Source organism: Psychrobacter nivimaris (genome assembly GCF_904846365.1).
Taxonomy (GTDB): Bacteria; Pseudomonadota; Gammaproteobacteria; order Pseudomonadales; family Moraxellaceae; genus Psychrobacter; species Psychrobacter nivimaris_B.
Window position 1 is genome coordinate 1 of sequence record NZ_CAJHAL010000004.1, and the last position, 115,343, is coordinate 115,343.

Below are 115,343 nucleotides of genomic sequence, written 5' to 3' on the forward strand. Positions count from 1 at the left end.
GAGTATAGTTATCCTCAACTAAAGGCATGTATTCCTCCTCTTCAATATCAACAATACCTAACAATACATTTTGAATCGCAGAACCTTTAGACTCCGCATAACCTTTATGATAACTTCCAATATTATATTGATCACCGTTACCCATATTTTTGTTACTGCGAATATTCATTTTTTTCTGTCCTTAGATTTTCTATCCGTAGATATATTGCTTACATTTCCTCCGATATTAAATTGATTACCATTCCCACTGTTAACATTTTTACTTATATTACCTCCATTTTTTTTGCTAACTACTCTGTTATTTGTAGCTCTTATCCCAAAAAATATAGTAAGAATAATACCAATCACACCTAAAATTATACCTATATCATTTATACTCATGGTTAACACCTTATGCGAAATATACAATACGTATTAAGCTACTAATTTGGACAAATTTTACTAACAAGTTACTTATAATTCGTTACTTCAAACTTCACCACACGCCTTCAACCCAACATCTACAGCCTCGCTCAAGTCCGCATCTTTCTTAATACTGTACGGCACGTTTGGTATCATGCCGTCTTTCTCCAGAGATTTAGCAGCGGCCTTATTAAGCGGCGTACCAATAGATGAGTCTTTACTATAGCCTGCAGGCTCAAAATACACCTCAGTCCCAAATTCTGGATAATAGACACAAGATATTTCACCTGATGTCGTAAACGGGTAGGGTGTATTATGATCAACGGCCCAGAAAACCTCGTGCACCGCAACATCACCAGAGACAAACTGTTGAGCGTAGCTATCATTCTGAGAAGGAGAGCATGCAGCTAACGATAAGGCAGCTATACTGATTAACCACCTGGACATATTGACTCGCATGGAACTCCGTCCTTATCTCTGTCCAGTCTAGTGTTACCACACTCAAGGGCCAGCTTGGCTTGCTCACAATTAGCCATTTGGCCACAGGTGCTAGGTAGGCCTTTGCACTGAGCACCACCAGCACCCTTAGCGAATAGAGGGTGATCCACTTCAACAGATTCCTTCAGAACTGTATTGTTTTGAAATGGATTGTCTATCGTAGTAACGCCGGCATTGGACGATAAAGCGAACACAGATAGTGCCGCGGCTAGTATTAATTTTTTCATTCATCACATCCTTGTGTTATTCGAAATCTACTGCTTCACGATAGACACACCAACCTAATGGTAGCTCATCGACTGGCATAGCGTGTTTCAAGAAGTGGCAAATCCATATGTAAGCCCAGTCATTAGTATCCGACATATTTAACCCGCCCTATACACTTGTCTGCCAGCAATAATTAAGCTCTGGCTATGTTCAGGGGTAACCACTTTGTCTGGATAGGCTTTATTGAAGCTGGTTAATCTATAGGAGCCGCCAGCTTCTCTAAAAATCTGCTTTATCATACGATCACCGTCTAATAAGATTGCGTAGAACTCGCCATCCTTGACCTCTTTATCGGTTACCACAATGCCAACCTCATCTCCATCTTTAATGTAAGGATGATTGCTGTCGTTGATAGCGCAAATTAACTTAAAGTCTTCAGGTCTAATATTTCTATCTTTGAAAAAATCAGGTGGTAACTTTCTATAGCCTTTAATATTTTCAAACTCGCAAGACCCATTACCATCACCACAGCAAAAATAAAGATCGTAGATAGGGATCGAAATTAGATCATCAGAACCGTCATCAGTAGATACGGTTCCCGCTTCCAGTATTTTTGCCAGCTCTTTTTCAGGCTCGGTTGGCAGCATTTCACCTTGGCCTTTAAGAAGCCAATCAGCACTTACACCAGTCACTTTAGAAATATCATACAAACTAGATGAGTCTTTATTCCTACCATTCTCAATATCAGATATAGCGCCCTGCGATGTTTTCACTTTCTTAGCTAATTGTATTTGAGTTAACCCAGCATGTTTACGGGCCTTTTTAACTCTATCCCCAAGTATCTCAATATTCATTTTCAGCACCTCTTATAAATTATCGTAATTATGATACAAATAAATATCGTTTTGACGTTTGATTAAATAACGTAATTACGATATTATATTTTTTATTAAACGTTGGAGCGGTATTTATGACTAATACTATTGATTGGAAAGTCATTGTCCGAGACCTGTTAGAGGGCAGGACGCAGCTAGAATTACAAGATATCACTGGCGTTCATCAAGGCGTTATTAGCGACCTTAAGAGCGGCAAACCTAAACCACACCTTACATATGTCAATGGCGCTGCATTAATAAAAGCTCATCAAGAGCTTTGCCAAGAAAAAACAGAGGAAGCTTAACCATGACCACCAAATCTACAGGTAAATTATCGCGCGAACAGCTTGCATGGTCTTGCAATATGCAAGCTCAAATTCTGCAGGCCATTGATACCACCGGACAACAAGCTGTAGCTAACTGCATCGGTATCGACACAACAGCCATCACAAAAATGAAGTCAATACAGGGCACAGCAAAGCACAGTGACATCGAGCGCCTTTGTCATCTGTTGGCTTCTTGTGGTTTGAAAGTGGTTAGTAAAGATATGCAGTGTTACGACCGTGAGCATGTGAGCTGGTTATATGGAATGGCAAAACTTGGCATGAATCGGTCATTAGATGTTGATGATTTTTTACATGCTGATGCTGCTATGCAAATAGCTGAAGGTACGTATCAGCCAAGAGGTGCTTTATGAACTCAACTGATCAGAAACCCTTCCCATGTGAGCTATGGAACGAGCGTCAAGCCAGTTTAGCCTTAGAGCAGGATTTAGCGCAAACAAGACAAAGCGACTTGCGAGCTGTTAATCGTGAAGCGATACGCAGAGAGGAAGAAGCATCGAAAGATACGAATAGAATTTTTTGGCGTGGTGTTATGCGTTTTATAACTCACATGACTTTGGCAACGATTGTCATCTACACGATAATTCATTTTGCAGGTAAGCCATGAGAGCACGTAACGCAGGTATTAAAAAGCTAATTATCCCAGCGCATTCAAGTTATGCACGAGTCAGTCCAGACCAAGACGCTATCGATGAATATGTCCAGCAGCATGGCGTTAGAGAAGCGGTTAACACAGGCAAGGTATTTATTTTCAATGGTCGGGGTAATAGAACAAAGAGAAAGCCAAGTGCTTAATTTAGGCAATAAAAAACGCCTTATCAGCGTGAACTGATAAAGCGCTACTTACTAACCTAACAAGGATATTAAACCATGAATACAGAATTAGCGCAAACAACAAATTGGGATGTTGGCAGCATGACTCAAATGACAAGTAGAGAAATTGCAGAGCTAACAGGCAAGCAATTACAGCACGTTAATAGAGACGTACTAGCCATGCTTAATGAGCTGAGTTTAGATGCGTCCAGTTTTGGACGTATCTATTTAGACACGCTAAACCGTCAAAAAACAGAATATGTTTTGGATCAAGAACTTACTTTTACCCTAGTCACTGGCTACAGCATCAAACTTAGAAATGCAGTTATTAAAAGATGGTTAGATTTAGAGCATCAAGTGGTATCACTGCAAGCGGAGTTAAATAAGTGGTGTGCAAAAGAAAATTGCGATAAGGCTATTGGCTCGCTACACGGTAAAGGCTTAGCAGAACGCAAAAAGACCAAGCATCTAAATACAACAACCATAGACGGCATTCTAAAGAAGATGCAGCTAAAGCTAGAAGTGTAAAGGAGCAGTGTAATGCACTACATCAATCACAACTTCACAGATTGGGATTTTGATACCAAACACATGAACCGCATCGAGAAAACCATTTATCTTGATTTGCGGTCTCTTTATTTCTCTACTGAGAAAGCAATTGATGCTAGCGACATGAAATTACTTGAGCGCAGAACGTTAGTTACTAACGAAGACGAAAAGCAAGCGTTAGCGTTTGTGCTAAAAGACAAATTCAAAAAGACAGGTAAGTTTTATAAGTGTGCAGCTTGGGACAAGATCATCAAAGATTACAAGTATCAAGAGGTGGTAACGGCTGTAGGAGATATGGCCAAGCGATTAAAAGCCAATGGTGAAGCTATTCAAGCAGATACGGGCACCGTCGCTATCAGAGAGCTTTATATAAAAAGCTTCGGTCATGACAAACTAACGCGCATTACTAACGGCACTAACGCTGATACTAACGAAACGACTAACGATACTAACGAAAGAACTAACGCCCTTACTAACGCAGAACGACAAGCGAAATCTACAGCAGAGCGTAAACATATGGTTGATAGCCTTAAAAGTATCGGAAAATCAGTAACCCTCAGGACAAGCATAGCAACGCTTAGAGAGTTATATGCTGATAATTTTAATAATGATGATGTTAGCAAAAACACTAACGAAGTAACTAACGCTAACGGCACTAACGCTGATACTAACGAAACGACTAACGATACTAACGCGAAAAAAGACGCTATAACCAATAACCATAAACCATTAACCATAAACCAAGAACCAAAGAATAGTAATAATAATAGCGCGAGTGATTTTTCAGTGATTGATTCGATTGCAGATTGGGTTCATCCAGAGCTTACTGAAATTAATGCCATGCTCATGCTAGGAGCACCACCAGTACCAGCCATCAGTCAAGCAGACTACGATTATCAATTGAAAAAATTCAAAAACTACTACGCTGAGGAAGAGCAAAAGGGTTCATACATCAGGACTGAGGGCAGACGCAAGGATGTGCTCACGGATTGGATCAAGCGCGATTACATACGTCAGCAGAAAATTAAAGCTCAGTCACAGCCAGCTAGATTCAACATCGACAATGAAGATTGGAGCGGTACGACTGCTAGCAAATCAGAAGGCCATGACAGTGATCTGCCAGCCGTTTACCACCCTAGTCACAGCAAACCAGCAACTCAAGCCAAACGTGATGCCAAAGTGTCGGTCGTAGTGAATGGTCTTTGGAAAGAGCCATTGCCCGGTATGAGTGTGCAGCAGACATACGATCATATCAGCCAGCAGCATATGCCAGGCGAAATGCAAGATGAAACTTACGACAGGTTGTTAAATCAAATGCAGGAGGCGGTATGAGCATCAATAATCTAGTCATAGTGCTGATGGTTACCTACTTCCTTTGCGCTTACTTCGTCGCTTATAAATTTACGAGACTGGTCTGTGTGGCTGAGAACGTAAGTTACGGATTCAAAATCAAGTGGTATCACAAGGCAGCAAGCACCTATGTTTTGGCGTTACCGGTATTTCTAATCTTAGTTTATCTCATTGGCGAGTGGCTATGAAAACCACAAAAGGGTACAGCGTCGCAGGTCTGCAAACTGCCTATCATCCCAAAGAGAATGTATATCGCGGCTGGTCGGGCAGGTTGAGAGTAGTTGATGGGGATCCGTACCACGATGAATATGTGAAGTGGAATAGCGACGGAACAGCGTTTAAGCATGAATATGGCGATATTAATTTAAAGGATGGTAAGTGATGAGAAAAAGCATACAAGCATTAGGGCGAATGAAGTCAGGACAAATGAATGGTACTGAGAAGGCCTACGCACAGCATTTGGAGCTGCTAAAACGAGCAGGTGAGATCGCTTATTACTCTTTTGACAACATCAACCTACGGCTAGCAGACAACACGTTTTATAAGCCAGACTTCTTGGTCATGCGCTCAGATGGCCAATTGGAAATACACGAAGTGAAAGGGCAGTGGACTGATGACGCTTTAGTGAAAATCAAAGTCGCTGCTGACAAGTTCCCGTTCAAGTTCATTGCAATCATGAAGCAGACCAAAAGGAACGGCGGTGGTTGGGATATTCGAGATTTCTAACGTATAGAAAATTATAGGTGCAGCCATGATTAGCAAAGACCAAATCTATATCAACAATGAGACAGGGCAGCGCGTCTTAGTGCTACGAGTTGATGATCACTACGTGCATTACCAGCAAGACGGTTTTATCAAGCCGTTATTCAAATATGAGTTTTTAGAGCAGTTTACATTGGAGTGCACCGCATGAATAAAATATTGAGTCAACGATTTGCTACCAGCCCACGCTTAGAATTGCAGCACGGCGATTGGTTAAAGCAAGGTATGGGTGCCAAGACAGTTAAGTTTGATATTGGTCAGGGTGGTTTGCCTCCTGAAGTAAATTGGGAAGATAAGGCTGCTGCTATTGGATTGATCAAGAGCAGAACGGGCAGAGCGCTTGCTTCACTCTTATTGTGGGGCAACAACGACCAATGGGAGTGGTCAGAATCGTTCGACATGGTGGTTAATCACTTAGCAGCCAATATGATCAAATATTGTGTAGATGATGGTAGAGGCGCACCAAAGAGCAAGTACACGCTTAATGAGCTGGCATACAAGATGGCTCGTATGACGTTGCACTTTGAACTATACAACCTGTGGCCACTGTATTCAGTCGAGGGCCGCTTACTCTTTAGTGGTATCAATATGTCGGCGAGCTCATACAGTCAGATATGGTCCAAGTATCAAGAGAAGATGCTGCATGATCTTGATTACCTGATAGGGTTTATTAATCAAGACGTAGATAATTATCGGCATAACTTGACCCTTGCTAACAGTTGATGCTATATTTCGTAGTATGGCGAATGCCAACCAAATTTAGGGTGTTTCGATGATAAAGCGTATAGTTGAGCGATATTGTTTGAAACAACTTGGATTAATCACTCGATTGCAAGAAGAAAGCAACGAGAAGATGTCCGCAGATCCTACCTATGTCGAAAGCTACGGTTACCACAAGCAAAAACGCTCACTGGTAATAGCAGCGACAAAATATAATACAGCTATCGATTTATTCTTGAAAGATTCAGAGTTTAAGAAAATAGAAATAGAGTTGTAGCAATAGGCCTTATCTAACTGATAAGGCTTTTTTTTGTGCCCATGATTTGCCCGAATATGTGATTTTCCATATCGGGCTTTTTTACGTCTACGATTTAGCAGGGATGCTAACCATGTGCGATCTAACCAACCAACAAGCTTATGATTATTATCATGAGGTAACCGAGTCGTGCGCCAAAGCTTATTGGCTACAGTTTCTACGAGACAGAGCAAATAGAGGCGTAGAAGGCGCCCAAGGTTTTGTAGATAAGATTGAGTTTTGTAATTAACCCTTTTGCCTCCCTTGATTGGACGAGGCATTTTTTATGCACGCTAATTGGAGGTGAGCATGTTAAAGAGACCGGTGCCACCAACTAATGACTTGCGACCGCTAATGGCAGCCCCTGAAATACATGAATGGCTACACGCAACCATACTTAATCCTGATCATGAGTGGTTTAACGAAGACCATCGACATCTAATGGAATACTCAGTAAATGAAATAGCGTTTATGTGGGCTCAAGGTGAATACGTGAAAGCTGGCAAACAGATATTAGGCCAGTGCGAAAAGGTCATGATGATGGCTGGTGGTTGGAAAAAGACACGTCAGGAAATGTGGTTTGAAGATACCTTGGGTGATGTGCCTGAATACTTGGTGACACTTGATGCTAATTATTGCCGAGATTGTACAGACTCTGAGTTTGCCGCACTAGTTGAGCATGAGATTTACCACATGAGACATAAACCAGATATGTTTGGTGACCCATCATTCAAAGCAGACGGTAGACCACAGCTCGAATTGATTGCTCATGACGTTGAGGAGTTCTTTGGAGTCGTCAGACGATATGGCGGTGATGAAGCGGTTATACGCATGGCTAAACTGCAAGACTGTGAGCCGCAAATAAAATACTAATTAGGTATACCTAGGGATACGAAAGGACAAATATGGCGACTCTTAACAATGGGGTTAAGACCTTTATTGTACAAGGGCTTGCTACCTATATGACCCCCTCAGAAGTAGCAGAAGCTGTAAACCAAGAATTTGGCATCACTATTACACGTCAACAAGTAGCAAAATACGATCCTTATAAGGCGGCAGGAATAAACCTTGCTAAAAAGTGGAAGGACCTATTCAAGCAATTCCGTGATGACTTTAATAACGATATTCAGGCGATACCTATCGCTAACAAAGCCTATAGATTGAACATGCTTGACCGTATGGCGCGTGATGCTGAGAAGTCAAAGAACAGGCCACTTGCGGCAGCACTAGCAGAACAGGCAGCCAAAGAAGTTGGTGAGGTCTATACCAACAAGCAAAAGGTGGATAACACCTCTAGTGACAAAAGCATGGGTAATACTACTGTCAACAACTTCAACGGTGACGCTCAAGCAGCAAGCCAAGCGTATCAGGATATTATGGGTGGTAAATAATGCCTATCCCTTTTGCATTTGATTTTAAGAATCCTGATTACGCACAGGTGTTTGAATGGCGTATTGAGCGACTACAGCGTATTAGACAAAATCCTGAGTCACTGGCCGCGCTAAAAGCGTTCTACAAAGACAATCCAGCTCAATTTATTATCGATTGGGGTGTGACTTACGATCCACGTAATATTGAGCGCGGCTTGCCGTCATACATACCGTTTTTGTTATTCCCAAAGCAAGAAGAGTGGATTCATTGGCTGATGGACGGTTGGAAGTTGCAAAAACCGTCCATTACGGAGAAGACGCGGGATATGGGTATGTCTTGGCTCATGATGGGCTTGTCATGCTCGCTAGGCTTACATAATCACGGCTTGTCTGTCGGTGTCGGTAGCCGTAAAGAAGAATACGTTGACCTGATTGGCAGTCCTAAAGCCTTGTTTGAAAAAGGCCGTATGTTTTTGAGTGGCCTGCCTCCTGAGTTTCGTGGCGGTTGGATTAGAGAAAAGCATAGCCCCTTTAAGCGCATTATATTACCTGAAACGGGTAGTGTGATTACTGGCGAGGCAGGTGACGGTATTGGTCGTGGTGATAGGGCCTCATTGTATTTTGTTGATGAGGCTGCCTTCTTGGAGCGTCCGCACTTGGTTGATGCGTCACTGTCAGCTACCACTAATAGTCGTAATGATATATCTACGCCTAATGGTATGAGCAATTCATTCGCACAGCGTCGCCATGGTGGGCGTATTCGTGTGTTTACCTTTCATTGGCGCGATGATCCACGCAAAGACGATGTCTGGTACAACAAACAGCTAGATGAGCTAGATGCGGTCACAGTTGCTCAAGAGATTGATATTGACTATTCAGCTTCGGTTGAAGGGGTGTTAATACCGTCGGCATGGGTACAGTCTGCTATTGATGCTCATAAAAAGTTGGGTATCTCTATCAGCGGCAGCAAGATTATGGCGCTCGATGTAGCCGATGAAGGTATTGATAAAAACTCTATTGCCGGTCGTCATGGCGTATTGCTTAATCATTTAGATACATGGAGTGGTAAAGGTTCAGATATTTTTGCCACGTCTAAAAAAGCAGTTGAGGCAACCGCTGACAGTCAATCAGAATACTTTTTGTATGATGCCGATGGTTTGGGTGCAGGTGTCAAAGGTGATGCCAGGGTAGTGAATGAGCAACGATTAGGATTGCCTGATGTTGATGCTCACCCTTTCCGTGGTTCGGCTGGTATCTATAAGCCGGAGCGTGAAGATATCATCGGCAAGAAAAACAGCGACGCTTTTGATAACTTCAAAGCTCAAGCAGGGTGGGCATTACGCAAGCGCTTCTTATTGACACATAGGGCGGTCGCTAAAGGTATGGACTTTGACCCAAGCGATATCATCAGTATTGATAGTACGCTTGAAGAGTTGTCGACTTTGACTACCGAGCTTTCACAGCCGACCTACTCAAAAAATAACGCAGGCAAAATACTGATCAACAAAAAACCAAAGGGCACGCCATCGCCTAACCGTTTTGATGCGGTGATGATGGTGTTTGCTGACAACATGGTTGAGAAGAAATCCAATAAACGACATAGAGCCACTGCTGGCAAACGGACGTATAGATGAATGATATAACTGAAAAGCCGCGTTACCGTGTCACAGCAGGTAAGGCACTAAGCCAAGAGCAAGCAACTGACCTACGTGGTAAGACCTTTTACCGTTACCTGATCCGTACTGATACTGACGAGATTCTTAAAAAGGCGGGTATCAGTCGTCATGCGCTAAAGACATTGCTTACCGATCCTGATATTGACCAAGCGATTGACAGACGTGAAGAAGAGTTAGGCAGTGCGACTTATACGATTACACCAAGTGAGGGTGTTGTTGCTGATTTTGTCTATGAGCAGTTAGACCTGCATCTTGAGACGATATTACAAGGCTCATCGCTTAGTAAGTGGTACGGCTATGATGTGATTGAAATGCTATGGGGCAAAGATAGCAATGGGCGTAATGCAGTTACTTCCATGATGTCAAAACCTATTCAATGGTTTGAGCCGTTATCAGGTGGTGCTCTGCAATGGTTTCCGAACGATGGTAGTCAGCCGATCATGATTAGTGATCAAGCTGACTTTTACTATCGCTATCTATACCAGCAGCACAAGCCGACATATCTAAACCCTAAAGGCAAATCATTATTAAGCCGCGTGTACTGGCTGCATTACTTTAAAACCAATGGCTGGCGTTTTTGGTCTAAGTTCTTGGAGCGTTTCGGTTCACCCTTGCTGATTGGTAAGACTGACGCAAGCAGTGATGCTGACGCCCAGGACTTTGCTAATGCACTACTAGCAGCGCATAACTCAGGCGTCGTGACTATCGGCGTTGATGAGGATGTGACGGCGGTAACTGGTGGCAGTAACGGTGAAGCGTTTGTTAGCTATGACTCAGTGGTTAAGCAGAGTATTACGACTTACTTGCTAGGTCAGACGCTTACCAGTGGTACGGATAAAGGCGGCACTTACGGCCAAGGCGTAGTACATCAAGAGCAGCAAGAGATTATCTTTAGCAGCGACCGTAAGCATGCGCTTAAAGCCGTCCAACGATTCATCGATGTTATCTGTACCGCTAATGGGTTTGAAGCGCCTGAGTTTAAGTGGGTGGCTAAGAAGTTCATCAACCAAGAGCAGTTAGACGCAGATAAAAAAGCGCATGAGATGGGTGTTCGCTTCACCAAGTCTTATTTTGTAGACGAGCATGGCTATAACGAGCAGCATATCTCACACATGTATTATGGCGACGGTCAAGGCGCTATCAAGTTGCCAACGTCAGCACAAGCCAATCGTTATACGTCAATGGCTAGCAAAACATGGCTGCCATTTAAAGCAGCTGACGATGACAGTGAATTTACTGATGAACAGCAAGAGCTTGAACAGGTCGCAGACGATGCGCTTGAATTGAGCGTACAGCCGTTTGATGTGAATAAGGTGCTAACTGCTATTGAGCTTGCAACGGACGCTGACAGCTTACGTGAGGCGCTATTTAATATGGTCGGTGATAGCTTGGCTCAAAGTGAGTTTACACAGCTTGTCAATACAGCATTGGCGGTTGCTGATGTGCATGGTTTTGCTGATGAATCGAGTGAGGTTTGATTATGAATGATGTTGATTTTGATTACGACAAATGTCGTGATGATATTTTTGAGCAAGGCGAATTTGTTGTTGCTTTGGATATTCCAAAAATACAAGCAAACGCCCTATGTATGGCACTAACATCAAAGAGCGAGACTTACGATTTTGATTGGCAGTATACAGCAGGTAGAGTCTGTATCAGACAATTAAAGCGTAGGAAGCCAGTTAAAGATAAGACTTAAAAACTAAGCGAGTAACCAATGGCAACGACAACAGCAGGATTTGACGTACAGTTTATCGAAGCTATTGCTTACGCTTTGAATCGTGAGGTGGTTTTGCCTGATGATTATTATTTACGCATGACACCGATACAACGTCAGCAAGCGGTATCTATTGCAGGACTAGGGCAGACTGAGCAGATTAAGCACGTCATGGGCTTGGTTAATGACCAACTCGATAGTGGTGGCACGTTTGCAGACTTTCAGAACGCTGTGAAAAAAGGTGATATTGATATTAATCTACCAAGGCATCGGCTAGATAATATTTTTAGAACGAATATTCAAGGCGCTTATGGTCGTGGTCGTTGGTACCAGCAGCAACAGAATAAAGATGAACGACCTTATTTGATGCGCGATGGCATCAATGATGTTCGACAGCGCCCAGCGCACAAGATACTTGATGGTGTGGTCAGACATATTGATGATCCGTTCTGGCAACAGCACTATGCTCCATCGGGCTATCGCTGCCGGTGCGTTTGTCGTTCACTCACTAAGTCACAAGCTGAAGCAAAAGGCATTACCGATGATGGTGACCTGCCAAGCGTGCCGAATGATAAAGGTTGGATTGGCGGCACACCTGCACAGTACACAGGCAACATGAACAAGCTAGTCAACGACAAGATAGCTGAACTCGCTATCACGTACTACAAGCAGTCAGATGCAATATTGGCAGCAAGACAGCGTATTGAGGCGGCAATTACAGTGATGTTGGCACAGCCAGTACCAGAGCTTGCTTTGATGATTGATGAAGCTAAAGAGTTGATTGAGGAAGAGAGCGGATGAATAAATCACGAATACTCAGAGCTGTTGTGCTGATAGCTGATATAGCGATGACCATCTACACCAAGCGCAAGAAACAAAAACAAGACCGCCGATAAGGGCGGTTTTTTAATGGGCGATGACATGAACATTACGGTAACTATTAGCCAGTCTGTTCATGACGAGGCTGAAAGGCAAAAGGCCGCTGGCTATCAGCCTCACTATTTACAGCCGAAACCCAAAAACCCGCCTAAGAAAAGGTGAAATATGAACTTACAAGCAAAGATTAAGCGCGATATTGATAGTCATGCGCTCATGAGCTGCACAGGGCTTGAGCATCAGCTTGCGTCTATCGATTTCAAGGCGCTATCACGCTATGACGACGATGATAGTGAGGCGACTTATACGGTTGAGAATGGCGTGGCGACTATTGATGTACGAGGCCTGCTGGTACCTGAAACGTCGAGTGATTATCGCTCATGGGGCGTGACAGGCTATGCAAACTTAGCGGATTACATTCAGCAAGCCAACGATGATTACACAGTGACTAGTATTGTCTTAGACATTGATAGTGGCGGTGGTTATGTCGCAGGACTTGACGGCATCACTGAGACTATCTACCAGTCTACAAAGCCGATTGAAACGTTTGTCAGTGGTGACATGTATTCAGCTGCTTACTGGTTGGGTGCTAGCACAAGCAAGGTTACAGCGTCTAAGCAATCAGGCATTGGTAGCATCGGTGTTTATGTGGTCCACACCGAAGAGAGTGGATGGCTTGAGCGCTATGGCGAAAAGGTTTCATTGTTCCGATCAGGCAAGTGGAAGGCCGCGTTCAACTCATTTATGCCACTGACCGACGATGAAAAGCAGCGCCTACAAGAAGGCGTCGATGAATCAGCTAGTGTCTTTTTTAATCATGTAGCAGCACAGCGTAATGTTGATGCTAAAACAGTCAAAGGCTGGGAAGGTGATGTGTTCACCGCCGTTAAAGCCAAAGAATTAGGTCTAATTGATGCAATTGCCGATAGCGTAGCAGTGTCAAGCAGCACCAATCAGAGCAATACAAATCCAAAAACCGAGGGGGAATCAATGGATTTACAAGAGGCGCAAGCCAAAATTAAAGAGCTAGAGGCATCCGAGGCCAAAGCTGTACAAGAAGCTGCTGACGCAAAAGCTAATGCACTTGCTGCACAGAATAAATTAGCAGAGTCGCAAGCATCAACACGCCAAGCCGCTATCGATAAGCTAGCCGCCGATACTGGTCGTGAGTTTACAGACGAGCAAGTAACTGCGTTTAAAGCGATGGACGACGCACAGTTTGCTGTTGCAGAGTTTATGGCTCAACCAGTTACACCTAAAGCGCCTGAGCTACCAGGTGGTTTGGATAAAGCGCAAGCAACCAATGGCCGTGAAGGTGGTGAAAGTAAAATTCTAGCAGCTGTTGAGGCAGCTAAAGCACAAGGAGCTAAATAATGGTTGATTTCAACTATACAACTGAGCAGCCGTTGACGGTCGATGTTGCACCTATCACTGATAGCGTCGTACCTACAACTGGTACTGCATACAAGCGCGGTGACTTACTGGTGATTGCTGCTGGCACCAACGTAGCGACTCACAGTGATGCATCAACAGGCGCACAAGCTGATTGGCATGTTATCTGCCTAGCTGACGTAACTGCTGAGCAGGCAACTGCCAAGATTGCCGCGGGTGTTGAGCTGCCTGTCTATGTTGCAGGTAAGTTTGATGTTGCGGAAGTCAAGCTGAACGGCGTGGCACTCGATGCGACTCAGAAACTAGCGGCGCGTGCATACGCTAATCGCTCAACTAAAATCACGCTTAGCGTAGTTAAATAAGGACTTAATGTATGGCTACTTTTAATATTGAAGGCGCTGAGATTGATACAGCCTCTTTTGAAGAACTTGCTGCAGTTTACGACCTAAGCAAGCCAGTTGATACTTTTTTTCGTGATCGTTACTTTGGCAACCCAATTTATCTAAATAATGAAGATAAGGTGCCTGTAGGTGATATCAAAACTTATATTCCGCTTGCGCCAGCTGTACTGCCAACCGCGCAAGGCCGCGTGATTAAAGATAAAGTCGAACTAAACGTCAGTTATATCCCCGCACCTTATTTTAAACCAGCGTGTGTTGTTGAACCACTGAGCAAGATTGACGCCAAAATGCAAAAGTTATTGCAAAGTATGCGCGTTATTGCTGCCAATGCCGCTGGTGTACCACCAACCATGCAAGATGAGTGGGAAATGGCAGCAGCAACATCGTACTGGGCCATTCGCCAGTCATTAACAGCACGTATCACTATGATGTGCCGTGATGCACTGCTGTACGGTAAAGTTGTTGTAGAAGGCGATGACAATGCGGGTGTGACCGTTGATTTTGGCCGCCATGATGACTTGACGTTTAGCCCGCTTATTGCTTGGGATCAAACAGGCGCAACTCCTTACCAAGACATCCGCACCATTGTTAAAAACTTGGTCAAGCATGGTAAGCGCCGTCCAGTTGACGCTCAAATGTCTAGCCGCGTGTTTGATGCAATGACTGACGATAAAGAGTTTAACGACAAATTCACCGCATCAAAAGACACCAATGCGACCCGCGTGTTTGATGGTGGTTTTGGTGGTGAAACCACAGCAACATTACGAGGTACTGTGGACGGCATCAATTTTTGGACGTATGACGCTGAGTTTGAGAAAGAAGATGGTACGAGCGAATTGATGATTCCAGAAGATGGTTTTTGGCTTATCTCTGAGCTAAACAATCCGCTTTACTATTGCATGATTAAGCATCGCAAGAACCCTGCTAAATTAGCAATGGAATTGATGCCGTACCATGTATTTAGTGATGATCCATCGGTCGATAAGTTTATTGCTGACTCAAGCCCTCTGCCTGTACCAATCAATAAAAATGGTGCGTGTGGCGGTACTGGTTTTATCACTCTTTAATATCAACTAACTTTAATTGCCCTGTTTAATCGCAGGGCTTTTTTTTGGAGCAAATTATGTCTAAGTATATTGCAAAACAATCGGTAGGCCGTTTTAAGACTGGTGAAGTGGTTGAAGGCTTGACCGAAAAGCGTGCCAAATTCTTACTTGAACAAGGCGCCATCGTAGAAGCTGAAGCCGTTGAAGGCGAAGATGTTGATACTGGCGAAGGTGGTGAAGTGGTCGAGCTCGATACACTTACCAACAAAGAGCTAAAAGCTTTACTTGATGAAGAAGGTATCGAGTACAACGACTCAGATACCAAAGCTGAGCTAATCGCACGCTTTCCGAAGGACTGATTATGTACGCGACTCGTGATGATTTGATTGGTCACTTTAGTGAGTTAGAAATTGGTCAGCTTGAGTCGTTGCATGAAGACCCTTTAGCTGCAACCGCTAAAGCACTAAAAAGCGCAAGTGGCAAAATGGATAGTTTCTTGTCTACTCGATATAACACGCCCATCGCTAAAACGGATAACTTGGAGCTCGTTTGCTGCAATATCGCAAGATACTTGCTGTATAAGAACGACGCAACAGGCGAACCAGAAGACCGCTATAAAGAAGAGATTGCTTGGCTAAAGGATGTTAGTGCTGGTCGCGCAAATGTCACGTTCGCTGAGCAACTAAGCGCCACTGAGCAGCAAAGCACTTATGTTAAGCCTGCTGTGCCGATTGGCAGTAGTTACCCTGGTCAAGTATTCGGTGATGACGTTTTTGCCAAGATGCCTAATGTGAGGTGACTATGTTTGATGCCGAATTATCAGGCGGTGACGAGATAATCAGACGGTTAGGTGACTTGTATTTTGACAGTAAAAAAATGCAGAAGTTTAGCCGCATGGCTGGTGCTGAAATGGTCCATCAGACTGAGGAGCGTTTTGCTAATCAGCACGATTTACAGCGTCAGCCGTGGATACCGTCCCAACGAGCCATTATTCAAAACGGTAAAACCTTGCGTGATACTGGTCGTTTAATGGCTTCATTGACCTACATTGCGCTACCTGATGGCGTTAAGTGGGGCACAAACGTAGTGTACGCACGCATGATGCACTATGGCGGTAAAAAGGCGCTGTTCCCTCACTTGTGGGGTGATATACCTGCTAGACCGTATCTTGGCATGAACGAGAACGACCGAGCATCAGTGCTTAACATTATCAATCGAATTATGGACGTGGACTTATGAGTAATTATTTTGCAGTAGGTCTTGGACTAATTGAGCACTTAGAGGCGAAAGCTGACGAGTGGGGTGTTAAGCATATCGGCACAGTTGCAGACATCAGCAAGATTAATAAACAAATCACACCTGCGCTCTATGTCGTCAATACATCAAACAATCCAAACGCTGTTGGCTCACTAGACAGCGTGGACGTGCAGCAATGGACGGTTGTTATCGCAGTCAGCAATCAAGCCTCACAGACAGATACAGCAGCTCTTATGCGTGATGCAGGAGAGCTTATCGGCAAAGTAATTAATCATGTGCAGGGTTATCAACTAGACGACTGGCACAGCGCGTTACAGCGTACTAGCACATCAGGCAGACCGGACTACTTCAGCACGTTTGCGCTTTACCCTTTTACTTTTAGTACACAATTCAAGCCTTAATCGAGGGGAATTAACTCATGGCAGATAATTTAAACCAGTCCCACGCCTTTATTGGTAAGGGTAAAATCTATATGACACCAGTTAAAGATGGTGTTAAGCAGTCGGCTTTCTGGGTGGGCGTAGCGTCAGCACTTGCGTTTAGTCACTCAGTCGAGGACAAACAAGAGCTGTTTGAACATCATTCAGGCAATTCGCAATTATGGGACGTGAGTGAAGGTAAGAAAAAAACCTCTATCTCATTAACCATTCAAGAGCGTCGTGACGATGCAATGCGCGCAGCACTACAGGCAACTGTTGAAACTGTGGCAGCTGCTACCGTGGCGGGCGAAAGTCATAATGTCGGTGAAATTGGCGATATGACATTTTTAAAACACGGTAACGTGTCAGACGTGGCTATCACTGATGCAGCAGATGGCCCGCTAGTCGAAGGCACTGATTATACGGTTGATGCTGACTATGGACGTGTTGAGCTGCTAACAGGTGGTCATACCGCGCCACTAGCTATTGATTATGGTTACGGTGAGTCTAAAGTAACCAAGCCAATGACCGACGATGTTGACTATTACGAAGTCCGTCTTGATGGTATTAACACAGTTGGTCAACAAGGTCGTCAGATTACGACTGCTTACCGTGTCAAACTTGATCCAGCCGATACTTACGACCTCATCAATGAGAACTTTGCAGAAATGAGCATTGAAGGCGAGTGCTTGTTTGATGAAGATGCAGGCGCAACGTATCAGGTTGTTAATCTGTAGCTTGATGGGTCTATGTAATTTCACATAGACCTATTTTGTTTAATTAAGTGACTGCGTGACGGTTGCTTACTTAAACGAAAAGGACTGATTATGCGTACTAATGCACAAACCAAGCTGACGAATACAGCCACGGGCGCGGTGATAGTCTTGTCTGATAGTCTGTACCCAGAGGGTGAACACGACTGGTCAGCTATAGTATCAAACACCAAGTACGCGCTAGATGGCACGATGATCGTCGAGCAGTCAGAGCGTAAAGCTGGCAGACCGTACACGATGCAAGCACCTGATGGCCATGGCGTACTATCACGAGCAACGGTTAATACGCTCAAATCTGAGCGTGACAAGCTAGGAGCTACCTTTTGGCTAGATTATCTAGCAGATGGGGCGGTAAAGCGTGTGAAGGTCATATTTGATACGACAGGTGAAGCAATTGAAGCTAAGCCAGTCAGGAACTCAACCAGTCCTGAATTGACCGATTATTATAACGTAACGCTTAGGTTTTTAGAGATACCGAGCAGCTAATAATAATCCAAACCCCTCGAATTCGAGAGGTTTAAAAAAGATAGCCCACTCATTGTAGCGGGTTTTTTAATGCCCAAAATTTGACGGATGACGACATGGCGATTACTCAAAACGATTTAGAGATTTTAAAGTCAGAGATTATGGCTGATACGCCTGATGGTGGCGGATTGCCAACGGGTATTGCTGTCATTGATGGCGTATCTAACAACTTATTCCCCGATGTGTCTGATATTGACCGCTTACTTGGTCGTGTGCGTCTGCGTAAAGTATATCTTGCAGTAAAAACGGCAAACACTGACTTATTACAAGCTCCACGTATGCTGTTTACTGAGCTACCCGATAATGAAAATATCAGCGTATTTGCATTTAAACCAAGCTCGTTTTCTGATCGTCGATTAGATGCTCAGGACAAGATTGAGTCGTACCTTGCTTTTGGCACCAAATGGGCAGGGCATTTATTGGAGACGCAACTTGCAGGACAGCGCGTTATTCAAATCTCATTAGATGCAAAAGACCCAGCGCCAGCAGTCGGTCAACCGCTTGTGTTGGTGCAAAACGAGGGGCAGTCTGACGAGTTTTATCAGTACCTCAGACCACTTAAAGTTGACACAGTAGAGCGTCGCTTTCAAAAGTCGGCAAGTGAGACAGTAACACGCACGGTTGCCACGATTGAGTTTGGTGATACATTGAGCGAGTCATTTAACGGTCTGACAGTACAAGAGTTTTATCAAAACGCATCGACGACTAGACGCGCAATCTTGCGTGAAGCTCGTATTGCTGATGCTGCTAAGTATTACAGCGCGTCACGATTGGCTGAGCCAGTAGTTGCTATGCAATCGCGCCAAGTTAAGCTCAACTCTATTTACACTCAGGTTGTGCCAAGCACTCAAGTTGAGACACCTATTCTACAGCGCGATCCAACTAACCAAGTCGCTACGCAAGCGCGTGGTGATGGTGTGATCTCAATCAATCAATCGGTCAATGTAGCGACTAATACCGCGCTCAATCTATCGAGCGGCATCGCTGTCGGTACGCTGAGCTTAGATGTCGGCGGCTTGACGCTGATAGATAGAGATGGTGAGTTGGTAAGCACTAACAGCGTAGCGTATGCATCTATTAAGTACGGTATAGGACAAATCACTTGGTATGGCAATGTGCCAAGCGGTCAGCGTACAGTCATGGGTAGCTACAAGCCTGCTAGTGAGTTTACTCGTGTCGCTCAGACTGATTATCAAGTAGTCGATGACAATGCAGGGTATAACTACGTGCGTGAGCTTGGCGCCGAACCTTTACCTAATAGCCTAAAGATCACTTATACGGTGGGTGGTAACAACTATCTAGTACACGATGATGGACGCGGTAATTTAATCGATGATGACGGCAATGGACGCGGCACAGTGCAAGGCAAGACAGTATTGCTCACAACTGCCGCTATTCCCGATGCCGCTAGTTATATCATCTACAGCTTTGGTGTTGATTTAGACACGGTTAAGTATGGCCCTCAAGTTTTGCCTGCCGCTTATCACGTTATCAACGTGGCAGATAAAGTAAGCGGCGCTATAACCGTCACATGGGGCGACAAAACAGCGACAGTCAGCAATGGCGTTGTCAATGGTGATGCAACAGGTACTTTTATCGATGGAAAATTAAATATTGCGCCAAATGAGACAGTAGAAAAAGGCGCTGAATTTGCCTTGTCTTATCAGCGCATATTGAACGCCAATAAAATAGAAACCAACCTATCTTATACTGCGTCCGATGGATCAGGTAATTATGGCGGTATTTTGGATTTTGAAGCATCATTTACCAGTGCTGAATTTGCTATATATCTTGGTAGTGAATTGAAAGTATTGCTATCTATACCTGAAGATAGCTCAACTATAACTATTAAAGACGTATTACGTCCCCTTTATACGACTAAAACCTATCAGCAAGGTAACGCCTTATTTACCCAAACTAGTGTTGAAGATTGGACTTCTATAAAAAACGCAGCGTCAGACTCAAATACCTGGAAGGCAACATTAACCAGCGGCACGGTTAATAAGTCATCTGGACGAATAGATGTACTCATTAATGTATCGAGACAATCAAGCGGTGTAGAGGTTATTACTAGACCGGGTGTTTCTCCTATTTTTAAAACTAGGGTTACAACGACAAATATGCAGGAGTCTGATGTGCTGATAAATGCTAGTGCAGTGACAGCACCGACAACTGAAGCAGCGACCAGTACCGGCACAGCAACAACACTACATATCGGACTACCTCAAGATACAACTGACGCAGTGGTTAATGGTTCGTTATTTTTGAATGCGCTAGGCATTAGTCTAAGAGACAGTAACGGCAAAGTTAAAAGCGGAGACTTGATAGTAGGTAATATCGATTATCGATTTGGTGCATTGTCACTTGATACTTGGCAAGCAGGACAAGCCAATACGGTAAATCTCAAATCGATGTTACGTGAAAATGATCCAGTACCGCTTGCTAACTTAATTTTTAGAACGCCAGTTGCACCACTTAAAGAAGCCTCACTACAAATCAGTGCAGAGCTTGCAGATGGTACGATGCTGTCACTATCGACTGACGAGCAAGGCGGTATCACAGGTCACAGCTTTGCACATGGCACGGTTGATTTTAAAGCAGGTGTAGTGGCGCTGTATCTTTACGAGCGACTAGGCGTGACAGCTAATCCTAGCGTGGTTAATGAGTCATGGTATGACGCGAACAATATCTATGACGATGGGGGTACAAGCTACATCAATAGACCTGTTTACGTTAAGCCTGACTCAATACGTTATAACTCGATTGCTTATAGTTATCTGCCGCTTGATAAAGAGCTTATCGGACTTGATCCAGTGCGACTACCTACAGATGGTCGCGTTCCTTTTGTCCGTAAAGGCGACAGTATTGCGATCACCGAGCTAAAGACGATGCAGTTACCGACCAATGCGCCAAACGATACGTTTGATTTGGGATTTGAGCGATTGTCCGATGTGTCAGTCGTTGATGCCAATGGCATAAAGGTTGATAGCACCTATCTTGATATCGATCTTGATGCAGGTACTTTGCAGCTCAACGGTATGTTTGATATGTCGTTCTATACGGCGCCCTTGACTGCTAAATATCGCATTATGGATATTGCGCTGGTGATCGAGACTGACATATCAGGTCGTGTGACGCTATCAACGCCTATTACTCATAACTACAGCACAGCAGCAGTCTTTAGCTCAATGCTACTCGCAGGTGATATGCAAGCTCGTGCGTTCAATGTATTTAGTCAAAAGTCGTGGGGGAATGGCGGCTTTAGTGACACATTGATTGGCGATGGCGCAACCTCGCAATTGCAAGTTACTAATAACCCTATTGTCGTGACAAATCGTGATGCGATTGAGGAGCGATGGGCGCTAGTGTTTACTGGAACCACGTCATTTCGCATCATTGGTGAAACGGTAGGCGAGATTGGTACAGGCTCAACGACTACACTAACAGCGCCTATCAATCCAATGACAGGCTATCCGTACTTTACGATACCGCAAGCAGCGTGGGGTACAGGTTGGTCGGCTAATAACGTAGTGCGTATCAATACGGCTGCTGCTAAATATCCGATATGGATTGGTAATGCTATTCAACAGCATCAAGGGTCTAGTAAAGACAACTATGATTTTACTATTGGTTATCACGCTAATATTGACCGTGAGCGAGGCGCAGCATGATATTAAGTCTTGATGCAAAAAACGCAGCACTACAAGGGATTGCCGACAAGCTAAACGTCGGCACAAACTCGGTCTTATCAATTTATGTGGGCGCAACGCTTGCTGCTGAGATTGCACTACTCAATCCCGTTCAAGCATCGATTACTAATGCGGTGATGACGTTTAATATACCGCCAAAGGTGCTAGCGATTGCGTCAGGTGTACCAACAGACGCCAAGGTCTTAGATGCTAGTGGCGCGTTGATTGCGACACTTGATGTAGCAACCGAACTAACACTCGATAAGGCGCAAATCTATCAGGGCGGCTATGTGACATTGACAGCGCTAACAATGGGTATCTGATATGGCAAAGATAACAGGTAGAGCAAAGCGCTTTGATAGCTTGCCAGTTGACTACGTTTTGTTGTTTGCGTGGAAAACAGGCAAGTGCTTAGGTAAGTCAATACCAGACGCAGCAGGTAACTGGTCGTTTGACTACGATACTAACTTGATGGTCGGCGTCACTTACGTTTCTGACGGCTGCGAACCAATCACACATGGCGCTTACGAGCTTGTACTAAATAAATAAGGGTAGATTATGAGTTTTTTAAATCCAGTAAACGAGCCGGTACTACGCTTTAGCAGCACAGATGCAGGCGCACCGCAAATCAACTATAACGCGCGCGTGGCAGGTGATGTTAAAGCGGTGCTCAAAGCGTGTTTGGTCACAGGCTATGGCGCTACAGCAAGCGCAGGGTGGTCGGTAGTAAATGAGGTTGACCATGTTGCGGAGTTTGTGAGTCCAAGCGCCGCAATGAGCGACTATCGACTAGGCATTAATGACACGAGCACATCAAGCACAACTTGGTATTACCAGTATCAAGACGCAAGGGTAAACCCCGCAACCAACACTCTCACTAAAAACTTTTCAAATATAAATAAAACCAGCGTGCGAAATGGTTGGCAGTTATTAGCTACCGATCAAGGCTTTATTTTTATTGAGGTTCTTGACGATAACATTGCATTAGGCTTAGTGACTAGAGTGACATATTGGGGCAGGGTTAAATCAGCATTAAAAAACGACTCAGGTAAAAATATCGCTTGGTGGTCGGTAGGCCATAACGCTTTTGATCCAACGGCTTTTTTTAATCCTGACATTTTTCGAGATGGCAGCTTGTATATTTCTGGCAATCGCCATCACGTATTTAACGGCAGTTACGGCGCTCAAGTATATATTATTGCAACAAACGCAGTCCGATCAGGTGCATACGTTAGCAACGACCCACTATCGGCTGTAGAGATAGTATCGGCATGGTATTTTTACTCACAAGCATTTGTTGTTGGCGTACAGCCTGGCGTTTTACTTGCAGATTGTAACGATGATTCTGAGCGATTTAAGGTCTCAGATACTATGTTTAACGGTAGGCCCGTGCTATCAGTGCCCATTAGCTATGCAACTGGAGATCTAGAAAGATATAACAAATATACTCGTACGTTATTACTTGCGATTGATTACTGGGAGTATTGATATGCTGGTATCTGCTAAGGTTTTTACACGACTATCACTTAAGTATAACGGCTACATTGCAGGCGCTAACGATGGTATCGTGACAGTCGCTGGTAAACCTGCTTCGCGTAAAATTTGGCTAATGAACGCTCAAACTATGGCGCTTGAGCAAGTGATAACGTCGCTCAGCAACGGACATTATATGTTTTTAGGGCTTGACCCAGCCAAAAAATATCTAGTAATGGTGCGTGACTATAAAAAAGAGTTTGAACCCTTTGTATGGGATCAAGTACCACCAGCTAATGACTTAAGTATTGATGAGCAGATGGCGCTACAAATGAGCTGGCAAAATTAAAACAACCTGAGGTAATTATGGCTAATGCACTGTGCCTCATGCTTGAACGTTATATATCAGTACAGCCCAAAGCAAATAGATTGAGCTTACCGCTTGACCGAAATTTGGGTGACATTACGCGCTACACCTATGTCTTTGCTGACGCATTGCCATTGCGTATGGAGCGTTTGGCTATTGAGCAACCAAGCACTAATGCTTTGACTTTATCCATGAGTCAGCCACTAGGAACGATAGCGCCAAAGCTGTACTTTATATCAAACGGTTTGCCACTGCCTTTAACAGTAGCGATAAGTGAGCAGCCGCAGCCTAACGTCTTACCATTAGGTATGACGCGCAATCTTGGTACGGCGGTTGGTGAGCCAATAGCGCCGCCTGATGTTGTCATTGACGACGTATCAATCAGCGTCACAGCTATAGCTGCTATAATGCCCACAGCATCGGCTACTATTTCAACCGATTTAGTATCTACTAGCATCACAATCACGGCCACAGCTACATTAAATCCAAAAGCGAGTGTTACAGGCAGTTATGATGCTAATGTGTTTAGAGGGCTGATTGCCGATGCGTCAAGCGATATGCAAGACGCTAAGTTGCAAGGCATTGGTAGGCAGTCAGGCTTTGAGGCTAACGATAGTTTAAAGCATGACGTTAACACTGACTGGCAGCAATCAAGGTTAATCACTACAGATAATCAAGCACAGTTTGAGAGTAATAAGCAGCTACAGACAGACAGTAAGTTGTTATTTGAGCAATCAAAACTGATAGGCGATAGCAGTCAACAGCTTTATGAGTCGCAAAACTTTATCGCTAGTAAGTCACAGCTAAAAACTGAGACAGCAAGTCGTGTTAGCCATAGCAACTGGTACAGCTTTGAGGCGATGGCTAAGCGTCATATTGAGCGAGCCATTAAAGGCGAAAACGCTAAGCTACTAACCGACAAACTAAGCTCATATAACGAATACAGCCGTTTATTAAATACCCGTACCGATTTTTTAATCGAAACAGCAAGGCTGCCATTTAGCAAATTACGTTATGTGCCGCCGCCATTATCACAGACCGTTATCCTTAAGCAGCAAATTATTGAAGGCTGGGAATGTGGTAGCGGCGCATTACGTCACTATGTTTACAATGACGAATTAGCGTTACCGATGACAAGGCGTATCGCTGACAGGGGCGCGTCCAGTCAGTTAGCCATGCCGATGACTATGCCGCGTGGTGTGCTGATATTGTCTGCCGCCGATGCTGACGAAATGGAAACTAGACCATGCAAGCGCAAAACATTAGCAGTTAATCCTACACTTGATGTCGTTACGTGCAAACCTAAAGTATTTGGCAAATCAACATCGTTGGCGATCAATGCAGAAACTGAGTTTGACTCTATCGCAGGGCTAGGGCTACTAATTGGCGAGAAAGGCGAAGCCTATAACAAGGGAGTTATATTTGTGACAAACAGTGTGTCATTAACGCGCTCAGATGATGGGCGTGAGATTAAACTGCTAGGCTTTAGCGTGGGTATTGATAGTAACAGCTATACATGGTCATTTAGCGCGACCTTGCCGCTGTCAGAGCTATCAAAAGTCGATACGGCACATGAACAGCAGATAGGTGTTGAATTTACGTGTAACGGCTATCTATGGCGATTCATCTTAGATGGGTGTGAGGACAGCGCGTCTTTTGGCGAAAGCTCGTTGTCTATCAAGGGCAAGTCACGAGCAATGCTGTTAGCAAGTCCGTATTCAGCCCAGCGCGGCTTTAAGTACGATACAGCAATGTCAGCGCGTCAGATAGCCGAGGACGAGTTAAACCGCTTTGGCGTACCTAGTGGCTTTACACTGGATTGGCAGTTAGCAGGTGCTAATGGTTGGAATGTACCAGCCAACACTTACAGCTACTCAAACAAAACGCCTATCAATAGCTTGCAGTGGATCGCCGAAGCAGCAGGTGGGTTTATCAATGCTCATATGAGTGATGATGTTATCCATGTACTGGCTCATTATCCAATACCATCATGGGAATGGGCAGCGCAGACACCTAGCATTAACCTGCCAATGTCGCTTATCACAAGTCGCAGTCGTGGACGTGTCAATAAGCCTGGTTATAATGGCGTGACTTTATACGGTGAGAATGATGGCGGTATCGGTGCTCTAATCAAGCGCACAGGCACAGCAGGTGGTTATCAGCCACCAATGGTCACGAGTGACTTAATAACCGACCAAGATGCTGCTATTAGCCGCGGTAAGATGATATTGAGCGATACTGGCGATATTGGTAATATTGATATATCAATGCCATTGCATAACGATGTAGGCGTACTACTGCCTTCCACGTTGGTTGGTGTTAATGATGGCGAGTCATGGATAGGTAAGGTTGGCGGAACTACCATCACTGGCAGATTGAATAATAATAGAGCGCTAGAAGTTGAGCAGGTTACAGGTTTCGAGCGTCATTTCGATAAGGAGTCTGTCTAATGGCTAGTGGCAATTTATGGCAACTATTCAAAAACGTGACAGAGCAGGGCGCTAAGCAATTGGCCACTGTCATTGATAGGCAAGGCTCAAACTATACTGTCACCATGCAGGGCGGCGGTAATACCATCGTACAATCAAGTGCAGCTTACGAGCTGCAATCTAAAGTATTCATACGTGATGGTCAGATAGTCAGCGAAGCGCCTGACTTGCCATTCGTTGAAATAGAGGTTTAGCATGACAGATAAAAAAGATAAAGTGATCCGCGTTGCTGATACCGATATTACGATCAAGCGCGTTAAAGTTAAAAACCTTAATGAAGTAACAAGAGCGTTTACACCCTTTGTCGCTGAGTTTGAGCGTATCGTAAAAGCAAATAAGGGGCTACCTGAGAGCGAGCTATTAGCACTCATTGGTAGCTACACAGACGAAACGGTCATACTGGCATCGGTACTAACAGACCAAACGCCCGCTTTTTATCGAGAGCTTGAGCCGCTTGAAATGCTCACAGTGATGCAGGAGGTCGTCGCCCATAGTGGCGATTTTTTTATGCGTCAGATTTTCATACCCCTAAAAAGCCTGGGGGCGCAACTGGCTTTACTTGGTTCGACAGCTTATTACCATTCTACAAAATCGGACTCAGAGAGCACGACGTCTTAGATATGGCATTTGGCGAATGGTGGGAATTATCCAAGGCGCTAGCTAAAGACAAACAGCAAAGTATCAAAGATATGGCTATTGCAATGCGAGTATCACAAGCAGACGCGAAAGGTTGGAAAGAGTTTATGAAAAGCTAGCGTAACAATGCTTAATCAACTAAAATTGAGTAAATAATATTTTAGGGGTTAGCTGTGAGAAAGTTATTCGCGGTAGGCTTGGCGTTGATGCTTAGTGGATGTGGCGGCGGTTATGATAGTTTGCCACCGCTAGTAAGTGATGGCAATGGTGGTACGATTGGCGCAGGCGGTACTATAGGTTCTGGCGGTTCTAAAGAAGATGGGGAATGGCGTTATTCGTCAGTTGATAATAGCGCGGGTGAGGTGTTCAATGCGAAAGCGGAAAATAATGCGATAAACACATATCCTGATCCTGAAGTTGATGGATTAAATGCAAGACCTTTTATTATTGCTGAAAGGCAACGCTTATTGCCTGGCACTGTATCGGAATCGATAAAGATATTTGCGGGATCAGCAGTGGCTTGTGTGCCAACGTGCCAGATACCTATAAAATTTAATAGTAACAGGCAAAGTTATTTGATGCAGTACAGCACTCTTGATGAGGTTTTGGTGCCCGTTAGCGCAGAAGTAGGTAAAGATTTATTTGATAAATTTACAAAATCCAATTCAGCAGTAATAACACTGCCTATTATTGGTCTTAGTGACAATGTTGAGTCTGAATTTAACCTCAGAGGTTACGAGGCAGATAGAATGAAGCTCAGTATAGATGACCTATAAATACTTTAAAAAACCCGCCGATTAATGGCGGGTTGTTCTTTTCAAGTACGGCTCACTTTAATTAGTGGGCTTTTTTTATGCCCATAATTTGAGGTGCGCCACATGGCAGGAGATTTAGATTTTAACGTTCAGTTGCGTGTACTCAACGAGCAGTTTAATAGTGGCATTGATAATGCTCGTGATAAGTTTACGCAGTACGCACAGTCAGTACAACGCAACGTACAGCAAATGAATACTGACACTGAGCGAGCATCTACAATGCTAGCAGGGCTTGCGAACGTGGACTCTAGCCGTTTGACTAGCGAGCTACGCGCCACAGCCGACCAACTAAGACAGATGGGCGCAGGTGCCAATATATCAGGTGATCAGGTAGAAGCCGCGATGCAAGCGTCAGCGCTACAAGTCACGCGACTAGGCAGGCAGTTAGAAGTTGCTCGCAGTGAAGCGCTACGATTAAGTCAGACCAATGCAAGTCCATCTGATCTAGAACAAGCAGCAGCTAATGTTAATCGCTTAGAGCAAGAACTTGGACAGGCTCGAAGCGCCAGTGTCAGCCTAGCGAATGAGCTGTCAGGTGCGATGAATCGCGCGTCTACTACCGCTGATGCGGCTAGAAACTCAATATATCGCATGGCAAACATCCGAGTGCCCGAAACCATACGCGGTGAAATCGACAGTATCAGTCGCGCACTGGTAGATTTTCAGAATAACAGCGGTCGTCCTGCTGCTGAGATTGAAAGAGCAACACGCGCAGCTCAGGCCGAAATCCAACGACTTGAGCGCGAGCTTAATGGGGTTGATGACACGATAAGACGCACAGATGTTAGTACAAACAACTTTAGCGGCAACGTTGGTAAGCTCAGAACAGCCATGAGCGGATTAACAGGGCTATTAGCAGCAGCAGGCATTGGTATTGGTGCGGCTGAAATTATCGAGATGTCAGATGCTTTCGTCACGTTAGAGGCAAAGGTAAAACTGGCAACAGGTGAAGGCGCGGCATTCGTTACAGGCTTTCAAGGTGTGACTGATATTGCAAAGGAAACCTTCACCAGTATTGAAAACACAGGGGAGCTTTTCGCACGTATTACTCAAGCGTCTGAGTCGTTAGGCTTAGCACAGGGCGAAATACTGAGTGTCACCAAGACAATCAATGAAGCGATCAAACTATCAGGTGGTAGTGCCGCCAGTGCGGACGCTGCAATCATTCAGCTAGTACAGGGCTTGCAATCAGGCGTAGTGCGCGGTGAAGAGTTTAACTCCATTATGGAGCAAGCGCCGCGCTTGGCCACGGCAATGGCTGACGGTCTAGGAGTGACCAAAGGCGAACTGCGAGCAATGGCCGCTGAAGGTAAACTGACAAGTGAAGTGGTCATTGAAGCTGTTAGATCACAAACGCAAACCATTAATGATGAATTTGCGACACTACCAACGACTTTTGCAAACTCCGTTCAGAATATGAAAACGACGGTATTTGAACTCGTTGGCAGCTTAAATGAAACGGTCAATCAATCTGGTCGTTTGGCGCAGGGTATACAGTACATTAGCGACGCTATTGATAATATCGACCCCGCAACAATGGCAGCCATCGGTCAGTCATTTGATTTTGTCTTAGATCAGTCCGCTGCGTTATTCACTCTCGTTAAAGACATTTACGGCGCGTTTAGTGACTTAACCTCCATTATCAGTGGTACGGTTGCAGCGGGTAATGATGTCGGCTTAATCACCAAGCTTATGCAGCAATTTGCAGTAGTAACAGGGGTAGCAATTGACGGCATACGCGGTCTATCAATCGCAGCTGACAGTGTTTTTGGCACAATCAGCGGCATTATTGGTAGCGTGTTGATCGGCATTGCCAAGCTCAACGGTGAAACCTCGACAATGGGCGAAGCATTAATCGCCAAGCAGGGAGAGCTATACGCACGCTCAGAACAAAAGATGATGGACTTTAAGTCTAAGTCTGGCGAAGCATGGGCTGAAATGAATAAGACAGCCCAAGACAGACTTGATGAAACCGTGGTCGAAGTCGTTAAAAACTATGATGAAATGGTTGCTAAAGGTAGCTATGCCGCCGAAGCGATGGAAGAACAATACATTAAAGTGGCCAAAGCTAAGATTGCCGCTAATGACATGATTATCACTGATGATATGCGGCTTGAATTAGCGGGACAAGGGTTGCAGGCGTCAATCAGTGATACAAACGAGGTGATTGTTGAGTCATCCAAAGGCGTGCAGGCGGCATACCTTGGCGTTGGTCAGAGCTTTGCTGAAGTAGCACTTAAAGCGCAAGTTTCTGGCACCTCAATGCGCGACTCATTGACGGATGCTGTACCAAAGGCGCAGACCATTGGCGCAGTTGATGACATCATATCTTCCCTTAGCGCACTTGGTAGTCAGGGTAAAATATCTGGCGAAGATATGGCGTTCGGTATCAACCTTGCCAATGAACGCTACAAAGAGATTGAAAGCAACTTTGCAAGATATGCCGCTAAAAGTATTGCAGATAACGGCGGTATTGTAACGTCTGAGCTTGAGAAAGCAGCAGCATTGCAAGGGCTTGCGGTACAAGCGACTGAAACGGGCAATGTGCTAGTAACGCAGCTTGATAGATCAACAGTCGCTAGTGGTCGTTCTAAGGATGAAATTGACGCATTAGCAGGTGCCGTCGGTATCGGTCTATCAAAAGAGTTCATCAAATCCAGTGCTGGACTTGACGAGCTGATCGATGGCTTTGACGACTTAACCGATGCAGGTTATGACGCAGGTGGCGCACTCGTTGACTCCTTGACTGCAATGTCCGAGAAGGCTAGTAATACCGCTGAGATTGAAAACCTAACCCTCAAATGGAACGAGCTATACAAAGAGGGCAAAATCACTGGTAAAGAACTTGCAGAAGGTCTAGATGGTATCAAAAACCGAGCCGACATACTCAAGGACGGCATTAATGGTGTAACTGAGGCTTACGGCTTATTGGGCTTAAAAACCCGTGAGGAGTTAGCCAAAGACGCAGGTGCTTATACTGACGCTTACAACCTCGTTATGAAACAAGGTGAGCTGACAGCCCAGCAGCAAGAAGAAGTCTTCACAAAAACAGCCAAGGCCAACATCGCAGCCAATGGCGGTGTTATTGATAGCTTTACTCGCGCACAAGCAGCAGCCAAAGGGTACACGGTTGAGGTTGACGAGAACGGGCGCGTAGTGGTCGAAAAGGCAGGTCAGGCAGTTAGTGCAAACGATAATGTCACTCGCTCAGTCAATAACATCCGTACAGCATACGATGGCATATCGAGCAGTGCAGGTAGTGCGGGAAATAGCATGGTACGCGCTGCTAATGATGCGTCATCCGCTTACGATAAGTTGCAGCAGAAAATTAAGTCAGTCAAAGAAGCTCAGGAGCTTAAAAACGCTGACGAGACACTTAGGAACTTGCGGCAATATGGCACTGAGGAAGCGCCAGTATTGGGCAACCAGTTTGGAACTAGACTTGGTGTTGAGAACTTCTTGAAGTCGCAAGGCTTGTCTGAGGAATCAGCTATCGAGGAAGCGCGTAAGCTGTATGCCAAGCAGGGTACATCAAGTGGTGCTTTAAACTTTGGTGAGCTGCAAGGAGTATCGGAAGGAGCGGTTATGACTCCCGCCATGTTAGCCAATTTTAAAACAGCATCAATGTATCTAGCAGAGGTTGCAGAGAAAGCGCGTCAAAATGATCGACAGCGTGACAACTACGAAGTGGCAAGGACAGCGACAGCTCAGATCACAACGCAAGAGTACAATCGTTTTGACAGCCAACCTAGCTCAAGCAAAACAATTAATGTCAATTTTCAACTTGGCGGTGCAACGGCATCGATGAGTATGCCAGAGAGCCAAGAAGCATCGCTTACAGCTCTACTGCAACAACTACAAGACAGCAAAGCAATAGCAGGTTACTAGCCACTCATTGAGTGGTTTTTTATTATCTAAAATTAGGGGGCTTTATGCCACAGAACACACCGTTTTTAGAACTAATCATACTAAAGCTGATGGTATTTCTACCTAAAGTTTTTGCGGCAGTGATTGGTGCAATATTTGGCCTGATGTTATCAGGTGACATCGGGAAAGACGGTAAGATCCAAGTCAATATGTCAGTGATAGTCAAGTTTACTATCGCTGTCACAATCTCGCTGTTTGGTGGGGCCGCGCATATTGAATTTATGGGCTATCAAGATTATAGCGTGATGACACAAGGAGCAATCATGCTCGTATGGGCAGTGTTTGGGATGTTGGCAATCGGCATTGTTTATCAAGCGATTGCGCTATGGCAGGGCAAGACGATTGCCGAGGTAATCAAAGAGATCAAAGATGCAGCGTTTGCAATTTTTGGCAAATAACAATCAGTATTAAACCTAGCCCCTTAATGGGGCTTTTTTAATGTCTAAAATAAGGTGAGATATATGCAAGAATCTACAATCAAAAACCTACAAGCGACTATGAAACTACATGGATTTTATGATGGCATTGTCGATGGCATATGGTGCAATCAAGCTCATGCAGGATTTTATGCCATGGCGGAAGCTGCTATCCACTGTAAAGCTCATAGTGATAAAGACGCGGTGAACAAAGAGAACAAAATATCTGAGCCGACAGGTGATTATAGTTTGTCCACGAAATCGTTAGATCGATTAAAAGGGTTGCATCCCGATTTAGTAAAAGTCGTTAAGAGAGCTATTGAGATCACAACTATTGATTTCAGTGTGGGCGAAGGTCTGCGCTCAATTACACGGCAAAAAGAGCTGTATGCAGAAGGTGCTACCACGACAATGAATAGCCGGCACTTAACTGGCCATGCTGTCGATCTGTTCGCACTTGATGGGAATGGCAAGGTCACATGGGATTGGAAATACTACCATCCGTTGTCGGATGCTGTTAAGCAAGCAGCAAAAGATGTAGGTGTTACGATCGAATGGGGTGGAGATTGGTCGAAATTTAAAGATGGTCCACACTACCAGCTTCCGTGGTCAAAATATTCAAAGTAGTTTCAATACATTCGCCCTGTCATTAATTTGGCAGGGCGTTTTTTTGTGTCTAAAATTAGCACATTACACCGTAGTTTCTCATAAGTGGTTGAAACAACTCAGCGCCGCAGAAATTACTGATCATGAAAAGAATAGTTAGTAAAATGACTGATAGACCTACAGCCCACATAGTCAACGTTAACGGCCAATTTGTTAAATCTGAATGTCCGCAGCGCCTACAACTTAAATCAGAGCGTCTTACCCTAGTGTCGCACTTTGGACATTTTTTATGATCGATAAACAAACCAACCTCCTTGTAAGTGATTATCATTTCATAGGAGTATATATTTACCACACTAGGTCGGCAATTGTTTGTTTGAAATTATTTTATATTATCTAGATAGTCAGCCCACGCTTGCATCATATCTCTGCGTTCATCTAGAAAAATAGTTCTATTGTAGGCCCGACCGTGCATATCCCTAACATTATGGCCCAACTGCATTTCCACTAGGTTCTCAGGATATTTCAATTTCTCAACAATCAACGTTCGAGCCGTTGCTCTAAAGCCATGGATCGTTTGCTTAGTCCCATCATATCCTAATCGCTTCAATGCCTGATTCATTGTGTTTTCAGACATTGGCTGTACGGTTGTATGAATGGCAGGGAATAGATATTTACTACGAGCATGTAGTGATAGCTCACGTATTAACTCAATTGCCTGTGCTGGTAATGGTACGATTAATGATAAACCAGTTCGTCTTTGGGTTTTGCGTGGGGTAAACGTCCAAGTACCTTCATCAAGATCAAAGTCATCCCACAGCGCATAACGCAATTCGCCGCTACGTACAAATAGCATAGGCATCAATTTGATTGCGGTGCACACCTCAAAACTGCCTTCATAACTATCAATTGCATTTAGCAGCGCACCCAGCTCTTTTGGGTCAGTAATGGTAGGGTGGTGCTTCGTTGTTGGAGCTTGTAATGCGCCTATCAAATCTTGCGTCACATCACGCTCACACCTAGCAGTCTGGACCCCGTATCTAAAAACCTGACCCGCAATGGTCCGCATTTTTATCGCTGTCTCATAGTAACCCTGTGCTTCTGCGGTCCGACACGCTTTCAATACATCAATCGGCTTAATCTCAGTAATAACCATGTCGCCAATATGCTTATTAAGACGTTTAAGCTGCCTTAGATTGTTTGTGATAGTAGCAGGGCTTACGTTGCGCTTGCGGCTCATGTAATCATCTGCTATCGCTGCAAACGTGTTGTTAGATAGTAGCTCTTGCTCACGTTCGGCATCGATTTTCTGTTGCTGTGGATCGATACCATCAGCTAACATCGTCCGTATCTGTTTGCGCTGCTCACGCGCTTGGGCCAGTGAAACGTCAGGATAAAGCCCCAATGTGATAGTAGCCCTCTTTTTACCAATGGGCCGCACATAATCCATTCGCCACGACTTAGCGCCTGATGTACTAACCCATAAATACAAGCGCCCACCATCAGCTAGCTTATAAGGCTTGTCTTGTGGCTTAGCTTGTTTTACCTGTGAATCTGTTAGCGGCTTGATTATTTTAGCCATTTTGACGGTATCCTATTTGACGGTATCAGCGAATACCGTCAATAATACCGTCATTTAACGCATAGATAAAGACGGCTAAAGACAGCTAAAAACGTCTAAGCAATAAAAAAACCCCATAACCAAAGGGTTATAGGGTTTTAAAGTAGACTAAAAATATATTTGATGGTGCGCCCACCAAGACTCGAACTCGGATCGATCGCTTAGGAGGCAACTGCTCTATCCTGTTGAGCTATAGGCGCATTATGGAGTGACATTGTAGAAAAAAGCAGTCATAAAAGCAATCAACAAAAGACAAATAGAGACAATTTATCTTTACTCACCATTGCTAAGCGCGTCAGTGACATCTACAGCATGATCACCTGATGCATTTTTTGCCTGTGAGGTTGGTTTAAATAAGTCATTTACACTGTTCTTATAACCACTAATGTTCTCATAATCATATTTTTTTAGTATATCTTGACCTGTGCTCGATAGTAAAAAATTACGGAAGTTAATAGCAGTTGTATCGTCTGTCAGGATGACACCTTCAAGCGCCTGTTCATCTTTTAGCGCATAGTTAAAGGGGTTTAGAGTGTGTATCTTTTTATCTTTATCATGCGTACTATTATCACTATTTTTATCAGATGCATTACTTATATCACTGGCCTCAGTACTTTTTTGTCTTTGATTATTTCTATCTTGTGCCTGTTGTAACTCTGACTGTAGGAGCGATACCCGTTCTGTGGATAGGCTATCGTCATTGGTAATAATCATATCTGTATCAAAGACAAAGTCAGAGAGTTTGTCTTTGGTAGAACCACTACTTGGTACTGTAAGAAGGTCGTGAGAGGGGACATAGCTCGCTAACACTTGTACGTGCGGATAACGAGATTCAAAGCTCACAATGATATCGTCCAAAGGTATCTGTAACTTCTCCTCTGCTCGAATGTATAAAACACTGTCAGCAATCTCTCTTGATTCATCCCCTTTCGTACTAGGGTCTGCTTCACTTTCACTTGCCATGATTGGCAATGGGTCTGTGTTTTTTTGATTACTGGTCCACAACCAAATGAAGACCGCGATAAAGATTGTGAGCAGTAGCAAGATTAGCCCAGCCAGCAGTAGTTTGTAGTCTTTCATATATTACTGCTCTTTTATTATTAGTTGATTCATAGCAAAGTTTATATACAGGGTGGTATCTAGTTTTCAAAGCTTTTGTTCTAGTACTTCATCGGTTAATTCAGCCAACATGTCTGCAAAGATATCCGTGTCTGCAGAAGGGGTAGATACTTGTTCTTCATTAACCTCACCACTTTCATCAGTATGGCCATTGGTTTGGCAATCTGTTAGAGGATCAGATTGGTCGTTTAATACCTTGGCAGCAGGTGTAGTAGTTTGATGCGCTGCTAACGGCGATTCACCGGTTAATAGTCTGTCTTTTAACCATCTAAACCCATGTGCCTCCCACCATGCTTCAAAACGTGGCAACGTGCTACTACGTACCGCTACAGGTAGATCTAGCGTTCTCAATTTCTGCGCAAGGATAGGGTCGCTGATAGCTTGATGGATGCTCAAATAAAGTGAGCTACTATCATCGGTATAGGGTCGTCTGTTTTTCCATGATCTCTCATCGATTTTCATACGTGGCAGTTGCCACAACTCACCGCGATAATACACGACGTATAAGCGTTGTTTTGGATGGACAAAAATAGCATCAATGGGACGCAATGGCATAATATTAAGTAATCCCGTCAATAGAAAGTATTATTTAGATACAGGTTGTAAAGGCCAATTTAAAAACCGCAATGAGATTATTTCATTGTAAATATGAATGATAGTATAAAACGACACTAAATGTCGCAAGCTTATTATAATATCGGCATTTACACTAGTAAACGATAACCATCAATGGCACACTGATAGCAAATTTGGCAAGTCAACGTTATCAATGGATATGTAGAATTTGCTACTATGATGCATTTCTGGCCCTCATGCTAGCAGAAATGCATCATAGTAACGACCATCAAACATGGATTAATGAGTATCGATTTTTGTTTTGTCTGGACGTTTTATAGCGTTTTTGACATTGGATACAGACATCTCATCATAAGTGAAGCCTTTTTTATTAATCCTAATATCTCACCCTTATTTCAATCAGATTATTGTCTATGTTCACTATTATTCAGTCGCACCGTACCGAAAACCTCGTTGATCAATTGCTTGTACAATACCAGTCCAAGGATCAGCCTGTTTTTGAGCCTTTTATTGTCATTGTACCGTCAATGGTATTGGGCGATTGGTTGGATAAAACTATTGCTAGCCGTGCTGGTATTAGTACCTTAGTGCGTACTAAATTTTGGGGTCAGTATCAATGGACACTGATGCAAGATGTATTGACCCGCCATAGTGCATACTTACTGGCGCAAAACCCTGAAGCGACAACTCTAAACGTGCCGGAAGTGGCGGTGTTGTCACCGACAGTAATGCAGTGGCGATTGTTTGGGTATTTGACTTATTATCAAGAGACAATCGTTGCAGATGAAAAGCATCCAGTTCATCCATTGTTAGCGTCTTTGATTGATGACCGACAGGCAATTGCTCAACAAGACAGCTTACAACAGGATAAGGCGCAACAAGATGCCCGTATTTGGCAGCTGGCAAGCGATTTGGCTAGGGTGTTTAACCGCTATTTGACTCATCGTGAGGATTGGTTGGCATTATGGTCGCAAAATAAGCCGTTGAACGTAAGTGAGTTGATAGCAGATAAAGACGCCTTATCCCTGCGCTTTGATAAGTATGCGCGCGGCACGCCTGAGTGGTTGGTCGACCATTATGTAGAGTTAGAAATCGCCCAACGATTCTTGTGGTCGCATTTGTTTGCTGATGTTCATCTACACCGTGTGGCACTGGAGCGTGCGTTCTGGTCAGCCTTAAAAAATAACAAGGCGAATGAGCGTGATCAGTTGCCCAAAGTACTGCGTATATTTACCATTCAGCAACTGCCACAGACCGAGTTAGACTTTCTACAGAGTCTGTCGCAATACATGAATATCACGCTATTGCATTACAATCCATCAAAGCTGTTTTGGGCAGATATCGTTGATAAATCATGGTTACAACGCCAGCAGATTATCAACCCTGAGAGTGTGTTTTTGCGTGATTATGGTCACAGCTTGCTATCGCGTTTGGGCAAGCAGTCGCGCGATGCGTTTGCCATGCTTGCCAACTTATCAGGTAATGAGCAATACGACGATGCACTAGTCGAATGGCAAGATAACTTTGATAATGGTGTAGATAATGTGCTCGGTCATTACGATTATGAAAGTATAGATGCTGTTGATGACGCTGTCAGTACTCAAGATACGCAAGGTAACCTAAGCTTATTAAAACGTTTGCAAAATGACGTATTGATGCTTGATGAGCAATCTACTCAGCAAGCAACGGCTGCTACAGTCTCACAAGCAGTAAGCAAGCAACTAGAGCCGAGCTTTGATGAAGATAAGCCAGAAACGGCTTGGTATGAAGATGAAGCGTTAGAGAACAAGCGTTTTGAGAAAGACCGTTTTTGGGCAATTTCTTCGCAAGATAATAGCCTAAGCATTCATTCGTGTCATAGTTTGCAGCGTCAGCTTGAAGTGCTGCGTATTATGATTGGTCGTTGGCTAAATGAACCTATCAAACTAGGTGAAAAGAAACGCCATATCTCTGACATTGTGGTGCTGCTACCTGATGTTGAACGTCATCATGCATTGATTGGCTCTATCTTCGTCAATGGTAAAGGTCAAGACGGTTTGACTTTACCTGCTAAAGTGACTGGTGTTGTTGACGCCGATATTCGCCAGTTGTGGGAAGCGATTATCGGTTTTTACAAACTATTGGGTAGTCATATTGCCCGTTTTGAAGCAGCTGAAGTCTTAGACTGGCTCATGTTACCGCCATTGTTTGAAAGCTTTGGACTGACTCATGAGCAAATGAGCCGTGGCTGTGATTTATTGGTAGAGGCGGGCTTTATTCGCGGTTTTGACGAGCTGCATCTTAAGCAAACTTTAGACAGCAATGATTACGACTATCGCTTTAGCTTTGCACAGGCATTAGACAGATTAACTTTAGGTCTGGTCATGCCAGAGGCTGAGTTGAGCGACTGCTTATATGATCTAAATGGCGATGAATGGCCAAGCACTGCGTTACCAGAAATGACCTTGCCGTTACCACAAGTGAGCCTAAATGATGCGCTGATTGTTGAAGCGCTTTGCCGTATTTATACTGGCTTGGTTGCACGACGTGATGATCATACACAAAAAATGAAAGCGGAAGATTGGCTCGATCAGATTGAGACACAAGTTATCCATCGCTACTTTGGCGATGTGGATCAAACACGTACCATGCGCGCCATTTACAACGCGATGAATGGCTTTAAATCAAGTCTACGAGCCAATCGTCACTATAGGCAGTACGCTAGTGGTGATGTCGACAACAGAGAAGTGGAGCAGAAGCTAGCAGGTGTGGAGCAATTGCCGCTCAAGCTGAGTTTTATGCTAGACAGTATCGAAAACGAGCTTGAAAGTCAGCAGGTCAGTGCGGAGCCGACTGGGGTGATTACCTTTGGTCGATTCGGTGCACTAAGAAACGTGCCATTTGAGCTAGTGGTGATGCTCAATATGGATCTCTCTGAGTTTCCTGGGCGTGACCGTGACAACCGCTATGATTTGATGAAAGCGACCAATGCACGCCGCGGTGACAGAGTTAGTGAAGATGATGACAACGGTGCATTTTTAGATGCGCTACTGTGTGCGCGCAGTGCTTGCTGGATGTTCTATAACGGTCAAAGCTTGACGGACACCCACGAGCATTTGCCAGCCAACCCAGTGAGTGAGCTATTGCAATTCCTACAAGGCGAGGTGCAATGGCAGGTGAACTCGCTTGAAACATTGCCTGAGAATATTGATCCCACTACCGAGAGTCTCAAGCGCTACTTACCTAAATTTATTAAGCAGTGGCTAGTGACTGAGCATCCTGCACTACCTTTTCATGAAAGTCTGTTTGAAACGGCAATCGAAGGCATTGATGTTTTTGAGCAAGTGTCTCCTGATATTGATGGCAATGCTAATGCCAACGTTAATAGCAATGTTCAGGATACCAGCCCTGTCGATATGATTGACGAGCTGGATGCTTTATTAAATTCAGCCATGCGCAGAACCAAGCTGGCTCAGAAAAAGCAGTTTCCGCCTGCGCCGCTTTGGCAAGCGGTGTTTGACACATTGAAAGGTCGAGTATCTATTGAGCATAAAGAGTTGGTGGGCTTACCTACGAAGGCGCAGTATGAGTCAATCGCTCAGGTGCTTGGTCAAGGCTTGGGTCAGCTAGGTCAAGTAGACAATCAAACCTTGTCTGCATTGGCTGAATTGTTGGCGCTAGATACAGCTGTTGATGCTAGCGATGTCAATAGAATGACAGAGGTGCTCATCCAAAATTTATCTGATAGCATATTTAACATCGGAGAGATAGATATTGAAGGGGTGTTGGCTTATCAAGTACGCCATCCTGCCAAAGCGTTCTTACGGTCTCAAAAGGTGCATGTGGTACAAGGTGAAGAAGCACTTTCGCATCAAGAGCCGCTATTTCTAAACAGTTTAACCACCTATCAAATCAAAGATCATTTGATTAAACAGTTGGTTACTGATGAGACTAAGAAGAATGATAGTAATGCAGCGGCTGAAACTACTACTCCGATCCTAATGTATCAAAAAATTATGCCAGCTGGTGTCGCTCGCCAAACTACATTACCCAATCAACAAAAAAAACTGCAACAACAATGCTTGGAATTTAAAGAACAATTAATTGCTAATGGCTTTGACGAAAGCAGTATTCTCAATGAGGGTGGAGGGAGTAGTACGACAGCATTACAACTACTAACCCCGACCGCCGAGCATCCTGTTCAGATAGAGCTAAAAAATATACTGAGTAGCACTGACAACGAGTCAAGTAATCAGACGAATATAGAGGGTATAGAAACACTGTTTAAGCTGTTGCCAAAAGTCATTAAGATCAAAGGCTCAGTACCTATATTAGCACCCATATCAATTATTCAGGCGGGCATGCCTTATGCTCAGCAATCACCCAAGCAATGGTTAAACATATTGCCCAATTCTGCCAGTCCTAGGCATTTGCTCAAGTTTTGGTTGTCACATTTGTATTGGCAAGTGGCCAGACGTACCACTGCCGAGCAAGTGGCATTAAATGATGGCGTGAGTATTTGGCGCTTTAATAAGCCCAGCTCACAAGTCAAAAAGTATGACAAAGTAATAGCATTTAAACTAAACCCGATCGTGTATGAAGACGCAATAATTGAGCTAATAAAATGGGCTGTTTTTGGTAAGTTAACGGGTCAAGTGCCCATTACATTATTACCAGAATATGCACTTAATTACCTTGATAAGTATCTAAAGCCTGAAGAAGGTGACGGTAATAGCTATTGGCCAAAACGTGCCGACTTCTCAGACTGGTTAAGACCCAACTACAACTCAGACACGGTATATGATACTTGTTCGCAGCATGCCATTTGGCAATATGTACTGCGTGACCAAGATGCATTTAAGGCTTTGTCAGCAGCGTTGACTACATTAGCCCAGCCACTGTATGAGCCGATGTTTAATGCGTTAACTAACTTAGATGGCTAATCAATTAGAATAGTTTCTTTTTGTTCTCTTGCTCTAATAAATAATAATTAAAAGTATGCGCCCATATGACAGACTTTACCGACCCAACCAATACCATTGACTTGTCTACACAACCGAATTTATTCGATGAGTATTCAGATGAGCTGCCTTCGTCTGCTGTACCTGAACGTAAAGCTGATGTCATACCAGCAGTTGAGGTTGATCTAACGGGTAAACACCTAATTGAAGCCTCAGCGGGAACGGGCAAAACTTGGACGTTGACCGGTATTGTACTGCGTCTACTGATTGAAGCGAGACGTGCGCCAGAGCAAATCATCGCCACGACTTTTACTCGATCTGCCGCTGCCGAAATGCGTCAGCGTATCCACGATCGTTTGGTAGATTTCTATCAGTTATTACAATGGATTAATAGCCTAAGTGCTGATATTAGCAATAAAGAGAGTCTCTATCCCAACATACTGCAAGTTATGCCTGAGAGTAATAAAGACGCACAAGTAGGCAGTAGTTCAGATGTAGATGCAAACGCTGAGACAGGCATTGATGATTTAAATCAAGACCTTGCTGCTGATAAGCAAGTGGCGGCTGAGAAACGTAAACAAGCAAAAAAAGACCGTGAAGATTGGCTGGTTAATCAGGCCAAATATGTGCGCTTAGACGGTATGATGCAAGATCCTATCAACCTGCATCTCGTCGGTTATTTGCTAGATCATGTGTACAGTTACCCAATGGCTGAAGCTATCAGACGTACCGCACTGGTACTCACTACATTGGATAAGCTGTTTGTAGGTACGCTCGATAGTTTGGCGCAAAAATGGTTGACGGAGTACAGTAGCGAGACTGGTCACCAGCAGGGCATGGGGATTATTGAAGACAGCAGTATTGAACAAGTTACCGATAGCATTGTTCATGATGAGCTGCGTCAGTTTCAGAGCCGATTATACTATGAGCAGCCTAAACTTTACGCGCTAATGGATCAGCAAGGTAAACTGTCTGCAGTGGGCGATCATAAGAAATATGTGACGCGCTCACTCAACTTTATCTCTGCGCCGATTGATGAGATAAGGATTGAGAAAAGCTTTGACTTTGATGCATACGAAGAGCTAATCAATGAGTTTTCTCAGTTAGATTTAGCTGATATCCAGCCTTATTTAAATCCTGATTATAGAAAGTCTCAAGGGTTTCGTGGTGGTTCTAATTTAACCAAACAGTTTAATGCCATTATCGAGGTGCATCAAAAGATATCGCAGTATCAGATGACATTTAATAGCTATTTAAATGAGAGCGAAAACAAGATTCTGACATCATTGCAGGATTCTAGATATCCCGATGAAGATGGCAAAATTAAGAACTTTAATAAGAATAAAGAAAAAGAGCATCAGACGCTTTTTGAGTTAGAGACTATTAGTAAGTTAATGGCTATCTTAGAGATGCTTGATAGTTTAAATCAGCATATTTTGTTGGTATTAGCCAATCTTAACCGTCATATTGTGCTGGCTGTGCGTAATAGACTACCAGTAATTTTAGAAGAGCGCGGCGAGACGACCTTTAGTTTGCAGATGGTACGCTTAAACCAAGCATTGACTGGCCGCCAAGGAGATAAGCTGGCGCGTTATATTCGTCATCATTATCCTGTGGCATTGATTGATGAGTCGCAAGATATCAATGGCGAGCAAGCCATTATGATTGAAAGCATTTATTTGCCAAAGAATAAGCGTAAACAGTCGGACAATGACAAGCAGTCAACCACTAAAAAAGCCAATAATGAGTTTCTGCTATTGGTTGGTGATCCCAAACAGGCTATTTATGGGTTTCGTGGCGGTGATGTGGCCAACTATAACTATATGAAAGCCCAGTTTGACAAAAGTACCTTTTGGACACTTGATATCAATCGCCGTTCAAATGCCGGTGTGATTAACGCATTGAACTGCTGGTTTGGCATGGCGGATGCAGCAACTGCTGAGAATAAGCTGTCGCAGTTGGGTACTGGGATTCATTACCAATATATCAAAGCAGCAAAACCGGAATATGAGCTGTCTTGGTTTAATGCGTCAGATAGTCTGGATGATGTGCTGGTGACAGAGGTGCTTTCTGCTCAGCCAGTGAGCTTATTGCACCTGCCTTATGACAAGGACAAAGAGTTTGATTATGATGAACATGAAATAACAGCTCGCCATATAGCCACTTTGCTTAATAGTGGTCAGACACTTAAAGGCAAGCCGATTCAGCCGAGTGATATTGGGGTGCTGGCACGTGCCAAAAAAGATCTGAAAAGGGTCGAAGATGAGCTGGTAAAACTGAATGTGCCGACCTTGACTACCAGTGATGTCAGTATCTTTGAGACTATTATGGCAGAAGATGTGGCGGCATTGCTAAGTGCCATGTTATACCCGTATCGTCATGACATGATTAATCGGGTGTTGACCAGTCACCTATATGGACTGAGTATCAAAAACATCAAAGCCATGATGACGGACCATGAGTCAGGCGTTACTGAGGGCAGCAGTACGCCAAGCGCCCATTCACAAAACTCTAATTCGAAAGACCTCCCAGCCAATGAAGCTACTAATACTAAAAAAAGCTATCAAGACTTTATTACCTATCTAAAAGAAGGGGCACAGCGTTGGCAGCACTTTGGCATATTATCGGCGCTACATTATTTATTAGATAAAAGCCCTGTGCAGCCGCAAGGCGTATGGCAGGCCCTAGCTGCTCATCCAGAAGGTGATCGTCATATCATGGACTTGCGTCATGTAATGGACATCTTGGCGCAGTATGGCTTAGGCATGGGTGAGTATGAGCTACTAGCGTGGTTCAGACAGCAGATAGATACAGCACCCAACAGTGATTGGGCTAAGCAATATCCGCTACCGACAGAGTCTGGTGTGCAATTGATGACTATTCATAAGTCAAAAGGGCTTGAGTTCCCTATTGTCTATGTATTGGGAATGGGTGACGCCAGTAGGAAGTCTGGCAATAAGGAAGACTATGGGCTGTATCTATATAACGCGCAACAAGCGCCTTCAGCGCTAGTGCGGCAGTCGATAGAAGTACAGCAATCGCTAGATAGTCAATCGACGGGAAATCAGCGCCGCTTCTCACCACTGCAAGGCTCTGCCACAGTTGAGGATTACTATACTGATATCGAAACACAAGAAGGTTTTGATGAGATAAGACGGCTTGGTTATGTGGCATTTACTCGGGCCAGTGAGCAGCTGTATGTGGTGCTGCGAGATCCGAGTAACAAGACAGGATTTGAGCTAAAGCCAGTTTTTTATTGGTTCGAGTCTGAAGAGGCCAAGTTTGAATTGCCTGATAGGCTCAAAGGTACTATAGGCATGCTCAGAGGGCATAAAGTTAATGAGTTTTATGACAGTAATTACGCAAGCATTGATGCTCAATCAGCAGGCGTAAATGACAATGTTCAGATGACTGCTACCAAGTTAAATGTTCATAAGCCTACGACAGAGGCTATTGAGTACGCGCCCTTTGCAGAGGTGATGAAAACCAATTATTTTTATGGCTGGGCCAAGACCAGTTTTACCGCCTTAGCGCGTCAGCTAGATGAATCTACACAAGCAATGGTGATAGTGGATGAGCGTATTGATGATGCGATAGATATTGATATGACAGAGTCTTCTGTTTCAGACCTCCCTTTACTTAATAACGACGAGTCTCTCGAACAAGACGGTGAACTCAGTCCCAAGTTAGAAGATGATATCCGCTTTACCTTTGTCAAAGGTGCCAATGCCGGTACGTTTTTGCATGAGATATTTGAACAAATAGATTTCACCAATAAAGCCCAGTGGCCTCAGGTTATTGATAGAGCGATTAGTAGCTATCAGTTGCCGCTGATATATAGCAGTGCGGAACAGCAGAGCCGCAGATCACAAGACAAAAAACAAAGAGATAGTGATGGGTTTGATCTTGAGTCAATAGATACAACGAAGCATGAGGCATTAGTTAATTGGATTGAAGAAGTGCTGCATGCGCCACTATTGGCTTCCAATCAACCCTTGATTGCTCTTGATAAAGGTAAGCGATTTGCCGAGTTAGAGTTCAATATGGGGTTGTCAGAGAATTTTAAAGCACAGGATATTAGTAAGCTTTTTCAACGGTATTTACCTGACGAGGCAGATAAACACGTTACTCTAGTGCCACAAAATAAAGCACATCTGTATCGTTATCTGCGTGGTGAGATTGACTTGGTGTATGAGCATGCTGGCAAGTATTATGTGGTCGATTATAAGAGTAACTTTCTAGGAAATAGCCTAAGCGATTACAATGAAGATACCCTCAAAAAAGCAATGTCCAAGGCGGGGTACTGGCTACAAGCAGCAATCTATCAAGTAGCATTGCATCGGTTCCTTGCTATGAGAATCAGTGATTATACGGGTAACGAAGATAAGTACTTAGGCGCTGTAGAGTACGTATTTTTACGCGGTGTGTATGACCCGAATGCTAAAATCGCTGACACTACATCTAAAGATAATAATAAGCCTAGCAGTAACAACTTAGAGAATCATAACTGCTATGGATTGGTCACTTGGGATATTCCTATCGACTTTATTAAAGGTTTAGACGCACTATTTGGCCTGCCGGATTAATAAACCTTATATAGCAATTAGATAGATAAAAATTTTTATGGCAGTTAATCAGATTAAAAAGAGATAAATATACGATGAGTAATAATAACAATAAGAGCAAGTCAGCCATTAGTTTACAAGAGAGCTGGGCAAGTAATCTCAGTGATTATATTTTGCTGCGCCGTCAGCAAACACATGTAGCATATGACGCGGCAGATGCAAAAACAAACGATGAAAATAGAAGAATCGATAAGTCAAAAGATAGCGATTTATTTACTGCTCTATTCGTTATTTTAGCGGCTCATTTGGAAGAGGGGCATACTGTATTAACTGTCGATACAGCCGATCATGGAGCTCCCATGCAAGGTCAGATTAATGGGGAAGTAGTCACGTTATATGCATGGCAGCAGCAATTATTGGGGATACTGGCAACACCAATTTTTGCGCTGATTGATACTCAGATAAAAACGCAAATAGACACGCAATCAAACGATGATACTACAACGGAGATATCGCTATTTGTATTACTAGATACTTTGTTTGGTCAGCGAGATTACCTGTGGGCGCAGCTAGCACTTAGTAATCATGAAAAAGAGACGTTGATCAAACGTTTTAATGCGATAACTACGTTATATCATCGCTTGAAAAATAGCGACTTAAATACTTTCGTTCATTCAATCCATGAGCATGCTTTATTTGCTAACGTTGAGGCAAATACTAATTATAACAACTATCAAAATAGCCTAAGCAAAAATAATCAACCGATTATTTACAACATAGCTAAAAGTGAACAAACTCGAAGTTCGAAAATCACATTTTGGTTACACCGTGCTTGGCAAGCAGAGTTTAATTTAGCAAAAAATATCAACAATATCTTAAATCAGCAAGTAAGTCCTTTACAGATAGCAATACCTGAAAACCTTCATGAGCACCAAGTGAAGGCAATCAATGTCGCTAATAATAATGCGTTTAGTATTATTACTGGTGGTCCAGGCACAGGTAAAACATATACCGTGGCTCAATTAGTTATCGCGTTACAACAGGCGACAGAGAGTAGGGGAGATGAGTCTGAACATATTAGGTTTAGCACAGACAGTGCTAGTCTAGCATTAGCAGCGCCGACGGGTAAGGCTGCCCAGCGTATGCAAGAGTCTCTACAGGCGGCTTTAGATGACGCAAATGTAGAGCTGCAGTTGCAAGAGGCAAAAACCATCCATCGTCTACTAGGTATCGGTCGAACGGGTAGACCGCGCTACGATGCCAACAACCCACTCGGTGAAGATATTATTATCGTTGATGAGGCATCTATGCTCGGAGTTGAGTTGGCCAATTATCTTGTGAGCGCGGTAAAGCCAGGTGCTAGGCTAATATTATTAGGAGATGCGAACCAGTTGGCAGCAGTCGATGCAGGAGCAGTATTGGCTGATCTCTGTCGCATTCCGCTACTGCAACCTATTCACGCAGAGCTAACCGAGAGCCGCCGATTTAGCGCCGAGTCAGGTATCGGTAAACTGGCCACTCAAATCAATAAAGCAGAGACAAATCTTCAAGCTATTTGGCAATTATTAAGGCAAGACGCTGCTTTGAGTTTTCGATATGTTAATACGTTACAAGCAGAGTCTATATTAAATAACAAAATAGAAAATAGCCTAAGCAAAGAAAAAATTGTTTCAAAGATATCTAAAAATTACCAATCATACGTGAATAAAGTTAAAAATTTACTAAAAAATCCAATAGAAAAATCCGTACCAGAATCAGTTAAAAATACTACCACTTCGTTGATGGAGGTATTTAATCAATTTAGAATCTTAACCGCTGGCCACAATGGTGAATGGGGCGACCACTATATCAATAACTACCTTACTCAGTGGCATCTTGCTGAGCTAAAGTTACCATTGGGTCAAAACACATGGTTCCATGGACGTCCTGTTATGATGCTACAAAATAACTATGAGCTTGGGCTATTTAATGGGGATATTGGTTTCTGCTTACAAACATCAGATGAAAGGAGCCAATTAGAAGTGTTCTTTGAAAATAAGACACAAGGAATAGCTATTAATTTGCTAAATGAAGAGGTGATAGCCACGGCATATGCAATGACCATTCATAAGTCGCAAGGATCTGAATTTGATCATGTTGCTATTACTTTTGATAACAGCCATGCAAGATTGCTAAGCAAAGAGCTTATCTATACAGCAGTGACTCGTGCTAAGAAGCAGGTAACGATATATAGTACCAAACACGCTTTAGAAAAAGCGGTTCAAACACCAACTGAACGCCATACTGGTTTGGCATTACAGTTTTAACGATTCATTCAAGTTGTTGTCGGCGCAATAAGTCAGCGCAATAAAAAAGCATCCAAATTGGATGCTTTTTTAGGACTTAACTATTTTAATCAATTAAGTCTAGAATTAAACTTTGTCTTCTTTGATTGCATAGATACCTGGCAGGTGACGCAAGTAACCATGGAAATCCATACCACAACCGTAAACATAGCGATCTGCAACATCAATACCCACAAAATCTACATCAAAATCTGCAACTTTGCGATCATGTTGCTTGTTAAGCAAGACACAAGACTCAAGTGATAGAGGCTTTTCTTTGCTTAATTCTTCAACAACTGCTTTTAGGGTAATACCTTCGTCAAAGATGTCGTCAATCAACAATACGTGCTCACCTTCGATACTAACATCAGGCTTGAATTTCCAATCAAGCTCGTTAGTACCTTCGTTATCACGATAACGAGTCGCATGGATATAGTGCATGCGATGGTAGAACGTAAGATGTGTCAGTAGTTGACCAGCTGGGATCAAGCCGCCGTTCATCACGACCATGACAATTGGGTTTAGACCAGCATAATGTAGATTGAGCTGAGCGGCCAAACGCTCATAAGCAGCAGCTACTTCGATACTGCTGATAAGGCACTCTGAGTTGCGTAAGGTTTTTTCAATTTCTTGGTTACTGATTTGGGTCATCGGGTGCGCCTTTGGTAAAAAGTGCCGCTTATTTTAGCAAATTTTAGTGAATTTGCCCAACGTCATATGACTTTTGGGACAAAATTAATCCAACTTTTAGGGTTATTCTGGCTTTTCTATAATAAATGGACGGTAATAGTTGGCCAATCTATTCAATGAGTCATTTGGTAGGTCAGGTAATAGCTTATTAAGTGCCATACTCATGCCTTTATCAATTGCCGATTTCGCAACTGGAACTGACTTACGCTTGATCATGCCTAGCTTCAATGTCTCGGCATAACGACTGATGAAGTGGGTCAATGTTTCTTCGTTCATGGTTTCGAGTGCTGTTTTAAATTTGACTCTATCTACATGCTCAGGCGTGATAGCAGCAAAACCTTCAGTGATGGTATTGGCATCTTTTTCTGACAGTTTAAAGCCGACACGTTTAACACCTTCATTATCAATAAAGGTTGCATGATCTCTTAGAAAATGAAAACTTGGTAACACGTCTTTGTTGTTTTCTTTACCCAGTAAGACATTAAGCAAAGTATCTGTTGCGCGTTCAATTGTTCCAACAATTTTGCGCATAGAGGCTTGGCGCTCAGGGTTAGGAATAATATCTACCAAACCAACCAATAAATTATCAGTAAGATCACGCGCTGTCTGATGCGTAAGAGCATCGCGATAAGGGTAGTACTCTACATTCTCATTTGAAGCAACGACTTGTTCGGCCTCACTGATTAAAGCTTTTAATTTATCTGAGGGTACGAATCCAAAATAATGTGCCATTGCACTTCCTTTATTTGTTGTTTTTTATGTCTTACTTGCGTTACATTTATCACCAAATCGGTTATTATTTAAACAAAGTTTTAGTCTCAGGCTCATCATACCAAATGCTGATTAGTGACATGCCCTAGTTATAAGATAAATGACTTTGTTGATTGGTAATAATTTTGCAAATTGCTAGAATTTACCTAAACGATAGATGAGCTGAGTCACTCATCGCACACTAATTTAGCATATTTTTCATATTTTAATTCAAAAAGCTTGAACTTATAAGGCTATTGACTACTTGTCTAGGGAGAGATGAGATGAATAGTGCTATTGTACTACTATTCGCCGTTGCCGCTATGCTCTGCGGCTACGTGTTTTATTCAAAATTTATCGCCACCAAAATTTTAGCATTGGACAACAGCCGTCCTACACCCGCACATACGATGAAAGATGGGATCGATTATGTTCCCACCAATAAGTATGTGTTGTGGGGGCATCACTTTACGTCAGTAGCAGGGGCTGCACCAATTATCGGTCCTGCCATTGCGGTTATTTGGGGCTGGGTGCCTGCCATTATTTGGGTAGTGGTAGGTACTATCTTTATGGCTGGCGTACATGATATGTCTGCTATTTGGGCAAGTATGCGTAATAGAGGTCAGTCGATTGGCTCTATTGCTGGTACTGTCATGGGCACACGTGTTCGCAGCTTGATGATGGTTGTCATCTTCTTATTACTACTGATGGTCAATGCTGTATTTGGCGTAGCTATTGCCAATATGATGATCAAGACGCCATCTGCGGTATTGCCAGTTTGGGGTGCCTTAGTGGTTGCCTTTATCATCGGGCAGTGTATCTATCGCTACAATATGAATTTGGTCTGGGTGTCCATTATCGGGGTAACGGCCTTGTACGGGCTTATTTATCTTGGCCCTATGTTCCCGATTGTGTTACCTGAGACCGTTATGGGTTTGCCTGATAACGCGGTATGGATCTTGATTTTGTTCGCCTATGCGGCGATTGCGTCGTTGTTGCCCGTATGGATGCTGCTTCAACCGCGTGATTATATTAATGGCTTACAGTTATTTGTCGGTTTGATTCTACTATATGCTGCTATTTTCATTGGCACGCCTAATATTGTCGCGCCAGCAGTTAACACTGCATTACCAGCGGATACACCGTCACTTCTACCATTGTTGTTTGTGACAATTGCTTGTGGTGCTATATCAGGTTTCCATGGTTTAGTCGCCACAGGGACTACTTCTAAGCAGATTGATAAAGAAGAAGACGTTCGTTTCGTTGGTTACTTCGGTGCATTGGGTGAGGGTATGCTAGCGCTTGGAGCAATCCTTGCAGCAACCGCAGGTTTTGCGACTCTTGGTGATTGGCAAGCGGTCTACCAAAAGTTCGGTGATGGCTCTATCGGTGCGTTCATCGACGGCGGTGCGACCATCTTGAATGCAGGCGTTGGTATCGATATGGTGCTATCACAGACCATGCTTACGGTAATGGCTGCATTGTTTGCTGGTACTACGATGGATACTGGCGTACGTTTACAACGTTATATCTTCCAAGAATTTGGTGAATTTTATAATTTACCAATACTGAATAAGAGTGTCGTTGCAACGTTACTTGCTGTCGGAAGCTGTTTGTTATTAGCGTTCGGTGCTGGTGGTATCGATGGCGCGGGTGGTATGATTATTTGGCCGCTATTTGGTACAACCAACCAGTTAATGGCTGCTTTAACCTTGATGATCGTTACCATTATCTTGTTACGTAAGGGCAAGCCAGTTTGGTACACCTTAGCACCATTGTCGTTCTTGTTGGTTATGACCGTCTTTGCACTATTGATTCAGCTCAAAACCTTCTTTACTGATGGTAATTGGCTACTTATTATTATGGATATTATTATCTTAATCGCGACCATTTTGGTGACGTTTGAGAGTTTGTCTGTACTACGCAAAGAGTGGTCACTACATAAAGGTAAAAGCGGTGAGGTTTAAACGTTAAACCATATTGAGTGTCTGTTTAATAAAAAACGCTAGCAGCAATTGCTGGCGTTTTTTGTATCATATAGGCATGATAGATCATAAGAATTAAGTAAAATACGAGTACATTATGGAAAATAAAAACACATCAGATAATATAGAAAACGTTCAACCACTAGAGAACACTCAACCATGGTGGCAACGGTTTAAGAGTGGATTAAATGAGTTTTATCATGCGCCTTATCGTCAGACGATGGCACGAGCGGCACGTGATGAAGAAGATTTTTTTATGTTGCTCATGTTTGCTGAGAGTTTGGGGATTGATAATCCCGCCAGCTTTTATACATTAGAGCTACAACCATTATTTTTAGAGAACTTTCATGAGTGGCATACACGTATGGGGATGGATAGATGTCCATTTGACCACGTTGGGTGCTGCTAACAGTAGTGGATTGACTATATAAAAAAGTAGCTAAGCATTTATTAGATAATGAGATAAAATACGAGATAACGATATGGCATTACACCCTTTACATGGATTGGTAGAGCAGTTAGAGATACAACCGATTATATTTATCGGCGGCAAAGGTGGTGTAGGGAAGACCACCACGGCAGCAGCTCTAGCCAGCTACTATGCAAGCCAGCAGCAAAAAACCTTAATTGTCTCAACCGATCCAGCACATAGTTTGGGCGATGTATTGAATGTACGACTCAATAATGAGAAAACGGTAATATCACCTTATCTAGATGCGATTGAGTTAAATCCTGACGTGATTGTCGATGAACATTTTGCTCAAGTCGAACGTACGATTAAAGCTTATGCCAACCCAGATATGATGCCCAAAATTCGTGAGCATCTGAGGTTATCGAAGTCGGCACCTGGCGCTCAAGAAGCCGCGATGCTCGAATCCATGTGTCACCATTTAGTCGAAGCGGCAGATGCTGGGTATGAACACATCATCTTTGATACCGCACCGACAGGTCATACTTTGCGATTATTGGTATTACCAGAAATGATGGGGGCGTGGACGGATGGGCTGCTTGCACAGCAGCGACGACAGGCCAAACTACGTTCGGTGGCGACACACTTGGATAGTCACAATCAGAAAAACAGCGCTCAAAAGAACGATGTAGCCAATCCCTTTGCAGCCAAAAAATCCGACCGTTGGGAGCAAGCTGTCTCCGTATTAGAAAAGCGCAAGCAATTGTTCCGCCAAGCAGGGTTGCTACTACATGACCGTACACAAACAGCGATTGTGTTGGTGATGACCGCTGACGTCTTACCATTGGCTGAGACCAAGCGCGCTATCGAGCAATTGGAAGATAGTAAGCTCATGCCAGCAGCAATCGTCATCAATCAGCTGATAACGCCTACTCAGTCTGATAGCTTTTGGCAGCAGCGTGCGGATAGACAACAGCAAATTATGCAAGATATCGAACAAAGCTTTACCAAGTACCCGCTGTATCCGATTTACCTGCAACAGACAGATGTACGCGGCACAGATGCATTGAGTGCTTTGTTAAGTGTATAAAGTGCATAGATAGTTCGCTGGTCATTTATGACTCACGCTTATACGACTGCAGCTTACCTGACAGCGACCATGCCATGTCTGTGCGTAATAACTGAGCTTGTTCGGACTTGCCGCTGCTAAGCGACGACCATTGTGGTTTACCACGCGCTTTTTTGAGCTCACTTGGTAATTTATGAGTTGGCCATACAGTAATTGGATTATTGTCTTCATCTGCATGGTCACCGTCGTCAGTTAGCGACGTTCCAAGACTGCTGTTTTCGCCCTTATATAATAACTGAGTGGCGTCTGTAGCAGCATGACCACGATGACGTAATGCCGTAAGTAAGTCTAATGCTCGCGTGGCTAATAGCGTCAACGTCGCAGGATCGATATATAAGCGTTTTACCCCAGTAATCCTATCGGCAATACTGCTGGTGTTTGATAGCAACCCGCCTGCGATACCACCTATTGCGGCACCCAATCCCAGTGTCGTACCTAGGGCTGCTGCATCGATACCTAGTCCTAGAAGCGCACCTGCTGCTGCACCAGAAGTGGTACGAATGCCGTAGCTTTTGAGTAGTTCAGGGTCGAATGGGTCTTGTTGATAGGCTTGTAGTTCAAGCGGTGTTGCTGCGACGGCATTATCATAAAACTTATAAAGGTTCAGGAGATTGTGCTGCATCGCACGTTCACTTTGCCTAACGGCTTCTTGCATTTGCTGTAGTACAGGAAGTGGGTCGTCATCTTCATTGATCTCGCGTACAAAGGCAGCAACATTCAATAAAAAATCAGCGATGATAATATTGGCCTCGTCATACAGCTGCGCCCAATCCTCAGTTCGACGTTGCATCAGCTGCTCAAGCATCTCAGAGTGGGTGAGCATAGTGGCTAGGTTTTTCCATAGACGCATCTCATCTTCAAACTCAAACGCGACCGAATCGAAACGCGTTGAAATATGCAGATTGCGTCTTGCCAGCATCGTCTGCCAGTCGTCGATATTGGCATTCTGGCTGTCGGTAAAATTAAAAACAGGCATCACGGGGATAGCAGCCCAAGACAAAATCGCTAGCTCATCTTTGTATTTACCCAATACAGGCTCACGAGCATCTACTACGTAGATGGCCATATCACTTGTCAGCAGCTGACGAATTACTTTGGCTTCTTGACTATAATCATAGGGCAAGTCATAACTGTCTGCACCTTGAGCGACATCCGCCGCCAAAAACTGTTGCAATCGTTCAATACCATCACGGCGACTGGCGGTATTGTCCTCTAGCCAATCCATAAGCCCTGAAGCATCTTCCAGACCAGGTGTATCGTATAGCGCTACCAGCACCTCACCAGTTCGGCTGTCTGTCAGCTGTGCTTGCTCGACGTGACGTGTGGTTGCAGCCTCGTTTTTGACTTCACCAAAATATACGTCACGCAGTAATGTGCGCAGTATAGAGGTTTTGCCTGTATTAGTATGACCGACGACCGCCAATTTAAGCGGTTCACCAGTGGCAATGGTTTTCTTTGTTACCCTTGCCATTGATGCTGTCATTGCTGATGCTTCGGTTGATACAGGTTGATTATCCTGAGTAGCTATTGACTGAGCTACTGTGGATTTTGAGGTGTTATCTGAAGGAATACTTGAGACATCAGGGGTTGGCTCATAAGTCTTGTCCGCAAAGAGACCTGCAGGCTTATTATTCTCATGATTATTTTTATTGTCATTATTCATAGTAACGTCTTATATTTATTGATGGCAAAAACACATAGTAGCCATTTATTGTAAAACAAATCTGATTGGGTATCGGTTATGAATGCGTATTGTCATATCATAAATCGTAGTCCACGCATTTATAATCAGGCTCTAGTCGGTTCAATATAATTTGGATACAAGGAAGGCGAGTGAAAGCACTACAAATAGTAGGCTAAGCGAGACTAACACCGTATCCAATTTATAGAGAATTGACTATATTAGACAGCACTTGGTGGACGCAGCAGTACTTTTAGCTTTTTCTTTAACCCTTTGGCTCGAAAAAACCGCTGCCACATACGGTAAAAGACCCCAAATATCAGGCTGATGATATTGTCATGGCTGGCTTCACCAACCGCACCGTACTGGACGGGGTTATTGATGGTATCTTCTTCTACGTAAGTCCCAAACCAACGATCAAAAATAATGAGAACGCCGCCGTAATTTTGGTCAATATATTCGTCGTTGGTACCATGATGGGCACGGTGATTGGATGGGGTATCAAAAACATACTCCACCCATTTGGGGAATTTTCCCACGGTTTCGGTATGGATAAAGAATTGATAAATCAAATCTAACGCATAAAAGAAGAATACCCAGACTGGATGAACCCCTAGCATCATCAGCGGGACAAAGAATAACCACCAACCCGTCACTGAGTAAAGCAGGCTTTGACGCATGGCGGTGGACAGATTCATATGATCATCTGAATGATGCACGACATGCGCTGACCAAAACCAATTCATACGGTGTGACGCACGATGGAACCAGTAATAGCTAAACTCAACCGCAACGAATATAGGGATGGCGGTAAGCCATGTCACCTCAATAGTAAATAAGCGATATTGATATAACCATAAGCAGATAGGTATGACGATAAGCGCTTGGACAATCAATTCAAACCCTAAATAAGAGCCGCCTAAGCTAAAATTGGTCATTGCACGGCGCCAACTAAAGCTTTTACTATTGCCACGCTTGGACTGATATAGCCATTCTGCCAAAAATAACAAGAAAAATGGACCGCCAGCCAGCGGAAGCAGCCACTCTTGCCAATACGCGGGCAGAATGCTCGCCAGCAGTGGCTGCCACGACTCTGGCGCAGCCGTTAAGATACTTTGGTTTAACGCCTCTCGGTAACCATCCAATAGTTGACCATACTGACCTAGGGCCATAAGGGAATTGTCTGCTGCCATCTTGGGCTCCTAGCCACTATAAAACATCCTTGTCGTCTTGATATGACGTCACAGCTATCAAAAAACTGCTTTAACCGCTGTCATATGAATGACTCTACTCATTGATGATAAATAGAACCACTCATCTATAATATTTATTTATTGTATATCATGCTAGTCATAATGATAAGTTCATATATGAAAAATAGATTGCAAGTAATAGATTAAAAATTAGAATGTATTAAGCATCTATATCAACCAAGCCAATTTTTCGTGCAGAGAGTGCCGTTTGCCACTGCTGATAACGAACCACTTGTTTGTCTGATGGCTCATCATCGGTACGAGCATCAGTCAACCCTGTAGAAACGCTGTTATCACTAAGCAGTTGTACGATAAGCCCATCTTTTGCATGAGCAGCGATTTGATCGAGTTTGCGTAGCGTACCGCGGTCGGGCAGTGCATTGCTATGAATGCCAAGTAAAACTTGCACCGGATGCGCATCTAAGTAGTTTTTAAGCCGTGTCATATCATCACGGTCATCGACGATACCAAAATCTTCAATCTCGCTTAATTTTTCAAGACTATGGCTGCTGCCATCAAGACCTGACTGCCACCATTTGTCCTGATCTGCAGGGTATTCAAGCAGAGCAACTAACTTCTTGCCCGCACTGACCGTCGCCTTTGGAGCGATCGGGGCTGGCGCCTCAGTAAAGTCATCAGCATCCACCACATGCCGCTGCCAAAAGTTTAGGATTTTTTGATAATAGGGCTGTTTGATATCCAAACGCATTTTTTTGCGGCGGAACATCAATGCACAGAACGCCCATGCTATCGCTCGCGGTACAATACCGTACATCAGCAAGCTACCGACCAGTAATCCTGCCCATTGCCTTGCAACAGACAGTGGCATGGCTTCAGTGACAAGCCTGCTCTGTGCGATTGCCGTACTGTCTGGCACACCAAATCCTACCATACTCGGTAGCCAGCCTAATACTTGAGTCAAGCTCACCAGTGCCTGATCAGAGAGTAATGTTGACTCCCAGCTAAAGCTATACTGACGTACAACCAGCAAAAATATAATCGCAAGCAGCATACCGGTCAATGTCGCAAGCCATAACTGATGGCTAAACCGTCCCAAATACCAACGCATACCGCTGTGCTGCAACTGGCGCTCATACAGATCGACGGCAGCCTTAGTCACATCATCTTTACCACGTATGAGATAACTCGGACTGACAAAGCTCGCAAACCAACTGGGCGCTTGCTGATCTCGATTGACAAGTGTCATGAAAAGCCAGCCGCCAAGCATAATGGTATGAAAACCAAGTAGACAGACCAACACATAAAAGAAATTCACAACATTAGACTGCAATAGCGTGAATAACCCCAAAAATCCTGAGATACACCATACCACGCTCATAACGATCATAATGCCTTTTATACGACCGTCAATCTTGCCTAGCACACGCGCAAGCGCCCCGTTACTATCTATACGTGATGCCCGTCGATGCAGCTTTTGAATAGGCGTACCGTCCTCGCCCTGTAGCTTTTCCGTGATTAATAACGAGTCAGTGGCAAAGACGTGCTGATCGGTCTCTAAAGCACGTACCAGCTCGGTCAGTTGATCTTGGGGTGATAGCATAATGCGATAATATCCGTATGAAGGTGTCAATATAAGAAATAGCAATCCGAAAACAGTCGCTTTAATCGTTATAGATTATTGTAGCGTATATAGAATGAGGATGACTTGTATTATTTCTATCATAGTAAACGCTTATAAAATCAGCCAAAATAAATATATAAAACCAAATCGTGTCAAAAAACGTATCAAAGAGACATATCAAAGAGACATATCAAAGAGACATATCAAAAAAAGGAAGGTGCCATATGAATAACGAAATGAATAATAAAACCTATCTTATCATCGGTGGAACAGGCGGCATTGGTCAAGCCATGGTACAGCAGCTAATACAAAAAACGACTGCTAATCAAACGGACAGTCAATCTAATCAAAGCCATCGCACACAAGTCTTCGCCACTTATCATCGCAATAAGCCAAACATTGAAGCAGAAAACCTGCACTGGCTGCCAATGGACGTCAGTGATGAGGACAGCATCAAAAAAGCTGCCGATACCATTAAACAGATGGTCGGTCATGTGGATTGGGTGATCAACTGTGTGGGATTACTACATACGGCGACAGCGCAGCCAGAAAAGGCCTTGCGACAGATGGAAACAGAGTTCTTTTTGCAAAATATGCAAATCAATGCGCTAGCCAGTTTACTGATAGCCAAACACATCAAACCGTTGCTCGCCAAGGCTAATCGAAGCGCCAATCATCCTGCTGTTTTTGCGACCGTATCAGCCCGCGTCGGTAGCATCACTGACAATCAACTAGGCGGCTGGTATAGCTATAGAATAAGTAAGGCGGCTCTTAATATGGGGATGAAAAACTTAAGTATTGAATGGAGCAGATCACTTAAAGATGTATGCGTGGTCGTTATGCAACCAGGCACCGTGAATACCCAACTTTCCGCGCCGTTTCAAGGCAATGTCGCTGAAGGACATCTGTTCTCGCCAGCGTATAGCGCAGAATGCTTATTGGAGGTGCTCTCAGAGATGACTGCTACCCAGTCAGGCAGTTTTGTCGATTGGGCTGGAGAGTCAATACCTTGGTAGTCGTTAAACTGACGCTAGCGTACTAGTGAGCCATAAATCTAATACGCTTCAAACAGCGACATAAACTCATTAACAGGCGTCTGTTCTAGTCTTTCTTGATCGTCGCATAACTCAACGATCTGCTGACAGCGACTTTCGATAAAGCGAGTGACCAGACTGGCGCGGAACTTGGCTTCCAGCACAGGGATACCTTCGGCTCGGCGACGCTTATGGCCAATAGGATACTCTACAGCCACTTTTTCTGTACTGCTGCCATCGTTAAAGAATACTTGAATGGCATTGGCAATAGAGCGCTTGCTTGGGTCATGATAGTCTTTTGAATACTGCGCGTTTTCTTCTACAACCATCTTGCTGCGCAGCTCATCGATTGACAAATGCTGTTCGTGATAGTCATCTTCGTAGTTCTCTGCCATCAGATCGCCTGTCAATAACGGCACAGCCACCATATACTGCAAGCAGTGGTCACGATCGGCCGGATTGGCAAGCGCGCCTTCTTTTGAGATGATGCGAATCGCTGAGTCATGTGTGATTAGAACGATTTTGTCGATATCGTCAATTCTGTCTTCGATGTGTGGGTGCAAAATAACTGCCGCTTCACAAGCGGTCTGAGCATGAAACTCAGCAGGAAAACTTATTTTAAATAAGATATTTTCCATCACGTAACTACCAAAATCTCGCTGGAATTTAAAGCGACGATCGTCTTCAGGCTTCGTGGCTAGGTCCTTATTGGTATGGCTAAATAGCACATCATAGAATCCCCACTGCGGTGCGGTTAATGCGCCAGGAATACCCATTTCACCGCGCGCCGTTATATCTACCAGACGTACCGCACGACTGGTTGCATCACCTGCCGCCCATGATTTTCGGCTGCCAGCATTGGGTGCATGCCGATAGGTGCGCAGTGCCTGACCATCGACGATGGCTTGTGAAATCGCTGCCATGATGCGCTCACGTGGCAGCTGATAAAGTTTTGCGACGACGGCAGTTGATGCTAACTTGACCAAAAATACATGATCGAGCCCCACACGATTGAATGAGTTTTCGAGTGCCAGTATACCTTGAATCTCATGTGCCATGATCATGGCTTCAAGCACTGCTCTCATGGTCAATGGTGCTTGTCCTTGGCTGATATTTTTCTGACTAATATAGTCGGCGACCGCCAAGATACCACCCAAGTTATCAGAAGGATGGCCCCATTCTGCAGCAAGCCACGTATCGTTATAGTCAAGCCAGCGCACCATGCAGCCAATATCAAAAGCGGCTTTGATGGGGTCTAGTCTATAGAAGGTGCCAGGGACGCGAGCGCCATGCGGCGTTATTTGATCGGGGCAATCAGGCCCCAAGTGCTTGGTGCACTCAGGGAAGCGCAGCGCCAATAGACCGCAGCCAAGTGTGTCCATCAGACAGTGGCGTGCAGTATTCCACGCATCAGTAGGGTTTGGGGACTGCTCGTCTATTGAATAGTTGAGAACGTAATCGGCAATTTTTTGAATTTCATCGTCATATTCTGGACGGACGTTACTCTCTACCGTCACATCATTTTTATTTGAATTAGTATTTGACATGGTTGGTTCCTCATCCTGAGTGTGCTACTTCCTTGACTGACTATCTCAGCCATCCTTTTAAAGGGATCATCATTTAAAAGTAGCACACTCAATATGGAACAACCAATTTGAATTATGTTAAGAATTAAGACGTTAGCAGCGATCTAAATCATTAAGTACAACAGACCTAAAACAAACAAAGCGGCCATGATAAACAGCAGGAAACTTAACACTTTGGTCGTGGTTGACGCAGTATCCGTGCTCTCTTTTTTGATTTTATTTTTCTTAGCAACGTATAGCACCATTTTTACATGCTCGATATTGTCCTCGAGGTAGTGCTCGCCTTCAGGCACAAAACCTAGCGACTCGTAAAAGCTAAGTAAGTAAACCTGTGCCGAGATGATAATCGGACGCTTTTTACCGTACTTTTTGCGGCACTGTGTAATAGCCTGATTCATCATCTGCCGTGCTAGGCCATCACCTCTATGCTTCGATAGCACAAGCACTCTACCGATAGCAGGCATCGCAGTGTGGTTGGTCTTAATCGCAGGATCAGCTACTGATAGATTGGATTTTAGCTTATTAAACTCAGGTGGGATAATACGGCAATAGCCCACCAGTGCTGCATTTTGATGAGCGATTAGGTGCAAGCAATCAAAATCCACTTCATCCATATCTTGATAGGCACAGTTTTGTTCGACGACAAACACTTGCGAGCGCGCCTTTAAAATATGATAAAGATCAACTGAGGTCAGCTCGTCAAAGGTTTTTAAAGAAAATTCACAAGTCATAGTGGGCTAGCTTCTGGCAATAGGCAGTAAAAGATTGGCATTATAACGATTTAGGCAGGCATTAACCATTCCTAACCGTTTAGGGTTTGGCTGATTTTGTCTAAGTTTAGGCTATCAGACATAGCGCTAAAGATTTCAAAGTATTTGCCGCGTTGGGCATAAAGTTCCTCATGTGTACCTGTCTCAACCACTTCGCCATTTTCTATCACTACGAGATCGTCGGCATCGATAATTTGAGCGATATTGTGTGAGACCATAATGACGGTACGGTCTTTTTTGATCAGATCAAGGCTTTTTTTGACCTGTTGACTGGCTATAGCATCTAGACTGGCTGTCGGCTCGTCCAAAAATACAATGGGCGGGTCTTTTAAGAACATCCTTGCCAGCGCGATACGCTGCTGTTGACCGCCTGATAATGACTTAGCAGTGCTCTCATAGCCATCAGCTAACCCTATGACCTGCTCGTGGATAGAGGCTTTTTTTGCAGCCACGATGATGTCATCTTCGCTAGCATTCATATCCCCATAACGGATGTTTTCACTGATCGTACCCGAAAAAATATGATTACTCTGTAGTACTAGGCCGATGCGCTGACGCAATTCGTGGGTATCACAGTCAGCCAAATCATGCCCATCTAGACAAATCGTACCAGCGTCTGGCGCGTAAAACTTGACTAATAGATTGATAATCGTGCTCTTGCCAGCGCCAGAAAGGCCAACCAACGCGGTGATACGATTGGGCTTGATAGTAAAGCTGACGTTTTTTAGCGCTTGTGTGCCATTCGGGTAGGTAAAATCAACGTTTTTAAGCTCGATATGGCCTTTGAGGTTTTCGCTACTGATGCCATCGATGTTTTCGACTTGTTTATCGTCTTCTAAAATATCAAAAAACCCTTCGGCATAGGTCAATGCATTATTGATCTGGTCGTAGATGCGGTGCAATTGACGGATAGGGGCGGCAACGTTCTGAAACAGCATGACATGAAAAAGAATCATACCAATGGTCATCTCACCTTGTAGCACAAAATAAGCGGTGAGAAGGATGATAACCACCACCCCAATCTGCTCGATAAAGGTTTTGATGGCATCATAAATAAAGCCAATACTACGAATGCGCAGTTGATTGTCGGTCATTTCCTTTTGAATGGCTAAGTGCTTCTCAGCCTCGATGGACTCACGGACAAAGGATTTCACCACGCTGATTGAATTAATCAAAGAGATCACCAAACCGCTTTTGGCTTCTCGAAACCCGCGCATCTGCCGACGAAAACCTTGCAGACGGCGTGCTTGCTTTTGACTGATAAAAAAGTAAATGGGTATGATAATAAGACCGACCATGCCAACCCAAAAATTGGTCGAAAACATGATAATAAGTGCCACAATTGCATTGGCAAATAGCGGTAGCATGTCGATAAAGAAGTTTTGCACGAGGCTGGTTAAGCTGCTGACCCCATAATCGATACGGGTTTGCAGTTTGCCACTGTCATTCTCACTGCTGGTATAGAACGCCATCCGGTAAGTAAGGATGCGTTCAATGATTTTTTGAGACAGATCACGAGATAAGTTGATACGAATCTTTTCACCAAAAAAACGCTGACCAAAAGAGATAAATATCGACAGGATCTCTTTGGTCAGGAGGACAGCGCTAATAATCCCTAGCATTCGCAGACCTGCCTGCCATGGCTCGGTAAGCGTGGCAATTTCGGTCAACGTATCAACGGTATAACGCAGCACAAACGCATTGACCTGCGCGGTAAAGGAGCCTAGGGCAGTCAGCGCTAAGGTGGCGATGATCAGCAAGCGATAAGGTTTAGCAAATACCGCCAGTTTTTTTAGAATATCCCACAGCAGCGCCCGCCGTTCTTTCTTCTCGACGGGAGGTTTCTTGTCTAACTGTACACGGCGGGATTGGGGAGATGTTGGCATAAAACTCTATCGCAAATTAAAATAAGCCATGGCTACGCTTAAAATGCATCCGCTGGCACGAAAACTTCACCAACCATGATACGCCTTGCTGAACGACTCATCGACACTTTTTTGGCTTGCCAGCGCCCATCGACCTGTTCAGTCTTACCACCGACGAGTAATGTCCCTGATGGATGGCCAAAACGCACTTCTGTAAGCTCGCCAGAACCTGCCGCTTGATTGACGAGCGTGCCTTGTGTGGTTGCGGCAGCGGCAATCGCGACTGCTGCTGTACCCATCATAGCGTGATGCAATTGACCCATACTCATGGCACGTACCACTAAGTCAATCTCGCCTGCATCGACCGACTTACCACTAGAGGCGCTATAGCTCTGTGCTGCACCTACCCAAGCGATTTTAGGAATGTGTTGGCTGGTTTGCGCCTCGCTCACATCTTTAAATAATCCCATCGCCACGCCGCCTGTGGCACGGATTTTTTCAAGCTTGGTAAGTCGCTCACTATCACTATTGATGTCGCCTTGTAGCTCAGTACCCGTAAAGCCCAAATCTTCTGCGTTTATAAAGATGGTTGGGATGCCTGCGCTAATGAAGGTCGCTTTGATGCTATCAGCCTCTAGACCGCAGCCTGATACATCGAAATCATCGACCAAATTGCCCGTCGGGAACATGTCGCTAGTAGCATCTACAGGGTCAATAAACTCAATTTTGACTTCAGCAGCAGGGAAGGTGACACCGTCTAATTCAAAATCGCCCGTCTCTTGAACTTGTACTTTGTCATTTGCGTCTTTATAGACGGGAACATGGGCAATAATCGTTTTACCGATATTTTCTTGCCAAATGCGTACTTCACAAATACCGCTATTTGCATTGTCATCGATGCTGTTAATAATCTTGTCGGCATCGACCAAACCCATATTAATCGCGCAAGCACCAACCGCTGCAGTCAAGTTGCCACAGTTACCCGCCCAATCAATCATAGGCTTAGCGATATTGACTTGTCCGAACAGATAATTCACATCGTGGTCTGGTCTGTCAGAGGCCGATAGAATAACCGTTTTTGATGTACTAGAGCTACCATTGCCCAAACCATCGATTTGCTTGCCGTAAGGATCTGGGCTGCCGATGACCCGTAATAGGAAGTTATCACGTGACTTGCCAGCGACTTGGCAACGCTCAGGTAAATCAGATAATTTAAAGAAAGTGCCTTTTGAGGTACCACCGCGCATATAGGTAGCAGGAACGGATAGTTGTGGGGCGAAAGAGGGTTTTGATTTAGACATTTTTTAAATTCCTGTTTAGTATTTTCAACGAGGTAAAACGATATAAAATATTTTGATCAAAAAAAACAGTGAAACGACTAAAAAATCTAGCTGATACACCAATTAAAGAAGTCTCTAATTTCATCTAAGTCATCAACACAGTTTTCAACACTTTCAGTGGCCAATCTCTGTCTGAATCTTAACCACTCTCCATTATTTTTAGTTTCGAGGCATAAGTGTGGCTCTATAGCTCCTTTAGACCACACCCAAATGGAGTGATTTTTCATATCCTCTCTTATTTTGTCAAGATGAACCGTTGCATCGCTTTCTGCTGCCATTAGTTCATAGATCTGACTGGCCTTAAAGCCATTACCCTTGCATGGTAGCCTACCATTCAAGTGAAAATTATGTGTTGATTGAATTTTTTGTACTATAGTCAGACATTCATCTACAGATGAGTCTGTTATTTGTATTAAACTTTGATCTACTGCACTCGTAAAGGCAAAGTCTAAATCAGCTAGGCCTTTAGTAACAATTCCCATTCTATCGAGTATTTCTATCATTTTTGGAATATTGCCTGTACCGTCTGCAATTACGAGAGCTAGTTTATGCTCTCCTAAAGTTTTACCCATTACTTTATGAAACAATGTTGGTAACACTGTTTTTTCAGTAGCTCCTTCAGCAATTAAAACTTTATCAGAAAATAATATTTGACCAAGGTTATAGGTGTCGAAAAGCAGCCTAGCTTGAGAATCGTTATCAATCAAAATTTGTGAAAGTGCTTCTTTCAACCTTGTTGTTACTACAGTTCCATTACTATGTTTTCGAACAATATTTGTAATTGGTATGTCTGATTGTTCAATCATATATGGTGAATGTGTAGAGAATATAATTTGATAACCTCTATTAGAAAGAGTTTTTAAAGAGGATCTTAGTAGTTCAACTGCTTGTGGGTGTAAAAATAATTCGGGTTCATCAATTAGAAGTATATTTGTCTTTCCTTGCTTAGTAACATCTTTTGTTATTTCTGCTAAGTGTCTAATTAATGTCATTTGGATAGCCCGCTGTGAACCATGCCCCATGTCAATGAAATCCGACTGTCTTACCGTACCAACTTCACTAACTTTAATTGTTCCTTGTTTAAATAAATCTGCAATACTCGGGGTGGGTATATCAATATTTAATGATAACCCTGGAAAGAAATCCGTTATTTTATCGTTGATAGATGCGTCAAAATTGGCTAACTCATCCAGTCTTTCGCTACCATTCAGACTTAATTTTTTACCTACTACTTCAAGAGCGTTATTTATCTCTATTGCTTTAGAATTTATAATTTCTGTTTGTAGGTGAGCAATGAGTTTTCCTATTGTATTACTGGCTTTGAACTTAGAAACGTCTTCTGCCGAATCCTCCATCGAGTTTATGAAAGTTGGCTCAGGGAATAATGTGGTTATTGCTTGTGGTAATCCATTAGGGTTTATCCACACATCAAGCTGTAGTTCTGAAGGTTTCTGTATACCCATCACAACAGAGTTTTTTCCAGTACCAGGTTTCTCTTGAAAGAATCGAACATACAATGAACCTTCTTCAATATGTGGCTCAAGGCTAGTAATCTGTTGTTGGCTTAAATGCTGTAGAGATGTGTTATCGAGACCTTCTAGTAATGCAATAATCTCGATAGGTTTTGTATTATCAAAAAAGCTTGATTCATTTTGACCTTTCCCACGTACTAAAGTATCGACGCATTTTAAAATATTTGATTTACCAGCATTATTATATCCAACCAAAGGCGTATAGTTTTCAAGAGTTATCTTTGTTTCTTGGCAAGATTTATAATTCTTTATGTGTAATTCTTTAATTTTATGCATTACTACTCCAAATTATATTTATCAAACTCAAGTTGACTATCTAAGTCTGAGATAGCTTATCAGAAATCATAATAAAAGAGGTGAGAGCTGATTTAATATGAGGTCTTATCCTTAAGACCACGTACCGTAAATTGACCAGCACGATACTGTTGAATAGACTCAGATAAATGTGAACTATTAGCAGGCGACTTCAATAAATAAAGTGTCTCCATTAAACTATTATAATGAGCAAGCGACATAATGACCGCATCATTACCATTCTGTCGATTTACAAACATCATCTCAGCATTATTATTTACTGTATCTAAGACAGCTTCAAAGTCTCTGTTTTCCTTAGCAAAACTGATAGTTTTCATAGAATCTCTCTTAGTAATAACCTCTATAAAATACCATACAAATATCCATTATTATCAACGAAAAAACCGATGCCATATAAAAAACTATAAAGCATCGGTTCTTATGTTATTCAAATTTTATAGAACCTAAACAATATCTAACGTACCCTCGATAAACTCTTTAGCAAAGCGTTGTAGCATACCGCCAGCATTGTACATTTTAACCTCATCAGCCGTATCTAAGCGGCAGATAATCGGCGTCTCAGTGGTACTACCATCGGCACGATGGATTACTAGAGTCATCAACCCGCCAGCAGAGACTTCACCTGTGACATCAAAGGTTTCCGTACCATCGATATCTAACGTATGGCGAGTCGTACCTTCTTCGAACTGTAAAGGCAGCGCGCCCATGCCAACTAAGTTTTGACGATGAATACGCTCAAAGTCTTCAGCAACGACGGCTTCTACGCCAGCGAGACGCACGCCTTTGGCAGCCCAGTCACGGCTTGACCCTTGACCATAGCCATCACCTGCGATAATGATAAGCGGCTGCTCACGGTTCATGTAGGTTTCAATCGCTTCCCACATGCGCATGACTTGACCTTCTGGTTCGACGCGCGCCAGTGAGCCTTGGACAACTTCGCCATCTTCATCGCGTACCATTTCGTTCAATAGTTTAGGGTTGGCAAAGGTGGCGCGTTGCGCGGTTAAATGGTCGCCGCGATGGGTTGCGTATGAGTTATAGTCCTCAGCAGGCAAGCCCATAGTATCGAGATACTCGCCAGCTGCTGATGAGCCAAGAATGGCGTTTGATGGTGACATATGGTCGGTTGTGATGTTATCACCAAGGACTGCAAGCGGACGTAAACCTGTCAGTTTATTTTTCTTGGCCATTTTGCCTTCCCAGTACGGTGGGCGGCGGATATAAGTGGTCATTTCACGCCAGTCATATAATGGACTTAACGCTTTACCTGTGTCTTTTTTGGCTTCGTCAAACATTGGGATATATACGGCATTGAATTGTTCAGGCTTAACAGCAGCAGCGACGATGGCATCAACCTCGTCATCATCAAACCAAATGTCTTTTAGATAAATATCATTGCCTTGTTGATCTTTACCCAATGAATCTTTTTCGATATCAAAGCGAATATTACCGGCGATGGCATACGCAATAACAAGCGGCGGTGATGCCAAAAATGCTTGCTTAGCATACGGATGGATACGACCATCAAAGTTACGGTTACCAGACAGCACAGCCGTGGTAAATAAATCGTTATCAATGATTTCTTTTTCGATGTCAGGATCGAGCGCACCGCTCATACCGTTACACGTCGTACAAGCGAAACCGACTACATCAAAGCCAATTTCTTGCAATTCTGGCATCAGACCTGCTTCTTCTAAATACATTTTGACGGTTTTTGAGCCGGGTGCTAATGATGATTTCACCCAAGGCTTACGTAACAATCCTTTGGCATTAGCATTACGGGCGACAAGGCCTGCGGCCACCATGTTGCGTGGGTTTGAAGTATTGGTACAGCTGGTAATAGCCGCGATAATAACCGCGCCATCTGGCATCAAACCATCTTTTGGTTCAGGCAGTTTTTCGTCAGCGCCATGAGCGATACCTTTGGCAACCAAGTCGGTAGTCGATACACGGGCATGGGGACGCGACGGGCCTGCCATATTACGACCAACTGATGACAAATCAAACTCAAGTACGCGTGCGTATTCGGCTTTTTCCATGCCGTCAGCCCATAGGCCCGTTTGCTTGGCGTATTGCTCAACCAATTTAATCTGCTCTTCAGAGCGACCAGTCAAACGTAGATAGTCAGTGGTTTGCTCATCAATATAGAACATCGCGGCAGTGGCACCATATTCAGGCGTCATGTTGGAGATAGAAGCGCGGTCACCGACACTTAGCTGGCGTGCACCGTCACCAAAGAATTCGATATAGGTAGAGACCACACCTGCGTCGCGTAAGAACTCAGTCATCGCCAGTACGAGATCCGTACCAGTGATGCCTTTTTGCAATTTGCCTGTTAATTTAACACCAACGTAATCAGGCAGGCGCATATATGAGGGGTTACCTAGCATGACGCTTTCGGCTTCTAGACCGCCAACACCGATTGAGATCACACCTAGTGCATCGACCATCGGCGTGTGGCTATCAGTACCAACTAAGGTGTCGGCAAACGCGACTTCTTCACCGGATTTATTGTGCACGACCTGTACGACAGGTGACATTTTTTCTAGGTTAATCTGATGCATGATTCCGTTACCAGGCGGCACGACGTTTACATTGTCAAAGGCATACTGGCACCAGTTGATGAAGTGAAAACGGTCATCGTTGCGGCGTTCTTCAATCGCACGGTTTTTCTCAAACGCATCGTCTTCAAAGCCTGCGTGCTCAACGGCCAATGAATGGTCAACGATAAGCTGAGTTGGCACGATAGGGTTTACCTTAGACGGATCACCGCCTTGCTCAGCGATAGCATCACGTAGGCCTGCCAAATCAACAAACGCTGTCTGACCCAAGATATCATGACAAACGACGCGGGCAGGGTACCAAGGAAAGTCTAGATCTTGCTTGCCTTCGATGTGCTGCTTTAGCGCATCGGTCAACTCTTCTGGTGGGCAACGGCGTACTAGGTTTTCACACAATACTTTTGAGCAAAATGGTAGCTTGTCATACGCGCCAGCTTCGATGCTCTCGACGGCCTCACGGGTGTCAAAATAATACAAATCAGTACCGGGAAGTGGCTTTTTGAATTGTTCGTTCATTGGTTGTACTAGGGCGTTGTCCATAAGTCACCTTTGGCTGTTGGCTGGTTGGAATGAGGGCTAAAAAAGAATAGTTCTTTTAGCAAAATCATCAAGATAAAAGCAGAGTTTGCTAAAAAAACTTTTAAAGCGTTAGAGGTAAGTATTTGTAGGGTGTGATTCATACATAGTTTTAAAACACGTAAGGAAGACACACCCTGCAAACCATCTATATCAAGAAAAATTAACGCGCACTCATATCTGGTACTGGACGCAACTCTTCACCGGTATATTCTGCACTTGGGCGAATGATACGGTTATTGGCACGTTGTTCAAACACGTGGGCTGCCCAACCAGTCAAGCGTGAGCAGACAAAGATAGGGGTGAACAGTTTGGTTGGGATACCCATAAAGTGATAAGCAGAAGCATGGAAAAAGTCAGCATTACAGAACAGTTTCTTCTCACGCCACATGACTTCTTCACAGCGTACTGATACTGGGTATAGCACTTCATCACCCACGTCAGCGGCCAGTTTCTCAGCCCAGCCTTTAATCACGACGTTACGCGGATCTGACTCGCTATAGATCGCATGACCAAAGCCCATGATTTTGTCTTTACGCGCCAGCATACCCATCATTTCTTCTTCAGCCTCATCAGGTGAACTAAAACCTTCAATCATATCCATCGCTGCTTCATTCGCTCCGCCATGCAATGGACCGCGTAGTGAACCGATGGCACCAGTGATACAAGAATGGATATCAGACAAGGTAGATGCACACACACGAGCGGTAAAGGTCGACGCGTTAAACTCATGCTCTGCATAAAGGATAAGCGAGACGTTCATTACTTTTTCGTGCAGCTCGTTTGGTTTTTCGCCTTTGAGCAAATGTAAGAAATGACCACCAATAGTGGCATCATCTGTATCGGTCTCGATACGTACATTGTCGTGGGTAAAACGATACCAATAATTGATAATCGATGGGAAGGCCGCTAGCATACGGTCAGTTTGATCGTTTTGCTGAGCAAAATCGGTTTCGGTCTCAAGGTTGCCAAGCATAGAGCAGCCAGTACGTAGCACATCCATTGGATGCGCGTCGGCTGGGATACGTTCAAGTACGTCTTTTAATGCTTGTGGTAGGCCGCGTAAGCTTTTGAGTTTGGCTTGATAGGCATCAAGCTCGCTTTGAGTAGGCAAGTTGCCGTATAGCAGCAAATACGCCACTTCTTCAAAAATACATTTATCTGCCAGCTCTGATACATCATAACCGCGATAGGTCAGACCAGAGCCTGATTTGCCAACGGTAGATAGAGAGGTTTTACCAGCGACTTGTCCACGTAGACCTGCGCCTGAAAGTTCTTTTTGTGCTGCCATGTTTACATTCCTTTTGTTGGTAGCTTTTTTGAGTGAAAACGATGTTTCTGATAATAAATTTATTGGTTAATGACTATAGCGCCAGTTTAGCGTTACGCAGGCTGTTCAGGCTGTGGACCGTCAAAATCGACGTTACAACGCTCAAATTCAGCTTCAATGGGGCCATTTAAGACTTCCATTGCGCTGCCTTCGCCTTCTGCATTATTGATCTTCATATACTTGGCACCCAGTGGTGACTCCATAAATGTCTGAATCTCTGTCATTTCTTCTGGAGTAGGTTCAGCCATTGGCGTTGCGACTTCTTCGCCATTCATGACACGCAATTGCTCATTGCCAAAAGCAAGCAGCTTTTTGCCAACGTCTGACGTATAAAAGTCATCTAACTCTTTTAACTCTGCATCGGTAAACTGACTCTTATAAAAACGATCGACTTCCGCTTTACCCAAATCTTTGTCGCGTGACTCGAGGCAGCTGACTTGCTCTTCACTGAGCGCGCCGCTATTGATAATTGGTGCAAACAATAGGCTGTTGACGGTATCTAACGTAATCGTCGTCATGATCAAGTCATTTTGAGCATCAGTCTCTGATGGCGCAGTTTCGCTTTCGCTAACAACAGTCTCGCTCGTATCATTGGTAGTATCGTCGACGTTTTCTGGTGTTTTATCACAGCCCGTCATGAATAACAGCGCCGCAAGCGTGCTACTAAGTAGTGAGGATTTGACAACCGTATGAGCAGTAAAAAATGGCATAAATAACCTAAAGATAAATAAAGACGGATTTTGAAACGATAAAGCACACAGAGATGGTTTATCGTTTCGGCGTTGCTAATTGGCAGTTATTAACTACTTATTATCAGCAAATAGCTTGTCTAGTGTCTGCTCAAACTCATGATAGTTCAAGAAATCATAGAGCTCCATGCGAGTCTGCATGGTATCGACGACTTTGTCTTGTGTGCCATCATCTAATAAGTGCTGATAAACGTTCAATGCCGCTTTGTTCATAGCGCGGAAGGCAGATAGTGGATATAGCACCATCTCTACACCCACACTATACAACTGGTCAGTGGTATATAGATCTGTCTGACCAAACTCTGTCATGTTTGCCAGTACTGGAATGTCGAGTACATCGGTGAACTTACGATACATTTCGATATCGGTTAGCGCTTCTGCAAAAATCATATCTGCGCCCGCTTCTTGAAAGGCAACGGCGCGCTCGACAGCAGCGTCCAAACCTTCTACTGATAGGGCGTCTGTACGAGCCATCACTACAAAGTCAGGGTCAGTCTTTGCGTCCAATGCCGCTTTTAGACGGTCGACCATCTCTGAGATACTAACGATTTCTTTATTAGGGCGATGACCACAACGTTTTTGTGCCACTTGGTCTTCGATATGTACCGCCGCGACGCCTGCTTTTTCCATCTTTCTGATGGTTTGAGCGATGTTAAACGCGCCACCAAAGCCAGTATCGATATCAACCAATAGCGGTGTGTCAACGGCATCGGTAATACGGCGAGCATCTTCTAGTACGTTATCAAGGCTGGTCATACCGAGATCAGGCAAGCCAAATGAGGCATTGGCCACGCCAGCACCAGAGAGGTACAACGCTTGATGACCAACTTGGGTCGCCATCATCGCTGTATAGGCATTGATAGCGCCTGCAATCTGTAATGGTTGGTTGTTATCATTTTTTTGAACGAGGGCATTGCGAAAGCGCGCGCCTGCTGAAGATGAAGTCATATGATTGTCCTTGCATAGAGGGAAAATATTCTAATTGTTGTAGCTGATTATACTCAATTATTCATGCCTGAAAAGTTTGAGTTCTTAATTAATATTTAGTTTCAATAATAATTAAATGTAGTATTTATAATAGTATTCATAATTAAAATAGCATTATGCAGTTATTGGTAATTTCCTATGATAAGTATTCATATTACTTAAAATTGCAGCTTCTAGAACGTTATGGTTTTTACATTTAGTTACAATTACTAAGTTTGCTATTTCATGACTATTGTTTCATTAATTTAACGACACCTATCAAAAAGCCCCAACAGCTAGGCTATTAGGGCTTATGTTTCGCTTAAATAAGATTGTTAAGTGCTGAGTCTTATATTAAGCAAAAGCTTAAGCAAATAGACCTGCAAGATTGGCCAAGAACAATAATGCGAAGCCTGCCAAGAATATTAGACCCGCGATAGACAGAGCATTCATACCTGCTGACAGTTTCTTATGCTTTTTAACCAATGAGTAGTTTAACCAACCAAAAATAGGCGCAGAGACGAACGCCGATATCATGGCAAACTTAAGCATAGCGCCTAGTTGTCCTGTGAAGAAAGTGATAATTACTAGACCACCACCGATAGCATAGGTCGTCCAAAAAGCGATCTGCTTTTTATTGATTTCGCTTTCACCTTTTAGCAGGCGCCAGCATTCAGCATTAGCGCGTCCATAGCCATCAGCACAGGTAATGGTTGTGCCGAACATACACATAAAGGCGACGAAAGCGACCAGCAATCTCGACCATTCACCAATGGTTGCGGTATACATATTGATTAACTGGTTGATATAAGCACCGCCGACCAACTCAATCTCTTGTCCTGATCCGTACTGGACAAACACACCTAACGATAAGAAGAACAACGCCAATATCGCTGATACTGCATAGCCAACGTTAAAATCTAACAAGCCTTGGCTATGCGTGGTGTGATCCGCTTTGACTTTGGCAGAGGTCCACATAGAGGTAATTGCAGCAAACTCAAGCGGTGCTGGCATCCAGCCCATGAGTGCTACGATAAAGCCCAACGTGGCTAAATTCCAAGGAGAGGCCGCCACAAAATCTACTGCCATAACGGTTGGCTTGCCAGCAGCAATGATAACTGCAGCAACGGTTGCCGTGGTAAGCGCAATCATAATCCACTTAGTCACACCATCGAGCAACTTATAATGCCCTGCAATCAAAAAGAACCAAGAGACTGCGACGATAATGAGAGATAACGCCATTGTCGACAGACCAAGTGAGGCTGGCAACATAAAGCCCAAAATTACGGCAGCAATAAGTGAAACCGCACCCGTACTGATAACCGCTGACAAGATAGAAAGAATAAAATATACCCAGAGGTATACCTTTGAGCGTTTGGCATAGCCTGCAATCAAACTCTCGCCAGTATCGTAGACGTAGTCAGTTGCAAAGCGAAAAAACGGATACTTAAACACGTTAGCCAATACAATCATAATGGCCAGTTGCCAGCCATAGATAGCACCGGCCTGTGTTGACGAAATCAAATGCGAACCACCAATGGCAGCAGTTGCCATCAAAATGCCTGGGCCAAAGATGCGCCAGCTAAAGCCCTCTTGTTGCGAGGCAACGCTATCGTCAGGGGCACTTGGGTTGTTGAGTTGTTGTGTGGACATGAATACCTCGAAATGGTTTAAACAGCAAATTATCACTTACCTGTGTCAGCTTGCCAATGATCATGAAAGAACGTCCTATAAACCGTCTAAATATAAAACGATTTACATCGTATCGACTTTATCACACCAACACTGTCTAGGAGAATGATTATTCTAGTTATTATTACTATTTGTTTGCATTGCCATTCTTGTTAGTTAGCATACTTATAAAATAATATCAATATTTAAAATGAATTATTTTTGGCGGTTCTTTATAACACAATATTCATCGGATATCTGCCCATTTAGGCCTGTGACACAAATTTTTGCTGCCGATAAGTGATGCCGCGCTGTTCGTAGACGTGATAAATGGCTGTGAGCAAGTCAGGTATTTTTGGGTGTACAAAGTCTTTGAGGGTGTGTAAATAAATAGGGGAGGTGACATTTTCATGAACCAAACGTTGATAACTGATCTGTTCCGTACGTACGGTTTGCAAGCTGGCAGGCACCAATGTAATGCCTTCGCCTGCCGCGACCAGTCCCAATGCTACCTGCAAATCGCTGACTGTCGTGGTCATAAAAGGTGAGATGCCATACTGGGCAAAAAGATGTAGTAAAGGCTCAGTAATAGGCTCGCTAGATGCTGCTTCATGAGTAGCAGCACGGTTGACTCTATTTGTAGATAACTTGTCGTTCGCTTGGGTCACTGCCTCTGTCGTCACCGTGGACGATACTGGCAAATGTGTTTGATGATATAAAATTAAGCGATTGTTCGCTAGGTCTATCAAGCGCTGCTTACGTACATTGGCAAGCGGGTGTGATTTTGGTAATGCCACCACGTAGCGTTCATGACGTAGCAGAATCTGCTGAATCCATGGATCTTGGTGTGCAAATCGGCCAAAACCAACATCAATCTCACCAGACTTGAGGGCATCCATTTGTTGATATGAGCTAATGTCTTTTAAATTAACATCGATATCAGGGCTGAACTGTTTAAGCGTGGCAATGATTTCAGGCAGTAGGCCATATAGCACTGAGGGCACAAAACCTATATTTAAAACGCTGCTTGGTGCTGATAGACGCTGAGTCATACTGGTCACCGTATCAATCTCGGTCAGTATGGTGCTTATTTTATCGTAGAAAAAACTGCCCGCTTCTGTCAGATGTAGTGGTCTGTGGTAGCGATCAATAAGCACCACGCCCATGTCAGTCTCTAACTGTTTTAGCAAGCGACTCAGGCTCGGCTGTGACAGTCCTGTTTTGGTGGCGGCAGCGCTAAAGCTGCGCAAGTCGGCAACCGCGATAAATGCATTGAGCTGTTTTAAATCCATACTATTGAGCCTGTCATAGTCTATGCTATCTCTACATAGAACAGTTCTTAAGGTTGATTTATCATATTATTTAGAATAGTTCTTATCAATATTAGCGTTATCCCATAAATTGTGCTTGAAGATAATAGGTTGAGCAACTATATTGGTGGCTAATAACACTGTTACACTATAGTAAGAAAATTCATTCTAGCAATCATTTAACACCAGTAGAAAAAACTGGTTTGGTATTATTCTATGAGCGACGAAAAAAAAGACGCTGGCACCAATTTTGATGAAAAATTGGCTAGAATTATTGACCAAAAGTCGCGTAAGCGTAATAACAACGACATCTATGAACGCTTTATTAATCGAGTCCATGGTTCTGAAGAGAACGATCAGGCTGCGTTTGAAACATTAGAAAGTGCAAAGAACCTTGCCGCTTTCGAACCCTTGAGCACAGAAGAGTTGCAGCTGTTTGAAGATCAAAGCAGTGAACAAGAATTATTGCTAGAAACAGAAGATGCTACAGCAGAAAACACCACCTCTAAAGCCTCAAATACAAGTACATTATTTGAAAATGTATCTGAAAATCATGTGCTGAATATCGCTAACGATAGCGACAGCATTAGTATTGATGTCAATGATGTCAGTTCAGATACAGAGGCCCCAGAATATATAGATCGTAACAATATAGATAATAGTAACCAAACAGAGTCACCCTCTACGATTGACCATAGTGAATCTAACATAACTGAGATATCGGATGATGATTCTTTAAACATCTCTTTAAAAATTGAGGATGTGTCTGAATCAGTTATCGAAGAGCCAGTCATAGACAATAAAGTGATCAAAAGCAAGAAACCATTCATGATGGCTATGGCGATTGGTTTAATCGTATTGGTTGCTATTGCATTAATGCTTGTATTTTCAGGAGTCTTATCTACTTCTACGGTTGATGATAAAGATAACAGTACTGATGATAACGTAGAGACAGACAGTACACCAGCTGTTAGTGCTGATCCAGAACTGTCTACTGACAGTCAAACAACTACGGATGACGTTAACCCTGTAAGTACGAAACCAGCCACTACTCAGCAAGATAATTTGGACAATAATAGACAGGACCTGCCAGCTGCTAATGAATCAGAGTCAACCTCTGAAGCTCCTACACCAGAAAATGATGCCACTGTTATAGCTACTGAGGAAGCTGCTATAACTTATGAGGACTTTAGACAAGAGTCGCAGACTACCTTGTACCGCGAAACCAATAATTAAAGGATTTACGTTTTATACCATTTCAGACGGTTAGATAACCGTCTATCAATTTATTCGAGCGCTCGTACTAGAAATTGTTGCAACACAATATAAAATTCGTATCATTATGTAAAAGGCGCGTTTATGTGCCATTTATGATATAAATTAGACGGTACGTAACTATGAATGAATCAGAAAACGTGAATAATGATATCGAGCCAAAAAGCATCAGACCCCGTAGCCTTGTTTTTGCTATTATCAGTGTCATCTGTATTGTTCTAATATCCGCCTTCTATATGTCTAACCGTATTTCTTCCACGCTATCTCAAGCGTCGACGACTAATAACGGTTTAACAGTCAGCAACATTACTAAAGAGGCTAATGCTAATCAGGCTGCACAACAGCATTCGAATAGCCAAAACCAGCCTAGCAAACCTATAGTTATTGACGGTCATGAAGATGACACCGCCATTAGCTATCATGACTTCAAGCAAGAAGCGCAAAATGTGCTATTCCGTGAGGAAGAAAAGATCATACAAGCCAAGTACAGTGCACATGGTATAACGCCTGCTGTCAGCGCTGCAGACTTTAGAATAGAAGCACATAAAACCTTATATCATGAATCCAGTTATTAAGGCCACTATTAGCACTATAAGATTATGATAACTATAAGTCAGTAAGTGAATAATATTAAGCCCCATTTCTCTTCTCTCATGTTTAGAGAGGAGAAATGGGGCTTTTTTTGTGGGCTCAGTGCTCCATGCTTTAGCTAGCTTGCGGATAGCTTTAAGCCAGTTGCTTTTTGAGCGTTCGTAAACGGCTTTTAAATTCTGAGCGGTCAACATAACAGCCTTTGAGACGACGCTCACCGACGTTTTCATCAAATGCGTTACGCCCATGCAGGACTCGGCGGTTATCAAAAACCACCATTTGACCAGCCGCTAGTTTTAACTCAATCTTATAGCGACTGTCTTTTAATCGAGCCATCAGCTCTCGATAAGCAAGGTAGTAGTCGTACATAACGTCACTTGGTAAATCGAAAACATCTGCAAGATGGGCGTTGTATTTGATTTCGACGATGTTGCCAAAGTTGTCTAAATTGATGACAGGGTGGTGCTCACGGATATCATGGGCGCTGTCATGAAAACGAAAGGGGATGGCATATTCGGCAAGCAAGCGAAAATACTCCGGCTGCTCTTCTCGTAAACCTTCTAACACCTTTAACCCATCTACGAAAGTAGATTCGCCGCCTATGCTTTCATTACTCAAAAAATGCAAAAATTGATAGCCTGGAGGCAGTTCCTGATTTGGCAAGTCGGTATGCAAAGGTAATGAGAGCGAGGTATAAGCCAAATTAATAGGCGACTTCTCTGATATGACATCAAAGGTCATACCGAAATTAGTTTGCCGTAGATAATCGACTCGCATAGCGGTCTGTACGCCAGCATCAGAGTCATCTGGCATATTATCAATAATGGTAAGCCCATATTTATCCAGCGCACTCATCCACTCATATAAAGCACTGTCACTGGTCATGATACTCTGCTGGTCATACATGGGGATGTGGTCAATAAACGTGCCATCCCAACTTTCATAAGGACTGCTATGGTCCTTGGCCAATGCACTAGAATACCCAAACTCACGTAACCAACTCTGATCAAAGTGGCTGATATGTGCTTGTTCTGACCATTCAATCGTCAGCGTTGTGTCATTAAAAGAAACAGAAAGTGGATGGATATCTTTTGAGATACTCAGCAAATCAAAGCTACGCTCGCCAGTGTGCGGATGAAAAGCCGATGGGCAGTTATCACGCAGCCAGATATAGTGGTAGGTGCTGTCAATACCATCATTCCAGCGTATTTTAATAGCGCGGTCAATGAGCGCAACGGATTCTATTTGATAGTCAGTTGCTACGGCGATGTCTAGAGATGGTGTTGATTGAGGCGTTTCCATTGGAGCAGACCCTATATATACATGAAGTAAAAATATATTTTACGGTATCTTGTTCGGATCGGTTATTCAAACAATGAATTACGAATCACTTAATAGGCAATATCAATAAACGCAGTACTAAACTGCGATTGATATCTGGCGAGATATTTTTTGAAGGGTTTTGAATAATATTAAGGCTTCGCGAACGAAGCCTTAATATTTGCGACAATTGGTATAAGCTTTTTATTTATCCGAAAGCTAATTATCGAAAAGCTACCTTAACCAGTATTTCGTAACCCTGCAGCTAGCGCATTGATACTACGGATTAATGGATCTTCTACATTAAGGTCGCCATGTGCCGAATCGTTTGGGGTGTCCTGTTGTCTGGCACGCTTTAACAGCTCAATCTGGATATAGTTAATAGGATCTAGATAAGCGTCTCGCCACTGCAGGGATGAAGCAAGATTCTGCTGATTGGACAATAAAGAGTCTTGCTCAAGCAGAGAGTTTAATCCTGAATTGGTCAGCGCGTATTCATCGGTGACCGATGTCATGATTTTTTCGCGTAACGGCTCATCATCACACAGTTGGCTATAAGCCTCAGCGATATTCATATTGGCTTTGGTAAAGGCCATCTCGATATTACTGATAAATACGCTAAAGAAAGGCCAATGCTGATTCATCTCTTTCATCAATGCTTCGTCTTTTTTGACACTATCTAGCGCACTACCGACGCCATACCAAGCAGGTAAGGTAAAGCGTGCCAGTGACCAGCCAAATACCCAAGGAATCGCTCGCAAGGTGGTCTTACTTGGTAGGCCTTTTTTGCGATGGGCAGGACGTGAGCCAATGTTTAACAGAGATATTTCTTGTACTGGGGTCACCTCGGAATAGAATTTATAAAACCCTTCGGTACGATCGGTCAGCTCGCGATAACGCTGTTCGCCAGCATCTGCCAGCTGTGCAAACAGCGCTTCATACTCTGGCAACTCAGTCGGTTGCACCACAAACCTTGTTGAGCAGGCTTTGAGTGTACCTGTAATAGCCATGGTCAGCTCAAACACAGCGGTATCTGTATTGGCATACTTGGCATAGAGCACTTCGCCTTGTTCGGTTACTTTAATCTGCCCATGCAGCGTGCCTGCCGGCTGTGCAGCAATGGCTTTGTGTGTTGATCCACCACCACGGCTCACAGAGCCGCCTCGACCATGGAACAAGCGTGTTTTTATACCATATTGCTCAGCAATGTTATTAATGGTTTGCTGTGCACTATAAAGCTGCCATGCAGAGGTGATAATACCGCCGTCTTTTGATGAGTCTGAATAACCTAGCATAATCTCTTGCGTGTTATCCGTGTTCCGTAGCAGTCCACGATATAGTGGATTATCTAATACGGCAGGCAAGATTTTATCGATATTTTTGAGATCTTCGATGGTTTCGAACAACGGCGCAACTGGCAAATCAGCAGACAATTGACCTTCGTCATCAATTCTGCATAAGCCTGCAAACCGCATTAGTAGCAATACTTCTAGTAGCTGGCTAGCATTATTGGTCATCGAGATAACATAGCTACCAAAAGTAGCCTGTCCCACCAGTTTGCGTAGAGTGGCGACCGAATTCATCAGTGACAATTGTTCACGCGTTTTGTCTGTCAGGTTATCAGTATAGATAAGCGGCGTGCCTGGTTTTTCTAGCAAGCGCGTCAACCACTCTTGACGTTCGGTTTCACTTAGCGTCTGATAGTCAGGCAGGTTGGAGGCACTAGCAAAGATATCTGCAATCACTTCGCCATGGTATGACGACTCTTGACGGATATCGAGCGCGGCCAAATGAAAGCCGCACGTTTTGACCAAACGAATCACATCTAGTAGTAACCCATCGCTGTGTGCCGTATCGTGTGTATTGACACTTTGACGGATAATGCGCAGGTCTTCTAGTAATTCTTCTGGATTGGCATAGGCATCTTTTTCAGCCTCGATGTCCGTGCCTTTGCTTTGGATACGGCGATTGGTGGCTTTGACTTTAGTTAGGATGATAGAGAGCAGGCGACGATATGGCTCATTGCCATAGTCATCGAGGTTATAGTCAAACACACGCTGATCGAGCTCATCATAACTTTTGATTTTGGCATATACGTCAGGTGAAACGGTGACAATGGTGTCACTATGAATCAGCTGGCGGCGCAGCTTTTTGAGTAGCACCTGATAGTGACGCAGCACGGTATCAGCATGCATCAATACAGCAAGTTCTGTGGTCTCAAAAGTCACAAAAGGATTGCCATCTCTATCGCCGCCAATCCATGAACCAAAGCTCATAAATGCAGGCAGTGGATAGTCTGTGAGCTCTGGATAGATATCGACAATGGCTTTTTTGATATTACGATATACTTTAGGAATGGCATTGAATAAACTGGCATTAAAGTAATGCAAGCCATTGTTAATTTCATCATATACCAATGGCTTACGGGTGCGCACTTCATCAGACGACCATAATAGATCAATCGTTTGCGCCGTTTGCTCTTTGGCTTGTTCATAGGCAAAGCTGTTTTCAGACACGTTGTTTAAAGCGTCGCTATGCGTGAATAGACTTTGTAAGATATTCATCGTTGTACGCCGACGCGCTTCGGTAGGATGCGCCGTAAATACAGGTGTAAACTTCAGCTGATCAATCAGCTCTTGCATTTGAGCGGGCTCAATATTGCGTTCACGACACTCAAGTAAAGTACGACGAAATGATCCTTCCCAGCTTTGCTCAGATTGCATACGCAGCTCATGACGCTGCTCACGCAAATAATTCTCTTCGCTTAGATTGGCTAGGAAAAAATAGATAGAAAATCCGCGTATGACGTTTTTTAAGGTTTGATTATCCAAAGAAGCAATAAAATCGATAAGCTGCTGTTTATGTGCCTCATTCGGCTCACGACGCTGTTGAATAAAGCCTTTGCGCAGCGTCTCAATCGTATCTAGCGTCTGCTCACCAGATTGGCGAGAAATAGCATCACCTAATAATGAACCCAACAAGCTGGTACGTTTACGTAGTACGTTGTTATCTAGTGTCATCTTCAACCTTCCTATCAAATGAGTGGATACAATACTATGGTTATCTTATACGTAATATCCTTATGGTTTTTTGCAATTTAACATAAATAGGTGAGGCCTGCTTGATGTTGATAGCAACTTTTTTACTAGTAGATATTAGCAGACCTCTAATGCACTATTATTAAAGCAATTTTTTATGACCATGCTCATTGCTATATTCTATCCAAAAGTCCGCATTATCCACTCCAGCCTTTCTAGGGTCAAAGACAGGGTTTATACCTAATTTCATCTGCTCGTCGTAGTCTTTTAGAACTTTTAGAGCAACTTTACTTAGCAGCAAAATGGCAATGAAATTCAAGTAGCACATACTGCCAAACCCTATGTCACCTAACGCCCACATCATACCGATTGACTGGACACTACCCGTGAAACAAACGATTAAAAAGACCAGTTTGAGTACATGCTTGAGGATGGGGTAGCGCAGTTTATTGTCCAAATAGACCAACGTAGTTTCGGCAATATAGTAATAAGCAACCAAGCAGGTGAAGGCGAATAAGAAGATAGCAATCGCCACAAAGCCACTTCCATACTGGTTAAAGACAGTAGAGACAGCCGCTTGGGTAAATGCCGTGCCAGCTTCAATACCCGGCATATTATCAACTAGGGTTACACCTTCAGGGGTCACCACGTTATACATGCCAGTTGATAGAATCATTAGCGCTGTTGCCGTACAGACAAGCACCGTATCGATGTAGATAGAGAAGCTTTGCACTAAACCTTGTTTGGCAGGATGTGATACTTCGGCTGCCGCTGAGCTAAAGGTCGCCTCGCCAGCACCCGCAACGTTTGAGAAAACAGCACGGCGTACGCCCCAAGAGATAGCAGTTCCAACCATACCACCAAACACTGCATCCATGCCAAAAGCACTCTTAAAGATAAGTGCAAACATGGCAGGGATATTTTGAGCGTTAAATGCCAATACAATCACCATCATGAGAATATAACCGATTGCCATGACAGGTACGACTTTTCCTGCAAAATTAGCAATACGCTTTACACCGCCAAATATAATGATACCTAAGAGTACGACAAGGATAATTCCTGTTACAACAGGCGGTATGTTAAATGCTGTATTAAAAGAGTCCGCAATGGTATTGGCCTGAACGCCAGGCACTAACACGCCGTAAGATAGACAGGTCACGATAGCGACGATGATAGCAAAAGGTTTTAGCTTCAATCCTCTTTCAATATAGAACGGGGAGCCGCCACGATATTGATCACCGACCTTATGTTTGTATACCTGCGCTAAGGTCGACTCAATAAAAGCACTAGCACCACCTAACACACCCATGACAATCATCCAAAATACTGCCCCAGGGCCACCTGCTGCAATGGCTGTTGCAACCCCAGCAATATTACCCACACCAATACGTCCTGATAGCGCCATACAGAAAGCTTGGAAGGAGCTAATCCCAGCTGATGAGCTTTGTTTGTCGAACAACAGCCTAATCATTTCTTTGAAATAACGGATTTGTACGGCGCGAGTCATAATCGTAAAATATATGCCGACACCTAACGCAAGATAGACTAGGGCGTCACTCCAAATATACCCGACGATAGTATTGATGATATTTTCCATAACTTTACTTCCTTGTAATGTTTTTGGTTATGCTGACTTGGGCGTGGATAGCGGACAATGTCAGTTTTTAGTTCACCAACCAGATAGTTTTGGTTTGGGTATACTGGGACAACGCCTCTAAGCCATTGTCACGACCGCCGAAGCCAGATTGTTTATAGCCACCAAAAGGTGTCGTAATATCACCCTCAGAAAAACCATTAATCGAGACGGTACCAGCTTTAATAGCGGATGCCACGCGGAATGCGCGATGGATGTTTTGTGTATAAAAGGAAGCGGCAAGCCCATAATTACTCTGATTGGCGAGCTGAATAGCTTCCTCTTCGGTTTCAAAACTAGTGACAGCTAAAAGTGGACCAAAAACTTCTTCTTTAAACAGCGTCATGTCTGGGCTGACATTATCAAAGACGGTAGGCTCGATATACCAGCCACTACCGAGTTCATCGTGGATACGTCCACCTGCGATCAAACGAGCACCCTCCGTTTTTGCAGTATTGAGATGTGATATTACTTTCTCAAAATGCGCTTTTTCGATCATTGGGCCAATAGCGACCTCGGGGTCGTAAGGATGACCAACCTTCCAAGACTGAAGACCTTCTTTTAATAGTGTTAATAAGGCTTCTTTTTGACTAGAATGGACAAGTAGACGTGAACCACAGCTACAGTTTTCGCTCATATTCCAAAAGGCAGCGGATAAAATATGATCGATGGTTTGTTCATTGATAATGGCATCTGCAAAGACGATTTGAGGGCTTTTGCCACCACACTCTAAGACGACTTCCTTAAGGTTGCTTTGTGCAGAGTACTGTAGAAACAGTCGACCGACTTCGGTTGATCCTGTAAAAGAAACCATATCAACATCCATATGCTGACCGAGTGCCGCACCTACTTCTTCACCAAGCCCACAGACTAACTGCAACGCCGCTTTTGGCACGCCAGCCTCGTACGCCAATTGTGTTAATCGATATGCTGAGAGCGAAGTCAATTCAGCAGGTTTAACAATGACTGAATTGCCAGTTATTAATGCGGGTGCAACTTTCCATGCATACATTTGTGCTGGGAAGTTCCATGGTAGTACTGCACCCACTACACCGATAGGCTCTTGTACTACAAGGCCTAGTGCATCTGCGCCAGTAGGAGCAACCTTGCCAAAAACTTTATCAGCCGTTTCGGCGTACCATTCGAAGGTTTCAATCGTAGCGGGCAGGTCAGTGTTGAGACATTCCGTAATAGGCTTGCCTGCATCGACGCAATCTAAGGCAGCTAACTCATCCATATGCTCATGCATTAACTGACACCAACGCTGCATGATAGCTTTGCGCTCTGCAGGAGACATCCGTCGCCACTCACCCTGTTCAAAAGCGTCTCGGGCTGCCGCGACCGCCGTATTAACATCTTGCTGACTCCCATTAGCAATACTACCTATGCAGGTATTATCAATAGGGCTGTAGTTAGGGAGTGTTGTCTCGGATACTGGTGCTGTGGTATCTATTAAATGGCCTGCCCAAAGCTGTTGGTTGCTGGCGAGTTCGAAGACTTGTGCTGTGGTCATACTCATTAGATTGTCCTTTTCTATACAATGGTAGGAACGATAAGAATGGTTCGATGTATCAAGACAGAAGTGCTAAAAATGACTGAGTCTCTTCTTTTGACATATCAGTCAAAGGTAGTCGTACTGACCCAACATTAATGCTCCCGTTAATGCAGCCTGCTTTGGCCTTTTGGTTATAGTTTCCAGACTCCATAGAGTGGATAGCAGGATACATGGCTGTCATTAGTTCTTTAGCACGGTTCCAATCGCCTTTTTGTGTGGCTTCAAACAATGCGACTTGTTCTGCTGGAAATACGTTAGCCGCACCAGCGATCCAGCTCTTAGCACCCCAAAAGAAGAAATCTACTGGTTGATCGTCACAACCACAGACCACTTCAAAGTTTTCAAAATCAGCCTGTAGCATACGTAATGCATGGCTAAAATCGCCACTGCTCTCCTTGACGCCTACAATATGAGGATTTTTGGATAAATGCGCGACGGTTTCAAATTCAATGCTCACACCGACGCGTGCTGGAAAATTGTACATAATGATAGGCAGGTCAGTGGCATCAGCGACGGTTTCAAAGTGCGCAATAATACCGTCTTGGTCTGGTAGGCTATACGGATTGGCTGATAACATTAAACCGTCGTAGCCCAAATTTTTGGCTTGATGAGCAAGTTCGATAGAATGATTGGTCGATAAACTGTTGATACCTGCAATCAGAGTGACTTTGCCTTTGGCAGCATCAGCGATAGTGGTCAAAACCAGTTCGCGCTCTGCAGGCGAGAACGTGTAGTATTCACCCGTTGTACCGCAAGCTACGATTCCGGTAACGCCTTTTTCTATGAATACATTGACCAGTTCGGTTAACTTTTGAGTATCGATATCTCCATTAACATCGAAAGGAGTAACGATAGGGACTAAAACGCCATGAATGTTCATATAAATATCCTTATTTGGAAGTAAAAGCCGTTAGTCAGCCATGAGCTGTTAGCGACGTTGTTGGTTCTATGAGTTGTCATAGAGATAAGATGTTCGATTATTATTTAAAAGATTTAAGTTTGAAGCGGTTTAGACGATAGGCAGTAGGATCTACCATGGCAGTATCGCCAAAATACAAAGCCGCGATCATCTGTGCGCTTATGACAGCTTGGGTCAGACCTAGATGCTGATGACCAAAGTTTAAAAAGACTGAGTTATGTCTATCTATGATGGGTAGCGAGTCTGCTGTAGAAGGTCTAAACCCCATCCATTGCGTATTGCTGTCACTATCTAGTGGGGTGTTTAGCATTGCTTGAGCTTGTTTAAACAGCATATTCGCACGGTTCATGTTTGCTGGCGCCTCAAGTCCTGCATACTCAACAGTGCCAGCCAAGCGCAGCCCTTTTTCCATTGGTGTCATAATAAAGCGGCGATCCATGCTAGAAATAGGGATGGTAAGACGCTGAATTTCGTTAGGAAGCATCAGGTGATAGCCTCGCTCTGTATCCATTGGTACTGAGACGCCTGTTAGCTGTTTGGCTAAGGCTTTAGAATGCGCCCCTGCGGCGAGCATAATTTTGCTGGCATGAAGCTGCTTTTGTGTCGTCGTCAAACGAATACCATCAGTTATTACTTCCGCGCTCAGAACACGGCAATTTTCATAAATCTGACCACCAAGCGATCTAAAAATAGTACTTAATTTATGGGTAATGGCTTCTATATTGGTGATATGACCTGTCTCTGGAAAAAACAAAGCACCCAATTGATTGTCTTTTAACGCAGGCTCAAGATCTGTCAGTGCTGATTGTGAGAGTAGGTTGTTAGAAACCCCTAAACGGTTTAAGCGTTGGCCGTGTTCAGTCAGCACTTTTAGGCTGTTGGGCGTCTCTGCGGTTAATACAGAGCCTTGTATTTGTACCCAAGAATGTAATTGCCACTCTTTGGCAAAATCTTGCCAAGCTTGAAGGCTCTGTGCATTTAATGCCAAAAGCGCTTGGTGACTGCGTGCAAATGGTTCGGTACGCATATTAAGTAATAACTTGAAGGCCCATGGTGCTAAGCGTGGAAGGTAGCGCCAATCTATCCGCAGAGGTCCTTCAGGGTTGAGTAGCATGGCAGGAACATGTCGTAAGATACTGGCATCAGCGATAGGGAAAACCTGTTCAGTGGCAATGTGACCTGCGTTGCCATAAGTTGCACCGCGACCGATTTTATCGGCTTCCAAAATCGCAACTTTTACCCCGCGAGACTGTAGGGTAACCGCAGCACATAGCCCGATAATGCCACCACCGATAATATGTATATCAAACACTTGTGTGTCCATGAGACTCTCGCTTTTCTGACCTTACTGAGCAGTGATTGGTTGCGTTCTAGAAGCCATACAAACGGGTATTTATAAAGAAATACCCCATTTGAACGGATCGCTGTCTTGAACGATGAGAGAGGTCTCTGCACATACGTAGGCGTACCCTCGGATCGTGGGGATAATAGTATTGATAGGGTGGTTATGAAGAGGGTTATGATTACTAAGCACATCAATAGGCTGATAGCTGGCACTAAAGACACTGCCAATGATGCTTTGCTGATACCAAGTCTCACCAGGTGCGAGTACATTGTCGGCGGCTAAGCAAGCCAATTTGGCACTGGTTCCAGTACCACAAGGAGAGCGATCGTAGGCAGATCCAGGGCATAATACGAAGTTTTTGCTGTTAGTGCCGGTGAGATCGCTCTTGCCAAACAGTTCTATATGATCAATTTCGCCATTGTTAGCACCCATAATTCCAGACTTATGAAGAGCTTTTTTGATCTGTATGCTAAATTGAGTAAGCGCCTCAACATTATTGGCTTCAATAGCTTGCTTATGATCGTTGACTAAGAAAAACCAATTACCACCCCAAGCAATATCTCCATAGATAGGACCGATATTGGGTACTTGAACTTCTACTTGTTTTTGGTAGCGATAAGAGGGGACATTTTGGACGCTACAACTACCATCATCATGCAAGGTTGCTTTAACTAGGCCTACGCTTGTTTCTAGATAGTGATCACCAGCGGTTATCTTTTGTTGATAAGCTAGAGATGCAATAACGCCGATAGTGCCATGGCCACACATACCTAAATAGCCATGATTATTAAAGAAGATCACGCCAGCCGTGGCACGAGGATCAGAAGGCGGGCACAAAAGCGCTCCGACAAGCACGTCATTACCACGAGGTTCTAGGATAATACTTTGACGTAAATGATCGAAATTCTGTTTGAAGTCTTGAAGTTTTTCTTGAATAGATTGCCCACTAAGCTCAGGAAATCCTTCATACACCATACGAGTAGGTTCACCGCCAGTATGCGAATCAATAATCTTAAGAGTGAAAAGCGTATCAAACATGACTGCCTACCTGATTCATCCGTGAGTTAATATACTGTTAGCATTATTCATAAATGAACAAAGCGTAAATATAGAATGACGTTTTTCAGAAAAGCAGTCTTGATGTTTTTATATGAATAAATGCGCATTTCTGCACAGGTTATAAGGATATTTAGGAGTATAAATATTGTGTAGCACCCTAAAATACCTGAAAAGCTCAACGACAAGCTTGAGATGCTATATGGGAATATACCGATGCGGCCGTTAGTATTAGAAACACCTACAAAACAACTGTCAAAACATCTACAGACTTATCAACCAGCCAATTTTGATGAGTTTGTTGGCAATATATCGTTATTGATGCCTTTGTTTGATACTATGAAAAATGTGGTGTTTTTTGTTAAAGATGACCAAGCATGCTATCGATTAGTCAGTAAAACGCTCATTAAGCGTAGCGGGCTTAAAAACAAAAAAGCACTAATAGGACTGACTACAGAGCAAGTATTTTTGAAGTCTCAAGGCAAGGATTATCTCAATCAGGATCTGAGAGTGTTAAGGGAAGGTAGGGAAATTGTTGATAAACTAGAACTTCATAGCTATGCATCAGGACAGCTGGGATGGTGTATCACGCAAAAAATCCCCGTCTATGATGTAAAAAATCATATTGTAGCAATGGTAGGTATATCAGTAGATATTGATGAAGATAACGAGCGGATATTACGCAAACACGCTCGATTGGCAAGCGTAGATCAATACGTACGAGACAATCTTGATCAAAAGATTAATATTGGTCAATTGGCGAAATTGGCAAATCTTAGTCAATCGCAATTGGAGCGTACCTTCAAAGCAGTACTCAATATGTCACCCATTCAGTTTGTACAAAAAATGCGTCTAGAGCATGCCATTCGACTATTAGCGAATCATAAGCTAACAGTGACTCAAGTCTCCTTAAACTGTGGATACGGTGATCATAGCGCCTTTAGTCGACAGTTTAAGCAGTTTACTAGCATGTCTCCTGTGAACTTCCGTAAAATACATTTCAAAGAGCCATAAATAAGTGCAAAAAAATATGGTTTTTGACTCTAAAATAACTCTCTAACGACTCCGAAGATTATCTATATAATCTGCCCAATCTTGCATCATCTGTACCCTAGTATCGATTTCGTCAAGTCTGTTGTAAGCCCCGCCATGTGTGTCTTTTATCCTGTGACCTAGTTGTAATTCTGTGACGATGTCAGAATAGCGTAGCTCAGGCTGTTCCATGAGCAAGGTTTTAGCCGATGCTCGAAATCCATGCGCACATTGCACGTCTTTATATCCAAGCCGGTGGAATATCTGCACCAACGTCGCCTTACTGATATAGGCGTTGCTTGAACCGCGCATCGACGCAAATACATATTCCTTATGTCCTGTAATTGACTGGATGTTTCGTAATCGCGAAATCACTTGCGTGGCTAAGGGAACAACTAAGTGCGAGACCATATCGTCACGACCTTCGCCCTTAGTCGGGGAGAATGCCCATGTATTATTATCCCAATCGATGTCATCCCAACGCATCGAGCGCAGATCGATACTACGTACAAACACATAAGGCAATAAGTTCATAGCTTCTAGTGTGATTTTGCTTGCGCCTTTAAAATTGGACATATCCTTTAAGAGAGTCGCAAATTGATCTGGTTTGGTGATGGCTGGCAAGTGATGGCCTGAATTGGCAGGGGCAAGCTCACCACGGGTATCGACAGCTACATTTCTATCGCACAACCCTCGAGCAACAGCGAATGAAAAGACTTTTTCAGTGTATAGCCGAGTGCTCGCACCAACGAAAGTCGCTTGATTGCCATTATTTTGAATCGACTCGCACACACTCAGTATCATCTCACTGGTGATATCGTCCATTCTTAAATCACCAATCTCTTGGCACATATATCCTAGACATAAATCCCAGAACTTGAGGGTTGACTCACTGTATGACGGTTTTTTAGATTTACTTTGATTGCGACCTGCTGTTTTGTGTTCTCGCCATGCTTTTGCAATCTCAGAAAATGGTGCGTTTTTTAGGTGAGTATATTTATTGGTTTGTTCTTTTTGCTGGATAGCTTTAGGGTCAGAGCCTTTTGCGACCATATCAAGAATGGTGTCTGCTTTATACTTAACCTCATGGAGACTGACATCCTCAATCTTACCCAACATCATCCTAGGGCGTTTGCCCTCGATATGCGGATGGGAGTAACGTAAGTAGTATTCCTTTTTGCCATTTGGATAAATACGAAGACTTAAGCCAGCTACACCTGAGACACTGACAGAATAATCTTTGTCTCGGCATTCGAGCTTGTTGATATCGTTTGCTGTGTCGATAGCCATAATGTATATCCGTCATATGATAATTAAGGTTGATGATAGGTTTATGATTGATGACTTATAAAAAGTCTCTTCTGTAGAAAAATATAGAAGTATTGGACACTATCATGGACACTGATATTCGTTAGTGTTGTTAGTAAAGCCTTTTAGATAATAGTTTTTAAGACGTAATTATCCCCAAGGTTCACTTGGGGATAATTATAGCATAGTGGCCAAATAGTGAGTAGGCCATACGCTGAATGGGTTACACGGCATTTCTACCAGTTATTTCGATACATAGTTAAATGCGATTATCGTTTCCATGATTGATTCGGCAAGGAGTTGAGCATATTCTCTACAAAACACATGCTCCTGTACTCGCACAGAATATAAAAATCAGGGTCATAGTACTGTTCTGTGCAAATTTAGAATGCACCAATTTTGAGGGGTTTATAGAAAATATATAACGAAAGGCTGAATATATTAAAAAATATCAATAGATAGCTCATTCATCTTAAAAATAGCTTGGTAACAATAAATAGAGGGCTACTGTTTATAGGTAGATAAAATTCATCACTCTGCAAGAATAAATAGCGTCAGTTCTAATGATTTAACAGTCTGTCTATGATTTAAATTTAAAAGGTTATACGTGATGACTTGGGTATGGCAATTAACAGCTGTATAAGATTAGAGGCAAGGATGACGTTTAGCTAAATTTTTGCAATTAGATATAAGTTGGTGATATTGAGCGATGTCTAGCCATACAAACGATGGTTGTCAAAAATAGGCTATTAGCATATCTATATTAAGGATTTAACCAGCGGACATAGATAACAAATAAACTATCATAGACGAGCAGCCATGATCATCTCGAATAAAAAGATAAGAACATATTTGGACATAGCCATTAGTATTTAGCGAAGCATAGAGCATTGATAACCAGTTATATAGTGAGTTTAAGTTTTACCATTCAGCAAAAATTAAAATTAACTGATTAAATGATGCGCCCATGAAAATTATGGAAAGTAAATTTTAGCAGGTGTGAACTATCATCCAAAAGATTCGATTGAATTAACAAGACAGAGTTAGTCGGCGAGAGCTAAACAGTTTGGTAGGATGTTTATATCCAGTAGCATTAGAAATATCTGATAATCCTGATCCTATAGTTAGTAAGATCTAAGCCCGCTACTTGATAGACTTCATTTAACATAATATACATTATACGAAAACAAACCAACGGTTTTAGTAGTTAGGCGCAAAACCATTTATACCATGTCATTCTTATGCCTTATATCAGATTTAATATTAGTTATAGAGTTTTACTAACGACAAGTTTCAAGCAAATGCTGACGTAACGTTTTGTCATCCTGATCTAAAACCACATCTGCAACTTGGCAATTTTTATCATTATCGTCACATGACAGCTCATAATAAATATCGCTACCTTGTGCTAAGCTAACCTGAACCAATCCTTGATCAGTTATTGAAAAATTTTTGTCTTGCGTATAGTCAGGATCTTGCGAACTCCAAAGTACATCGTAATCTATATTGCAGGACGTCTGAGTTTTCTCAAAATATTCTTGCTCAAGTTGCATGGCTGCTTGCAAGTCAGCATCAGCGTATTGCTGCAGCACTACAGGATTACTCATACCTTGATCATCAATATCTTGTTGGTACATTTTCGTGATGGTCGCAACCTTCATATTAGCCATGGCATTTTGTTTCTGATCTACTTTTGATACATCCGCTATAGCGTGACCGACAGGCATCAGTCCTATGGTTAATAGTAATGTCAGCGATTTATATGTTGGCATTTTATTCTCTGCGAGCTTTTGTCCTATAAGTGTTACCGACTATTACATCATACCTATATTCGGACTCTGCTGTATTATCGTATCATTCAGGTTTACTTACTAAAATATCGATTACATAGCGCTTTTATGGTATTTTTTACCAGTTCCCATGACAATTTATAGTGATGTTTCTTTCGCTAATAACTGTGCTAAGGATAATTTTATGATGACATTACCTGCTTTTTTTAAGGAAAAATCTGCAACATTAGTCTCTAGCAGCCTTCTGTTATTCACGCTAGCTGCTACGGGTTGTCAGTCTGCTTCTGAGTCCAGTGAAGCCATTGTATCTCAGCCAACCAGTAGCTCATCAACACCTAGTAATACTGATATCAGCCAGCAAACCCTTAGACAGCAAGCGTTACGTATACAGCGCGCACTGGCAAATAAGGACTTTTCTCGAATCACTAATGATATCCATCCAACACGTGGCGTTCGTTTTTCGATGTACGCTTATGTACGGCCTGAGTCAGATAAAGTCTTTAGCCGCGGGCAATTTGCACAGTATTTGCAGCAGTCCAACATTCAATTTACTTGGGGCGAAAAAGACGGTACTGGCGATCTGTTGGTTACGCCGTTGCCTACTTATTTAGATACTTGGGTAGATGGCAAAAAGTTCAATAACGCTAGTATCAATGTTAATGAATTCAAAAATAATGGCAATTCTATCAATAACTCAAAAGAAATATACCAAGCGTCAGACGTTGTAGAGTTCTATTATAAAGGCACAGATGAGTATGATGGTATGGACTGGCGGGTACTGCGCTTGGTATTTGATGAGTATCAAGGCAAGCGTTACCTGGTGGCCATTATTAATGATCAATGGACGGTTTAAGGCGTAGAAAAACGATTGCCCGACAACTTTTATAAGACTTGTTTAAATTGGCAACCTGCTCTATCTGGTTATAAATGCTATATATATTCAAATAAATATATATAGCGGCTTGTACTATATGGTCTTTGGTATAGTTTTTAATGACAAGCTTGTTTATTGCCCTTCTAATGACAACATATTCATAATCAATTTGATCAATTTTTTTTTGATTGGGTCAGACTCAGCGACCAATAAGGTCAATGCCGCAAGCCCGGTATTATTGATGACCATGTCGCCTTTATCATTCAGCAGTCGATGATTACAGTGTAAAAAATCCACGAACAAAAAAGCGCCGCTGCGTTGCCCAACGTCTAAATTGCACGCCTTGAGGAGATTTGATGCGATAACCGACTGATATAACCACGTCTAAGTCATAAAAAGTCACCGGGCGATCTGAATTTGCAATATGCATTTTTTGCATATTGCTTTTTTCAGCGATTTCTTCATCTTTTATGGCATTAGCGATATGACTAGAAATTACTGATTAATCACGACCAAACAACTCGGTCATCTGTGCTTGTGACAACCAGACTGTTTCTTGCTCAAAACGTACATCTACTTGCGCCTTTCCATCAGCACTTTCATAGATTTCTACTTTTGCCACATTATCACTTATAGCGTTAGTCATTTCAGCTTCCCTAATTCTAATATGCTTATGCTGTCTTAAATACAGTTTACTGTCACCATCTCTATAAATATCATTTATAACGGCGTCTGCCGAAAGAATTTCACCATAATCTGATAAATATCCGGATAAGCATCAACCAGCTTTTGCGGTGTTTCAAAAAACACTTCACTCAAAACCGCAAAAAACTCAGCAGGATTGGTTGCGCCATAACGATCAAGTCCTGACTTGCGATGTGTTTGAAAGTCCTCAAAATCGCGGCTCATAATCTGTGTCCAGTTTGCAGGATCCATATTAGGTTGCATGGGCGGAAAGCCATTGGCACGGCCATTCATCATATCGAGCTTATGAACAAACTCATGAATGACAACGTTATGCCCGTCACGTTCGCCTGAGTGCTTGGCATCTTTCCATGAAAGAATAACAGGCCCTCTCAGCCATGCTTCTCCGCTACGGTGTTGACTGCCTTCGTGGACGATACCAAACTCATCTACCGTGGTACTGTTACTTTTGTACGAGCCAGGATAAATGATGATGGATGACCAACCAGCATACCAATCAAGGCCTAAGTTTAAGATCGGCAAACATGCTTGCAGTGCAATCGACTGTCTGACAGCATTCGTAATTTCAAAGCCTTGTGCACCAGTGATAGATTTATCAGCTAAAAATAATGTTGCTAACTCAAATAAATGTTTCATCTCGTCAACATTTAATCTATCAAGTATCACGATACGCTCAGCCGCTTGCATCCAGTCAGCCTGAGTAAATTCACTGTTGTCTAGTATGCGCTGTTCACGCCAGTCTTTTATGATGCCAAACATAATTTGCTATCCTTAAACCTTAAGACATTGAAATAACTCAGCCTAGCATGCACTCACTTGCCACAAATATACCGATATCGTTATTAAGAAGACTTTATGGCATCCAACTGCACTTCTACCACTCGTAGCGCCATTGACTTCCAGTCCAAATTTATATCATCGGTAAACACCATGTGGTGACTGATACTGACGTACCCATGTACGATTGCCCAGATATCTAACGCTATTTGCCGACGTTGCGTCACGCTAGCCTCTTCTGATAAATAAGAACCTGCCACCCGAACCAACTTCGAAAACGCGCTGTCTCTTGCTGCAATGGCCTCGATTGAGGGCTGATATCCTGCGTCAGATTCCCCAAAAATTAGCCGATAGTGTGCTTCATATTTCTCGCCTACGTTGAGATACCCTAAGCACGCCTCTAGCACTTGCTCTTTGTTTGCTCTACCCTCTGGAATGACATCCATGGCTTCACGGACGAGATTAAACCCTTCTATGTACAGCGCATCTAGTATGCCTTGCTTACCTTGGAAGTGACTGTATATACCGATGGTGGACAACCCTGCACGTTTAGAGATAGCTCGCACGCTTAGGGCATCCCCGCCCCCCTCTAAGAAAAGCTCAGATGCGGCGTTTAGTATTTTGGTTCTGGCATCCATTAGATTCTCACTATGTCTTGACAATTATAACAGTGTTATTCTAGTATATAACACTGTTATACACAAACGATTATGAATTGATTGTATTGATAAAAATTCAACTTAAGAGTAAGGAAGCTATGAGTATTCAACAGCTAGAAACGGATTATCTAATCATTGGCAGTGGCGCGGTGGGCATGGCTTTTGCCGATGTGCTGCTCACAGAAACAGATGCTAATATTATTATCGTCGATAAACATCATAAGCCAGGTGGTCATTGGAACGATGCCTATTCGTTTGTCACACTACATCAGCCATCGTCTTTTTATGGTGTTAGCTCACGTGAGCTTTGCGGCGGTATGATTGATAAGATTGGTTTAAATAAAGGCTTATCTGAGCTGGCGTCAGGCGCAGAAGTCATGGCGTATTTCGATAAAGTCATGAAGCATACGTTTTTACCAAGTGGCCGCGTGAAATGCTTCCCGATGTGTGAGTACAAAGGCGACGGCAAGTTTTCATCGTTGCTGTCTGATATCAGCTATGAGGTTAAGGTCAATAAAAAAATCATTGATGGCACTTATTTTAAGACCTCAGTACCAGCGACCCATACCCCAAACTTTGAGATTGCTGAAGGTGTTAAGTTTGAACCATTAAATAACCTACCGAGTCTAACCAAACCCCGTGATGGTTACGTGATTATCGGCGGCGGAAAAACAGGTATAGATGCGGTTTTATGGCTACTAGAAAACCAAATTGACCCAGACCATATCACATGGATTATGCCAAGAGATGCTTGGCTGATCGATCGTAAAAACACCCAACCCTCTCGTGATTTTTTCACCCATACTATTGGAGCACAGGCTACTCAAGCAGAAGCGATTGCTGAGGCAGAAAACATCGAAGACCTGTTTAATCGATTAGAAAAAGGTGGCGTATTAATGCGTCTTGATCCAAATGTACGCCCGAAAATGTTCCATGGCGCTACCATTAGCAGTGAAGAGCTCAAGCAGTTACGCCGTGTTAAAAACATTGTACGTAAAGGGCGCGTGACTCGCTTAGATACTGACAAAATTTATTTTGGTGAGGACACATTGCTACCACGCCCAACACCATGCATATCGACTGCTCTGCACGGGCAGTACCAGTGACAGAGACGTACGATGTGTTCAAAGGTGATACTGTGGTGGTACAAACCGTACGTACCTATCAGCCTGTATTTAGTGCCGCATTTATCGCCCACATCAAGGCCAATTACGATGATGAAACTATCAAAAATGAGTTGTGCCAAGTGGTGCCAATTCCAAATCATGATACGGACTTTTTGGTTGGCCTTGTTAAACAAATGCAGAATCAGATGCGTTGGTCAAAGGAGCCTGTGCTACGTGAATGGATGATCAACAATCGCTTAGATGGCTTCACCAAATTGGTACGAGCCAGCGAAGACATGCCACCTGAAGAGCTTGCTATTCTTAAGCTTCTAAAAGAAGCAGGACCAAAAGCCGCTGCAAACATGCCTAAGCTCATGAGTGAAATCATGCAAATTACGGCAGCGCGTCAAGCCAAAACTGCTAATGCTTAATCTGATAACTATAAAATAAAAAAGGAAATAACCATGCAAGAATTTCAGACCAATAAAGCAAACTTAACCCAAGCTCGCCTGCAAGAGACGCCTGCACATACCCTAGGCAATGGCGAAGTACGTGTCAAAGTCGACCGCTTTGCCTTTACCGCCAACAACATTACTTATGCAGTCATGGGTGACCAATTACGCTATTGGCAGTTTTTTCCGCCAAATGGTGACGAGCCTGAAAAATGGGGTATTATTCCAGTATGGGGTTTTGGCGATGTTGTTGAGTCCAATAGTGATGCACTACCTATCGGTGAGCGCTTATTCGGTTACTTCCCGCCCGCCAATGAGTTAATCATAACACCCAAGCGAGTCACCCAAACCAGTTTACTTGATGATAGTGTCCATCGTGCCGAGCTACCACCCGGTTATAACCTATATCAGCGCGTCAATCATGAACCTGGTTATGACCGTGCCAATGACGATCAGCGCATGCTGTTGTTCGTATTGCATTTGACCTCATTTTGCTTACATGATCTATTGAAGAGTAATGACTGGTTTGGTGCAGAGCAAGTGGTGATTATCAGTGCCTCTAGCAAGACCAGTACTGGCTTAGCATATGGCCTAGCTGATGATAGAGACGCACCGCACGTTATCGGCCTCACATCAAACCGTCATATAGATTTTGTTAAGTCAATTGACGCTTATGACAGTGTGCTTAGCTATGACACGCTTGAGCAGATTGATGCAACTAAGCCGACGGTTATTGTCGATATGTCGGCCAACACTGATGTGCTTAGTCGTCTACATAGACACTTAGGCGATAACATGCGCTACACCAGCAATGTCGGTATCACGCATTGGGACGAACCGCGCCATGTAGACGGTATTATTCAAGAACGTAGCCAACAGTTTTTTGCGCCCAGTCATGTACAGCAATGCATGAAAGAATGGGGCCCTGAAGAGTTCAATAAGCGCTCTATGCGTTACATCATGAATAGCACTGCAAAAACTAGTGCATGGTTAAAGATTCAGGAGCTTGATGGAGTCAATGGCTTACTAGAGGCTTATAAAGATATCTGCGAAGGTAAAATAGCCGCTGATGAAGGTTTGGTAGTCGTCATGGGTGATAATGAAAAAGACTAGGCTATAAAAGTCTGTCTATAAAATTTATCGACTATTTGTCATTAGCAAAATGAAAATAAAACAGTAGAGAGTCTTGCCAATAAACTCTCTGCTTTTTTTTGTGCTTTATATACTGACTACAGACATACACCTTACTCATAATCTTTAAACTTAAAAGCTGTAGTTTACATTGCGGTTTAATGCACCCAACCTTCGTCTTTTAGATAATCATGCAACCCTTCAGCGAACTGTCTATAGCCTGCCGCATTGGCATGAATTTTATCAGACTTTAGAGCCTCGTCTGATAGTACAGTGGACCAGCCATCAGAATACAGAGGTATGTCTTCAGCTTCCGCAATATCTTCATACAGTGGATTATCACTTGCCTTGCCAAACAAAGCACTGGTACTGAGATACGGCTCAGCGATTAGGACAACGTCAATATTGTTGGATTGTAAGGTATCTATAGTCGCGACGATATTAGCCCGCGTGGTATCAGGTGCAATGCGCTGCAATACATCATTACCACCCACACCCAGTAAGACCAAATCTGGGTTTTGCTCAGTGATCTCATTCACTCGAGTAAGCACATCTGCAGAAGTGTCACCATTTACGCCTGCATTAACGACGTTCCATTTGCTTAGCTCTGCTAGCACCGTAGGATACGCTGTTTTAGGATTTGCGCCGTAACCATAGGTTAATGAGTCGCCAAGTGCGACCACTGTGCTACCAGCGGGCAAGATATCTTGTTGTGGTTCGCTACCACAGCCAATCACACTGATAGCCACTGACAACCCTATACCTGCCAGCATTAAAAACCTACCACGTAGCTTCATGTCTTCTCTTCTCCTGTTTCTATTGAGTTAAACTTATTGGAATTAGGTTCAAGTTTTTAAAAATCTATTATTTAACTCTTGTTGTATATTGCTCAGTAACCGTTGTATAGTCCATACAGGAGATAGACTACCTGTTGGGCGCAGTACAAGTGCTACTCTACTTAGCATAGACAGTGTATTCATCATAAAGTATAACTTTACCAAGGATACGTGAGGTATTTATGAATAAAACAGCATCTCAAAGTCAGTCTAAGGATGGAAACCCAGACAAAGAAAAATCTGCAAATCAGAGTCAGAGTCAATCCATTAAAGCAACCAGTACCGATACCACAAGTCCTGTGTCAACACCGATCGAAAATACCTTAACAAAAGACACTTCAGAAAAACCTGAGCAAAAATCACAAAGTTTCGATGAATTGCAGATCAGTAAGGGTAAGTATCGCCCAGTGGCACAAGCTGTTGGCCATTGGCTTGATAACATCAACATGGATGCCCTCAATTATCTAAACGAACAAGCAGAAAATATCTTTTACCGTAAAGGGGTCACCTTTACCGTCTATAGCGACGCTAAAAACATCGAGCGTATGATTCCGTTTGATATCATTCCACGCATTATTGCAGCGAGCGAATGGCAACAAATAGAAGCAGGCTGTAAACAGCGTATCACGGCTCTCAATGCATTCTTACATGATATCTACCATGACCAAGCCATCATGAAGGCCGATATTGTACCTGCCAGCTATGTCTATGCCAGTGGCTGCTATGAGCCATGGATGATGGGCATTGAGCTCGACAAACCTATCTATTCGCACATCAGCGGTATTGATTTGATTCGAGACGAGACAGGTAGGTTTTGTGTGTTAGAGGATAACCTGCGCACCCCATCAGGCGTCTCATATATGCTTGAGAGCCGCAATATATCAGAGACATTATTAGCTGATATATTTTCTGACACGCCTATTATGGGCATTAGTGATTATCCTAGCCGTCTCAAGGCCTGTCTTGCCAGCTCAACATCCAAATATGATCCACAAGTCGTCATTCTAACGCCAGGTCGCTTTAATAGTGCCTATTATGAGCATGCCTTCTTAGCGCATGAAATGAATGTGCCACTCGTCCATGGTTATGATTTGGTCGTTGAGGACAGCAAAGTCTATATGCAAGGCATTCGCGGCAAGGTACAAGTCGATGTGATCTACCGCCGCATTGATGATCCCTATATTGACCCGTTAGCTTTCAAATCTGATTCCATATTGGGTGTATCAGGGCTAATGAGTGCTTATCGCGCTGGCAACGTGGTAATTGTTAACGCCCCAGGTACGGGTGTGGCCGATGATAAGAGTTTATATCCTTTTGTGCCAGATATGATCAAATTCTACTTAAATGAAGAGCCTATCCTACCTAATATTGAGACATACCAGTGCCGTAAGCCCGACGATCTCAAATATGTGCTCGATAATCTAGACAAGCTGGTAGTAAAAGAAACACAGGGCTCAGGCGGATACGGGATGCTTATTGGTCCGACGTCGACCAAAAAAGAAATCGAAGAATATCGTGTACGTCTGCTTGAAAACCCAGCCGGGTTTATTGCCCAACCAACCATCTCACTATCTACCAATCCTACTGCCGTAAGCGACGGTATCGCACCGCGTCATATTGACTTGCGTCCCTTTATCCTCAGTCATGGTGATGGCACAGTAGATATTGTTCCCGGTGGTCTGACACGAGTGGCCATGGTTGAAGGCTCTTTGGTCGTCAATTCATCTCAAGGCGGCGGTATCAAAGACACTTGGATTATTGATGACAGTGACTTAGACAGCCAGCAAACCGACAAGTGCTCGCCTTTATCATCGGTAGGGGTCAATTCTTCAGGGCATGCGAACTACTATGATCGCGTCCAACCCTTAGAAACAGGTTACGAGAGTTTAGATGATGCTCCTATGATACTGCTACTCTCTACCGCCAGTCACTTAATATGGCTAGGCCGATATAGTGAGCGTCTGTATTACTACGACGATGTGATGAAACAACTCATCAAAGGCGATCTCAAAAAATCACAGATCAGACATTTAATTAGTCACCTAGGGTTTGCCGTTGATGGTGAAGTGTCACTGACCACCATGAAAGCACAAATGATGGCTGATTTGGAACAAAACATCATACCCAATATCGTGCAATCGATTGAGGACAATGTCCAAGAGGCCAAAGGTGTCATTGGTAAGGATACCGCTGAGTTATATAACTTGATTAAGCGTTTATCAAGTGCTGGCACGTATCGAGCGGCGACCTTGCAGCTACACGCGTGTAACGCTGCGATGAAACAAGAAAATCCGACAGTGACTTGCTTCTGGCAATTAGGGCGTCACTTTGAGCAGCTTGAGCGTGCCGTCTTGTTGGGAGAGGATTCAACAGAGATCAGTTTTGAATTCAGACACTGGATTAATGAATTGCCGGAAAATACGCGCTGGCGTGAACTTATCCGCTTGACCAATCAGATGATCAGGTCAAAGAAATTTAGTGATTTTGCGCTGATTAGCAAAGAGTTCAATCTCATATTGCGTCAAGGTGTATAGAAGGTGTCTAGCCAAAAACCAATAGCAATGGCTCATGAGACATATGGAATAAACAGAAAATAGAAAGATGCTATAAGGAAAATGCCATGAAACTTCAAATCAGTCACCAAACCAACTATTATTACGATGAGCTGGCGCAGCGCAGTGTACAGTATATACGCATGACACCCATGCAAATGCCGCACCAAACCATTCATAAATGGGATGTCATGCTCCCTAAAGTGGCGACCAACCAAAAGGATGGCTTTGGTAATGCATGGCTCACGCTCAGTCGTAACGAGGCACATAACAACTTACAAATGCAGGCGTCGGGTATTGTTGAGATCAACACCGAAACCGAACGACTAGAGGATATGGATCATGTCCCCTACCTATTATTTACCGTACAAACCCCGTTGACCAAATGCTCACAGGAGATGCGAGAATTTGCAGCGCCATACCTGAAAACCCCTACTCATGACAGCTTAAAGGCGATGGCGAATGCCCTTATTATGAAGATGCCTTTTGTTAAAGACGTCACGCATGTGGGCACGACCGCTGCTGAGGCGTTTGCGACAAGTGCCGGTGTGTGCCAAGACCATACGCATGTATTTTTAGGTATCTTGCGCGATCAACAGATTCCAGCGCGTTATGTGTCCGGTTATCTGTATGACGATACCGAAAATCACATGGCCAGTCACGCATGGGCTGAGGTTTGGCTGGATGGTTACTGGTATACTTTTGATATCTCAAATCAGGCCTTTACCCCAAATTCACATGTGTATGTGGCTATTGGGCGAGACTATCTAGATACGGCGCCTGTTCGCGGCGTGCGTATGGGCGGCGGTTACGAAAATCTTTACAGTTTGGTATTAGTCAAAAAGCTATCATAGCGTTTGCTATTTTTTATTACGTTTATTCATCAAGGGTATCTTATGACTTATTGTGCTGCCATTCGTCTAAAAGACGGTATGGTCTTTGCCAGTGACACGCGCACGAATGCCGGTGTTGATCACATATCGACATTCAGAAAGCTGTATCAATACGGCGTTGAAGGCGAGCGCTTTATGGTGCTACAGACAGCTGGCAGCTTAGCGACATCGCAGGCAGTGTTCAATAAACTACAAAGCGACATTGACCAGCGTGCTGAGAGTAACCTCAATACAGTAGCAACGTTGTTTGATGCCGCGCAAATGGTTGGCGAATGTATGCGTGATGTTATGAATCATGCAAAAGCAGTCGCTAATTCTAGTCGCGATGGTGCCTTTACCAGCTCGTTTATGCTTGGTGGTCAAATCAAAGGACAGCCACCTGAGCTATACCTGATTTATCCTGAAGGCAATTGCATCAAAGCCACTGAAGATACGCCCTTCTTTCAGTTAGGCGAAAGCAAATATGGTAAGCCTATTTTGGATCGTTCTGTCAGCTATAACACGGATGTAAGACACGCGGCACGTGCGCTGATGCTGTCATTTGATTCCACGATTCACTCAAATCTATCAGTCGGTATGCCGATAGATTTTGTACTTTATGACAATGACAGCCTAGCTCTGCCCAACGGCCGACGTATTGATGAGCGTGACGAGTACTTTAATACCATCCGTCATCAATGGTCAGATGCGTTACGTCGCACGTTAGTTGAATTGCCTAAATGTCCTGATGGTTATTGGGGATAAATAGCTCCGTATAAAATCATATTTTCTGCACTAAAAAGCCCTTTGTGATAGACAAAGGGCTTTTTTATTATCAACTAATAATCAGGCAATAAAAAACCGGAGTAGCGCTGAATAAACAGCCCTACTCCGGTTTTGCTTTAAAGGCCTTGAATGCCATCATAATGATGTCACACTCAATTGTTGTGTAATCTACCTCATGACCTGGTACATGGAAGACTCACTGGACTGCACCTAGATAAAGGCCCTAGTGCATTAGCTCAATCACGATTGCGTGATTGCGCCAGCGAGCTAATGACACTAGGGCCTTTATCTAGGTATTAGCAGGACTGAAACAGTCTTCCTTGGGTAAAATGTAATGGCTTGACTCGTGGACGACGCAACGTCGCCCCTCACCGTAAACGGTGAAACGCTAAATCTCACAACTCGTTAAGTTTGCCTCATAATAGTTGTTATTGTCAATATATAATTGCAAATAAAATCATGCGCGACGCTATATGTCGCAGCCCATATATTTCCTTACAAAAGTCCTTGATGTTTTCTCTGAAACGCGCTTTTATGGTGCTACAAAATTACGCGCACTGACAAAATAAAAATTAAGGCAAATTTCTATGAGTCTGTCATTTTCACAAATTCAGCAAGCTTGGCAAGTCCAAGATCCAAGTTTGGTCGATAAACTATGTACATTGGCAACTCAAGCTGTTGCGATTCCTGAAACACCCATCCCTGAGCATGAGCTTACTTTTGATCGGTTTTTAGATAAGATATTTAGTCATCAGTTTCGGGACCAACATTCCGAAGTACAGTTTGCAGAGCGCGTGGCAATGATTGCCAAACTGGAAGCAGACGAAGGCGTTTACCCCCTCCCAGATCGCTATAAGATCCATATAACACTGACCGCACTGTGGGAAGATGGCAGCGCGTACTCTAGAGCCATCTTAAAACAAGCCATTACGGCTTTGCCAGTCAGCTATGGTGCGTGGAAGGGTTTAAAGCGTATTTATAAGCAAGCTGAATTTTCTCAAGATTATGAGATATTTGGACAAATAGCCGCCAAGATTGATTTACAGCGTTTCAATCAAACCGCCAACTCTGCGGTCAGTCTCGCCACCAAAACCTATATGAGCCTTAGAGCATGGCGTTATCTGCGGCAGTTGGGTCAGCAAATGCCGATTGGCTATATTGATGCTGCCGTCTGTGTACTCGCCAGCTATGACGAAACCATGACGGCAGGTAGCCTTGCACAAACGAACAGCTGGGTACTCAATCACATCTGTTTCCATAACAGCCTTGATTATGGCGTCAATCGATTCAGCAGTCGCTCACCTCGCAAGCTCTTTGATGCCAAAGGTCGCGCGTTCTCTGAGGCGTGGCAACGAGACCCTGAACCACTTATCCAGCTATTGGCTATTGCCAAAAATGAGGCTGTCAGACAGTTCGCAACCGATAGCCTAAAGCACGATTTCAAAACCCAACTACGTGATGTGAGTGGTGAGACGCTACAATATCTATCTGCTGGACAAGCGCACAGTAAAGCGCGTGATGAGATGATTGTTTGGCTATTAGAAAATTCACCGCATTTTGAAAAGTCTAAATTTAAAACATTGGGCTTGCATCAAGTGGTGCTACAACTACTCCATTCACACTATCCTGCCGCCTATCAATATGCGATTGGCTATGCCAAAAGCTACGCTCAGGACTTATCACTCACTGAGCTGATGTTGCTTGCCATGTCAGATTATGAACCTGTTAGAGCATTTGCCATCAATAGTATCCTGAGTCGTGACCCTGTTGCTGATATTGGTGTCAACGGTTGGGGTCAGCTGTTAGATACAGAGCATCACTATCAAACGGCGAGTAAACAACTTAGCAAACACTTTACAAGGCGTGATTTGACCCCTGAGTGGTTTTTTGAACGATTGACTAGCGGTAGAACACACAGCGTAAAATTTGCAATAAAAAAACTGCCTGAGCTTTATAGTGCCAAAGAGCTAGGGACTGAATACTTTATTCGTGTTGCCCAGCAGCTAGACATACCAGAGCAACAAGACTTCTCTGCTTATAACGATAGCGACTGCATGGACTTTGCGTTGGATCAGCTCAGACGTTTGGATTTGAGCCAAGTAAACGCGGCAGTATGGCAAATGCTGCTATTACATCCACTGTCGCAATCCACTATTACCGATTGGTTTGATGAAGATGTACTGTCAGCGGCGACGCTTGATATGAGTTATTGGCATGCACTTGCCTATGAGCCTGACTGGCAGGTAAGTGAATATATTGAACAATTAAAATCTGCTGACACTCTTATTAAAAACTGGCAAAAGCACTTGGCCTTTGATGAGTATTTAGCAGAAAACGTGCGAGATTGGCTGTCTGATGTGCGTCGGTTTGCGCCGATAGATTTAGGTTTCGACTGGCTTATGAATCTTGCGCATAGCGAACAAGCACTCTACCGTGAATTTGCTATTGAGCGCATTAACAAAGGGTTCTTGCCTGCCGACTTTGTCGCATATCTTGACAGTAATGAAGACGCCTCTACTGACAACGCTTCCAGTAATAGCATTGACAATAAAGGTTCTGATAGCAGTGCCGCTACTGAAGTAGATTTAACCGGCCAACGCTATTTATTCACAGGCAAGATGCAAAGTATGACTCGTGGCGAGGCCGAAAAAGTTGTGAAAGCGGCTAATGGTGCCATCAGTGGTGCTGTCAACGGTAAGTTAGATTACTTAGTCATCGGTGATGATGGTTCACCGTTATACGGTAATGGCCGTAAAGGTAGCAAGCAAGTTAAAGCCGAAAGCTTAATCGCTGATGGTGCGCCGCTAAAGATTATTTCCGAAACCGCTTTTTTACAGATGCTAAGCGGTCAATCACGAGAGGTGTCTGAAGACGATACTTTTGCAGGTGCCAATGCACTGTGGCATATGGCAACAGATGATGCTACTGCACCTATCAGTGAGCTTGCGATCAGCTACCTCAGTCATCATCATGAACAGATTTGCATGGCATTGACAGACAGACCAGTCGATCCTGATGCGATTATCCCTTCTTCATTCTTTAATGCGGAGCGCGTCATTCCTTTATTGCAACACCGTAACAGCCAGCTGCGAGACTTTGGCTTATTACTGAGTAAGTATGAGATGGCGACGTGGCAAACAACGCCAGCCCTATGGCTGATGATGGCAGAATCTCCCTATACGGATATCACTCAACTGCTAAAGCGTGCGCTATTGGATAAGCCATCCGTTGCCAATCGACGTTACCACGTTCAGTCAGCACAGTTGAATGCTGGCATGTTGAATGCGTTGATTGAAAGCAAAGCGCGAGTCGCTCGCCAAATCGGTATCACCTTGCTGCAGCGTCATGCTAATTTCCAAGATGTGCAGTCTTTATATCGATTGACCCAAAGTACAGACCATGAAGTACGTTATGCTGCCGTGACCATGCTATGGAAACACTACAAGGCGCGTCACGTGTCTCCAAACTGGCAACCAGCCAGTAGCGATAGTAAAGATAAAGATGCTGCACGAGATAAAGACAACAGCGCACAACCAGTCATAACAGAGCAGTCAGATAAACGTTTGGCAAGCTTGCCTGCAGAAGCTGATCAGCTACTAATGCTGCTACGCCGTGGTCTCTTTGAGCTACCACCTGGTCGTCTAGGCGGTTCGCAAGAGCCAAGTACTAGTGACAGTAATAAGCACAAAAATCAACGTTACTCAGATAAAAACTCAGCATCACCACAGTCATCAGATACATCTGAGTCAGATAGCAATATCACACTAAAACCCATATCTGCGAGTCGTGCCAAACTGGCGTTGATTGAGACCTTTCGTGATGTGGCGTTGGCTGACAGCACCTTTGCGGCGCTCATTATGCCCACACTGTTCACCTTTACGCACTCGGCAGGCAAGATGGAGCGTCATGCGTGTTTGGTTGCCGTCACACGGCTATTGCATCGCTATCCTGAGCTATGTAAAAATCTGCAGCCAGTGGCATCGGCTTAACGGCTTTGGCAAACAGATATAGATAAATAGCTACTAGCAAGCTTTTATATTCGAAAAAAATACTCAAAAAAAATATGACGTCACCTCAACTGAGATAACACCATGAAAACAATAACACTCCCCTATTGGGGTCAAATTATTGGCTTAGTCAGTAAGGCCAACAGCACCCAAGCGGCAACTCAAAAGACAACCAAGCAAGATGGGCGCAGTCTTTTTATTACTCGCCAGCAGCGAGCATCTGCTACGGTCTTATACGTCCTTGATCAACAAGGTGAGCAATTCAGCTTATCGACAACAGCGCTGCCTTGTGCGATGCAAGCGATCACCAAAATAGATGACAGCACTATTGTGATGATTGGTGATGATGGTCATCTTTATCAAACGGATTGGCAAGCAAAGAAAGTTAAGAAGACCAGTGCTACATCCTTGTTCGATGCACCTAAAAATAATAACGATGATATAGGCCGTGCCGTAGCAATGGCACAACTACAAGATGCCTTGGCTATCTTATATCCAAAATACATTGTCGTATGGCCTTATCAGGACAGTCAAGCCAGCAGTACTGTCATCGTTGAGCCTTACTCGTCTTCTATAGCAGCATCAAGTAAGGAGTCTGCATTAACAGCGCTAGCAACCTCAAGTGATGGTTCGTGGTTAGTCGTGGCAGATAAAACGGGAGATGTTAGTAGCTATCAATGGACCTCAGATGGTGTCCAGCTCACTCTAAGTAGCCGCAAACAGCTCCACCAAGGTAAAGTGAACGCGCTTTGTTTTGAGCCAGTCGGGCAGCACTTCTTCTCAGCAGGCGCAGATAAGTGCTTATACCGTACTCATGTCCAAGGCGATCTGCACCCTGTTGATAGAGCCAAGTCTAGCCAACACAGCGAAATGATCACGGCGCTTTGTGTCTCAGACACACGGTTGTTCACTGCCGCTGATGACAAGAGTGTTAAATCATGGGCATTTGATAAAGGTCAGCCAAACAGCTGTAAAGAGGATCTAACCAAGGCTCGACAGATCGTCTTATCTTCTTATGCTGAACAACCAACGCTCATCGTCGTCAGTGCCGATCAGAGCTTACGTTTCATACCTATTGACCATACTAAAAGTACGTCACAGAATAGTACGGCACAAAACAGTAAGTTGCTCCCAGTCACTTATATCATCAAAGACGGCTATCAGAGAATCAGCCAGTTACTGACAGATACGTCAAATAATAATGATGTGTCGTTTAAAGAAGGTCTAGCGCTGCTACAGGCGCAAGCAGATAACCAAACGTTAGAGCTGGTTAAAAAATTACTTGCTGATAGCGACACGCTCACGGCTAACCAAGCATTGCAATTGGTACAGTGGGTTGCGACTACTAATCTTGATAAAACTGCACAGGTTTTAGAGCAGCAACTAAGCTCAGCGCACAGTGCAAAAGTACGCCTTGCTGCTTTTCATGCCTTGGCCGACCGCGCAAGTACGGCGAAGCGACCGCTGCATTATCTAGAAGAAGCCTTTAAAAACCGTTACTACGAAGAAGTGGTGGCTTCTGCGTTACAAGGTTACTTAAAGGTTGCGATGAAGGATGCCACTAGTCAGCGCCGCATCTTGCCTATTTTAAGAGAGGCGTTGTCACACAGTTTTGCAAATATTCGTAAGCAAGCATTGGCCTCGCTTGAGACACTATTGCCTGACAACAGCCCTCAAGCAGATTTGATGGCATTAGACTGCAATCAGTCAGACATTGTCCAATCAGGACTGATTCGTCTGTATCAGCGCGGTATGCTAAACCATCTTGAAGTCTCGCGTCAGTTGATGCTGCTACAGAATCATCGTAATACAGAGATTAGGCAAACGGCGTTTTACGTCTCATTGTTGTCTCAGCCTAAGTTGATAGAGGCATTGAAACAGCAAGGTGACACGCAAACATTACGTACCCTGACTGATTTTGATGACTTTCGCTTACTGCGCGGCACGCTACTAGATAATGCTAGCAACGCAGCGGCAAATGATAAGAGTGTTAAACAATCAGAATCCGATGAGGCGATCCGTTTAACCTTATCTACGCAAGATTTTATCTCGCAAGCAGATAGTACCCAAGCATCTAAAAGTAAGGCTAAAACGGCCAAATCCAAGAAGCCTGTTGCTGAATCTATAAAGCTAAGCAATGACACGTTAGAGCCATTATTACAAAGCTTAAGCAATAGTCACGAAGATATCAGTTTCCGAGCGGCTTATACGCTGGCTTGCCTACAAGACAAACGAGCGTTTGGCACCCTGATTAGTCTAATGAGCCATGATGACAGTGCCATCATCCGTGCTGGTGTCGCCACAGCGCTTGGTCATTTAAATATAGAAGACGCCAAAGCAGTCCTACCGACATTACTAGATGATAAGGACGCTGGCGTGCGCCAAGTCGCCATGCAAGCCTATGGCAAATTGGCAGACAATGCATTGTCTTGGGCAGCGACAGGTTTTGCTTCTAAACATCAAGATATTCACGAGCAGTCTTTAGCACTGTTTTTAAAGCATGTTGCAGCAGATAGCTCAAATAGTGGTGACAAAAGCACTCAGATGTCGTCAGAGATGACAGACATACTGCTACAGGCATTGAACAACCCTTTTACCAGTATTCGGTTAGAAGTGGTTAAAGTTCTATTAAACCGCCAATTTAAGCAGTCATCTGACAATATTTCTAAAAATGTTTCTGACAGTGCTATCGTTGACATTATTGAGCTATTGCAGCAAAGCCTTTTTGAAGATGTGCACCAAGTGGCGATAGAAGAATGGCAACGACTGTTGCTAGCGATGAACTCGAAGCATAAAACGAATAAAACTGAAGAAACTGATAGTCAAAAGACCAATCAAGCTGTCCTGACCCTATTCTTTTCAGATACGTTTGCCGCTATTCGCAAACAAGCCTTTGACATCGCACTTAAGCAAAGCAAGCATTTAGGGTTTGCTGACGTCATGTTGAGCGCGCTTGCCAGCCCTTATGCTGATACCAAGCAACTGGCCCTTACGACAGTGCAAGCCAGAGCGAATACGACTCAGCTGACACAGTTGATGCCAGCTATAGTGGCCATGTTCGCTGATGACAGTATTGAGCTACGTAAACAAGCTTTGACGGTCGCTTTGGCGCTGACAGACTTACAGCCTACTATTTTAGCGGATTACAGTAGCCTAGATGATAGTAGCACCGATGATCAACCGAATCATCACGAAGCATTGATTACCGCGGCCCTCAACAGTCCTTATCCTGATATTCAGCTAACAGTCGCTCAACTGCTGGCCAGCCAATCACGCTTATACACTGACGAAGAACAGGCAAAGCGAAGTGATGAGCAAGCGTACCAAGTCTTTAAGCATTACTTAGATCTACCAATACCCTCTCAGGACAAAAAAAGTGAAACATATACTCAGTGGTACAGTCATGTAGGCCAAGCATTATTTGGTTTATCAAAGCTAGCTTATCCCTCAACATACAACGCGCTTAACTGGTACGATAAATATTTACACCACCCTGACGCCGATTTTAAATCACTTGCTCCAACACTCACGCTCATGGTGACTGTAAACGATATTGATCTGCTGCTCAAATGGCAAAAAGATGAGAGCCCCATTATTTGCCATTGTGCCAATTTTGGTTTGGCTATCCTAGGTGATACGCGTGGGCAGGCTTTGTTGACTCATGATATTTATGGCAATATCGACAATAGCAATCTGGTAGCATCAAAAATGCCTGTTTATTGGCTTCAAGCGCAGCACGGTTTAGGTATTACACATGCACGACAATTACAGCCTTTGTTTGAGTCAGAGTCCTATGCAGTAGCAGCCAGACTGTTATTGATATTTAATGATTTACAGAATGGCTTGCAAGGTGGCAGGCAAGCTCCTGAAAAGACCGCTACCAGCACTGTCAGGCCCAATCGACTGATAGAAGCCTTAAGCTTTGCCGATAATGACACAGCAGTAGTCTATGCCAACATACTTGCTCGTTACCCAAATGACGTACTACGCCCTAATAACCAGCAAGCACTATCGTCAACGTGGCAGTACCTAAGTGATTATTTGTCACGTCAATTAGGCAGTATTTTATCTTCTCACTCTGAAGTCATTACGATGATGATAGATGCCATGCCAAACACGGCATATAAAGGTGGTGTTAAAGGACAGTCGCATAATACATCCTCTATCCGAGCAAGTATCCTGACAACCGTCAGTACCGAAAACTTACAACAGCTCGCCAACCTCAGTCGACATCAGCAGCCATTGGTACGCGCGCAAACCATTAGTGTCATTTGTAACTTATCTGAATTACTCGCCCATGACTACTATGACGATGAGGACGATGTTTTTGAGACATTACAAAAATGGCAACGCAGTTTGCAGGCATTGTTAAGTGCTCACCCAGTTACAGCCACAGTTGATGAGGTAGCAGGCGATACACAAACAGGCGATAGCTCTCCTACTGAACAACAAGACAGTCAGGAAGTACATTATCCATACCAGTCTCTTGCCTTTGGCGCTTGGATTGGTGTCATACGTGCAGGCGACGATTATTATGCTAATAGCAGCACCACAGACCAAGCCATTCGAGGGCTAATGTGGCTTGCTACTCAATCATCGCAGCTCAACACTAATAACGATGAGGACTGGCGAGACAGTACCAGTCGCGTGTTATTGCCATTACTCAACCACAGTAGTTTTGACACTCGTGAGTTGGCTTGGGCATGCTTGTATAAGCTGGACATGCCTGCCAAAAAGCTGGCTGACTATGCCATGAGCACGCCCTACCGTGACATGGTAAAACGCGGCTTGGATTTATTGTTAGATACCGTAAAGAACGATGCTATACAGCAGCAAAGCAAACCATCGGATACAGCGACTGTCAGTGGTAGCGCTGATCAACAACTCATTGATTTGTTAAAAACCAATAATCACACCTTAGCAGAAGAGGCCTATCAGCTGTTAAAGGGCCGACTAGGCCATCTGCCTGCTAGCTTACTTGGGCTACAGTCTTATTGTCAGTCGCTACTGCCTCAGATCGTTGCTGAATGGAAACAAGTTATCGTCACGCCCTTTGCAAACAGTCAATCGCCGTCAGTGCAACGCCAAGACAAACTGACGTTTTTGTTGCATGCTGTGAAGAGTGATGATTGGGATGCAAAATATCAAGCACTGAGTCAACTGGTCGAGTTTCATGACGTACTCTTTGCGGACAACACGCTATTTGATAGCTTATTTGATTTTGCTGAAGACGCTCAGGCCAGTAATGAGAAATACCGTAGCTGGAACTTACTTGTTGAGGCACTCACGTCGTACCAATTCATCAATAAGAACACTTTAGAGGGTCATTTAAAGAATGGTTTGGAGAGCAGCTTTGATATTGCGACTGCTGAACAAGTTGCTAATGAAGCGCACTTACGATTATTAGCCTTACTTGACGATCCCCATATCAACAAACCTAAGCAGTTTATTTATGGTGATATCGCTGACCTACGTAACATGAATCTCGTGGCACCATTACTACAGCGTTTAGAGAACCTGTTTGAGCACACGCCGCAAAAGCATAAAGAGGAGCGTAAATATTTATTTGATACCTTAGTAAAAATCAGTGGTTACGATCAAAAAATTGAGGATTATTTGGACGAGCGTGAAGACACGCGCTGGTTACAATGTCAGCACCCTAGAGACTCGCAAGTCTTGCTGTCACTGTTTACGACCCTTATGAATCATAGTGATTATGCGCTTGCCGCACAGCTATTACCGTCACTGGCATGGGTACAATCGGACGACAGCGATTTATCCTCGCGCATTGATAGCGCTTTGGCGCTAGCCTACGAGCAGATGCCAGCTAAGCATACTTTTAAATTGGTCGAGACACTGGCATATCGTGCCAAAAGACGGCACGGCAGCATTGCTTCATTACAAAATGCCCTGCGTAATAAAGACGCTGATGTGCAATTTGCCGCGGCTGAAGGACTCGCTAAATGCGGTCATGCTGATGGGGTCAATATCTTGATGGCCACGATCGATTATAACCCTGATGCGGAGTTCCGCAGCTGCAGTGTGTTAGCCATTGGCGAGCTACTAGGCAGCAATAAAAATCAAAATGCTGACTCGCCTAACGCTAGCTCGCCTGCGGACAATGCTGATAAGAACTTACAGGTTCATACCTTATACAAAGCCTATGATAAGTTAATCAAACTGGCCGAGGACGACGAGCACTACTTACAAGACGTGGCTAGTGAAGCCTTGGGTCGCCTTGCACAAGGCGGTGATTTTGAGCATAGTCCGCATATTTTTGAGCTATTAAAATCGCACTTGTCAGACCCTGCAGTCCATTTCACCAATCCCGCCATTGTCCATTGGTTAAATGGACTGCGCTGGCTCAACACAACGCCTGCTTGGGAACAAATCCGCAGCTATATCCGCACTCATATCGATAAAGCCATATTCTTCCGTCCACAAAGGCATGCGGTATGGCTACTGCAGATGAATGATAACGATGCCAATAAAGCATTAATCTTAGATATTTTAAAAACGAGCAACCTAGATCGTACTGTGCTCATGGTGGCTTATACTGCGGCACAGAAAACGTGGGGCAGTCTCGCGTCGCAGGTTTACCCTTATGATTGGGCAGCCATTCAAAGCCATAATACTGACTTTATAGAAGAGACTGAGTATTTGAGTCTAAAGCGTATCATTGATAATAGCAGCATCGATGAGCTGGCAGCATTTATCACCCAGCATGGCGCGCACTTGCCAGCTGACACCTTGACGGCACTGCAAAATGCCATTCTGGCCAAGCAAGACATGCCAACATCGCAGCTTACCGCGTTGATTACCAGTAGTAATCCCCTGACACAGCATATTGGACTGTGTTATCTGACCCAATATCCAACTAACTATTTAGACAAAGAAATGGTTGCGACGTTGCAGCAGCGTTTTGACACTGCAAGCGAGCAATGGCACACGCTTATCGACACCATCAACCGCAGTCCAACGACCATCAATAATAGTCAATGGATTGATATGGTTGAGCAAGTGGGTAGCACCATCAAACAGCTGGTTTGGCTAATCATGCGTCATGTGTCCATTACCACTGCCAAAGGTGCTGTCGATAAAGCGGCTACTAAGCAGATCGTGGCAATGCTTGATTGGCTCAATGATGCTCGTCAACCATTGACCATCACCTCCATTCCACTGCTCTCTACGACCGTCAGTGATTGGTGGCAGCAAGCGCTGTTGGCACTACTGGCTAGACCTGTCGCTGACGATAAAGTGCTATCAAGTATCTTGCCAACGTTGAACGTTGTCTCGACAGCAACTCAATCGCAGCTCACTTACGACAACCAAGCCTTGCTAGGAACTGTGATTGCTCGTATTGAACAAAGCGGTACATCTACCCAAAAATCCATAATAACTGTAGTCAGAAATGCGCTGAAAAACAATGCGCTAAAACATACGGGCTCGTCTACCGAGATACCAATCAATCAGCAGCTACTACAGTGGATCAAAGCAAAAGACGCTGACGCACTTTATCATTGTGCAAATAATGACAACATGGAGATGAAAGTTCGCATCCGTGCCATCGAAGCGCTTGGACAGCTACATGATCCAAATATTGAACAGTGGCTGACGACGCTCATGACACATGAAAACTCAGACATTCAGAAGCTTGCTTATAAAGTACTACGCCGCTGGCAGCGTGCCATGATACGAGCACAGCGAAAGCGTCCGTTGTCATCTGGCAATATGGAGGTGCAACCTAGCTCGACCATCGCAGCACAAAGTAGTCAGGACAGCAGTCAAAAAAGCAATCAGGGTGAAGGAGATAGTCAATGACTATAGATAATCAATTAGACCAAGCATCAGAAACAGAGTCAGAAGTAGTGGCAAACACTGATGGTCTGATGATGCAGTTGGACTACGCCGCACCCAGCCAAATCAGTCAAGTTAAAGAATCGTCAGACTCACTGTCGAAGGCGCAAACAAGCGAACACTCTCAGCATGTGGCACTATTTGCTCAGCTGAATCGATCTGACGTTAACTTCCACGGTAAGGTCAAGTTTCCCCTTGTCTTTCGTGACAGTTTGCTAGCACTATTTGATGTGGTCAGTAGTGATTACCGTTATGTGCCAAAAGACCGCTCAGCGTACACGGTATTTATGCAGATGCGCCGTGCCAGCAGCAATAAAAACCTATTTACTGCGCAGCGTGATTATTTCACGTGGCTATTCGACAATGACCCGCTGGCTTTTTGTATTTTGGATCCGATTATTCAGGTGCATGAGCAAGGTGTCAGCTTTGAGGTATTTAGCCGTGATGAAGGCTGCTATGCTCAATTGACCTTGACCAATGAGATTTTTGATCAAAGTACCAAACCCACCCTTGGCACAACAAGCATTGATTACAGTGCGGCGTTGTTCAACGGTATTGAAAAAATACGCGACCATCAACAAACAGTATTAGACATTGGCCATGAAGCGGTCGGCTTACAGTTACTCGAGACCACGCCAGAGCCCGCTGAAGCAGATACTGATAGTACAGTAAGCACGCCCACCGTAAAAAAACAGATCATAGAAAAGCGCATCAATGTGCCCAAAAGCTGGATCAGAGCACTGCTGCAAGTACAGTCTGCAAGTCAATTGCCAAAAGACACCATCCATCTTGATCCAATCGCATTGTATAACGTGCTGTTTGAGCTGCGTATGCATGCTGACATCAAAAGCAAACGCCGTGGATTGTTGATTGAGCTTAGACCTCAGCAGCTGCCGGTGATTATATTAGAGCCTTTTGACATCACTGTCACAAGCCAAGTCAGCCAACAG

99 protein-coding genes, 1 tRNA gene and 1 pseudogene (1 of these 101 running past the window's edge) are annotated in these 115,343 nt (G+C 43.7%); 61 read left to right on the forward strand and 40 right to left on the reverse strand.

Annotated features, from left to right (window positions below; all coding sequences use genetic code 11):
- Nucleotides 1–165: 165 nt before the first annotated feature.
- The 4 genes from JMX63_RS02880 to JMX63_RS02895 all read right to left on the reverse strand — a co-directional run bounded on the left by JMX63_RS02880 (nt 166) and on the right by JMX63_RS02895 (nt 1,961).
- Entirely contained in the window at nt 166–381 is a 216-nt protein-coding gene (locus JMX63_RS02880) for a hypothetical protein (protein WP_201570774.1), read from the reverse strand.
- An 87-nt stretch (nt 382–468) separates the two neighbouring features.
- Nucleotides 469–849, reverse strand: coding sequence for a hypothetical protein (locus JMX63_RS02885; protein ID WP_201570776.1), 381 nt, complete (start codon nt 847–849; stop codon nt 469–471).
- Nucleotides 834–1,127, reverse strand: coding sequence for an excalibur calcium-binding domain-containing protein (locus JMX63_RS14670; RefSeq protein WP_201570777.1), 294 nt, complete (start codon nt 1,125–1,127; stop codon nt 834–836). The genes JMX63_RS02885 and JMX63_RS14670 overlap by 16 nt, the downstream gene beginning before the upstream one ends.
- Nucleotides 1,128–1,265: 138 nt before the next feature.
- On the reverse strand, nt 1,266–1,961 hold the full coding sequence (locus JMX63_RS02895) for an XRE family transcriptional regulator (RefSeq protein WP_201570778.1): 696 nt from the start codon (nt 1,959–1,961) through the stop codon (nt 1,266–1,268).
- A 116-nt stretch (nt 1,962–2,077) separates the two neighbouring features.
- Here JMX63_RS02895 and JMX63_RS02900 point away from each other — a divergent pair, with 116 nt between their 5' ends.
- The 41 genes from JMX63_RS02900 to JMX63_RS14570 all read left to right on the forward strand — a co-directional run bounded on the left by JMX63_RS02900 (nt 2,078) and on the right by JMX63_RS14570 (nt 32,706).
- Entirely contained in the window at nt 2,078–2,287 is a 210-nt protein-coding gene (locus JMX63_RS02900) for a hypothetical protein (protein ID WP_201570782.1), read from the forward strand.
- Between the two features lie 2 nt (nt 2,288–2,289).
- Nucleotides 2,290–2,679 (forward strand): hypothetical protein, encoded by a 390-nt coding sequence (locus tag JMX63_RS02905; protein WP_201570784.1) that lies wholly within the window; start codon nt 2,290–2,292, stop codon nt 2,677–2,679.
- Nucleotides 2,676–2,933, forward strand: a complete 258-nt coding sequence (locus JMX63_RS02910) for a hypothetical protein (RefSeq protein WP_201570786.1) — start codon at nt 2,676–2,678, stop codon at nt 2,931–2,933. The genes JMX63_RS02905 and JMX63_RS02910 overlap by 4 nt, the downstream gene beginning before the upstream one ends.
- A complete protein-coding gene (locus tag JMX63_RS02915; protein ID WP_201570788.1) occupies nt 2,930–3,121 on the forward strand; it encodes a hypothetical protein in 192 nt (63 codons plus the stop codon). The genes JMX63_RS02910 and JMX63_RS02915 overlap by 4 nt, the downstream gene beginning before the upstream one ends.
- A 75-nt stretch (nt 3,122–3,196) precedes the next feature.
- Nucleotides 3,197–3,667 carry a Rha family transcriptional regulator gene (locus JMX63_RS02920; protein ID WP_201570794.1) on the forward strand — a complete coding sequence of 157 codons (471 nt, stop codon included), beginning with the start codon at nt 3,197–3,199 and terminating at the stop codon, nt 3,665–3,667.
- A gap of 12 nt (nt 3,668–3,679) precedes the next feature.
- Complete coding sequence (locus tag JMX63_RS02925) at nt 3,680–5,020, forward strand: DUF1376 domain-containing protein (protein ID WP_201570795.1); 1,341 nt, start codon at nt 3,680–3,682, stop codon at nt 5,018–5,020.
- Nucleotides 5,017–5,226 (forward strand): hypothetical protein, encoded by a 210-nt coding sequence (locus JMX63_RS02930; RefSeq protein WP_201570796.1) that lies wholly within the window; start codon nt 5,017–5,019, stop codon nt 5,224–5,226. Before JMX63_RS02925 ends, JMX63_RS02930 begins: the two co-directional genes overlap by 4 nt.
- Complete coding sequence (locus tag JMX63_RS02935) at nt 5,223–5,420, forward strand: hypothetical protein (protein ID WP_201570797.1); 198 nt, start codon at nt 5,223–5,225, stop codon at nt 5,418–5,420. The genes JMX63_RS02930 and JMX63_RS02935 overlap by 4 nt, the downstream gene beginning before the upstream one ends.
- The gene (locus JMX63_RS02940; protein WP_201570798.1) at nt 5,420–5,764 is read left to right on the forward strand and encodes a DUF1064 domain-containing protein; all 345 of its coding nucleotides are present in this window, start codon (nt 5,420–5,422) and stop codon (nt 5,762–5,764) included. The genes JMX63_RS02935 and JMX63_RS02940 overlap by 1 nt, the downstream gene beginning before the upstream one ends.
- Nucleotides 5,765–5,789: 25 nt before the next feature.
- Complete coding sequence (locus tag JMX63_RS02945) at nt 5,790–5,951, forward strand: hypothetical protein (RefSeq protein WP_201570799.1); 162 nt, start codon at nt 5,790–5,792, stop codon at nt 5,949–5,951.
- Nucleotides 5,948–6,523, forward strand: coding sequence for a hypothetical protein (locus JMX63_RS02950; protein WP_201570800.1), 576 nt, complete (start codon nt 5,948–5,950; stop codon nt 6,521–6,523). The genes JMX63_RS02945 and JMX63_RS02950 overlap by 4 nt, the downstream gene beginning before the upstream one ends.
- A 79-nt stretch (nt 6,524–6,602) precedes the next feature.
- Nucleotides 6,603–6,797, forward strand: coding sequence for a hypothetical protein (locus JMX63_RS02955; RefSeq protein WP_201570802.1), 195 nt, complete (start codon nt 6,603–6,605; stop codon nt 6,795–6,797).
- A gap of 112 nt (nt 6,798–6,909) precedes the next feature.
- On the forward strand, nt 6,910–7,065 hold the full coding sequence (locus tag JMX63_RS02960; protein ID WP_201570804.1) for a hypothetical protein: 156 nt from the start codon (nt 6,910–6,912) through the stop codon (nt 7,063–7,065).
- Nucleotides 7,066–7,124: 59 nt separating this feature from the next.
- Nucleotides 7,125–7,688: a putative metallopeptidase gene (locus tag JMX63_RS02965; protein ID WP_201570806.1), complete on the forward strand. Its 564-nt coding sequence runs from the start codon at nt 7,125–7,127 to the stop codon at nt 7,686–7,688.
- A 32-nt stretch (nt 7,689–7,720) separates the two neighbouring features.
- Nucleotides 7,721–8,206 carry a DUF2280 domain-containing protein gene (locus tag JMX63_RS02970; RefSeq protein WP_201570808.1) on the forward strand — a complete coding sequence of 162 codons (486 nt, stop codon included), beginning with the start codon at nt 7,721–7,723 and terminating at the stop codon, nt 8,204–8,206.
- Complete coding sequence (locus tag JMX63_RS02975; protein ID WP_201570810.1) at nt 8,206–9,819, forward strand: terminase; 1,614 nt, start codon at nt 8,206–8,208, stop codon at nt 9,817–9,819. Before JMX63_RS02970 ends, JMX63_RS02975 begins: the two co-directional genes overlap by 1 nt.
- Nucleotides 9,816–11,339, forward strand: coding sequence for a phage portal protein family protein (locus JMX63_RS02980; protein WP_201570812.1), 1,524 nt, complete (start codon nt 9,816–9,818; stop codon nt 11,337–11,339). The genes JMX63_RS02975 and JMX63_RS02980 overlap by 4 nt, the downstream gene beginning before the upstream one ends.
- Before the next feature lie 2 nt (nt 11,340–11,341).
- On the forward strand, nt 11,342–11,560 hold the full coding sequence (locus JMX63_RS02985; protein WP_201570815.1) for a hypothetical protein: 219 nt from the start codon (nt 11,342–11,344) through the stop codon (nt 11,558–11,560).
- Nucleotides 11,561–11,578: 18 nt separating this feature from the next.
- Complete coding sequence (locus JMX63_RS02990) at nt 11,579–12,379, forward strand: phage head morphogenesis protein (protein ID WP_201570826.1); 801 nt, start codon at nt 11,579–11,581, stop codon at nt 12,377–12,379.
- A 243-nt stretch (nt 12,380–12,622) separates the two neighbouring features.
- Nucleotides 12,623–13,828, forward strand: a complete 1,206-nt coding sequence (locus JMX63_RS02995) for a S49 family peptidase (protein ID WP_201570827.1) — start codon at nt 12,623–12,625, stop codon at nt 13,826–13,828.
- Nucleotides 13,828–14,208, forward strand: coding sequence for a hypothetical protein (locus JMX63_RS03000; protein WP_201570828.1), 381 nt, complete (start codon nt 13,828–13,830; stop codon nt 14,206–14,208). The genes JMX63_RS02995 and JMX63_RS03000 overlap by 1 nt, the downstream gene beginning before the upstream one ends.
- A gap of 11 nt (nt 14,209–14,219) precedes the next feature.
- On the forward strand, nt 14,220–15,314 hold the full coding sequence (locus JMX63_RS03005) for a major capsid protein (protein ID WP_201570836.1): 1,095 nt from the start codon (nt 14,220–14,222) through the stop codon (nt 15,312–15,314).
- 56 nt (nt 15,315–15,370) lie between these two features.
- Nucleotides 15,371–15,652 (forward strand): hypothetical protein, encoded by a 282-nt coding sequence (locus JMX63_RS03010; protein ID WP_201570838.1) that lies wholly within the window; start codon nt 15,371–15,373, stop codon nt 15,650–15,652.
- Between the two features lie 2 nt (nt 15,653–15,654).
- Nucleotides 15,655–16,092 carry a phage protein Gp36 family protein gene (locus JMX63_RS03015; RefSeq protein ID WP_201570840.1) on the forward strand — a complete coding sequence of 146 codons (438 nt, stop codon included), beginning with the start codon at nt 15,655–15,657 and terminating at the stop codon, nt 16,090–16,092.
- Between the two features lie 2 nt (nt 16,093–16,094).
- Nucleotides 16,095–16,532, forward strand: coding sequence for a phage virion morphogenesis protein (locus JMX63_RS03020; protein WP_201570842.1), 438 nt, complete (start codon nt 16,095–16,097; stop codon nt 16,530–16,532).
- Nucleotides 16,529–16,951, forward strand: a complete 423-nt coding sequence (locus JMX63_RS03025; RefSeq protein WP_201570843.1) for a phage tail terminator protein — start codon at nt 16,529–16,531, stop codon at nt 16,949–16,951. The genes JMX63_RS03020 and JMX63_RS03025 overlap by 4 nt, the downstream gene beginning before the upstream one ends.
- Nucleotides 16,952–16,968: 17 nt before the next feature.
- Nucleotides 16,969–17,706: a phage tail tube protein gene (locus JMX63_RS03030; RefSeq protein WP_201570844.1), complete on the forward strand. Its 738-nt coding sequence runs from the start codon at nt 16,969–16,971 to the stop codon at nt 17,704–17,706.
- 90 nt (nt 17,707–17,796) lie between these two features.
- The gene (locus JMX63_RS03035; RefSeq protein ID WP_201570845.1) at nt 17,797–18,228 is read left to right on the forward strand and encodes a hypothetical protein; all 432 of its coding nucleotides are present in this window, start codon (nt 17,797–17,799) and stop codon (nt 18,226–18,228) included.
- 95 nt (nt 18,229–18,323) lie between these two features.
- Nucleotides 18,324–21,938 carry a hypothetical protein gene (locus tag JMX63_RS03040; protein WP_201570846.1) on the forward strand — a complete coding sequence of 1,205 codons (3,615 nt, stop codon included), beginning with the start codon at nt 18,324–18,326 and terminating at the stop codon, nt 21,936–21,938.
- The gene (locus tag JMX63_RS03045) at nt 21,935–22,279 is read left to right on the forward strand and encodes a hypothetical protein (protein WP_201570848.1); all 345 of its coding nucleotides are present in this window, start codon (nt 21,935–21,937) and stop codon (nt 22,277–22,279) included. Before JMX63_RS03040 ends, JMX63_RS03045 begins: the two co-directional genes overlap by 4 nt.
- 1 nt (nt 22,280) lies before the next feature.
- Nucleotides 22,281–22,505 (forward strand): hypothetical protein, encoded by a 225-nt coding sequence (locus JMX63_RS03050; RefSeq protein WP_201570850.1) that lies wholly within the window; start codon nt 22,281–22,283, stop codon nt 22,503–22,505.
- Nucleotides 22,506–22,514: 9 nt separating this feature from the next.
- Nucleotides 22,515–23,444, forward strand: coding sequence for a hypothetical protein (locus JMX63_RS03055; RefSeq protein ID WP_201570852.1), 930 nt, complete (start codon nt 22,515–22,517; stop codon nt 23,442–23,444).
- A 1-nt stretch (nt 23,445) separates the two neighbouring features.
- Complete coding sequence (locus JMX63_RS03060) at nt 23,446–23,778, forward strand: hypothetical protein (protein WP_201570854.1); 333 nt, start codon at nt 23,446–23,448, stop codon at nt 23,776–23,778.
- Nucleotides 23,779–23,795: 17 nt separating this feature from the next.
- Entirely contained in the window at nt 23,796–26,246 is a 2,451-nt protein-coding gene (locus JMX63_RS03065; RefSeq protein ID WP_201570856.1) for a hypothetical protein, read from the forward strand.
- Entirely contained in the window at nt 26,246–26,479 is a 234-nt protein-coding gene (locus tag JMX63_RS03070) for a hypothetical protein (protein WP_201570858.1), read from the forward strand. Before JMX63_RS03065 ends, JMX63_RS03070 begins: the two co-directional genes overlap by 1 nt.
- 1 nt (nt 26,480) lies before the next feature.
- A complete protein-coding gene (locus JMX63_RS03075; RefSeq protein ID WP_201570859.1) occupies nt 26,481–26,903 on the forward strand; it encodes a hypothetical protein in 423 nt (140 codons plus the stop codon).
- Between the two features lie 2 nt (nt 26,904–26,905).
- Nucleotides 26,906–27,040, forward strand: a complete 135-nt coding sequence (locus tag JMX63_RS14565) for a hypothetical protein (protein WP_265089082.1) — start codon at nt 26,906–26,908, stop codon at nt 27,038–27,040.
- A 54-nt stretch (nt 27,041–27,094) separates the two neighbouring features.
- Entirely contained in the window at nt 27,095–27,697 is a 603-nt protein-coding gene (locus JMX63_RS03080) for a hypothetical protein (protein ID WP_201570860.1), read from the forward strand.
- Nucleotides 27,698–27,799: 102 nt separating this feature from the next.
- Nucleotides 27,800–31,624, forward strand: coding sequence for a tape measure protein (locus JMX63_RS03085; RefSeq protein WP_201570861.1), 3,825 nt, complete (start codon nt 27,800–27,802; stop codon nt 31,622–31,624).
- Between the two features lie 44 nt (nt 31,625–31,668).
- Nucleotides 31,669–32,061, forward strand: coding sequence for a hypothetical protein (locus JMX63_RS03090; protein WP_201570862.1), 393 nt, complete (start codon nt 31,669–31,671; stop codon nt 32,059–32,061).
- A gap of 63 nt (nt 32,062–32,124) precedes the next feature.
- On the forward strand, nt 32,125–32,706 hold the full coding sequence (locus JMX63_RS14570; protein WP_265089083.1) for a M15 family metallopeptidase: 582 nt from the start codon (nt 32,125–32,127) through the stop codon (nt 32,704–32,706).
- 361 nt (nt 32,707–33,067) lie between these two features.
- Here the strand turns inward: JMX63_RS14570 and JMX63_RS03100 are convergent, their stop codons facing one another.
- The 4 genes from JMX63_RS03100 to JMX63_RS03115 all read right to left on the reverse strand — a co-directional run bounded on the left by JMX63_RS03100 (nt 33,068) and on the right by JMX63_RS03115 (nt 35,980).
- Nucleotides 33,068–34,267: a tyrosine-type recombinase/integrase gene (locus tag JMX63_RS03100; protein WP_201570863.1), complete on the reverse strand. Its 1,200-nt coding sequence runs from the start codon at nt 34,265–34,267 to the stop codon at nt 33,068–33,070.
- A gap of 163 nt (nt 34,268–34,430) precedes the next feature.
- Nucleotides 34,431–34,506: transfer RNA gene (locus JMX63_RS03105), tRNA-Arg, on the reverse strand.
- Between the two features lie 73 nt (nt 34,507–34,579).
- Nucleotides 34,580–35,386 (reverse strand): hypothetical protein, encoded by an 807-nt coding sequence (locus JMX63_RS03110; RefSeq protein ID WP_201570864.1) that lies wholly within the window; start codon nt 35,384–35,386, stop codon nt 34,580–34,582.
- Nucleotides 35,387–35,452: 66 nt separating this feature from the next.
- Nucleotides 35,453–35,980 carry a hypothetical protein gene (locus JMX63_RS03115; RefSeq protein ID WP_165597344.1) on the reverse strand — a complete coding sequence of 176 codons (528 nt, stop codon included), beginning with the start codon at nt 35,978–35,980 and terminating at the stop codon, nt 35,453–35,455.
- A 434-nt stretch (nt 35,981–36,414) separates the two neighbouring features.
- Between JMX63_RS03115 and JMX63_RS03120 the strand changes: the two genes are divergently transcribed.
- The 3 genes from JMX63_RS03120 (at nt 36,415) to recD (ending at nt 47,812) form a co-directional block, all read left to right on the forward strand.
- Nucleotides 36,415–40,923: an exodeoxyribonuclease V subunit gamma gene (locus JMX63_RS03120; RefSeq protein WP_201570866.1), complete on the forward strand. Its 4,509-nt coding sequence runs from the start codon at nt 36,415–36,417 to the stop codon at nt 40,921–40,923.
- A gap of 65 nt (nt 40,924–40,988) precedes the next feature.
- Nucleotides 40,989–45,527, forward strand: a complete 4,539-nt coding sequence (locus tag JMX63_RS03125) for a UvrD-helicase domain-containing protein (protein ID WP_201570871.1) — start codon at nt 40,989–40,991, stop codon at nt 45,525–45,527.
- Nucleotides 45,528–45,601: 74 nt separating this feature from the next.
- Complete coding sequence (gene recD, locus JMX63_RS03130) at nt 45,602–47,812, forward strand: exodeoxyribonuclease V subunit alpha (RefSeq protein ID WP_201570872.1); 2,211 nt, start codon at nt 45,602–45,604, stop codon at nt 47,810–47,812.
- Nucleotides 47,813–47,917: 105 nt separating this feature from the next.
- Here the strand turns inward: recD and JMX63_RS03135 are convergent, their stop codons facing one another.
- Nucleotides 47,918–48,481 carry a hypoxanthine-guanine phosphoribosyltransferase gene (locus JMX63_RS03135; protein ID WP_057760160.1) on the reverse strand — a complete coding sequence of 188 codons (564 nt, stop codon included), beginning with the start codon at nt 48,479–48,481 and terminating at the stop codon, nt 47,918–47,920.
- Nucleotides 48,482–48,583: 102 nt separating this feature from the next.
- A complete protein-coding gene (locus tag JMX63_RS03140; protein WP_201570873.1) occupies nt 48,584–49,252 on the reverse strand; it encodes a hypothetical protein in 669 nt (222 codons plus the stop codon).
- 302 nt (nt 49,253–49,554) lie between these two features.
- Between JMX63_RS03140 and JMX63_RS03145 the strand changes: the two genes are divergently transcribed.
- The 3 genes from JMX63_RS03145 to JMX63_RS03155 all read left to right on the forward strand — a co-directional run bounded on the left by JMX63_RS03145 (nt 49,555) and on the right by JMX63_RS03155 (nt 52,754).
- The gene (locus tag JMX63_RS03145; RefSeq protein ID WP_102090695.1) at nt 49,555–51,237 is read left to right on the forward strand and encodes a carbon starvation CstA family protein; all 1,683 of its coding nucleotides are present in this window, start codon (nt 49,555–49,557) and stop codon (nt 51,235–51,237) included.
- 115 nt (nt 51,238–51,352) lie between these two features.
- Nucleotides 51,353–51,664, forward strand: a complete 312-nt coding sequence (locus tag JMX63_RS03150) for a cory-CC-star protein (protein ID WP_160021768.1) — start codon at nt 51,353–51,355, stop codon at nt 51,662–51,664.
- A gap of 73 nt (nt 51,665–51,737) precedes the next feature.
- The gene (locus JMX63_RS03155) at nt 51,738–52,754 is read left to right on the forward strand and encodes an ArsA family ATPase (protein ID WP_201570874.1); all 1,017 of its coding nucleotides are present in this window, start codon (nt 51,738–51,740) and stop codon (nt 52,752–52,754) included.
- Between the two features lie 25 nt (nt 52,755–52,779).
- On the opposite strand, the gene JMX63_RS03160 is transcribed toward JMX63_RS03155, so the two are convergent.
- The 3 genes from JMX63_RS03160 to JMX63_RS03170 form a co-directional block, all read right to left on the reverse strand.
- Nucleotides 52,780–54,456 carry a DUF3482 domain-containing protein gene (locus JMX63_RS03160; RefSeq protein ID WP_201570875.1) on the reverse strand — a complete coding sequence of 559 codons (1,677 nt, stop codon included), beginning with the start codon at nt 54,454–54,456 and terminating at the stop codon, nt 52,780–52,782.
- Nucleotides 54,457–54,695: 239 nt separating this feature from the next.
- Nucleotides 54,696–55,667, reverse strand: coding sequence for a sterol desaturase family protein (locus JMX63_RS03165; RefSeq protein ID WP_201570877.1), 972 nt, complete (start codon nt 55,665–55,667; stop codon nt 54,696–54,698).
- A 220-nt stretch (nt 55,668–55,887) separates the two neighbouring features.
- The gene (locus JMX63_RS03170; RefSeq protein WP_201570878.1) at nt 55,888–57,288 is read right to left on the reverse strand and encodes a DUF2868 domain-containing protein; all 1,401 of its coding nucleotides are present in this window, start codon (nt 57,286–57,288) and stop codon (nt 55,888–55,890) included.
- Between the two features lie 245 nt (nt 57,289–57,533).
- Between JMX63_RS03170 and JMX63_RS03175 the strand changes: the two genes are divergently transcribed.
- Nucleotides 57,534–58,325, forward strand: coding sequence for an SDR family oxidoreductase (locus JMX63_RS03175; protein WP_265089084.1), 792 nt, complete (start codon nt 57,534–57,536; stop codon nt 58,323–58,325).
- Between the two features lie 38 nt (nt 58,326–58,363).
- Here the strand turns inward: JMX63_RS03175 and JMX63_RS03180 are convergent, their stop codons facing one another.
- The 12 genes from JMX63_RS03180 to JMX63_RS03235 all read right to left on the reverse strand — a co-directional run bounded on the left by JMX63_RS03180 (nt 58,364) and on the right by JMX63_RS03235 (nt 74,896).
- Entirely contained in the window at nt 58,364–59,890 is a 1,527-nt protein-coding gene (locus JMX63_RS03180; protein ID WP_201570880.1) for a bifunctional 2-methylcitrate dehydratase/aconitate hydratase, read from the reverse strand.
- Nucleotides 59,891–60,033: 143 nt separating this feature from the next.
- Nucleotides 60,034–60,660: a GNAT family N-acetyltransferase gene (locus JMX63_RS03185; protein ID WP_201570882.1), complete on the reverse strand. Its 627-nt coding sequence runs from the start codon at nt 60,658–60,660 to the stop codon at nt 60,034–60,036.
- A 71-nt stretch (nt 60,661–60,731) separates the two neighbouring features.
- Nucleotides 60,732–62,585 carry an ABC transporter ATP-binding protein gene (locus tag JMX63_RS03190; RefSeq protein WP_227673219.1) on the reverse strand — a complete coding sequence of 618 codons (1,854 nt, stop codon included), beginning with the start codon at nt 62,583–62,585 and terminating at the stop codon, nt 60,732–60,734.
- 38 nt (nt 62,586–62,623) lie between these two features.
- On the reverse strand, nt 62,624–63,865 hold the full coding sequence (gene prpF / locus JMX63_RS03195; RefSeq protein WP_201570883.1) for a 2-methylaconitate cis-trans isomerase PrpF: 1,242 nt from the start codon (nt 63,863–63,865) through the stop codon (nt 62,624–62,626).
- An 86-nt stretch (nt 63,866–63,951) separates the two neighbouring features.
- A complete protein-coding gene (locus JMX63_RS03200; RefSeq protein WP_201570884.1) occupies nt 63,952–65,712 on the reverse strand; it encodes an ATP-dependent nuclease in 1,761 nt (586 codons plus the stop codon).
- A 92-nt stretch (nt 65,713–65,804) separates the two neighbouring features.
- On the reverse strand, nt 65,805–66,068 hold the full coding sequence (locus JMX63_RS03205; protein ID WP_201570885.1) for a type II toxin-antitoxin system Phd/YefM family antitoxin: 264 nt from the start codon (nt 66,066–66,068) through the stop codon (nt 65,805–65,807).
- A 126-nt stretch (nt 66,069–66,194) separates the two neighbouring features.
- Nucleotides 66,195–68,828 (reverse strand): Fe/S-dependent 2-methylisocitrate dehydratase AcnD, encoded by a 2,634-nt coding sequence (acnD, locus tag JMX63_RS03210; RefSeq protein ID WP_201570961.1) that lies wholly within the window; start codon nt 68,826–68,828, stop codon nt 66,195–66,197.
- Nucleotides 68,829–69,051: 223 nt separating this feature from the next.
- Nucleotides 69,052–70,179 carry a bifunctional 2-methylcitrate synthase/citrate synthase gene (gene prpC, locus JMX63_RS03215; RefSeq protein ID WP_102090708.1) on the reverse strand — a complete coding sequence of 376 codons (1,128 nt, stop codon included), beginning with the start codon at nt 70,177–70,179 and terminating at the stop codon, nt 69,052–69,054.
- 92 nt (nt 70,180–70,271) lie between these two features.
- A complete protein-coding gene (locus tag JMX63_RS03220) occupies nt 70,272–70,928 on the reverse strand; it encodes a DUF2059 domain-containing protein (RefSeq protein ID WP_201570886.1) in 657 nt (218 codons plus the stop codon).
- 93 nt (nt 70,929–71,021) lie between these two features.
- Nucleotides 71,022–71,915: a methylisocitrate lyase gene (gene prpB / locus JMX63_RS03225; protein WP_165598035.1), complete on the reverse strand. Its 894-nt coding sequence runs from the start codon at nt 71,913–71,915 to the stop codon at nt 71,022–71,024.
- A 384-nt stretch (nt 71,916–72,299) separates the two neighbouring features.
- Complete coding sequence (locus JMX63_RS03230; RefSeq protein ID WP_406947811.1) at nt 72,300–73,586, reverse strand: NRAMP family divalent metal transporter; 1,287 nt, start codon at nt 73,584–73,586, stop codon at nt 72,300–72,302.
- Nucleotides 73,587–73,870: 284 nt separating this feature from the next.
- On the reverse strand, nt 73,871–74,896 hold the full coding sequence (locus JMX63_RS03235) for a LysR family transcriptional regulator (protein WP_201570887.1): 1,026 nt from the start codon (nt 74,894–74,896) through the stop codon (nt 73,871–73,873).
- Nucleotides 74,897–75,130: 234 nt separating this feature from the next.
- Between JMX63_RS03235 and JMX63_RS03240 the strand changes: the two genes are divergently transcribed.
- Nucleotides 75,131–76,150, forward strand: a complete 1,020-nt coding sequence (locus tag JMX63_RS03240) for a hypothetical protein (RefSeq protein WP_201570888.1) — start codon at nt 75,131–75,133, stop codon at nt 76,148–76,150.
- A 161-nt stretch (nt 76,151–76,311) separates the two neighbouring features.
- Entirely contained in the window at nt 76,312–76,764 is a 453-nt protein-coding gene (locus tag JMX63_RS03245) for a hypothetical protein (RefSeq protein WP_201570889.1), read from the forward strand.
- Nucleotides 76,765–76,915: 151 nt separating this feature from the next.
- Here the strand turns inward: JMX63_RS03245 and JMX63_RS03250 are convergent, their stop codons facing one another.
- The 7 genes from JMX63_RS03250 to JMX63_RS03280 form a co-directional block, all read right to left on the reverse strand.
- Nucleotides 76,916–78,082 (reverse strand): TauD/TfdA family dioxygenase, encoded by a 1,167-nt coding sequence (locus JMX63_RS03250; RefSeq protein WP_201570891.1) that lies wholly within the window; start codon nt 78,080–78,082, stop codon nt 76,916–76,918.
- A gap of 257 nt (nt 78,083–78,339) precedes the next feature.
- Entirely contained in the window at nt 78,340–81,120 is a 2,781-nt protein-coding gene (gene ppc / locus JMX63_RS03255) for a phosphoenolpyruvate carboxylase (RefSeq protein ID WP_201570899.1), read from the reverse strand.
- A gap of 160 nt (nt 81,121–81,280) precedes the next feature.
- Entirely contained in the window at nt 81,281–82,738 is a 1,458-nt protein-coding gene (locus JMX63_RS03260; protein WP_201570901.1) for an alanine/glycine:cation symporter family protein, read from the reverse strand.
- A 67-nt stretch (nt 82,739–82,805) separates the two neighbouring features.
- Nucleotides 82,806–84,293 (reverse strand): aldehyde dehydrogenase, encoded by a 1,488-nt coding sequence (locus JMX63_RS03265; protein WP_201570902.1) that lies wholly within the window; start codon nt 84,291–84,293, stop codon nt 82,806–82,808.
- A gap of 52 nt (nt 84,294–84,345) precedes the next feature.
- Entirely contained in the window at nt 84,346–85,209 is an 864-nt protein-coding gene (gene dapA, locus JMX63_RS03270) for a 4-hydroxy-tetrahydrodipicolinate synthase (protein ID WP_201570903.1), read from the reverse strand.
- A gap of 100 nt (nt 85,210–85,309) precedes the next feature.
- Nucleotides 85,310–86,572, reverse strand: coding sequence for an NAD(P)/FAD-dependent oxidoreductase (locus tag JMX63_RS03275; RefSeq protein WP_201570904.1), 1,263 nt, complete (start codon nt 86,570–86,572; stop codon nt 85,310–85,312).
- 69 nt (nt 86,573–86,641) lie between these two features.
- Nucleotides 86,642–87,631, reverse strand: a complete 990-nt coding sequence (locus tag JMX63_RS03280; RefSeq protein WP_201570906.1) for a proline racemase family protein — start codon at nt 87,629–87,631, stop codon at nt 86,642–86,644.
- A 234-nt stretch (nt 87,632–87,865) separates the two neighbouring features.
- Here JMX63_RS03280 and JMX63_RS03285 point away from each other — a divergent pair, with 234 nt between their 5' ends.
- Nucleotides 87,866–88,663 (forward strand): helix-turn-helix domain-containing protein, encoded by a 798-nt coding sequence (locus JMX63_RS03285; protein WP_201570908.1) that lies wholly within the window; start codon nt 87,866–87,868, stop codon nt 88,661–88,663.
- A gap of 42 nt (nt 88,664–88,705) precedes the next feature.
- Here the strand turns inward: JMX63_RS03285 and JMX63_RS03290 are convergent, their stop codons facing one another.
- On the reverse strand, nt 88,706–89,971 hold the full coding sequence (locus JMX63_RS03290; protein ID WP_201570910.1) for a tyrosine-type recombinase/integrase: 1,266 nt from the start codon (nt 89,969–89,971) through the stop codon (nt 88,706–88,708).
- 1,298 nt (nt 89,972–91,269) lie between these two features.
- Nucleotides 91,270–91,761, reverse strand: a complete 492-nt coding sequence (locus JMX63_RS03295; protein ID WP_227673221.1) for a hypothetical protein — start codon at nt 91,759–91,761, stop codon at nt 91,270–91,272.
- A gap of 202 nt (nt 91,762–91,963) precedes the next feature.
- Between JMX63_RS03295 and JMX63_RS03300 the strand changes: the two genes are divergently transcribed.
- The gene (locus JMX63_RS03300; RefSeq protein ID WP_201570912.1) at nt 91,964–92,632 is read left to right on the forward strand and encodes a hypothetical protein; all 669 of its coding nucleotides are present in this window, start codon (nt 91,964–91,966) and stop codon (nt 92,630–92,632) included.
- A 153-nt stretch (nt 92,633–92,785) separates the two neighbouring features.
- Here JMX63_RS03300 and JMX63_RS14575 read toward each other — a convergent pair whose 3' ends face one another.
- The 5 genes from JMX63_RS14575 to JMX63_RS03315 form a co-directional block, all read right to left on the reverse strand.
- Nucleotides 92,786–92,950, reverse strand: coding sequence for a hypothetical protein (locus JMX63_RS14575; protein WP_265089087.1), 165 nt, complete (start codon nt 92,948–92,950; stop codon nt 92,786–92,788).
- Complete coding sequence (gene rhuM, locus JMX63_RS14580; RefSeq protein WP_320157860.1) at nt 92,931–93,092, reverse strand: RhuM family protein; 162 nt, start codon at nt 93,090–93,092, stop codon at nt 92,931–92,933. Before rhuM ends, JMX63_RS14575 begins: the two co-directional genes overlap by 20 nt.
- A 63-nt stretch (nt 93,093–93,155) precedes the next feature.
- Entirely contained in the window at nt 93,156–93,299 is a 144-nt protein-coding gene (locus tag JMX63_RS14585; RefSeq protein WP_265089085.1) for a hypothetical protein, read from the reverse strand.
- A gap of 74 nt (nt 93,300–93,373) precedes the next feature.
- Nucleotides 93,374–94,117, reverse strand: coding sequence for a M90 family metallopeptidase (locus JMX63_RS03310; RefSeq protein ID WP_201570914.1), 744 nt, complete (start codon nt 94,115–94,117; stop codon nt 93,374–93,376).
- 83 nt (nt 94,118–94,200) lie between these two features.
- Nucleotides 94,201–94,773, reverse strand: coding sequence for a TetR/AcrR family transcriptional regulator (locus tag JMX63_RS03315; RefSeq protein ID WP_201570916.1), 573 nt, complete (start codon nt 94,771–94,773; stop codon nt 94,201–94,203).
- A gap of 119 nt (nt 94,774–94,892) precedes the next feature.
- Here JMX63_RS03315 and JMX63_RS03320 point away from each other — a divergent pair, with 119 nt between their 5' ends.
- From JMX63_RS03320 to JMX63_RS03330, 3 genes are read left to right on the forward strand one after another with little or no spacing between them, the layout of a single operon-like run.
- Nucleotides 94,893–95,900, forward strand: a complete 1,008-nt coding sequence (locus JMX63_RS03320; protein WP_201570918.1) for an NAD(P)-binding protein — start codon at nt 94,893–94,895, stop codon at nt 95,898–95,900.
- The gene (locus JMX63_RS14590; protein ID WP_201570920.1) at nt 95,864–96,331 is read left to right on the forward strand and encodes a hypothetical protein; all 468 of its coding nucleotides are present in this window, start codon (nt 95,864–95,866) and stop codon (nt 96,329–96,331) included. The genes JMX63_RS03320 and JMX63_RS14590 overlap by 37 nt, the downstream gene beginning before the upstream one ends.
- Nucleotides 96,332–96,364: 33 nt before the next feature.
- Nucleotides 96,365–97,465, forward strand: a complete 1,101-nt coding sequence (locus JMX63_RS03330; RefSeq protein ID WP_201570922.1) for a DUF2855 family protein — start codon at nt 96,365–96,367, stop codon at nt 97,463–97,465.
- Between the two features lie 176 nt (nt 97,466–97,641).
- On the opposite strand, the gene JMX63_RS03335 is transcribed toward JMX63_RS03330, so the two are convergent.
- Nucleotides 97,642–98,280 (reverse strand): GDSL-type esterase/lipase family protein, encoded by a 639-nt coding sequence (locus JMX63_RS03335; protein ID WP_201570924.1) that lies wholly within the window; start codon nt 98,278–98,280, stop codon nt 97,642–97,644.
- Nucleotides 98,281–98,501: 221 nt separating this feature from the next.
- On the opposite strand from JMX63_RS03335, the pseudogene JMX63_RS03340 reads away from it, so the two are divergent.
- The 6 genes and pseudogenes from JMX63_RS03340 to JMX63_RS03365 form a co-directional block, all read left to right on the forward strand.
- Nucleotides 98,502–100,085: pseudogene (locus JMX63_RS03340) on the forward strand (circularly permuted type 2 ATP-grasp protein); the annotation flags it as partial.
- An 854-nt stretch (nt 100,086–100,939) separates the two neighbouring features.
- The gene (locus JMX63_RS03345; protein WP_101205892.1) at nt 100,940–101,725 is read left to right on the forward strand and encodes a transglutaminase family protein; all 786 of its coding nucleotides are present in this window, start codon (nt 100,940–100,942) and stop codon (nt 101,723–101,725) included.
- Between the two features lie 42 nt (nt 101,726–101,767).
- Entirely contained in the window at nt 101,768–102,508 is a 741-nt protein-coding gene (locus JMX63_RS03350; protein WP_201570928.1) for a peptidase, read from the forward strand.
- Nucleotides 102,509–103,116: 608 nt separating this feature from the next.
- Nucleotides 103,117–106,518 carry a BRCT domain-containing protein gene (locus JMX63_RS03355; RefSeq protein ID WP_201570930.1) on the forward strand — a complete coding sequence of 1,134 codons (3,402 nt, stop codon included), beginning with the start codon at nt 103,117–103,119 and terminating at the stop codon, nt 106,516–106,518.
- 102 nt (nt 106,519–106,620) lie between these two features.
- Nucleotides 106,621–114,357 (forward strand): HEAT repeat domain-containing protein, encoded by a 7,737-nt coding sequence (locus tag JMX63_RS03360; protein ID WP_201570932.1) that lies wholly within the window; start codon nt 106,621–106,623, stop codon nt 114,355–114,357.
- Nucleotides 114,354–115,343, forward strand: the 5' end (the start) of a protein-coding gene (locus JMX63_RS03365; RefSeq protein ID WP_201570934.1) for a hypothetical protein. 1,245 nt of this gene lie beyond the right edge of the window; the window shows 990 of its 2,235 coding nt (coding positions 1–990); it begins with the start codon at nt 114,354–114,356; the stop codon falls past the right edge of the window. Before JMX63_RS03360 ends, JMX63_RS03365 begins: the two co-directional genes overlap by 4 nt.

Coding starts and splice junctions, on each gene's coding strand:
- JMX63_RS02880 (WP_201570774.1), bottom strand. CDS start 381: ATGAGTATAAATGATATAGGTATAATTTTAGGTGTGATTGGTATTATT.
- JMX63_RS02885 (WP_201570776.1), bottom strand. CDS start 849: ATGTCCAGGTGGTTAATCAGTATAGCTGCCTTATCGTTAGCTGCATGC.
- JMX63_RS14670 (WP_201570777.1), bottom strand. CDS start 1,127: ATGAAAAAATTAATACTAGCCGCGGCACTATCTGTGTTCGCTTTATCG.
- JMX63_RS02895 (WP_201570778.1), bottom strand. CDS start 1,961: ATGAATATTGAGATACTTGGGGATAGAGTTAAAAAGGCCCGTAAACAT.
- JMX63_RS02900 (WP_201570782.1), top strand. CDS start 2,078: ATGACTAATACTATTGATTGGAAAGTCATTGTCCGAGACCTGTTAGAG.
- JMX63_RS02905 (WP_201570784.1), top strand. CDS start 2,290: ATGACCACCAAATCTACAGGTAAATTATCGCGCGAACAGCTTGCATGG.
- JMX63_RS02910 (WP_201570786.1), top strand. CDS start 2,676: ATGAACTCAACTGATCAGAAACCCTTCCCATGTGAGCTATGGAACGAG.
- JMX63_RS02915 (WP_201570788.1), top strand. CDS start 2,930: ATGAGAGCACGTAACGCAGGTATTAAAAAGCTAATTATCCCAGCGCAT.
- JMX63_RS02920 (WP_201570794.1), top strand. CDS start 3,197: ATGAATACAGAATTAGCGCAAACAACAAATTGGGATGTTGGCAGCATG.
- JMX63_RS02925 (WP_201570795.1), top strand. CDS start 3,680: ATGCACTACATCAATCACAACTTCACAGATTGGGATTTTGATACCAAA.
- JMX63_RS02930 (WP_201570796.1), top strand. CDS start 5,017: ATGAGCATCAATAATCTAGTCATAGTGCTGATGGTTACCTACTTCCTT.
- JMX63_RS02935 (WP_201570797.1), top strand. CDS start 5,223: ATGAAAACCACAAAAGGGTACAGCGTCGCAGGTCTGCAAACTGCCTAT.
- JMX63_RS02940 (WP_201570798.1), top strand. CDS start 5,420: ATGAGAAAAAGCATACAAGCATTAGGGCGAATGAAGTCAGGACAAATG.
- JMX63_RS02945 (WP_201570799.1), top strand. CDS start 5,790: ATGATTAGCAAAGACCAAATCTATATCAACAATGAGACAGGGCAGCGC.
- JMX63_RS02950 (WP_201570800.1), top strand. CDS start 5,948: ATGAATAAAATATTGAGTCAACGATTTGCTACCAGCCCACGCTTAGAA.
- JMX63_RS02960 (WP_201570804.1), top strand. CDS start 6,910: ATGTGCGATCTAACCAACCAACAAGCTTATGATTATTATCATGAGGTA.
- JMX63_RS02965 (WP_201570806.1), top strand. CDS start 7,125: ATGTTAAAGAGACCGGTGCCACCAACTAATGACTTGCGACCGCTAATG.
- JMX63_RS02970 (WP_201570808.1), top strand. CDS start 7,721: ATGGCGACTCTTAACAATGGGGTTAAGACCTTTATTGTACAAGGGCTT.
- JMX63_RS02975 (WP_201570810.1), top strand. CDS start 8,206: ATGCCTATCCCTTTTGCATTTGATTTTAAGAATCCTGATTACGCACAG.
- JMX63_RS02980 (WP_201570812.1), top strand. CDS start 9,816: ATGAATGATATAACTGAAAAGCCGCGTTACCGTGTCACAGCAGGTAAG.
- JMX63_RS02985 (WP_201570815.1), top strand. CDS start 11,342: ATGAATGATGTTGATTTTGATTACGACAAATGTCGTGATGATATTTTT.
- JMX63_RS02990 (WP_201570826.1), top strand. CDS start 11,579: ATGGCAACGACAACAGCAGGATTTGACGTACAGTTTATCGAAGCTATT.
- JMX63_RS02995 (WP_201570827.1), top strand. CDS start 12,623: ATGAACTTACAAGCAAAGATTAAGCGCGATATTGATAGTCATGCGCTC.
- JMX63_RS03000 (WP_201570828.1), top strand. CDS start 13,828: ATGGTTGATTTCAACTATACAACTGAGCAGCCGTTGACGGTCGATGTT.
- JMX63_RS03005 (WP_201570836.1), top strand. CDS start 14,220: ATGGCTACTTTTAATATTGAAGGCGCTGAGATTGATACAGCCTCTTTT.
- JMX63_RS03010 (WP_201570838.1), top strand. CDS start 15,371: ATGTCTAAGTATATTGCAAAACAATCGGTAGGCCGTTTTAAGACTGGT.
- JMX63_RS03015 (WP_201570840.1), top strand. CDS start 15,655: ATGTACGCGACTCGTGATGATTTGATTGGTCACTTTAGTGAGTTAGAA.
- JMX63_RS03020 (WP_201570842.1), top strand. CDS start 16,095: ATGTTTGATGCCGAATTATCAGGCGGTGACGAGATAATCAGACGGTTA.
- JMX63_RS03025 (WP_201570843.1), top strand. CDS start 16,529: ATGAGTAATTATTTTGCAGTAGGTCTTGGACTAATTGAGCACTTAGAG.
- JMX63_RS03030 (WP_201570844.1), top strand. CDS start 16,969: ATGGCAGATAATTTAAACCAGTCCCACGCCTTTATTGGTAAGGGTAAA.
- JMX63_RS03035 (WP_201570845.1), top strand. CDS start 17,797: ATGCGTACTAATGCACAAACCAAGCTGACGAATACAGCCACGGGCGCG.
- JMX63_RS03040 (WP_201570846.1), top strand. CDS start 18,324: ATGGCGATTACTCAAAACGATTTAGAGATTTTAAAGTCAGAGATTATG.
- JMX63_RS03045 (WP_201570848.1), top strand. CDS start 21,935: ATGATATTAAGTCTTGATGCAAAAAACGCAGCACTACAAGGGATTGCC.
- JMX63_RS03050 (WP_201570850.1), top strand. CDS start 22,281: ATGGCAAAGATAACAGGTAGAGCAAAGCGCTTTGATAGCTTGCCAGTT.
- JMX63_RS03055 (WP_201570852.1), top strand. CDS start 22,515: ATGAGTTTTTTAAATCCAGTAAACGAGCCGGTACTACGCTTTAGCAGC.
- JMX63_RS03060 (WP_201570854.1), top strand. CDS start 23,446: ATGCTGGTATCTGCTAAGGTTTTTACACGACTATCACTTAAGTATAAC.
- JMX63_RS03065 (WP_201570856.1), top strand. CDS start 23,796: ATGGCTAATGCACTGTGCCTCATGCTTGAACGTTATATATCAGTACAG.
- JMX63_RS03070 (WP_201570858.1), top strand. CDS start 26,246: ATGGCTAGTGGCAATTTATGGCAACTATTCAAAAACGTGACAGAGCAG.
- JMX63_RS03075 (WP_201570859.1), top strand. CDS start 26,481: ATGACAGATAAAAAAGATAAAGTGATCCGCGTTGCTGATACCGATATT.
- JMX63_RS14565 (WP_265089082.1), top strand. CDS start 26,906: ATGGCATTTGGCGAATGGTGGGAATTATCCAAGGCGCTAGCTAAAGAC.
- JMX63_RS03085 (WP_201570861.1), top strand. CDS start 27,800: ATGGCAGGAGATTTAGATTTTAACGTTCAGTTGCGTGTACTCAACGAG.
- JMX63_RS03090 (WP_201570862.1), top strand. CDS start 31,669: ATGCCACAGAACACACCGTTTTTAGAACTAATCATACTAAAGCTGATG.
- JMX63_RS14570 (WP_265089083.1), top strand. CDS start 32,125: ATGCAAGAATCTACAATCAAAAACCTACAAGCGACTATGAAACTACAT.
- JMX63_RS03100 (WP_201570863.1), bottom strand. CDS start 34,267: ATGGCTAAAATAATCAAGCCGCTAACAGATTCACAGGTAAAACAAGCT.
- JMX63_RS03110 (WP_201570864.1), bottom strand. CDS start 35,386: ATGAAAGACTACAAACTACTGCTGGCTGGGCTAATCTTGCTACTGCTC.
- JMX63_RS03115 (WP_165597344.1), bottom strand. CDS start 35,980: ATGCCATTGCGTCCCATTGATGCTATTTTTGTCCATCCAAAACAACGC.
- JMX63_RS03120 (WP_201570866.1), top strand. CDS start 36,415: ATGTTCACTATTATTCAGTCGCACCGTACCGAAAACCTCGTTGATCAA.
- JMX63_RS03125 (WP_201570871.1), top strand. CDS start 40,989: ATGACAGACTTTACCGACCCAACCAATACCATTGACTTGTCTACACAA.
- recD (WP_201570872.1), top strand. CDS start 45,602: ATGAGTAATAATAACAATAAGAGCAAGTCAGCCATTAGTTTACAAGAG.
- JMX63_RS03135 (WP_057760160.1), bottom strand. CDS start 48,481: ATGACCCAAATCAGTAACCAAGAAATTGAAAAAACCTTACGCAACTCA.
- JMX63_RS03140 (WP_201570873.1), bottom strand. CDS start 49,252: ATGGCACATTATTTTGGATTCGTACCCTCAGATAAATTAAAAGCTTTA.
- JMX63_RS03145 (WP_102090695.1), top strand. CDS start 49,555: ATGAATAGTGCTATTGTACTACTATTCGCCGTTGCCGCTATGCTCTGC.
- JMX63_RS03150 (WP_160021768.1), top strand. CDS start 51,353: ATGGAAAATAAAAACACATCAGATAATATAGAAAACGTTCAACCACTA.
- JMX63_RS03155 (WP_201570874.1), top strand. CDS start 51,738: ATGGCATTACACCCTTTACATGGATTGGTAGAGCAGTTAGAGATACAA.
- JMX63_RS03160 (WP_201570875.1), bottom strand. CDS start 54,456: ATGAATAATGACAATAAAAATAATCATGAGAATAATAAGCCTGCAGGT.
- JMX63_RS03165 (WP_201570877.1), bottom strand. CDS start 55,667: ATGGCAGCAGACAATTCCCTTATGGCCCTAGGTCAGTATGGTCAACTA.
- JMX63_RS03170 (WP_201570878.1), bottom strand. CDS start 57,288: ATGCTATCACCCCAAGATCAACTGACCGAGCTGGTACGTGCTTTAGAG.
- JMX63_RS03175 (WP_265089084.1), top strand. CDS start 57,534: ATGAATAACGAAATGAATAATAAAACCTATCTTATCATCGGTGGAACA.
- JMX63_RS03180 (WP_201570880.1), bottom strand. CDS start 59,890: ATGTCAAATACTAATTCAAATAAAAATGATGTGACGGTAGAGAGTAAC.
- JMX63_RS03185 (WP_201570882.1), bottom strand. CDS start 60,660: ATGACTTGTGAATTTTCTTTAAAAACCTTTGACGAGCTGACCTCAGTT.
- JMX63_RS03190 (WP_227673219.1), bottom strand. CDS start 62,585: ATGCCAACATCTCCCCAATCCCGCCGTGTACAGTTAGACAAGAAACCT.
- prpF (WP_201570883.1), bottom strand. CDS start 63,865: ATGTCTAAATCAAAACCCTCTTTCGCCCCACAACTATCCGTTCCTGCT.
- JMX63_RS03200 (WP_201570884.1), bottom strand. CDS start 65,712: ATGCATAAAATTAAAGAATTACACATAAAGAATTATAAATCTTGCCAA.
- JMX63_RS03205 (WP_201570885.1), bottom strand. CDS start 66,068: ATGAAAACTATCAGTTTTGCTAAGGAAAACAGAGACTTTGAAGCTGTC.
- acnD (WP_201570961.1), bottom strand. CDS start 68,828: ATGAACGAACAATTCAAAAAGCCACTTCCCGGTACTGATTTGTATTAT.
- prpC (WP_102090708.1), bottom strand. CDS start 70,179: ATGGCAGCACAAAAAGAACTTTCAGGCGCAGGTCTACGTGGACAAGTC.
- JMX63_RS03220 (WP_201570886.1), bottom strand. CDS start 70,928: ATGCCATTTTTTACTGCTCATACGGTTGTCAAATCCTCACTACTTAGT.
- prpB (WP_165598035.1), bottom strand. CDS start 71,915: ATGACTTCATCTTCAGCAGGCGCGCGCTTTCGCAATGCCCTCGTTCAA.
- JMX63_RS03230 (WP_406947811.1), bottom strand. CDS start 73,586: ATGTCCACACAACAACTCAACAACCCAAGTGCCCCTGACGATAGCGTT.
- JMX63_RS03235 (WP_201570887.1), bottom strand. CDS start 74,896: ATGGATTTAAAACAGCTCAATGCATTTATCGCGGTTGCCGACTTGCGC.
- JMX63_RS03240 (WP_201570888.1), top strand. CDS start 75,131: ATGAGCGACGAAAAAAAAGACGCTGGCACCAATTTTGATGAAAAATTG.
- JMX63_RS03245 (WP_201570889.1), top strand. CDS start 76,312: ATGAATGAATCAGAAAACGTGAATAATGATATCGAGCCAAAAAGCATC.
- JMX63_RS03250 (WP_201570891.1), bottom strand. CDS start 78,082: ATGGAAACGCCTCAATCAACACCATCTCTAGACATCGCCGTAGCAACT.
- ppc (WP_201570899.1), bottom strand. CDS start 81,120: ATGACACTAGATAACAACGTACTACGTAAACGTACCAGCTTGTTGGGT.
- JMX63_RS03260 (WP_201570901.1), bottom strand. CDS start 82,738: ATGGAAAATATCATCAATACTATCGTCGGGTATATTTGGAGTGACGCC.
- JMX63_RS03265 (WP_201570902.1), bottom strand. CDS start 84,293: ATGAGTATGACCACAGCACAAGTCTTCGAACTCGCCAGCAACCAACAG.
- dapA (WP_201570903.1), bottom strand. CDS start 85,209: ATGAACATTCATGGCGTTTTAGTCCCTATCGTTACTCCTTTCGATGTT.
- JMX63_RS03275 (WP_201570904.1), bottom strand. CDS start 86,572: ATGGACACACAAGTGTTTGATATACATATTATCGGTGGTGGCATTATC.
- JMX63_RS03280 (WP_201570906.1), bottom strand. CDS start 87,631: ATGTTTGATACGCTTTTCACTCTTAAGATTATTGATTCGCATACTGGC.
- JMX63_RS03285 (WP_201570908.1), top strand. CDS start 87,866: ATGCGGCCGTTAGTATTAGAAACACCTACAAAACAACTGTCAAAACAT.
- JMX63_RS03290 (WP_201570910.1), bottom strand. CDS start 89,971: ATGGCTATCGACACAGCAAACGATATCAACAAGCTCGAATGCCGAGAC.
- JMX63_RS03295 (WP_227673221.1), bottom strand. CDS start 91,761: ATGCCAACATATAAATCGCTGACATTACTATTAACCATAGGACTGATG.
- JMX63_RS03300 (WP_201570912.1), top strand. CDS start 91,964: ATGATGACATTACCTGCTTTTTTTAAGGAAAAATCTGCAACATTAGTC.
- rhuM (WP_320157860.1), bottom strand. CDS start 93,092: ATGCAAAAAATGCATATTGCAAATTCAGATCGCCCGGTGACTTTTTAT.
- JMX63_RS14585 (WP_265089085.1), bottom strand. CDS start 93,299: ATGACTAACGCTATAAGTGATAATGTGGCAAAAGTAGAAATCTATGAA.
- JMX63_RS03310 (WP_201570914.1), bottom strand. CDS start 94,117: ATGTTTGGCATCATAAAAGACTGGCGTGAACAGCGCATACTAGACAAC.
- JMX63_RS03315 (WP_201570916.1), bottom strand. CDS start 94,773: ATGGATGCCAGAACCAAAATACTAAACGCCGCATCTGAGCTTTTCTTA.
- JMX63_RS03320 (WP_201570918.1), top strand. CDS start 94,893: ATGAGTATTCAACAGCTAGAAACGGATTATCTAATCATTGGCAGTGGC.
- JMX63_RS14590 (WP_201570920.1), top strand. CDS start 95,864: ATGCATATCGACTGCTCTGCACGGGCAGTACCAGTGACAGAGACGTAC.
- JMX63_RS03330 (WP_201570922.1), top strand. CDS start 96,365: ATGCAAGAATTTCAGACCAATAAAGCAAACTTAACCCAAGCTCGCCTG.
- JMX63_RS03335 (WP_201570924.1), bottom strand. CDS start 98,280: ATGAAGCTACGTGGTAGGTTTTTAATGCTGGCAGGTATAGGGTTGTCA.
- JMX63_RS03345 (WP_101205892.1), top strand. CDS start 100,940: ATGAAACTTCAAATCAGTCACCAAACCAACTATTATTACGATGAGCTG.
- JMX63_RS03350 (WP_201570928.1), top strand. CDS start 101,768: ATGACTTATTGTGCTGCCATTCGTCTAAAAGACGGTATGGTCTTTGCC.
- JMX63_RS03355 (WP_201570930.1), top strand. CDS start 103,117: ATGAGTCTGTCATTTTCACAAATTCAGCAAGCTTGGCAAGTCCAAGAT.
- JMX63_RS03360 (WP_201570932.1), top strand. CDS start 106,621: ATGAAAACAATAACACTCCCCTATTGGGGTCAAATTATTGGCTTAGTC.